At 43.6% G+C, this 115343-nt stretch carries 98 protein-coding genes and 5 tRNA genes (2 of these 103 only partly in view); 30 read left to right on the top strand and 73 right to left on the bottom strand.

Features of this window, described 5'->3' with window-relative positions; translation table 11 throughout:
• Both OE749_RS05585 and fabA read left to right on the top strand, forming a co-directional pair.
• Positions 1 to 394, top strand: partial view of a hypothetical protein gene (locus OE749_RS05585; RefSeq protein ID WP_263711366.1) — the 3' portion only. 254 nt of this gene lie to the left of the window's left edge; only the last 394 of its 648 coding nucleotides appear in the window; its start codon lies off the left edge, out of view; it ends in the stop codon at positions 392 to 394.
• 120 nt (positions 395 to 514) lie between these two features.
• Positions 515 to 1033, top strand: a complete 519-nt coding sequence (gene fabA / locus OE749_RS05580) for a 3-hydroxyacyl-[acyl-carrier-protein] dehydratase FabA (RefSeq protein WP_263711364.1) — start codon at positions 515 to 517, stop codon at positions 1031 to 1033.
• Positions 1034 to 1079: 46 nt separating this feature from the next.
• Here the strand turns inward: fabA and rmf are convergent, their stop codons facing one another.
• From rmf to OE749_RS05425, 31 genes are all read right to left on the bottom strand, one after another.
• On the bottom strand, positions 1080 to 1256 hold the full coding sequence (gene rmf, locus OE749_RS05575) for a ribosome modulation factor (protein ID WP_263711363.1): 177 nt from the start codon (positions 1254 to 1256) through the stop codon (positions 1080 to 1082).
• A 289-nt stretch (positions 1257 to 1545) separates the two neighbouring features.
• Complete coding sequence (locus tag OE749_RS05570; RefSeq protein WP_263711362.1) at positions 1546 to 3189, bottom strand: DUF3466 family protein; 1644 nt, start codon at positions 3187 to 3189, stop codon at positions 1546 to 1548.
• A 24-nt stretch (positions 3190 to 3213) separates the two neighbouring features.
• Positions 3214 to 5118 (bottom strand): ATP-binding cassette ATPase Uup, encoded by a 1905-nt coding sequence (uup, locus tag OE749_RS05565; RefSeq protein WP_263711360.1) that lies wholly within the window; start codon positions 5116 to 5118, stop codon positions 3214 to 3216.
• Complete coding sequence (locus OE749_RS05560) at positions 5115 to 5354, bottom strand: glutaredoxin family protein (protein WP_263711359.1); 240 nt, start codon at positions 5352 to 5354, stop codon at positions 5115 to 5117. The genes uup and OE749_RS05560 overlap by 4 nt, the downstream gene beginning before the upstream one ends.
• On the bottom strand, positions 5347 to 7446 hold the full coding sequence (gene rlmKL / locus OE749_RS05555; RefSeq protein WP_263711358.1) for a bifunctional 23S rRNA (guanine(2069)-N(7))-methyltransferase RlmK/23S rRNA (guanine(2445)-N(2))-methyltransferase RlmL: 2100 nt from the start codon (positions 7444 to 7446) through the stop codon (positions 5347 to 5349). The genes OE749_RS05560 and rlmKL overlap by 8 nt, the downstream gene beginning before the upstream one ends.
• A 168-nt stretch (positions 7447 to 7614) precedes the next feature.
• Positions 7615 to 8460, bottom strand: coding sequence for a trypsin-like serine protease (locus tag OE749_RS05550; protein ID WP_263711357.1), 846 nt, complete (start codon positions 8458 to 8460; stop codon positions 7615 to 7617).
• Between the two features lie 96 nt (positions 8461 to 8556).
• Positions 8557 to 9090, bottom strand: coding sequence for a cell division protein ZapC (locus tag OE749_RS05545; protein ID WP_263711356.1), 534 nt, complete (start codon positions 9088 to 9090; stop codon positions 8557 to 8559).
• A 96-nt stretch (positions 9091 to 9186) separates the two neighbouring features.
• Entirely contained in the window at positions 9187 to 10194 is a 1008-nt protein-coding gene (pyrD, locus tag OE749_RS05540) for a quinone-dependent dihydroorotate dehydrogenase (protein WP_263711355.1), read from the bottom strand.
• Positions 10195 to 10273: 79 nt separating this feature from the next.
• A complete protein-coding gene (locus OE749_RS05535; protein WP_263711354.1) occupies positions 10274 to 15112 on the bottom strand; it encodes an NAD-glutamate dehydrogenase in 4839 nt (1612 codons plus the stop codon).
• Positions 15113 to 15589: 477 nt separating this feature from the next.
• Entirely contained in the window at positions 15590 to 17914 is a 2325-nt protein-coding gene (locus tag OE749_RS05530) for an efflux RND transporter permease subunit (protein ID WP_263711353.1), read from the bottom strand.
• 2 nt (positions 17915 to 17916) lie between these two features.
• Positions 17917 to 18936 (bottom strand): YCF48-related protein, encoded by a 1020-nt coding sequence (locus OE749_RS05525; protein ID WP_263711352.1) that lies wholly within the window; start codon positions 18934 to 18936, stop codon positions 17917 to 17919.
• Between the two features lie 69 nt (positions 18937 to 19005).
• Positions 19006 to 20373, bottom strand: coding sequence for a DUF1329 domain-containing protein (locus OE749_RS05520; protein WP_263711351.1), 1368 nt, complete (start codon positions 20371 to 20373; stop codon positions 19006 to 19008).
• Positions 20374 to 20384: 11 nt separating this feature from the next.
• Positions 20385 to 22457 (bottom strand): DUF1302 domain-containing protein, encoded by a 2073-nt coding sequence (locus OE749_RS05515; protein ID WP_263711350.1) that lies wholly within the window; start codon positions 22455 to 22457, stop codon positions 20385 to 20387.
• A 189-nt stretch (positions 22458 to 22646) separates the two neighbouring features.
• Positions 22647 to 22871, bottom strand: a complete 225-nt coding sequence (locus tag OE749_RS05510) for a DUF2835 domain-containing protein (RefSeq protein WP_263711349.1) — start codon at positions 22869 to 22871, stop codon at positions 22647 to 22649.
• Position 22872: 1 nt separating this feature from the next.
• The gene (pepN, locus tag OE749_RS05505) at positions 22873 to 25497 is read right to left on the bottom strand and encodes an aminopeptidase N (protein ID WP_263711348.1); all 2625 of its coding nucleotides are present in this window, start codon (positions 25495 to 25497) and stop codon (positions 22873 to 22875) included.
• Positions 25498 to 25590: 93 nt separating this feature from the next.
• Positions 25591 to 27051: a Na+/H+ antiporter NhaC gene (gene nhaC, locus OE749_RS05500; RefSeq protein WP_263711347.1), complete on the bottom strand. Its 1461-nt coding sequence runs from the start codon at positions 27049 to 27051 to the stop codon at positions 25591 to 25593.
• Positions 27052 to 27071: 20 nt separating this feature from the next.
• Positions 27072 to 28406 carry a sodium-dependent transporter gene (locus OE749_RS05495; protein WP_263711346.1) on the bottom strand — a complete coding sequence of 445 codons (1335 nt, stop codon included), beginning with the start codon at positions 28404 to 28406 and terminating at the stop codon, positions 27072 to 27074.
• Positions 28407 to 28543: 137 nt separating this feature from the next.
• Positions 28544 to 30586 carry a carboxy terminal-processing peptidase gene (gene prc, locus OE749_RS05490; RefSeq protein ID WP_263711345.1) on the bottom strand — a complete coding sequence of 681 codons (2043 nt, stop codon included), beginning with the start codon at positions 30584 to 30586 and terminating at the stop codon, positions 28544 to 28546.
• 4 nt (positions 30587 to 30590) lie between these two features.
• Positions 30591 to 31241 carry an RNA chaperone ProQ gene (gene proQ, locus OE749_RS05485; RefSeq protein WP_263711344.1) on the bottom strand — a complete coding sequence of 217 codons (651 nt, stop codon included), beginning with the start codon at positions 31239 to 31241 and terminating at the stop codon, positions 30591 to 30593.
• A gap of 24 nt (positions 31242 to 31265) precedes the next feature.
• Positions 31266 to 31553 carry a hypothetical protein gene (locus OE749_RS05480; protein ID WP_263711343.1) on the bottom strand — a complete coding sequence of 96 codons (288 nt, stop codon included), beginning with the start codon at positions 31551 to 31553 and terminating at the stop codon, positions 31266 to 31268.
• Entirely contained in the window at positions 31550 to 32032 is a 483-nt protein-coding gene (locus OE749_RS05475) for a GAF domain-containing protein (RefSeq protein ID WP_263711342.1), read from the bottom strand. The genes OE749_RS05480 and OE749_RS05475 overlap by 4 nt, the downstream gene beginning before the upstream one ends.
• 210 nt (positions 32033 to 32242) lie before the next feature.
• Positions 32243 to 33373 (bottom strand): pyridoxal-phosphate-dependent aminotransferase family protein, encoded by a 1131-nt coding sequence (locus OE749_RS05470; protein WP_263711341.1) that lies wholly within the window; start codon positions 33371 to 33373, stop codon positions 32243 to 32245.
• A 468-nt stretch (positions 33374 to 33841) separates the two neighbouring features.
• A complete protein-coding gene (locus tag OE749_RS05465) occupies positions 33842 to 34369 on the bottom strand; it encodes a gamma carbonic anhydrase family protein (RefSeq protein ID WP_263711340.1) in 528 nt (175 codons plus the stop codon).
• Positions 34369 to 35229 carry an acyl-CoA thioesterase domain-containing protein gene (locus tag OE749_RS05460; protein WP_263711339.1) on the bottom strand — a complete coding sequence of 287 codons (861 nt, stop codon included), beginning with the start codon at positions 35227 to 35229 and terminating at the stop codon, positions 34369 to 34371. The genes OE749_RS05465 and OE749_RS05460 overlap by 1 nt, the downstream gene beginning before the upstream one ends.
• Positions 35230 to 35256: 27 nt before the next feature.
• Positions 35257 to 37104, bottom strand: a complete 1848-nt coding sequence (locus OE749_RS05455) for a protein kinase domain-containing protein (RefSeq protein ID WP_263711338.1) — start codon at positions 37102 to 37104, stop codon at positions 35257 to 35259.
• Entirely contained in the window at positions 37104 to 37955 is an 852-nt protein-coding gene (locus OE749_RS05450; RefSeq protein ID WP_263711337.1) for a 23S rRNA (adenine(2030)-N(6))-methyltransferase RlmJ, read from the bottom strand. The genes OE749_RS05455 and OE749_RS05450 overlap by 1 nt, the downstream gene beginning before the upstream one ends.
• Before the next feature lie 182 nt (positions 37956 to 38137).
• Entirely contained in the window at positions 38138 to 39760 is a 1623-nt protein-coding gene (locus OE749_RS05445; RefSeq protein WP_263711336.1) for a dihydrolipoyllysine-residue acetyltransferase, read from the bottom strand.
• 11 nt (positions 39761 to 39771) lie between these two features.
• Entirely contained in the window at positions 39772 to 40749 is a 978-nt protein-coding gene (locus OE749_RS05440) for an alpha-ketoacid dehydrogenase subunit beta (protein ID WP_263711335.1), read from the bottom strand.
• Entirely contained in the window at positions 40742 to 41935 is a 1194-nt protein-coding gene (locus OE749_RS05435; RefSeq protein WP_263711334.1) for a thiamine pyrophosphate-dependent dehydrogenase E1 component subunit alpha, read from the bottom strand. The genes OE749_RS05440 and OE749_RS05435 overlap by 8 nt, the downstream gene beginning before the upstream one ends.
• Before the next feature lie 346 nt (positions 41936 to 42281).
• Positions 42282 to 43076, bottom strand: coding sequence for a DUF2189 domain-containing protein (locus OE749_RS05430; protein WP_263711333.1), 795 nt, complete (start codon positions 43074 to 43076; stop codon positions 42282 to 42284).
• A gap of 246 nt (positions 43077 to 43322) precedes the next feature.
• On the bottom strand, positions 43323 to 43844 hold the full coding sequence (locus OE749_RS05425; RefSeq protein ID WP_263711332.1) for a hypothetical protein: 522 nt from the start codon (positions 43842 to 43844) through the stop codon (positions 43323 to 43325).
• A gap of 274 nt (positions 43845 to 44118) precedes the next feature.
• Between OE749_RS05425 and OE749_RS05420 the strand changes: the two genes are divergently transcribed.
• Both OE749_RS05420 and yfbR read left to right on the top strand, forming a co-directional pair.
• The gene (locus OE749_RS05420) at positions 44119 to 45336 is read left to right on the top strand and encodes a pyridoxal phosphate-dependent aminotransferase (protein ID WP_263711331.1); all 1218 of its coding nucleotides are present in this window, start codon (positions 44119 to 44121) and stop codon (positions 45334 to 45336) included.
• A 22-nt stretch (positions 45337 to 45358) separates the two neighbouring features.
• Entirely contained in the window at positions 45359 to 45964 is a 606-nt protein-coding gene (gene yfbR / locus OE749_RS05415; RefSeq protein WP_263711330.1) for a 5'-deoxynucleotidase, read from the top strand.
• A 70-nt stretch (positions 45965 to 46034) separates the two neighbouring features.
• Here yfbR and ahr read toward each other — a convergent pair whose 3' ends face one another.
• Positions 46035 to 47039: an NADPH-dependent aldehyde reductase Ahr gene (gene ahr / locus OE749_RS05410; RefSeq protein WP_263711329.1), complete on the bottom strand. Its 1005-nt coding sequence runs from the start codon at positions 47037 to 47039 to the stop codon at positions 46035 to 46037.
• A 122-nt stretch (positions 47040 to 47161) separates the two neighbouring features.
• Here ahr and OE749_RS05405 point away from each other — a divergent pair, with 122 nt between their 5' ends.
• Positions 47162 to 48076 (top strand): LysR family transcriptional regulator, encoded by a 915-nt coding sequence (locus OE749_RS05405; RefSeq protein ID WP_263711328.1) that lies wholly within the window; start codon positions 47162 to 47164, stop codon positions 48074 to 48076.
• Positions 48077 to 48093: 17 nt separating this feature from the next.
• Here the strand turns inward: OE749_RS05405 and OE749_RS05400 are convergent, their stop codons facing one another.
• Positions 48094 to 48849, bottom strand: a complete 756-nt coding sequence (locus OE749_RS05400) for a sulfite exporter TauE/SafE family protein (RefSeq protein ID WP_263711327.1) — start codon at positions 48847 to 48849, stop codon at positions 48094 to 48096.
• A gap of 200 nt (positions 48850 to 49049) precedes the next feature.
• Between OE749_RS05400 and OE749_RS05395 the strand changes: the two genes are divergently transcribed.
• Positions 49050 to 50375, top strand: a complete 1326-nt coding sequence (locus OE749_RS05395) for an anti-phage deoxyguanosine triphosphatase (RefSeq protein ID WP_263711326.1) — start codon at positions 49050 to 49052, stop codon at positions 50373 to 50375.
• A gap of 131 nt (positions 50376 to 50506) precedes the next feature.
• Positions 50507 to 50929, top strand: coding sequence for a hypothetical protein (locus OE749_RS05390; protein WP_263711325.1), 423 nt, complete (start codon positions 50507 to 50509; stop codon positions 50927 to 50929).
• Positions 50930 to 50953: 24 nt separating this feature from the next.
• Here the strand turns inward: OE749_RS05390 and OE749_RS05385 are convergent, their stop codons facing one another.
• Complete coding sequence (locus tag OE749_RS05385) at positions 50954 to 51181, bottom strand: hypothetical protein (protein ID WP_263711324.1); 228 nt, start codon at positions 51179 to 51181, stop codon at positions 50954 to 50956.
• Positions 51182 to 51316: 135 nt separating this feature from the next.
• On the opposite strand from OE749_RS05385, the gene msrP reads away from it, so the two are divergent.
• From msrP to OE749_RS05365, 4 genes are all read left to right on the top strand, one after another.
• Complete coding sequence (gene msrP, locus OE749_RS05380; protein ID WP_263711323.1) at positions 51317 to 52327, top strand: protein-methionine-sulfoxide reductase catalytic subunit MsrP; 1011 nt, start codon at positions 51317 to 51319, stop codon at positions 52325 to 52327.
• 71 nt (positions 52328 to 52398) lie between these two features.
• Entirely contained in the window at positions 52399 to 52995 is a 597-nt protein-coding gene (locus OE749_RS05375) for a protein-methionine-sulfoxide reductase heme-binding subunit MsrQ (protein ID WP_263711322.1), read from the top strand.
• Between the two features lie 83 nt (positions 52996 to 53078).
• Positions 53079 to 53465 carry a hypothetical protein gene (locus OE749_RS05370; RefSeq protein ID WP_263711321.1) on the top strand — a complete coding sequence of 129 codons (387 nt, stop codon included), beginning with the start codon at positions 53079 to 53081 and terminating at the stop codon, positions 53463 to 53465.
• A gap of 84 nt (positions 53466 to 53549) precedes the next feature.
• A complete protein-coding gene (locus OE749_RS05365) occupies positions 53550 to 54014 on the top strand; it encodes a YchJ family protein (RefSeq protein ID WP_263711320.1) in 465 nt (154 codons plus the stop codon).
• A 231-nt stretch (positions 54015 to 54245) separates the two neighbouring features.
• On the opposite strand, the gene OE749_RS05360 is transcribed toward OE749_RS05365, so the two are convergent.
• Positions 54246 to 54521, bottom strand: a complete 276-nt coding sequence (locus OE749_RS05360; RefSeq protein WP_263711319.1) for a hypothetical protein — start codon at positions 54519 to 54521, stop codon at positions 54246 to 54248.
• 683 nt (positions 54522 to 55204) lie between these two features.
• On the opposite strand from OE749_RS05360, the gene OE749_RS05355 reads away from it, so the two are divergent.
• Positions 55205 to 58012 (top strand): ATP-binding protein, encoded by a 2808-nt coding sequence (locus OE749_RS05355; RefSeq protein ID WP_263711318.1) that lies wholly within the window; start codon positions 55205 to 55207, stop codon positions 58010 to 58012.
• Here the strand turns inward: OE749_RS05355 and OE749_RS05350 are convergent.
• From OE749_RS05350 to OE749_RS05340, 3 genes are read right to left on the bottom strand one after another with little or no spacing between them, the layout of a single operon-like run.
• Positions 57940 to 61797: a translocation/assembly module TamB domain-containing protein gene (locus tag OE749_RS05350; protein WP_263711317.1), complete on the bottom strand. Its 3858-nt coding sequence runs from the start codon at positions 61795 to 61797 to the stop codon at positions 57940 to 57942. The two genes, OE749_RS05355 and OE749_RS05350, sit on opposite strands and share 73 nt — an antisense overlap.
• Positions 61794 to 63521 carry an autotransporter assembly complex protein TamA gene (locus OE749_RS05345; protein ID WP_263711316.1) on the bottom strand — a complete coding sequence of 576 codons (1728 nt, stop codon included), beginning with the start codon at positions 63519 to 63521 and terminating at the stop codon, positions 61794 to 61796. The genes OE749_RS05350 and OE749_RS05345 overlap by 4 nt, the downstream gene beginning before the upstream one ends.
• 47 nt (positions 63522 to 63568) lie before the next feature.
• Positions 63569 to 64906 carry a magnesium transporter gene (locus OE749_RS05340; RefSeq protein ID WP_263711315.1) on the bottom strand — a complete coding sequence of 446 codons (1338 nt, stop codon included), beginning with the start codon at positions 64904 to 64906 and terminating at the stop codon, positions 63569 to 63571.
• Between the two features lie 177 nt (positions 64907 to 65083).
• Between OE749_RS05340 and OE749_RS05335 the strand changes: the two genes are divergently transcribed.
• On the top strand, positions 65084 to 66112 hold the full coding sequence (locus OE749_RS05335; protein WP_263711314.1) for a phospholipase A: 1029 nt from the start codon (positions 65084 to 65086) through the stop codon (positions 66110 to 66112).
• A gap of 7 nt (positions 66113 to 66119) precedes the next feature.
• On the opposite strand, the gene OE749_RS05330 is transcribed toward OE749_RS05335, so the two are convergent.
• From OE749_RS05330 to maoP, 3 genes are all read right to left on the bottom strand, one after another.
• On the bottom strand, positions 66120 to 67109 hold the full coding sequence (locus OE749_RS05330) for a zinc transporter ZntB (RefSeq protein ID WP_263711313.1): 990 nt from the start codon (positions 67107 to 67109) through the stop codon (positions 66120 to 66122).
• Positions 67109 to 68026 (bottom strand): mechanosensitive ion channel family protein, encoded by a 918-nt coding sequence (locus OE749_RS05325; RefSeq protein WP_404828129.1) that lies wholly within the window; start codon positions 68024 to 68026, stop codon positions 67109 to 67111. The genes OE749_RS05330 and OE749_RS05325 overlap by 1 nt, the downstream gene beginning before the upstream one ends.
• 217 nt (positions 68027 to 68243) lie before the next feature.
• Complete coding sequence (maoP, locus tag OE749_RS05320; protein WP_263711312.1) at positions 68244 to 68609, bottom strand: DUF413 domain-containing protein; 366 nt, start codon at positions 68607 to 68609, stop codon at positions 68244 to 68246.
• 250 nt (positions 68610 to 68859) lie between these two features.
• Here maoP and OE749_RS05315 point away from each other — a divergent pair, with 250 nt between their 5' ends.
• The 8 genes from OE749_RS05315 to OE749_RS05280 all read left to right on the top strand — a co-directional run bounded on the left by OE749_RS05315 (position 68860) and on the right by OE749_RS05280 (position 73972).
• Positions 68860 to 69057, top strand: a complete 198-nt coding sequence (locus OE749_RS05315; protein WP_263711311.1) for a hypothetical protein — start codon at positions 68860 to 68862, stop codon at positions 69055 to 69057.
• A 5-nt stretch (positions 69058 to 69062) separates the two neighbouring features.
• Entirely contained in the window at positions 69063 to 69287 is a 225-nt protein-coding gene (locus OE749_RS05310) for a hypothetical protein (RefSeq protein ID WP_263711310.1), read from the top strand.
• A 179-nt stretch (positions 69288 to 69466) separates the two neighbouring features.
• Positions 69467 to 70285 (top strand): LysR family transcriptional regulator, encoded by an 819-nt coding sequence (locus tag OE749_RS05305; RefSeq protein WP_263711309.1) that lies wholly within the window; start codon positions 69467 to 69469, stop codon positions 70283 to 70285.
• 90 nt (positions 70286 to 70375) lie between these two features.
• Positions 70376 to 71281, top strand: a complete 906-nt coding sequence (gene rimK / locus OE749_RS05300; RefSeq protein ID WP_263711308.1) for a 30S ribosomal protein S6--L-glutamate ligase — start codon at positions 70376 to 70378, stop codon at positions 71279 to 71281.
• Between the two features lie 2 nt (positions 71282 to 71283).
• Complete coding sequence (locus OE749_RS05295) at positions 71284 to 72330, top strand: succinylglutamate desuccinylase/aspartoacylase family protein (RefSeq protein WP_263711307.1); 1047 nt, start codon at positions 71284 to 71286, stop codon at positions 72328 to 72330.
• Complete coding sequence (locus OE749_RS05290) at positions 72327 to 72920, top strand: mechanosensitive ion channel family protein (RefSeq protein ID WP_263711306.1); 594 nt, start codon at positions 72327 to 72329, stop codon at positions 72918 to 72920. Before OE749_RS05295 ends, OE749_RS05290 begins: the two co-directional genes overlap by 4 nt.
• Positions 72920 to 73369 carry an ATP-dependent zinc protease family protein gene (locus OE749_RS05285; RefSeq protein WP_263711305.1) on the top strand — a complete coding sequence of 150 codons (450 nt, stop codon included), beginning with the start codon at positions 72920 to 72922 and terminating at the stop codon, positions 73367 to 73369. The genes OE749_RS05290 and OE749_RS05285 overlap by 1 nt, the downstream gene beginning before the upstream one ends.
• A gap of 45 nt (positions 73370 to 73414) precedes the next feature.
• Positions 73415 to 73972 carry a hypothetical protein gene (locus OE749_RS05280; RefSeq protein WP_263711304.1) on the top strand — a complete coding sequence of 186 codons (558 nt, stop codon included), beginning with the start codon at positions 73415 to 73417 and terminating at the stop codon, positions 73970 to 73972.
• A gap of 176 nt (positions 73973 to 74148) precedes the next feature.
• On the opposite strand, the gene OE749_RS05275 is transcribed toward OE749_RS05280, so the two are convergent.
• From OE749_RS05275 to OE749_RS05195, 17 genes are all read right to left on the bottom strand, one after another.
• Positions 74149 to 75633 (bottom strand): hypothetical protein, encoded by a 1485-nt coding sequence (locus OE749_RS05275; RefSeq protein WP_263711303.1) that lies wholly within the window; start codon positions 75631 to 75633, stop codon positions 74149 to 74151.
• Positions 75634 to 76532: 899 nt separating this feature from the next.
• The gene (locus OE749_RS05270) at positions 76533 to 77375 is read right to left on the bottom strand and encodes a hypothetical protein (protein ID WP_263711302.1); all 843 of its coding nucleotides are present in this window, start codon (positions 77373 to 77375) and stop codon (positions 76533 to 76535) included.
• Positions 77376 to 77478: 103 nt separating this feature from the next.
• A complete protein-coding gene (locus OE749_RS05265; protein ID WP_263711301.1) occupies positions 77479 to 79596 on the bottom strand; it encodes a KAP family P-loop NTPase fold protein in 2118 nt (705 codons plus the stop codon).
• A gap of 131 nt (positions 79597 to 79727) precedes the next feature.
• Positions 79728 to 79814: transfer RNA gene (locus tag OE749_RS05260), tRNA-Leu, on the bottom strand.
• A gap of 27 nt (positions 79815 to 79841) precedes the next feature.
• A tRNA-Cys gene (locus OE749_RS05255) sits at positions 79842 to 79915 on the bottom strand.
• 4 nt (positions 79916 to 79919) lie between these two features.
• Positions 79920 to 79995 (bottom strand) — tRNA-Gly (locus OE749_RS05250).
• Between the two features lie 417 nt (positions 79996 to 80412).
• On the bottom strand, positions 80413 to 80994 hold the full coding sequence (gene pgsA, locus OE749_RS05245; protein ID WP_263711300.1) for a CDP-diacylglycerol--glycerol-3-phosphate 3-phosphatidyltransferase: 582 nt from the start codon (positions 80992 to 80994) through the stop codon (positions 80413 to 80415).
• Between the two features lie 45 nt (positions 80995 to 81039).
• Positions 81040 to 82866, bottom strand: a complete 1827-nt coding sequence (gene uvrC, locus OE749_RS05240) for an excinuclease ABC subunit UvrC (RefSeq protein ID WP_263711299.1) — start codon at positions 82864 to 82866, stop codon at positions 81040 to 81042.
• 6 nt (positions 82867 to 82872) lie between these two features.
• The gene (gene uvrY / locus OE749_RS05235; protein WP_263711298.1) at positions 82873 to 83517 is read right to left on the bottom strand and encodes a UvrY/SirA/GacA family response regulator transcription factor; all 645 of its coding nucleotides are present in this window, start codon (positions 83515 to 83517) and stop codon (positions 82873 to 82875) included.
• Between the two features lie 103 nt (positions 83518 to 83620).
• Positions 83621 to 83836, bottom strand: coding sequence for a hypothetical protein (locus OE749_RS05230; protein WP_263711297.1), 216 nt, complete (start codon positions 83834 to 83836; stop codon positions 83621 to 83623).
• Positions 83837 to 83912: 76 nt separating this feature from the next.
• Complete coding sequence (locus OE749_RS05225) at positions 83913 to 85433, bottom strand: parallel beta-helix domain-containing protein (protein WP_263711296.1); 1521 nt, start codon at positions 85431 to 85433, stop codon at positions 83913 to 83915.
• 18 nt (positions 85434 to 85451) lie between these two features.
• Positions 85452 to 86681 (bottom strand): cytochrome-c peroxidase, encoded by a 1230-nt coding sequence (locus tag OE749_RS05220; RefSeq protein WP_263711295.1) that lies wholly within the window; start codon positions 86679 to 86681, stop codon positions 85452 to 85454.
• Positions 86674 to 87363, bottom strand: coding sequence for a c-type cytochrome (locus tag OE749_RS05215; protein WP_263711294.1), 690 nt, complete (start codon positions 87361 to 87363; stop codon positions 86674 to 86676). Before OE749_RS05215 ends, OE749_RS05220 begins: the two co-directional genes overlap by 8 nt.
• A gap of 107 nt (positions 87364 to 87470) precedes the next feature.
• Positions 87471 to 88535, bottom strand: coding sequence for a helix-turn-helix domain-containing protein (locus tag OE749_RS05210; RefSeq protein WP_263711293.1), 1065 nt, complete (start codon positions 88533 to 88535; stop codon positions 87471 to 87473).
• A gap of 103 nt (positions 88536 to 88638) precedes the next feature.
• Positions 88639 to 91239: a TonB-dependent receptor gene (locus OE749_RS05205; protein WP_318527866.1), complete on the bottom strand. Its 2601-nt coding sequence runs from the start codon at positions 91237 to 91239 to the stop codon at positions 88639 to 88641.
• Positions 91240 to 91528: 289 nt separating this feature from the next.
• Positions 91529 to 91620 (bottom strand) — tRNA-Ser (locus tag OE749_RS05200).
• A 70-nt stretch (positions 91621 to 91690) separates the two neighbouring features.
• Positions 91691 to 91782: transfer RNA gene (locus tag OE749_RS05195), tRNA-Ser, on the bottom strand.
• A 227-nt stretch (positions 91783 to 92009) separates the two neighbouring features.
• Here OE749_RS05195 and OE749_RS05190 point away from each other — a divergent pair.
• The 5 genes from OE749_RS05190 (at position 92010) to OE749_RS05170 (ending at position 94123) form a co-directional block, all read left to right on the top strand.
• Entirely contained in the window at positions 92010 to 92678 is a 669-nt protein-coding gene (locus OE749_RS05190; protein WP_263711292.1) for a Bax inhibitor-1/YccA family protein, read from the top strand.
• A 66-nt stretch (positions 92679 to 92744) separates the two neighbouring features.
• A complete protein-coding gene (gene tusD / locus OE749_RS05185; protein ID WP_263711291.1) occupies positions 92745 to 93134 on the top strand; it encodes a sulfurtransferase complex subunit TusD in 390 nt (129 codons plus the stop codon).
• Positions 93131 to 93487, top strand: coding sequence for a sulfurtransferase complex subunit TusC (gene tusC / locus OE749_RS05180; protein ID WP_263711290.1), 357 nt, complete (start codon positions 93131 to 93133; stop codon positions 93485 to 93487). Before tusD ends, tusC begins: the two co-directional genes overlap by 4 nt.
• Position 93488: 1 nt before the next feature.
• The gene (gene tusB, locus OE749_RS05175) at positions 93489 to 93776 is read left to right on the top strand and encodes a sulfurtransferase complex subunit TusB (RefSeq protein ID WP_263711289.1); all 288 of its coding nucleotides are present in this window, start codon (positions 93489 to 93491) and stop codon (positions 93774 to 93776) included.
• A gap of 8 nt (positions 93777 to 93784) precedes the next feature.
• Positions 93785 to 94123, top strand: a complete 339-nt coding sequence (locus tag OE749_RS05170; protein WP_263711507.1) for a TusE/DsrC/DsvC family sulfur relay protein — start codon at positions 93785 to 93787, stop codon at positions 94121 to 94123.
• A gap of 172 nt (positions 94124 to 94295) precedes the next feature.
• On the opposite strand, the gene serS is transcribed toward OE749_RS05170, so the two are convergent.
• The 6 genes from serS to lrp all read right to left on the bottom strand — a co-directional run bounded on the left by serS (position 94296) and on the right by lrp (position 101129).
• The gene (gene serS, locus OE749_RS05165; protein ID WP_263711288.1) at positions 94296 to 95591 is read right to left on the bottom strand and encodes a serine--tRNA ligase; all 1296 of its coding nucleotides are present in this window, start codon (positions 95589 to 95591) and stop codon (positions 94296 to 94298) included.
• 11 nt (positions 95592 to 95602) lie between these two features.
• Positions 95603 to 95986: a fluoride efflux transporter CrcB gene (gene crcB / locus OE749_RS05160; protein ID WP_263711287.1), complete on the bottom strand. Its 384-nt coding sequence runs from the start codon at positions 95984 to 95986 to the stop codon at positions 95603 to 95605.
• Positions 95987 to 95988: 2 nt separating this feature from the next.
• The gene (locus tag OE749_RS05155) at positions 95989 to 97314 is read right to left on the bottom strand and encodes a replication-associated recombination protein A (protein WP_263711286.1); all 1326 of its coding nucleotides are present in this window, start codon (positions 97312 to 97314) and stop codon (positions 95989 to 95991) included.
• The gene (lolA, locus tag OE749_RS05150; protein ID WP_263711285.1) at positions 97311 to 97940 is read right to left on the bottom strand and encodes an outer membrane lipoprotein chaperone LolA; all 630 of its coding nucleotides are present in this window, start codon (positions 97938 to 97940) and stop codon (positions 97311 to 97313) included. Before lolA ends, OE749_RS05155 begins: the two co-directional genes overlap by 4 nt.
• A 5-nt stretch (positions 97941 to 97945) precedes the next feature.
• A complete protein-coding gene (locus tag OE749_RS05145) occupies positions 97946 to 100492 on the bottom strand; it encodes a DNA translocase FtsK (protein WP_263711506.1) in 2547 nt (848 codons plus the stop codon).
• Positions 100493 to 100643: 151 nt separating this feature from the next.
• Complete coding sequence (gene lrp, locus OE749_RS05140) at positions 100644 to 101129, bottom strand: leucine-responsive transcriptional regulator Lrp (protein ID WP_263711284.1); 486 nt, start codon at positions 101127 to 101129, stop codon at positions 100644 to 100646.
• A gap of 132 nt (positions 101130 to 101261) precedes the next feature.
• Between lrp and ald the strand changes: the two genes are divergently transcribed.
• Positions 101262 to 102389, top strand: a complete 1128-nt coding sequence (ald, locus tag OE749_RS05135) for an alanine dehydrogenase (RefSeq protein WP_263711283.1) — start codon at positions 101262 to 101264, stop codon at positions 102387 to 102389.
• A 139-nt stretch (positions 102390 to 102528) separates the two neighbouring features.
• On the opposite strand, the gene pyrF is transcribed toward ald, so the two are convergent.
• The 9 genes from pyrF to gyrA all read right to left on the bottom strand — a co-directional run bounded on the left by pyrF (position 102529) and on the right by gyrA (position 113254).
• A complete protein-coding gene (gene pyrF, locus OE749_RS05130; protein WP_263711282.1) occupies positions 102529 to 103227 on the bottom strand; it encodes an orotidine-5'-phosphate decarboxylase in 699 nt (232 codons plus the stop codon).
• A 2-nt stretch (positions 103228 to 103229) separates the two neighbouring features.
• On the bottom strand, positions 103230 to 104399 hold the full coding sequence (lapB, locus tag OE749_RS05125; protein ID WP_263711281.1) for a lipopolysaccharide assembly protein LapB: 1170 nt from the start codon (positions 104397 to 104399) through the stop codon (positions 103230 to 103232).
• A 6-nt stretch (positions 104400 to 104405) separates the two neighbouring features.
• Complete coding sequence (locus OE749_RS05120) at positions 104406 to 104660, bottom strand: LapA family protein (protein WP_263711280.1); 255 nt, start codon at positions 104658 to 104660, stop codon at positions 104406 to 104408.
• Positions 104661 to 104854: 194 nt separating this feature from the next.
• Positions 104855 to 105145 (bottom strand): integration host factor subunit beta, encoded by a 291-nt coding sequence (ihfB, locus tag OE749_RS05115; protein ID WP_263711279.1) that lies wholly within the window; start codon positions 105143 to 105145, stop codon positions 104855 to 104857.
• Positions 105146 to 105242: 97 nt separating this feature from the next.
• Positions 105243 to 106916 carry a 30S ribosomal protein S1 gene (rpsA, locus tag OE749_RS05110; RefSeq protein ID WP_263711278.1) on the bottom strand — a complete coding sequence of 558 codons (1674 nt, stop codon included), beginning with the start codon at positions 106914 to 106916 and terminating at the stop codon, positions 105243 to 105245.
• 115 nt (positions 106917 to 107031) lie between these two features.
• On the bottom strand, positions 107032 to 107715 hold the full coding sequence (gene cmk, locus OE749_RS05105; protein WP_263711277.1) for a (d)CMP kinase: 684 nt from the start codon (positions 107713 to 107715) through the stop codon (positions 107032 to 107034).
• Positions 107716 to 108050: 335 nt separating this feature from the next.
• Entirely contained in the window at positions 108051 to 109340 is a 1290-nt protein-coding gene (gene aroA / locus OE749_RS05100) for a 3-phosphoshikimate 1-carboxyvinyltransferase (RefSeq protein ID WP_263711276.1), read from the bottom strand.
• Positions 109340 to 110425 (bottom strand): 3-phosphoserine/phosphohydroxythreonine transaminase, encoded by a 1086-nt coding sequence (gene serC / locus OE749_RS05095; protein WP_263711275.1) that lies wholly within the window; start codon positions 110423 to 110425, stop codon positions 109340 to 109342. Before serC ends, aroA begins: the two co-directional genes overlap by 1 nt.
• Before the next feature lie 126 nt (positions 110426 to 110551).
• Positions 110552 to 113254 (bottom strand): DNA topoisomerase (ATP-hydrolyzing) subunit A, encoded by a 2703-nt coding sequence (gene gyrA / locus OE749_RS05090; RefSeq protein ID WP_263711274.1) that lies wholly within the window; start codon positions 113252 to 113254, stop codon positions 110552 to 110554.
• A gap of 290 nt (positions 113255 to 113544) precedes the next feature.
• On the opposite strand from gyrA, the gene ubiG reads away from it, so the two are divergent.
• The 3 genes from ubiG to nrdA all read left to right on the top strand — a co-directional run.
• On the top strand, positions 113545 to 114255 hold the full coding sequence (ubiG, locus tag OE749_RS05085; RefSeq protein ID WP_263711273.1) for a bifunctional 2-polyprenyl-6-hydroxyphenol methylase/3-demethylubiquinol 3-O-methyltransferase UbiG: 711 nt from the start codon (positions 113545 to 113547) through the stop codon (positions 114253 to 114255).
• A gap of 8 nt (positions 114256 to 114263) precedes the next feature.
• A complete protein-coding gene (locus OE749_RS05080; RefSeq protein WP_263711272.1) occupies positions 114264 to 114929 on the top strand; it encodes an HAD family hydrolase in 666 nt (221 codons plus the stop codon).
• A gap of 394 nt (positions 114930 to 115323) precedes the next feature.
• Positions 115324 to 115343: the start of a class 1a ribonucleoside-diphosphate reductase subunit alpha gene (nrdA, locus tag OE749_RS05075; protein ID WP_263711271.1), read on the top strand. It continues 2299 nt past the right edge of the window; only the first 20 of its 2319 coding nucleotides appear in the window; its start codon is at positions 115324 to 115326; the stop codon falls past the right edge of the window.

The following is a 115343-nucleotide window of genomic DNA, read 5'->3' as shown; positions in this document are numbered from 1 at the left end:
TGAACTCAATGATACCCTGAAGAACTATGATCTTGCCACTATGCCAGATTTTGCCTTTAAAGATGGAATGTGGCAAAGCACTGCCAGTGAGGAGCTCACCGAGAAACAAAGCCAGTTCTTAGATTATCTCAATCGCGATGCACGCTTATCAACAACCATGCAGCAAACACTTAAATTAAGCGAATTAAATGAGCTAACCCATAGTCAACAACTCGCAGCAACCTTCGATAAAAAATCGTTCAATGATGATGAAATAAAGGATTACCTGCTTTCCACACGAACAGATACGCTCAATCTTTCTTACTTTACGATATCTGATAGTGGCGTTAAAGTAGCCAATGCAGGTATTGCGCAGTATGGTTTCGATGCGGTAAATAAGGCCAAGCAATCCTAAATAAAAAACATGTGAACGCTCAACTGTCACGCTATTGTCATAAATAATTCACTGTTCGGAGTTGTTTAGCGTACAAGTGTTCGCTAAATTAGCGGCTCGAAATTAATAAGCAAAACAATTATGTCAGAAAGAAAATCCTGTTTTACTAAAGAAGAACTTCTCTCATGCAGCCGTGGCGAACTTTTCGGTCCAGGTAATAGTCAGCTTCCCGCGCCAAATATGTTAATGATGGACAGAATTACCAGAATCTCTGAAGAAGGTGGTAAGTATGACAAAGGGTACATCGAAGCTGAATTAGACATACACCCTGATCTATGGTTTTTCCAATGCCACTTTCCGGGTGATCCCGTTATGCCGGGCTGTTTGGGGTTAGACGCTATGTGGCAATTGGTCGGATTCTTTTTAGGCTGGAGTGATGGGCCAGGCAAAGGAAGAGCGCTTGGTGTAGGCGAAGTGAAATTTACAGGTCAAATCCTACCCACCGCAAAGAAAGTCACATATAAAATCCACATGAAGCGTGTAATAAAACGTAAATTGTTTATGGGGCTAGGTGACGGTGTTGTAGAGGTAGATGGTAGAGAAATCTACAAAGCTGATGATCTTAAAGTCGGATTATTTCAAGATACATCAAATTTCTAATCCTATACCAGCCGTAAAAATCGGAGCCCCTTTCGGGGCCCTGTCTTTATCCTTTAACTAATCCTAAACTTCGATCCTCGACGGCTTCACGCCATCCCCCGAGCCAATATGAACGCGGCTCTTGCGCTTGAAATGGACAATTTTCTTTGGAACGACCACTAATTCCAGCTTGATAACCTTTAGCATGTGCACGATTAAGTTTATCTCGTTTTTGTCTTTTCATTGAGGGACCTCTTCTGAAGTTTAACACCGTGGTCTGCATGACCACACTCTAGTGATAAAGGATCGTAACTCGAGGTTCAATGGCTTTTATTTTAATTTCCCATTGACTTGATATAACGCAATGAATTAGCGCATTTTTTTCACTTACAATATTTTATTATAAATATTACATTTTGGTTACACTAAGTAATATAGGGTAATAATACCTACCGTTTCCTATACAGCCAGAAACGCTAGGCATAAAAAAACCCCGCATTCAGCGAGGTTCATCAATACCTTAGAAAAAGTTTCTATTTTTTACGGCGGAATCCAAGTACTGCAAGCACAGGTAGCAGCCAGTATAAACTGCCCCCTTTACGCTCCGTTTCCTCTGAAGGCAGCTCACAGCTTTCAACCTCGCCAGAGGTCGGCTCAAGCTTAACGGCAACCACTTTACTTTCCATTATTGGTTCATCGTTTGAATTCGTCATCAAGTCGCCATTAATATCGCGCGCTTGAACATAAATTTCGGCAGTTCCAATAATTTCATTACGCTCGTTAATATCATTAGCTTGTACTATTGTATACGGAGAGTCACAGGTAAGCAGCGTATTGATATCGGTGAATGTACCATCGTCGACGTTGTATAAAAATCCCACCCTACGGCGATTAGACGTTATGCCAGTTTCAATTTCAGCATCACCAACAACAAGCCCTAGATTGTTTATTGAACGCGGCGTCGTAGATGAACTATTAAAGAAGCCTAAAGGATAAGTAACGTCTTTCGTATTATAGTCATAAACCACCATACGGTTACGTGTTATGCGATTGAACTGCTTCAGTCCGTATCCCACCACAATATTGTTATCGTTGACAGCTGTTGCAGAGCCGCCAAAATATTCTTCGTGGTCAACGAAACCTTCTACAGTGTCACCATCAAATACAGCGGCAATTTCAGTTAGCTGAGATTCATTACCTCGGTAATAGTCACTCGACACCCCTACAATTAACCCGTGATTGTTCACAGCATTGGCGCGACTAAAATAGACTTTTTCATTGTCGTCTTCAGGAGAAATAATCATGCCAAGGGTTTTGGTATCAACGATGCTCCCATCATCTCCCAACTGCCAAACCATTGCTCTGCGTTCAAATCGAGATTCTTCGGCCTCTTCACGCATTGCAACATTACATGCCTCTTGAGACAACCCCCCTCTTTCCTCTTCATTCGCACAATTTTCAAGCCCAGAAGACATAATGTCAGACACACCAATCGAGCCAAAGCCCACAACGGTATTATTATTATTGATACCGAACGCTGAACTGATTCCCCCATTTTGTAAGTCAGGAGGAAGAAGCTCGATAAGTTGATTATTTATTTCAACAAATCCTCGCTTTGAAAAGTCGTTTATAACGAAATTTGTTTGCTGACCACTTTCATTCGTGTATGGCTGTGTTCTGAATGGTGCTTCGCTTTGCCCAACAACATAACCAGCGTTATTAATTGCATAGCTAATTACATCATTACTTTCAGTGAGGCTACCTGTTGCAGGATCGACAATATCATAACCCACAAGCTCATGAGCACTATCTTCAATATAGTAACTTCTTTTAATCCCAATCTGTTGAAATACAACGCTCTCATTTTCAGTGCGAATATAGTTATATATTGTAGCCAAGTCATCGGCATTAAAGTTTCCTGCTTTGGCAGCCTCTACGTCTGTTAACGCGCTAACAAAACTGCCATTTTCAAAATCCAATAGCGACACATCAATATAGGGGTTGAATGGAAACGTGACGTTAGCCACTTGCTCACCGCTTTCATTGATAGCGGCACCAAAGCTGTGTTTGGCAAGGGTTTGCAATGGAAGTTCTACTACACGATAGGTTGCCGCTTGAGAAATAGGTATAGCAGCCAATGATACCGACACCGCTAAAAACAGCTGATTAATTTTCATTAAATATCCCGTTTACTTCTAGTTTTATTCGTTCTGCATTCCTTCCAGCTCATCCCATCGTAAATAAGCAGAGTCTAACTCTGAGCTTATGTCACTTAATCGTGTCAATTTACTGTTAGATGAAGCGGGATCTTGCTTAAAAAAGTCTGGTTCACTGACTTCTTGTTCTAATGCTTCTTTTTCTGCTTCCAGCGATTCTATTTTGGCTGGTAGCGCATCCAACTCTAGCTGAAGCTTGTATGATAGCTTCTTGCTCTTGCGGGGAGAAGACTTTGTTTTAGGACTCTCAGATTTATCAGAAGTTTCCTGTGTAACCTGACTTGCCTTTTCTTTCTCACTATACCAATCGTAAATACTTTGATATCCACCGACAAACTCTTTTATAACGCCATTGCCTTCAAAAAATAAGCTTGATGTTACGACGTTATCTACAAATTCACGATCGTGGCTCACTAATAACAAAGTGCCTTGATATTGTGAAAGAATATCTTCTAGCAATTCCAGTGTCTCGACATCCAAATCATTAGTTGGCTCATCAAGAATCAATAAATTACTTGGACGCAACAGCAGTTTCGCAAGAAGCAAACGGTTCTTCTCGCCGCCAGACAAAGAGCTAACGGGAGATTGGATCCTCGCAGGCGTGAATAGGTAGTCTTGAAGATAGCTTATAACGTGTTTTGAGCGTCCATTGATGGTGACTTCACGCTTACCATCAGCAACCACATCAATCACTGTTTTGTCTGGATCGAGGGCTTCCCGGTGCTGGTCAAAGTAGGCGACTTCTAAATTTGTGCCCTGTTCTACTTTGCCATTATCAGCGTGCAAGTCACCTAGTAAAAGCTTAATCAACGTACTTTTACCGCACCCATTTGGTCCAACTAATGCTACTTTATCTCCACGATACACCGCAAAATCAAGGTGTTTCACGATAGGTTTGTCACCATAGGCGTATGACAACCCTTTGGCTTCGAACACCCGTTTACCAGAGCTTGCCGCATCATTAAGCGTTATAGACGCTTTACCTTGCACTTTTCTACGCTTTGCATGTTCTTCTCTTAACGCTTTTAGCGCCCTCACCCGTCCTTCGTTACGCGTGCGCCTCGCCTTGATTCCTTGACGTATCCAGGTTTCTTCCTGGCTCAGTTTTTTATCAAACTCTGCATTGGCATTCGCCTCAACGGCAAGGTCTTCAGCTTTTTTCTCTAAATATGTTTGGTAATTACCCGGATAACTACTTAAATGACCACGATCTAAATCGATAATGCGTGTGGCGACATTTCGAATAAATGCACGGTCGTGGCTAACAAACACAATAGCACCTTGATAGTCTTTCAAGCTATCTTCCAGCCATTTGATCATATTGATATCGAGATGGTTAGTCGGCTCGTCTAGCAGCAAAATATCTGGATCGCCTGCCAATGCGCGTGCAAGGGCTGCTTTTCTTCGCCAGCCACCAGATAAACTTGCCAACGACAAATCGGCCTGAAGATTCAGTTTTGTTAGTACCTGCTGAATATGCTGTTCAAATTTCCAAGCATCTTTATGTTCAAGCTCGTGCTGCAGTGCCTCTAGCCTAGCAAGATTTTTCTCGGAGGGGTCGGCACTCACCGCATTGGCCTGATGGAAATAGGCCTTTAACGTATCACCCACATCCGCCATACCTTCTGCAACGTAATCAAAAATTGAGGAGGTAATATTCTGAGGAGGATCTTGTGGTAGACGCGAAATTCTGACTTCAGACGGCAATAGTCTTTGACCATCATCTAACTGAATATCGCCATTAATTACTTTTAAGAGTGTCGATTTGCCGCAACCGTTTCTTCCGACCAAACAGATGCGTTCCTTAGGGTGCACATTAAACTCAACCCCATCTAATAAAGGGAAATGCCCAAAAGCCAGCTGCGCATTTTTTAACTGAAATAAGCTCAACGTAAAAACTCTCTTAATGCCACTTCATCAAACGGCCAACCCAATTCCTCTTGCGTATCTGTTCGCTTTAAAACTGGAATACGCGCGCCATACAAATGCATAAGCTGGTGGTCTGTTTTGATGTTAATTTTCTCAAATGTCCATTCTTGGCTCTCTTTCACGGCTGCCACCACGTCAGCGGCAACGTCACACAAATGACAATGAGGGCCAGAGTAAAAAGCAATGTGTTTAGTCATTTTTTTGCAAAATCCAGCAATGGTGAATTTTTTGATTTCGTTGAAAGTCTTCAGGAATCGTTTCTTTCGTAATGTCAGAGATTGACACGCCTAGGCTGGTTAATGCGTCTATGTCTAACTTAAATTGTCTCAGGTTATTCGAAAACATAATAATACCACCTGGATTTAATGCGTTTATTGCGTCTGAGAGTAATGAAACATGATCTCGTTGCACATCCCAAGTCGTATCCATGCGTTTTGAATTAGAAAATGAAGGTGGATCGATAAAGATAAAATCGAACTTCTGCTTTGTTTCCGATAACCAATTCAAACAATCAGCTTGTACGAACTCGTAAGCGCCTTTCAATTTATTCAAGCTAAAGTTCCGTTTAGCCCACTCTAGATAGGTCTTTGACATATCGACCGTTGTCACACTTCTGGCACCACCCAGTGCAGCATGCACAGAAACACTGCCCGTGTATGAGAACAAATTCAGCACGTCTTTACCTTTCACCATCGACTTAACGCGCTGACGCGTAATACGGTGATCAAGAAACAGTCCCGTATCAAGGTAGTCTTTAAGGTTAACGTAGAATGCTGCGCCGTTCTCAAATACCTGCATCATGTGTTTTTCTGAGGCAATCTTTTCATACTGATTACCCCCTTTTTGTTGCTGACGTACTTTTAAGGCAATATGTTCCGGATCAATCCCCAACACGTCAGGTAATGCGATCAAGACTTCGTGAAGGCGACGACGTGTCTTGTGCTCAGGTATATTTTTCGGCGCTGCGTATTCCTGCACTACTACCCAATCATCGTAACGGTCAATAGCCACATTGTATTCTGGTAAATCAGCATCATAAACACGATAACAATTGGTATCTTCAGATTTAAGCCACTTGTTCAGGCGCTTAATATTCTTTTTTAAACGGTTGGCAAAATCACCTTCTTGCTCGGTTTCGCGGATCTCACAGTTTTTTTCATCAAGCACGTAATTGACCAACTGACATTCAAGACTGCCGTTCATCATTTTGTAGTCTTTTTTGGCTACCAGTTTTAGCTGCCTGAGCAAGTCTCTATTCGATGTTAATAATGCCATTTTCCAGCCCACGCACTGACGCTTTAACTGATTCCCCCAGCGCTTGAACAATGGCAAAAGAGATGTTAGCTCCCCTAAACGTTCTCCGTAAGGCGGGTTACAAACAATATACCCCTCTTTCAAATCATTAATTTGAAGTTTAGTGGCATCTTTTTGTGAAAAATCAACGAGATGATAAACTCCTGCCGCGTCTGCGTTCTGTTTAGCCAGCTTAATTACCCGCATGTCGTTATCTGAACCGCGAATCGGTGTATTCACTTCTCGCTGGGACGTTTTAGCATGTGCCAACAATGACTCCCATAAACGTTCATCATGTTGTTTCCAATGAGAAAAGCCCCACGCATCTCTCATGAAGCCTGGCGCAATATTCGCTGCCATTAACGCAGCTTCAATGACAATCGTACCTGAACCACACATGGGATCAATCAATGGCGACTCTTGGTTTTCTGCCCACCCACTGCGCATTAACATTGCTGCAGCTACGTGCTCTTTAAGTGGTGCTGCGCCCGTATCTTGGCGGTAATGACGTTGATGTAAACTGCCGCCACCAAGATCAAGATATACACTAATTTGGTTACGCTTTAGACGCGCTTGGATACGTATGTCTGGAGTTTGACGGTCAACATCTGGCCGTTCATCAAACAAATCATTGAATTGATCGACAATAGCGTCTTTAACACGCACTGCGCCGAATTGCGTATTGTTGATAACTTTATTGGTGCCAATAAAATCGACCGCAAACGTATTAGAAGCATCAAAATGTGCAGTCCAATTTACTTTGCTGGCGATATTATAAAGATCGTCTGGATGTGCCAGATCACCTTCGGCTAATTTTATTAGTACGCGGTTGGCCAACCTAGACCATAAGCAAATACGATATGCATCAGCCTGCGAAGCAGTGAATAACACCTGCCCCGGTTTTACACGTGTCTCAACGTCTGGGCAAAGTGCCTTAATTTCACTCGCCAAAAGTTCATCCAAGCCAAGAGACGTGGTGGCCAAAATATCGTACATATACATATCCAGATTAAAAAACGAGGGGGGATTATACGCAGGTTTTCGGTATTTTTCCTGAAAATATACAGGTAAACCGCTAAGTTAATTCCGTACCGTTTATCGTAAATTCATTTTGTTCGATGTATGTGTTCTTCGGCCACATAAACCCAGTAGTACCCAACCTATTTAATCTACCAACGAAGCGTTATTCAAACCTATCTCTTTACAAACCGCCGGTAATATCTCTTCTGTTAAGCCCGCAGGAAGTGATTGCAGCGCATTGTAAGAAATAATATCTACATTATCGCCATTTATAATATGTGCTATCCACTGCGAGAAATAAGATACTCGACTGTATATCTCTTTCACGCCGTAACGTCCAATACCTCCGCCTTCCACTCGAGAACTAACACCGTATACGGTTCCGCCATGGTCATTAACAGTATAAGCCGGACTGCCACTGTCGCCTCCTCCAGATACGCCCTCTAAAGGGAGCCCTTTACTTTCACTGTCAAAAGTAAATGTCAGTAATGGTCCGTCAGCAGAGTCAACAACATTTTGTGCGATTCGCAACTGCCCTTTATTTTCTGCATTATCAATGGTTTGCCCAGTCTTGCCATTACCGGTCCCGCCCATACCAATGAACCACATAGATTGACCTTCTTCATTCTGGGTTGTATTCAATGAAAATGGTTTAATTCCCTCAACAGAGTCACGTAATTTAATCAAAGCGATATCGTGGCTCTTAACGGGAGTATAATTTTTATGTACAAAAACAGAGTCTACGGTATACAACCTACCCGCTATAGAAATTAACGAACCAGTTCGAAGGCAAAAGGTAGTATGAGCTGCACTTAATACCCAATCTGGCTCTATAAGAATCCCATGTGCGCCGTCTATATAGAACGTGGCGAGTTGAGGTAAAGTGTTGTCATCAACTCGATATTTTGAATCATCAACATCATGGCGAATAACAATTCCGTTTGCTGCTGCGACACATAGTAGCGTGAGTGCCGTTATTATCTTTTTCATAAGTATCCTTTACTTACATTGACAAACGCCCCGCAACTAATCGGTATTTTAGCCTCAATTTGTAGCATTAACTCAGAGCCTCGAGGGCCAGCATTGCTAAGCTCGTCGCAGTTGACGTAACGAAACTTGGGTGCTCACCGGGCTTAACCGATGAGTGGAAACGCGAATAAGCGAAAATGTATCGATAGATTTATCGTCAGTGAGGTGCAAGGAATCTAGCGTTATCGCTTTAGCTGAGCCCCCTTCAACGGCGAATATTAAGCATGTAGTCTGGCCATGATCGGTGGAAATTAAACCAAATACATCGCCTTGTACAGGTTCTTCTGCTTCATGATATAGCCAATTTTTTTGAGCAACATGTTTATGAAAAAACATCGCAGCCATGGCATTTAATAGCATTTGCAATATTTCGGCATCCGAGTAAGACACATTGACCGACAATATAGCTTGGTGCAGCTCATGAAAAAATGCCATTTGTTCTAACGTAATTGGACAGGGGCGTCTTGGAATATCAATCAGTTGCTTCACCTGATAAGGCGTAGCAAAATGCAATGTTTCAGACAGCGCAATGCTTAAGCAATTGCGTTGTTCATCCACATACCAATACCACGACACATCAGGTGTTAACATACTTCTACTCCCCTAGAACCTTGTCTATATTTAAGGCTAATCTTTTAATTTTAAAAGATTTTTTTATTCTAGGTTTAAAAGATCCTATATTGATCGTTATAAGCCATTTACGATCGATTTTACTAATGGTGGACCTTGATAGATCAGCGCAGAGTACACTTGTACCAAAGTGGCACCTGCATCCAAGCGTGCTTTAGCACTTGCTACATTATTTATGCCACCGACCCCAATAACTGGCATAGCACCGTTTAGGCATTTAACCATTTCGGCTGTAATATGTTGGCTCTTTTCTGTCAAAACCGCACCACTTAAACCGCCCGCTTCTTGGGCATGAGGCAAGCCCACGACACTCTCACGATCAAGCGTAGTATTAGTAGTAATCACCCCATCCATTTTGCTACGCGTTAGAGACTCAGCGATTGATGCCACCTCATCGTCGGATAAATCAGGCGCGATTTTGATGACCACCGGCACGTACTTACCGTGTTTTTCAGCCAAAGCTAATTGCTCAGCTTTCAGGCCAGATAACAACGCATCTAAGGCGTCACCATATTGTAAATTTCTTAGTCCCGGTGTATTGGGCGATGAAATATTAACCGTTACATAACTGGCGTACTCGTACACTTTGCGCAAACAGATTACATAGTCATCTAGGGCGTTTTCTTCTGGCGTTGTTTTATTTTTGCCAATATTGATACCCAAAATGCCGGTGTATTTGGCTTCTTTAACGCGGTCAACCAAATAATCAACACCTTTGTTATTAAACCCCATTCGGTTGATGATGGCATTTTTTTCCGGGATCCTGAACAATCTGGGCTTGTCATTTCCGGTTTGAGGCTTGGGTGTAACGGTGCCTACCTCTATGAAACCAAACCCCATAGCGGCAAACGCGTCAATGCATTCGCCGTTTTTATCAAGCCCAGCTGCCAGGCCTACAGGGTTTTTAAAGGTTAATCCAAAGCATTCAACGGGTTTATCTTCAACGGGTTGTTTATACGTAAAATTCAAAAATGAATGTTGCGTTTTCTTTAGCCAGTTAATAGTGAAGTCGTGGCTCCATTCTGGATCTTGGTTTAATAAAAACGTTTTTAACAGTGAGTACATAGTTCAACAACCTAATATAGAAAAACGCCTCGACATCAAAGACATCAAGGCGATTTAGTTAATTGAAGTGCGCTAAATTTTAATCGTTAGCGTTGATACTTAGCAACATGATCTCTCTTAACGCCACCGAGAATTTAGCAAATTCATGTGACGAACTGGTTCTAAACTCAGACATCATGTGATACCAACGATCAAGCATGGGGCGATTCGTCTCAATCCACGAATCTAAAATCTTATCTGCATCCTTTCCTTTTGGTGAAGAGTGCAACAAGACGTTTGTTAATGAACGCTGCTGCCAGTCTAGTTCTTCTCGGTATGACGCACGAGCAAGTGCTTGCCAGTGATTTGCCACTGTTTGCTTATTGATTTGATCCAAGAACCAATGAAGTTCAAGTTTAGATCCAAGCTTAAAGTACAAACTTGCAACCAGAGAAATATCGCGTTTCTCTGTTTTTGCTACTTGAGCCAAATCAAGACAAGAGAACAAGTTGCTAAAGCTCGCCACTTTATAAGCGATAACATCTGGAACACCTGCATCTACATAATGTTGTTTAACATCTTCTAGCTGTTGATACTCGTCTTCAACAAGATATGACTTCAGATTAGATGACAAATCGTTGAACGTTTCACGATAGAATTCGATCGCTTTATCAATCGACTGCGATTTATCACCATGGCGAAGATACCAACGAGACGCACGACGCATCGTTCTGCGCATCGCATCTAACATTTCTAGTTGGACTTCTGCAGAAATCTTATTGTCAAGATCTTCCACTTCTTCCCATAGAGGGCCAATACCAAATATACCTTTCACCACTGCATAGGCAGTTGAGATTTCAACCACACTAGCGCCAGTTTCTTCCGCCATTCTGAAAGCGAAGTTTAATCCCATATCGTTAACCATGTTATTGGTTAACTTTGTCGCAATAATTTCGCTACGTAATGGATGCAGATCCATGTGCGTACCGAAACGCTGACGTAATACTTCAGGGAATGCCTCAACTAGCAGCTTTCTATGATATGGATTATCGGTAATTTGAGGAATATTTAATTTTTCCTTTAATACCATTTTGCCGTAAGCAATCAGTACAGATAATTCCGGTCTGGTTAAGCCTTGCTTAGTAGCTGCACGGTCTGATAAATCATCGTCACTTGGAATGAACTCCAGCTCACGATTAAGCGCGCCGTCTCTTTCCAAACCATGAATAAAGCGAAGTTGCTCTTTCAGGTTTGCCACACCGTTAAGATGCGTAATTGAAATCGACTGAGTCTGACGGTAACAATCTTGAATAACCAACTCTGCAACGTCGTCTGTCATGTCATACAACAATTCATTACGTTGTTTAAGCGTTAAATCACCGCTACGTACCAATGAGTTGAGTAAAATCTTGATGTTGACTTCGTTGTCTGAACAATCAACCCCGCCAACGTTATCGATAAAGTCTGTATTTAATCGACCGCCATGCGCCGCGTATTCAATACGGCCAAGCTGCGTCAAACCTAGGTTTCCACCTTCACCAACAATTTTGGCTTTAACATCTTTACCATTAACGCGGACATCATCATTTGCACGATCACCTACTTCTGCGTGAGACTCTTTCGTGCCTTTCACGTAAGTACCAATCCCACCATTCCAAATCAGGTCTACCGGCATTTTCAGCGCGTTATGAATTAGTTCATTTGGTGTCATGGTTTGCTTGCTCGTGCCAAGCCATTTCTTCATTTCTGGCGTCAGTTTGATTGATTTAGCACTTCGACTAAATACACCACCGCCTTCAGAAATAATAGACTTGTCGTAGTCGTCCCACGTCAGGCGTGGATTTTCGAACAAGCGCTGGCGCTCTTTGTAACTTTTTGCTGCATCTGGATCAGGATCAAAGAAAATATGCATGTGGTTGAAGGCAACGACTAAGCGCGTATGCTCAGACAACAACATACCGTTACCGAATACATCACCAGCCATATCTCCTACTGCCAAGCAGGTAAAATCGGTAGTTTGACAATCGATGCCAACTTCACGGAAATGGCGTTTAACGGATTCCCATGCGCCGCGTGCTGTAATACCCATTTTCTTGTGGTCATAACCAATACTGCCACCAGATGCAAACGCATCCCCTAACCAGAAGTTAAATTCTTCAGAGATACTGTTCGCAATATCTGAGAACGTCGCCGTACCTTTATCAGCAGCTACCACCAAATAAGGGTCGTCTTCGTCTAAACGCACTACATCTTTAGGATGAACAATATTTCCATCTACAATATTGTCGGTTATATCAAGTAATGAACGAATAAAAATTCGGTAGCACTCTTGTCCTTCTTTAAGGATCGCTTCGCGTCCTTCTTCAACCGGTAGATGTTTACATACAAAGCCACCTTTCGCTCCCACCGGCACGATGACGGTATTCTTTACTTGCTGTGCTTTTACCAAGCCGAGAATTTCTGTGCGGAAATCTTCCTGACGATCTGACCAACGAAGACCACCACGGGCCACTTTTCCACCACGAAGGTGAACACCTTCAATGCGAGGAGAATAAACAAAAATTTCAAATTTCGGCAATGGCAGTGGCATGTCAGGAATCAATTCAGGTAAGAACTTGAATGACGCATAAGACTTTTCTTCGCCGTTCGCATCTTTCTGATAAAAGTTAGTGCGTAGCGTTGCCAGAATCATATCCATATAACGACGAATAATTCTGTCGTCGTCAAGGTTTGAAACTTGATCAAGAAGTTCTTTAATTTTTGTCTGTAGTGCCGTTTCTTTTTTCTCTGAACGCTTGATAGCTGGGTTAAAGCGTTGTTCAAAAAGATCGATAAGCAATTTAGCAATGTTAGGATAATTCGCCAGTGTATTGGCAATATAAGAATTACTAAAAGAACTGCCCGTTTGACGCATATATTTAGCGTAAGCACGTAAGATCGTGACTTTTCGTCCCGTAAGTCCTGCACCTAAGACCAAACGGTTGAATGCATCGTCTTCTAAATGCTTGTGCCACACTTTGGCAAACGCATCTTGGAATAAGGCTTGTGCTTCATCCATATTGAGCTTATTACTCTTTGTATGAAGCATAGAGAAATCCATGATCCAGTTAACTTGGTTCTCGTCACATTTTACTTTGTATGGGCTCTCATCGATGACTCGCAAACCAAAGTTTTCCAACATTGGCAGTACCGCAGATAAGTGAATGGGTTCTTTTCTATGGAACAGCTTAAGCTTAACAGCCTGGCTGTCTAAGCCTTCTTCCTGCGGACGGTAGAACAGCATGTCTAAACTGTGATCAGGACCTAGAAGTTCTAACTTTTCTATATCGACTACGGCTGCGCTAGGCAATGTTTGCTCGGTATAGCTTCGAGGAAAAGCATTATCATATTTCTTTTCTAGTGCTTTACCTGCCGCTTCACCGTGATTCATTCGAATCGTTGCAACCAGCCTATCGTTCCAGCTCTTTGTTAGCTCAATTAGGTTTTGTTCAATTTCCTTCACATTAAATTCCGCATTGTTATCTTTCACACGAGCAATGTAGTGAGTTCTCGCATATACCGACTCAGAAAAGTACGTGGTGAACTCTACTTGTTCATCACTGTTAAATGACTTTTTCAAAAGCGCTTGCGTTTCTTTACGCAACTGCGTGTTATATCTCTCACGAGGTACATACACCATACAAGACACAAAACGTCCAAATACATCTTTACGAACGAACATTCTAGAAATGCCGCGTTCCTGCATTTGAAAGATTCCCATTACAATCGCATTAAGCTCTTCAACACTTGCTTGAAGCAGCTCATCTCGGGGGTAAGTTTCGATAATGTTCATGAACGCTTTGTATGCATGGGTTCCTTTTTCAAAACCAGATAATCCACATACATGTTCAATTTTATCCGCAAGTACCGGAAGTTGAGTCGCGCTGCTATTATAAAAAGATGCTGAATATAGGCCTAAAAACCTATCTTCACCTACGACATTACCGTTTTTGTCAAACCGCTTTATTCCCACGTAATCCATGTAAGCAGGACGATGAACTCGGGCCTTCGTATTTGTTTTAGTGAGCATTAACGGATTCGAGTTTAGCGCTTCTTTACGCGCGCTATGAGGCATTTTCGATAATAAACGATCTCGATCGCTAATCGAATTTTTCATTAACCCTAAACTGGACGCATTGTTCGGGATCCAACGATAATCCCCTTCAATGGCTTCTACGTCGTAACTTCTGTAACCCATTAAGGTGAAGTTGTGATCGTTTAGCCACGATAAAAACTTAATAGTTTGTTTCTTTTCTTGCTCGCTGGCTGGGCATGGCGTTTTGTCGAAGCGGGTAATAATGTCATTTAAACGATCACGCATTGATTGCCAATCGTCTACCGCAAGAGACACTTCATCAACAACGGATAGCAACTCTTTCGTCAACTCATCAATCGCTTTTTTGGTGGTTTGGCGATCAATCTCGACTAAGAATACGGTTTCTTTGCCGGTAGCTTTTTCTTTGCTGTCTTTTTGAATGAATGAAGACAACACATTATTCTTTTCACGCTTAACGCTTATTGGGCTATGTAGCAATAGATGCGCGGTAATGCCCAGACGATTTAATGCCATTCTGACTGAATCCACAAGGAATGGCATGTCTTTTACAATGATTTCAACAATAGTATGAGAAGACTGCCAGCCATGCTTCGCAATCTCAGGATTAAATACACGAATACGAGGCTTAGTCGCATCATATTTCACGAATTCATTCCAAAGACTCAGTGAAGCGCCATATAAATCACTATCACTGCGATCCTCTAAGTCATCTAACGAAATATTCCGGAACAGAATATTTGCGAACTGCTGAACCAAATCAGACTGAGATTTATCGACTTTTTTCTCGATTAACTGAAACACTTTTTCCAGTAAAACTGAGTGTTGGCTTCTTGCAACCGTCATGTAGCTTACCTTGTTATCATCTTGTAAGGGTACCGTTAGAAATCAATCCCGACGTTCCACACGATATTTTCGTATATCTAGCGTAGACAAAAGACTGAGATATATACAGTTTTCAACTTAATATATGCGTATTCTCGCTAAAAAATTACGATAAGAAAAGGGATTAATTTACGCGAATTTAACAATTTAAATAGCTATTCATTTTTTACCAATAATTTGAATAATCCCTGTTTATTTTTGAATCAAATCAAGGTGTATAAATTTCTCTAACATCAGACTAAACCGGAGCCAGAAGGAAGTAACACTCGTAAAGCGCAGGATTATATGAACGTTTCTTTGTTTCAAATGATGGGAAAACGTCGGCAATTTACGCAAACTATTATCGAATATTCGACAAAACCACGTTTCATGTGATGTTAACTAGTTGTCAGACCACAAAAAAAGGGGCTCGAAGCCCCTTTCTACATGAATGAATAGTTATTCATGAAGTTTTTTTCGTCGATAAAGTAAAGATGCGAGTGCAGGCAGTACAACAATTGCACCAAGCATGTTTACAACAAACATAAACGTTAGCAAAATTCCCATATCCATCTGGAATTTAAGAGAAGAGAACACCCAAGTACTCACGCCAACTGCCAAAGTAATGCCAGTAAATAACACTGCACTGCCCCGCTCTTTTAATGCATCCAAGTACGCTTCCTGACATGGCATGCCTGACTTAAGCTTAACACTCATTGTTGAGAGGATATAAATACCATAATCAACTCCGATACCCACACCTAAAGCAATGACAGGCAAAGTAGACACCGTTAAGCCAATTTCAAGATAGGTCATTAATGCTTGGGCAAGCACAGACACTACATACAATGGTATCACCACAGACAGTGTCGCACGCAACGATCTGAAGCTTAACAAGCACAGCAAAATAACTGCACCAAACACATATAGCATCATAGGATCTTGTGCCGCTGATACTGCTTCGTTTTTAGCCGCCATTACGCCTACTGGGCCAGACGCTAGTTTGAACTGCAAATCATCTTTTTCAAACTCTTGTCTGAAAGACTTCACAGCGTCAACAACCCGGCTAATCGTTTCAGCCTTGTGATCTTCCATAAACAAAATAATTGGCATTACCGAACAATCATTATTCAACAAGCCTGATGATGTTGGAATACGAGAAATAGCCTGAACTAGGGTTTGTTGATTTCGTGGTAACACTCGCCACTTTGGATTTCCTTCATTATATCCAGCATTGACAAGCTTAGCGACAGAGGCAAGACTTACCGCAGATTGCACGCCCTTCACATTTTCCATGCGCCATTGCAGTTCGTCTATCGCATTCATCGCATCGTACGATGTACACGCCTCTGGTGTGGCTTCCACCAAAATAGACATGTAGTCCACACTGATAGCGTACTTATCAGTAATCAAAAATGTGTCTTGGTTATAACGAGACGTCTCGTGCAATGCAGGAGCTCCGGCATGAAGATCGCCTATTTTCATTTGCTTTGATTGATACCAACCAAATGCAAATAAGACCGCAACAACCAAAATAATTTTATAGTCATAGCGTTGCGATGCGCATTGCGACACAGCCTCCCAAATGCGATTGCCAAACGCTTCTTTCTCAGCCACTTTTCTACGGTATTTCTCGTCAAATTTGGCATAAGACATGAGGACAGGCAAAAGGATCAAGTTGGTCAGAATGATCACGGCAACACCAATACTTGCGGTAATAGCAAGCTCTCTAATAATGCCAATATCAATGACCAAAAGGGTCATGAATCCAACAGTGTCAGATAGCAACGCTACGCCACCAGGAATCAACAATGCTCTAAACGCCATTTGGGCAGCCACTTTTGGCTCCATGCCTTCCATCGTGCGTTTGCCCACCGCGTTAATCATTTGCACGCCATGGCTAACACCGATAGCAAATACTAAGAACGGCACCAAAATAGACATCGGGTCAAGGCCGAAACCAAGCATGGTTAACAAACCCATTTGCCAAACAACAGCAATAACAGAACACAGTAAAGGCAATACCGTTAACATTATTGAGTGAGAGAAGAAGTAAACCATCACCGCAGTAATGGCTAATGCAATGGCAAAGAACAATACTACGTCTTTAGCCCCATCTGCGACATCACCAATCATTTTGGTAAAGCCGATGATGTGAATGCTCGTTTTTTCGTTTTCAAACTTGCCGCGTAATTGATTTTCTAGCTCTTTTGCCAAATCTAGCGTATTTAGTTGCTCACCTGTTTCAGGATCCAAATCAAGTAACTGTGCAGACACCATGGCACACTGAAAATCATCAGATACCATACGTCCAACAATACCCGCCTTATCAACGTTCTCAGAAACAAGTTTTAATGCGCTAGGCTGCGAGGAATTAAAATTAGCAGGGATAACGGGCCCGCCAGAAAATCCACCTTCGACAATCTCAGTGAAACGTGTAGATGACGAAAACAGTGAGTTCACTAACGACCTGTCTACACCATTAATAAAAAACAACTGATCATGAACATCTTTCAATGTGTCAAAAAACTGCTGGTTGTAGATATTCCCGTCTCTATCACACACAGAAACCAAAATGCTATTAGCACCACCAAAATCCGCTCTATGCTTCATGTAATTTTGCATGTATTCATGATTAAGCGGAATATTCTTCGTAAAGCCAGCATCTAATTTTAGCTGGGAAGATTTATAGGCTAACAATACTGTTGCCAATACAAACAGCACTATTACAATTACACGATGTCTAAAAATGACTCGTTCACATAAATCAATTAACGACGTCATGATTAACTACCAACCTTTTTACACTGCTTAAAATCAAACTGTTTTGATAAATGAGTCAAGCCCGTAACCGAAACGCCAATGACCTCACCATTGAACTCAACAGCATCAGTGACCGCCTCACCGTCTTCAGTCTGAAACAAATTTACTTCATTTTCTTTGATGCACAATATTTGACCATTATTGCCAACGAGTAGGGTATTCTCGTTTTGAAGAGGCAAAATAGAATTCCAAGATGCTTTACTTTGCGTATCTACTCTTTCCCAGTCTTCATCTTGTTGGCTGTAGGTAAATGCGTTACCTCTAAGACCTGCGGCTAACAGCTTTCCATCAGCTGTTTTTTCGATATCAAAAAACGACCCCATATAGTTGCTTTCCATACGCTGCCATTTTTCACCATTGTCATCGCTGAAAGCCAACAGTCCAGCCTCACCCGCAATATAAATTGCATCGCCTATGCGTGTTATACGATTCAAATGAGGTAAAATAGAGGCGAGTTCCTGTTGGTAAAATGCTTCATCTTCTTCTTTAATCTCTTCAAGATAGGCTTGATCATCTGGATGAAGAAATTCGGGGTGCATTTTTTTAGACCACGTTTGACCGCCATTATCCGTGACAAAGTAACTACCGTACGCACCTATAGCAATCCCGGAATTATCATTGAAAAACATAATGTCCATCAACGGCCTTTGCATTTCTGGCGCAACCATTTGCACTTCCCAGTCACCACTGCTTTCAGAAGGCATATGCAGAATGGTTGCATCATGACCGACTGCCCATGCCTTTCCATTCACCGTGGTTAAACTAGTTAAGGTTGCCTGACTAGGAACTGCCATTTGAGTCCAGTCTTTTCCATTTTTAGAACGCAGAATATGTCCTCGTTCACCCACTGCGTATACGAACTGTTCCGATGCTTCTATGTCGAGTAACAATGACTCAGTCACTAACGGTGCTTGATACGCTTTTTCTGAGGAGATAGTAGAAAAACTTACTAAAAAACCTAGTAATAATATACCTTGCTGCATTCTCATAATGTTAATTTTACTGATTGATAAAACAAAAACGGCTGGCTAAGCCAACCGTTTATCTCTTGCTTAGCGTATACCTTCTCGTCGTAACGCTTGAGGAGTAAATTCGTTATCCTCAGGTTTAATAGTGAAGTCATAAACTTTGTCTTCATTATCTAACCCTAGAGCCAAATAACGGCGAGAGTTAAGATCATGATAAACATCAAGCGTCGACCAATGTGTAGGTACTTCATAGTAGTTAATACCATGCGCTACCGCTACTCTATACAACTCTCCACGATTGTCGTACATATCTGCCACCTGAACTTGCCAGCTGTCTTCATCTATGAAAAACACGCGTTTTTGGTACACATGTCTGAATTCAGGTTTTAAGTTTGCTTCAACCACCCACACACGGTGTTTCTCAAAACGTGTCAAATCAGGATTGATATGCCCAGGTTTAAGAATGTCTTCATATTTTGCGTTGTCGCTATGTAACTTGTAGTTATTATAGGCAACATACATTTCTTTCTTGCCTTTCAACTCCCAAGTGTAACGATCAGGTGCACCATTAAACATGTCAAAGTCATCTGTTGTACGCAATCCATCTGACGCTGTTCCAGGTGCGTCGTATGCAATATTAGGTGCACGTCTTACACGGCGCTGACCAGTGTTGTATGTCCACGCTTGACGAGGCTCGCGAACCTGATCCATTGTTTCATGAACCAATAGTGCAGTTCCTGCTAAACGTGCTGGCGATGTAATTTTTTGCTTGAATTTCATAAGAATGTTTTCTTCAAGCAGTGCCTCTGGTGTGGCATCTTTTTCTGAGTACTTCACATAAAGTACCTCATCAAAGCCAATAACGTTATAGTCACCCGAAGCGGTAGGCGATGCTTGTCCGCCGTTTCTTGCAATTGCATCGCCGCGATAACGAAGGATGTGGTTCCATATAGCTTCTACACCATTTTGAGGAATGGGAAAAGGCACACCAATTGCTGCATTTTTAATGCCGTTACCCCCTTCGACCAATTCAGCACGTGTTGCATTGCGCTTTGTTGCTTCATAAACAAATTCTGGGTTCGAAGCGGTACGGCGTGTTTGATACACGGGCATTTTGTAAGTGTCTGGATAAGTTTCAAATAACTTTTTCTGACCTTCACTCAAATACGCGTCATATTCTTTATAGTTTTTAGACGTGATCGTGAACAAAGGTTTATCATCTGCAAATGGGTCTGGGTGAAAATCACCCGTTTTAAAACCTGCTGGAGGTGCAGTAATACCACCAGTCCAAGCTGGAATACTGCCGTCTGCGTTTGCGCTCTTGTCACCACCTAACGGTGTAAGCGTATCACCTAACTTTGCAGCTTCTGCTTCAGATACTTTGGCGCTAACCATAGAAGAGCTAAAAGCAATTGCTAGCGCAGAAGTTACGAGTGCTAATTTTCTAATCATAATGCTGCTCTCTAGATAGAATATTGGATACTGAATGACACATAATCTTTATCAGACAAGCCATTCGTGGTGCCTACGCCGCCCCAGAATGCACTGTAAGCAACGCTTGCTGACCATTTACTTAAATAATCGAAATCAAAAGACAAGCTCGCTGACTTTCTTTCTTCGATAAATAGGAATAAAGGATCGGGTGTTATACCGTCAACGTCATGTGAAAACGCTAAACGCGAACGCAAATTAACACCTGAGTACACGTTATTGAAATCAGCTACAGCTGATACACGATACCCCCAAGCATCTTCGGTTGGGAACGGGTTTGTTTCTGGGCCATCAGACAATGCCATGTGCAAGCCTTCTCGCGTGGAAACGATATTCCCATTTGCATCGCGCACAGGCTCTAAACCACCTGTTCTAGATGTGCCAGGTCCGTTAAGGCGCAACACACTTGGATCTGGGAAATCTTTAATGTCAACATAACCGACTTCACCCACAAGAATAAAGTTGTCCGTACCCCACATTGGGCCAAAGATATGGGTTGCCGTCATTTGCAATTGCAATGTATCAGATAGAATAAATCCGTCTGCAGTTTCGCCTGGACCCGCTGTGATACCTACGTTATTAAGCTGCGAAATACCGCCAAAGTCAGGTCTTAGTCCAGCATTGGCCAACTGTTCGGGCATCCCCATATACAGCAACTCTACATCATCGGCCTGAAGTGGCTCATCTTGGCGATAAGCAATTTCACCCGCTAGTGCTGTCTCGCCTATGTTTGTATTGAAGCTAAATCCATACAACTTGATATCTTCTGGATAGAAAAATTGCGCTTTGGTGAATGCACCCAGCTCAGTTACATTGTCTCGAGTTACTTGGTTAGCGGCAATGAAATCCAAATCATTCTCAATACCTGCTTGTGTAAAATCTGATGTTACACCAGAGATAACTGGGCGTTTACTGTGGTAATTAATGTAATACAGACCAAATTCAGTTTCGTTTAGTTCTGGCGAGAAATAGGTCAACTTTAAACCGTATTGCCCTTGATCATCTGCATCGTAATGTGCAGCATCGCTTTTATCTCGAATGGCGAGCTTGGTTGGATAAGCAAGATACATTTGAGAAATCAAAGCAGCATCAGCACCACCGCGTAACATGTCACCTAGGCCATTTAAGCCAGAAAGCAAGAAATCCATGTCCATGTCTGGGTTACCGGTAAAGCCAAGCTGAACATTGTTGTCTTGTCCGCCCTCACCTACAAAATCGTTTGTAGCAAAGTAACTACCGGCCTGTGGCAACCTGCTGCGCTCCCACTCATACTGGTAGTACATGGATACACTAAAGTTATCTGTAATACCTACGGAGGCGAAAACGGTTCCAACTGGAATAAAAACTTCTTTTAATTCTGAACCAGGTACACGCGAACGTGTTACATCAACCGGGTTCGCAACATTTATACCATGTTGAATAAATGTACTCTCACCCCAGCTGACCACTTGCTCACCGATACGCAATGAGACTGGCATATTACCGATGTTGAAGTCTGTATAGAAGAAAGCATCTAACAAACGAATATCTTGGCATAACTCTTCTCGCGCGCCCTCAAATTCGCACGGATCGCTTCTTTGACCCGTAATCGGGTTTGTCCAAGGACGATCTCCATCTTCCATTTCGAAGTCGTAGAAATACATACCGCGGAAAAACACACCCGAGTTTTTATTACGAATGTCTAATTCGTGCACACCTTTAAAGATTGTCGAAAACGCTTCGCCTTTATCGTAATTCAAGTTAGCAAGGTCAACGTTTGTGGAATAACCACCAACAGGTGAGCTCCACACGTCTTGAGAAGTATAAATTGGATTAGTAGCAGGGTTGTATCCTGACCAATTAAATTGAGGTTGGTTACTTTTACCAATCAAATCCCAATCGCGCTCCTCGACTCGAATACTGGTTCCCAAAGAAAAGCTTGAATCGAAGCTCACGCTCCAGTCACCATCACTCCAACTTGCCGCCTGACTCGGCGCTGCAGTTAACAACCCAGCTAAACAAATGGCGATATGTGACTTTTTGAACATCGCAGGTCCAGATCTCATATTTTTATTCTCCTCTGCCGCTACTTCAAACCCTGTAACGGATAGATAGACCATGAAGGCAAAATTTTCACAAAATAATTACATCATTTTGATAACATATCAAGAAGAAATCGTACCAGTTCCTTGTATCTGCTTCCTTTTTTCAATCAACAGGTTAAATTTCGAGCTAAGGTAACCTTTATCATTTTGTTAAGAAATTCTTTCAAAAGACTTAACTTTATTTTCACTATTGATAATAAGACGAAATCGCCCTTTTAGCCCACTTCGATTAATAAATGGGCGTAAATTAACGGTAGGGAGCTGAACGCGCTCCCCAGAATCTGCCGTCACTACCACGGAGTTATTGCCAGCATGGTACAGTTTTTCACACGCAGCGTAAGAAACAGATAATGAAAAAAAGTAGACTCTATTCATACTATTTATTTAGGGAATAAGAGAGGCTTTTTGTGACCTTCTCTGTGAGATCCTTGCTCAAGTTCACTTTGTTAGCAATTCGCATAAGCTGATGCTTCATCTGCGATTGCCTTTGCACATCCACATGTTGCCACTGGGTTAATGGCGTAATAATTCGTGCCGCCACTTGTGGGTTTATATCATCTAACTCTAGCAAGTAGTCGGTAACATATTTATATCCCGAGCCCTCCAACGAATGGAAGCGCTTTGGATTATAAAATGCAAACGATCCAACTAATGCACGAACACGGTTTGGATTTGATTTTGAGAACTGCTTGTGTGCGCTTAATAAATCTAGTCGACTTAAGATATCATCGCGTGACGTTGAGGCATGTAAACCAAACCATTTATCCAACACGAGAGGATCATCACGCCAAGTCGCTTCAAAGCGCTCCATGAGCTTATCAAATTCATGAACATTTGACGTTTGAGCAGCTTTAAGTGCACTCAATGTATCAGTCATGTTATCAGCCTGATTGAAGTGCGCAGTAGGAAGTGAAGCACTGCGTTGTGACAAACTGGCGTAGGTTAATGCTAAATTCTTTAATTTACGTGCATGAACTTGCGCTTGCTCGTAAGTGTATTCAGGCAATGAAATTTCTTCATACAGTCTTAACCACGCACTTTGATGCGTATTAGCGAGATGATCAAGTAACGTTTCTCTTACTGAATAGAGCGCATCAACATTGTATTGCGTCACCTGTTGGCTCAATGTTTCGAATGACGGGACACACAATAATTCACTTGCTAAATCTTGATTCTGCTTCGCACTAGACAATATGTCATCAAACAATTCATCTAACATATCCAATGAAACCGAGTCTTTCTTAGAAAACTCATCATGTCCTGCTTGCTGATGAATATATTGGCTAAGCAACGTTTGGCTGGCATCCCATCGTGCAAATCCATCTTTTGCATACTTGGCTAAGTGAACAAACTGTTTCGGTGAGCCATTGGTCTCAAGTTTTACAGGTGCAGAGAAATTAGTAAGAACAACGGGCGTAACAGTATTTTCAACTGGTGAGAAGGCAATGACGCCTTGTCGATCCATCAAATTAAATACCGTTGTCATCTCACCTTTACTATTCACAGGTAAAGATGCACCGAGTTTATCTATCAATTCTAAACGGATAGGAATATGTAAAGGTTGTTTTTCTTTTTGATCGGCTGTTGGCGGATTATCCTGAGTAAATTCCAATGACAGTGTTTGGCTTTGCGCATCATAAGAAGACACCATAGTTAATTTGGGCGTACCTGATTGCGAATACCAACGCTTAAATACAGTTAGATCGGTTTGATTTGCCTCTTCCATTGCCGCTACAAAGTCATCGCAAGTGACTGCCTTTCCGTCATGGCGCTCAAAATACAAATCCATGCCTTTTCTAAAGCCTTCAGCCCCGAGTAGCGTATGCATCATGCGTATTACCTCAGCCCCTTTATCGTACACCGTCACCGTATAAAAGTTATTCATCTCCATGACTTCATCGGGGCGAATTGGATGCGACATCGCACTGGCATCTTCCGCAAATTGGTGCTCACGAATGACACTCACACTTCCTATACGAGTGCTAATGTCTGACGCCATATCAGCACTGAATTGCTGATCGCGAAACACCGTCAATCCCTCTTTGAGGCTAAGTTGAAACCAGTCACGGCAAGTCACTCGATTCCCAGTCCAATTGTGAAAATATTCATGTGCAATCACTGACTCTATGTTGAAGTAATCTTCGTCAGTGGCAGACTTCGCATCGGCAAGCACGTATTTGCTATTAAAGACATTTAACCCCTTGTTCTCCATTGCCCCCATATTAAAGAAGTCGACGGCGACGATCATGTAAATATCGAGGTCATATTCAAGGCCAAATACGTCTTCATCCCACTTCATCGCTCGTTTAAGAGACGCTAAAGCGTGGTGTCCTCTCTCTTTTTTTCCCTTGTCTACGAATAACTGTAGTAACACCTCTCTGCCACTTTTTGTTGTGTAAGTGTCTTCCAATAAATCAAAGTCACCCGCAACCAACGCAAAGAGATAGCAAGGTTTTTTGAACGGATCATGCCATTCTACCCAATGTGTACCATCAGCACTCTGTCCTTCTGAGACTTTATTCCCGTTCGACAACATATAAGGGAAGCGAGATGCATCACCAATGATTTTTACCCTGTATTCAGACAGCACGTCTGGACGATCTAAGAAGTAGGTAATTTTCCGGAAGCCTTCAGCTTCACATTGCGTACAAAATGCTCCTTCAGATAAATACAGTCCCTCTAAAGACGTATTATTTTTAGGATCAATGACTGTTTCGATAGAAAGTGTAAATGAATCAGGGACATTGTTAATGCGAATACCATTAGGGGTCACCTCATAGTCAGTCCAACTGCCATCATTAATATGTAAAGAGATGAGTTCTAAGGATACACCATCTAGTTCAAGTGGGTGGCTATGCCGATTTGACTTTCGCACTGATAGCGTAGATTCAACACGTGTTCTGTGGTCATCTAGATGGAAAACAAGGTCGACGGTGTCAATATGAAAATGCGGAGGCGTATAATCACGTCGACGTTTAACGGAATGCGTAGTAACAGACATAGTACTCCCTTAAATGGCATGAAATGCAGATAAATAGCGTAGTAGAGTAAGTATATAAACAGCGGGCAAAGATGCCCACTGTTTGAAAAAAGGTTATGCGCGCTTTTCCACACCTGGCGGTGTAACGCGAAGAATTTTAATACCCAAGAATGCGTAAATTATGGCAAGAATAGGATTGATAAGGTTGAAGAACGCATACATTGCATATTCTAGAGGATTAACCAAAAGTACACCATGCATGTAAGCGCCACAGGTATTCCATGGAATTAATGGCGAGGTCAATGTCCCACCATCTTCCAAACTGCGAGATAAATTCAACTGATGTAACCCTCGCTTCTCGAACTCTTCTTTATACATACGTCCAGGCATGACGATTGACATGTACTGATCTGCTGTAATTAAGTTGGTACCAAAGCAGGTGAGAATAGTACGTGTAATAATGTCTCCTGCAGACCTTGCGCCACTCAATATAGCGCTAACTACACGTTTAAGTAACCCAACTCGCTCTAACACTGCACCAAATGTCATCGCGCACATAATCAACCAAATCGTATTTAGCATGCCCGACATTCCGCCTCTGCTTAATAACGAATTCAGAGTGTCGCTTGGTGTATCAAAGCTTACGCCATCAAAAAATGCCGTCCAAACCACCTTGGCAGTGCCAATCGCATGGGAACCTTCATCCCCCGCCATTTTTAGAATCACGTCACTTTGAAATAAAACCGCCCACACTGCACCAAGCATTGCCCCGATTGACACCGCAGGGAAAGCAGGCACTTTTTTGACAGCAAGGGCCAATAAAATAATAAGCGGAACAAGTAAATGTGGCCCCAAATCGAACTCACTTGCTAATATTGATTGCATTTCTTGAATGCGTTCTACACTACTTTCATTTGTGCCAGTGATACCTAAAACGGCAAATAATATTAATGCAAGTATAATGCTTGGTACTGTGGTCCAAAGCATATACTGAATATGTTCAAACAGATTAGTACCAGCAACGGCTGGTGCTAAATTGGTGGTTTCAGATAGTGGCGAGATCTTATCGCCAAAATAGGCCCCTGATATTACAGCGCCAGCAGTTATCGCCTCTGACATGCCCATCCCGTTTGCAATTCCCATTAGCGCTACACCGACTGTGGCAGCGGTTGTCCATGAGCTACCGATACTCATTGCAACGATCGCACAAATTAAACACGCCGCGGCATAAAATAAAGAGGGGTTAAGTAACTCCAAACCATAATAGATTAACGTTGGAACCGTTCCAGCCAACATCCATGTACCAATGAGCGAGCCGACGGCTAGCAAAATTAAAATCGCACCGAGTGACAGTGATATCCCCTTCACTATTCCCTTTTCAATATCCTTCCAAGAATAGCCATTTTTGATACCAATAAGCGAAGCCACAAACATCGAGAAAATTAACGCGATTTGATTGGGGCCATAAGACGAATTGTCTGAGAAAAGATAAACCGAACTACCTAAAAGCACGATTAATATGGCAATGGGAATGAGGGCATCGAGTAACGATGCGTCTTTATATTGTTTTTCCATTTTACTTCAAAATACCCTGATTATGCGATGGAGCGATAAAACATAATAAAAATGACAACGGGGCAGACAAACTTGACATACCAAGGCCAGATCTTCCAAAACACACTGTGCTCAGCGTCTTCAAATCCGTCCTGTAGCTCTGCTAATACTTGATCACGCTTCCAGACCCATCCGGCAAAAATACACAACACCAATCCTAACAGTGGTTGGCTATATTTGGTGGTCAAGGTAATAACCAATCCAAAGAGTGCTTGAAAATTAAGGGCAATGATTGTCGATACGATAAACACCGTAAATGCCAAGCCCCAAACTGCACGCTTTCTCTCAACACCTTTACTTTCAACAACATAAGCGACTGGCACTTCAAGCATGGAGATGGAAGATGTGAGTGCAGCGATTACCATTAATGCGAAAAACGCACAGGCAACTACAATGCCGACACTGCCCATGGTGTCAAACAACGCAGGCAATACGGTGAATATCAACGAGTCACCTTCTATCAATTCACCAGAAGAGGAAAATATTTCAACGCCGTTATTCAGTGCAACATACATCGCCGGAATAATGAGCATACCAGCCAATATGGCAACACCAATATCAACGAGTGCTACCGATGCCCCTAACGTATGCAAACGTTCGTGTTTGGCAATATAAGAACCGTACACCAGCATGGTACCTACACCTAAAGACATAGAAAAAAAGGCCTGCCCCATGGCATTAATTAGCAAATCAGGATTCATTACACGACTGAAATCGGGCAGTACGTATGCTTTCCAACCTTCAATTGCGCCATCTTGCGTAGATACGTAAATGATTAGCAAAACGATAATTGCGATAAGTGTAGGCATCAGTCTAACAGACCAACGCTCAATACCACCACTAACACCGCCTGTTACAATACCAGCCGTCAAGAATATAAAAATGCCACAAAAAAGGATATCGCGGGTAGCGGATGAATTCGTCAGCCAAGATGACACTTCATTCAACCCGAACATATTCGTTATCGTTTGCAGGAAGTAGGCAATCATCCATCCAGCAACAAGAGAGTAAAACGCCAGAATGAGTGATACCGTTATGAACCCCCACACACCCGTCGCACGTCCTATTTGACTGCCAGATATTTTCCCTAGTGCATCCACCATGTTGGAACGCGTCGCTCTACCAATGAGCAACTCAGCCATCAAAACGGGATATGCCAGTAAGAATGCCAATATGATGTAAACAAATACAAACGCCGCCCCACCGTTGCTAGCAACTTGTGTGGGGAACCCCCAAATATTTCCCAAGCCTACCGCTGATCCTGCAGCGGCTAGCACGAAGCCAAGGCGGGAAGAAAACTCTCCTCTAACACTCATACACGAACCTTGTTATTATTTTAATTTTTCACCAAAAGTTACCGGGCAAGGTAGGATGAAATAATCTTTAATAAATTGTAAATATTAAAAAAGGGCTATATTGCGGATAGCCCTTTCATTAGTCAATATTTTGTTAACTATTTCGTTTTAGCTACTGCATACTTTCCATCGTTGATTACATCGAAGGTTATGTTTGCAGCCTCTGCCAAGAAGGGATCAACTGGCTCAAAATCATCAGGTAAATCATCTAAAGATTTTACTGGTTCTTTCCCTGCACGCGCTAACCTTTCATTGGCGCGTTTCAATCGCTTAGCATCACGTTCGTCTTTCTCTTTAACGCGTTCAGCTTCAACTAAAGAAATTGAATCTTCATCTTTTTCACGCTTGTATTCAGCGATATCCTCGAAGATGTAAGCAAATTCAGGATCTTTATCGATTCGAGCTAAATGCTGCTTAGTCGCAATCGATACCGCTTGCGATGGGTCACCAACACTCGCGTACTTCGCTCGTGCGATTTTATCCCATGGTAAGGCATTCTCTTCCTGGCTTTCACCCCATTCCGCTGGGTCGATAGCAGACGGGAATAAGATATCGGGGATAACCCCTTTATGCTGTGTACTCCCGCCGTTGATACGATAGAATTTGGCAATCGTAAATTGCACACTGCCCAGAGGGTTGTCATATAGGTCGTAAATTCTGCCCAAAGGTCGGTGTTGTTGAACCGTGCCTTTACCAAAGGTTTGTTCACCTACAACAATACCACGCCCATAATCTTGCATAGCCGCTGCAAAAATTTCAGAAGCTGACGCACTATATCGATCAACCAGAACCGTAAGCGGGCCTTCGTAATGGGTTACACCGTCGGTATCACTTTCTACTCTCGTACGTCCCGCGCCATAACGAATCTGTACTACGGGGCCCTTGTCAATAAACAAGCCTGAAAGTAGCGTCGCTTCCATTAGCGAACCGCCACCATTGCCACGTAAATCGACAATAATTGCACTGACTTCTTGCTCTTTCAGCTTGGTGATTTCTTTTTTCACATCTTGATGTAGATTGTTGTAAAAAGAAGGGATTTTAATAACACCAATATCCTGACCTTTGTAAGGGCCACTTTCAGGAGAATACACGTCTGATTTGGCAGCTCGATCTTCGAGCTTAATTTTGTCTCGGGTTAAACTCACAACTTCAGGAGTGTTGCTGTCAGACGCAGCCTTTACAACCTGTAAACGGACTGTGCTGCCCTTTGGGCCTTTAATTAGCTCAACGACTTCATCTAAGCGCCATCCCACCACATCAACAAAGTCTTCATCGTCTTGCGCCACGCCAACAATTTTGTCTTCTGCTTTAATCTTTTTAGACAGATCGGCAGGACCACCAGGCACGACACTGCGAATCACAGTAAAGTCGTCTTCACTTTGAAGCACGGCACCAATACCCTCAAACGACAAATTCATATCCATTTGAAAACGTTCAGCATTTCTGGGAGATAAATAGCTGGTATGTGCTTCGATGCTATGTGCAAACGCGTTCATGGCTGTCTGAAAAACGTCTTCGCTCTTCGTTTGCGACAAACGCTTAATCGCTCGCTCATAGCGTTTGGTCAATAACGTTTTAGTCTCTTCCCAATCTTTGCCAGCAAGCTTTAAATTCAACGCATCGTATTTAACGCGTTGCCTCCACAACTCATCAAGTTCAGCTGTGGTTTTTGGCCAAGCAGCATCTTCTCGATCGAAATGGTATGCATCGCCAGCCACACCGAAGTCAAAAGGCTTTTCAAGCAGCGTGATAGCAAACTTGTACCGCTCAACACGTCTTTGCAGGTTAAGCGAATACATTTTAAATGCAATATCAAGATTCCCCTTCTCTATCGCATCATCAAACGCATCTCTGTACTTTTGCAGCTTTTCAACATCCTTCGCTAAAAATACGCTTCGATTCAAATCAAGAGAGCGTAAATAACGGTCGAACATCTTAGAAGAAAGCTGGTCATCCAACTGGACTTCTTTGAAATGTGCGCGCAAAAAGTGAGAAGAAATACGTTTTGCCGAAACAGAGTGCTGTGACTCTTGCTCCAACAATGGCAGTTCATCGACAGTATCTGAATTGTTTACTGCGAAGCTACCAGCACTCATTGCTATGAATGCAGACGCGACGGATACGTGGAGAAGTCTTTTCATATTACTACCTCTTGGAACGGGCCAAACGTAACTGATCTACCTGTACTTTAACCACCATCCCAGAATCTAATTGAACTTGAACACCGTCTTTTGCCACTTCTGTAATTGTTGCTGGCATCGGAACTTTACCCACCTTAACAGTCACTTCTGTGCCCGGCGCAATATGTTCATCGGTTAATTTTTCTGGTGGAGGCCTTTTGTTTGGTCTCGGTTTGTTTGAATTAGTTCCACTAATTGTAGATTTATCTTGCTGAGATGCCTTTTTATTTCGCACATTTTTGCGAGGAGCACCATTTTTTGCCTGCTGCTCTTTGCGACGCTCAGCGACTTTCGCTTTGCTCTCTGCAAGCTGCTGTTTAGCATGCTCAGCATGTTCTTTCTCAATCAGATCACCTTCGTTGCCGTCTAAGTCAACACGAGCGGTGCCTTCCTTCACTGCGTGCAAATAACGCCAGCTGTTGGTGTAGTGCCTTAGCGTAGAGCGAAGCAACGTTTTGCTTACCCGCTCTTCTTCACTGAGACGTTCTGCCAGATCTTGGAATATGCCGATTTTTAAAGGTTTCGCTTCACCATCAAGAGTAAAGCACGCTGGGAACTTTTCAGCGAGGAAACTAATCACTTCCTTACTGTTAGAGAATTTTTCTGGGTTATCCATTAATCAATCTAAGTATGTTGCTAGTTAATCAGTATTGAAGTCTTCATCATCCCAAGTTGCCAGCAGTTGGTCAACCCAGTCAAGTAAATCTTCGTCGTCTATGTCTAATAAAAGACCATCTTCCCGCCAACTTTCCCATACATGTTGTAGCATGTTTTCAAGTTTGGCAGTCGGAATATCTTCATCTGCTCTATCATACAGCATATGAAGGATTGTATTGAGTTTTTCTGACGCCTCGTAAGCTAGTTCATCCCAATAGTCCAGATCGTCTGGCGTCGAGAGCACAACCTGAATATCGACAAAATGTTTCAAGCGATAGACTCCGCAATCTGTGTTTGTAATGCGTCAACAATCGCGCTCAGCCCTGCCTCGTCATTTTCAGTAAACCTATGTGTGATGGGACTATCAATATCTAAAACTCCATACACGTCACCGTTAATTATAATGGGAATGACAATTTCTGAATTAGAGTCAGCATCGCATGCAATGTGCCCGTCAAATTGATGCACATCATCAACACGCTGAGTTTGTGCAGTGGCAGCGGCGGTGCCACACACACCTCTACCAAGCGGAATTCTTACACAGGCGGGTTTACCCTGAAAAGGTCCAAGAACCAGTTCATTACCTTTAATCAGGTAAAATCCGGCCCAGTTGACATTGTCCATGTACAGATATAGCAAACTGCTAATATTAGCCATATTGGCGATAATATCCGTCTCACCAGACATGAGACCTTTTGCTTGTAACAGCATGTCTGAATAAGTCGCGTTATCAGTAGCTTGGAATGTCATATAAAATCAGCTCATTTATTAACAATTTAAAACGCAGAAGATACGTTTCTTACGGTTAAAATAAAAGAGGTTTACGCTATATTCCATAAATTAATGTTATCGCGTTGGATGAAGAAGCATCAAACTGTCTAACAATTCACCACCCAGTGCACGATTAACATTTACTTTGCTTAAAATTAGCATTGTTTAAACACGGCAGGGATGTGTTGATCAGCCTCGTTCTAACACCGTTTTTAAGGCGTTAATGCAGTAGTTAACGTTGTCTTCGTTTGAAGTATGGCCCATCAAGCCTATTCGCCATACTTTCCCAGCAAATTGCCCAAGTCCGGCTCCAATTTCTAGATTAAAATCGTTAAGTAATGCTGATCTCACTACTTTGTCATCGACGCCTTCAGGAATAGTGACCGCATTCAACTGAGGTAAACAATATGCTTCATCAACCGCTAATGTTAAGCCAATTGATGCCAAACCTTCCTTTAACTTAATATGATTTTGCTGATGCCGGTTCCACGCGTTTTCGAGACCTTCCTGATGCACTAGCCTCAAGGATTCATACAGTGCATATATACTGTTTACAGGCGCTGTATGATGATATGCACGTTGGGCTCCTTTACCCCAATATCCCATAACCAAGTCCATGTCTAAAAACCAGCTTTGAACAGGTGTTTTACGCCCCTTAATTTTTTCAATGGCAGCTTCACTAAAAGAAATCGGCGACAATCCGGGCACACAAGACAAACATTTTTGCGAGCCTGAGTAAATTGCATCAATGCCCCATTCATCAACGCGTAGTTCGCTTCCTGCCAGTGAGGTAACCGCATCAACCAACGTTAAGCAACCGTGCTCACGCGCCAATTGGCAAAGAGCTTGTGCATCATTCATTACACCTGTAGAGGTCTCTGCATGCACAAACGCAACAATTTTCGCGTCTGGGTGTGCTTTTAAGGCCGACGCTAATTTGTCTAACTTGGTTTGTTCACCCCATGGGTCTTCAACCAAAACGGCTTCCCCTCCACAACGAATCACATTTTGGTACATACGTCCGCCAAATACACCGTTTTGACACACAATAACCTTATCACCTGGCTCAACAAGATTGGCTAAGCAGGCTTCCATTCCTGCTGAACCCGGCGCTGAAATCGGCATCGTCAAGGTGTTCTTAGTTTTAAAAGCATATTGCAAAAGTGATTTTACATCGTCCATCAACGACACAAATTGTGGATCAAGATGTCCTAACGTCGGCTTAGAAAGCGCGTTTAAAACAGCAGGAGATACATCTGATGGGCCGGGTCCCATTAACGTCCGTTTGGGTGGATTAAATACTGAAAATTCCTGGGACATGCTCACCTCAAGGTTGTAATTTGATAAAAATGACATAGTAACGCTGCACACCTTACCGAAACAACATCGGAATATTCAGTATCATAGATATGAATGCTCATCCGCCCATTTTGTTATCTTCACACACATGTGCAAGACCTGTGCATATCCTGTTAAAACCATGTTCAAAAGCTTGTGCATAAGCAGAGGGTAAAATCACTTCAGAAGAATTATTTTTGTCGCTAAGCCAATGATTATTAACAACTATTCAAATTACGCACAAAAAGTGTTTATTATTTAATCATTCTTGTTCTACAATTACTTCTCCAGTGAATTTTAGTGCTGGAAACTTCTCCCAAGTGTTTAAGTTAGCGCACGGCTCAACCAATGAGCCATTCCCCTAAGCCCGGAACTAGCAATGGTTCCGGGCCTTTTTTTGTTAAGAAGTTATGGGGGGATTGGGATAATGAAACACGCCCTTTCGCATAACTAATTATCGGTCAAAACGTCAAGTGATTGCATAAATCGTTGTGCATTTTTTACGTAATGCTCGGACGACATTTCCAGCATTGATTTCTGTTTATCATCAAGATATTTGACGATTTTTCCTGGAGATCCCATTACCACAGCCCCGTCTGGGATCGTCATATTTTCAGTAATCAGACTATTTGCACCAATTAAACAATGTTTGCCAATTTTTGCACCGTTCAAAATCACAGCATTAATACCAATCAAGCTAAATTCATCAATGATACAGCCATGTAACACTGCCTTGTGACCCACTGTCACGCCTTGCTTGATCACCAACGGTACGCCTTCATCTGTATGCAGAACAGCGCCATCCTGAATATTCGTATTCTCATGAATTTCAATGGTATGGCAGTCTCCACGAATCACAACATTGAACCAAATACTCGCCCCTTTATGTACCACTACATCACCAATAATATGGCTACCCGGCGCAACAAAAACGCTCTCATCTATACTTGGCGCCTGTTCGCCCAATTGATAACGCATTATTTGTCCTCTACTTGTCGCATTAAACCTTCCTGCATGGTGGTTGCCACCAGCAATCCTTTCTGATTAAAGAACTGGCCACGTACTAAGCCGCGGGCACCACCACTGAACGGGCTGACCGTTTTATACAATAACCATTCATCAAATTTAATCGGATGATGAAACCACATCGCATGATCAATGGTCGCCATTCTCAAATTACGGTTACGTACTGAAATGCCGTGAGGTTGTAAGCTGGTTGCCAAAAAATGATAATCGGATGCGTATGCTAAAGCTGCTTGATTCAGATGAATATTGGCGAAACTCTCATTGGCCTTCATCCAAACGCAACGCTCTGGCTCACTAATTTCAGGCTTAAGAGGATCGCCCGCATTCACGCTACGAATATCCAATGGCCTATGATAACTCAGTGCTTCACGCATTCTTTCAGATAACTGATCTATACAGTCTTCATAAAACTTGATATCTGGCTTCACATCCTCTGGTTTTGGGACATCAGGCATATCTGCATATTGATGTGACAACCCTTCTTCAGGCAGTTGGAAAGACGCGGTCATGTAGAAAATGTTTTTGCCATTTTGAATGGCTTTAATTCTCCGCGTTGAGAATGTGCGACCATCTCTTACATTTTCTACATCGTAAACAACGGGTTTGTTAGCATCTCCTGGCAATAAGAAGTAGGAGTGAAATGAGTGACTAATTCTACCTTCCGGTATAGTGCGCTGCGCTGCGGCCAAGGCCTGCCCCATCACTTGCCCGCCAAACAAGGCGCGAAAGCCCAAATCCCAACTTTGCCCTCGGAACAATCCTTCCTCAAGTTTTTCCATCGACAATAAAGTGGATAAATTAATGTTCTGCATATTCTCTCTCGTGATATCTCGGGCTACTTATTGGGTTTTAATTTTAGGATTACGCGGATAGAACTTGTCTGGCAGGCGCGCAACATGTTCGAAAAAACGCGTATCTTTATAAGGCAACTTCATAAAACCAGAAATGCCCTGCCCATCAATAAGTGGGACTTTATTTACAATTTGACGTAATAGTGCTGAAAATGTCTCTTCTTTTGATTCATCTAACAGCGTGTAATAACTATGAATTTTTAAATGTGTTGGCAATGCTTCAAATATAATACATCCAGTGTGATGTATTTCATTTAATGCATGAATAAGGGAGATCATGCTGTCGGGCAACCGCAATAACTCATCTGGATCTTCTCCATCTTCAAAATAGGAATGGGTACGAATTTTATCTTCAACATGCCCTACTTGACTCACTTCATAAGGAATAAATTGGTGGGGTGCTGGCACAAATGGCTGGCTTATATCGTCGCGCTCAACGTGTAACGTTGCTCGTGCGTCGAACATACAACTTTTAAACACACCTACTCGATGTATTGCTCTTGCCAAAGTCACCACATTATTCACAGACATCTCAAACGATTGCTTCAACGCAGGGTTGTAAAGATTTAAACTGGAGTCAATATACACGCCCTCTGGCTGCCAACGCACGGCTAGCCCACCAACAACGGGAAATTTACCTAATCGACCTACAGCAGCGATAAAGGCTTTTTCTGTTTCACCCATACCCTGCATATAATTTTTGTAATATCGGTCAAACTGCGCATCATTGATGTAGCGTAAATCTTCTGTTGAATTATCTGCCTCAACCCGTAAAAAAGATTTTCGAGAGCTGTACACCACAGTATCTACATCTTTTGACGACGCTTTAGACGAGGCTTTAGTCCAGCATGGTATTAAAGCCTGATATTTAAATGGCGTATCATCGGCAAACACAATATTTTTCATATGCTTGATGTTTGCCATCAGATAATCCCCGCCTTTTCTTCGAATATCAGGATCATCACTTAACATGGCGCTAAGAGTTTGTGCGAACGCTTTGGGCAACCCTAATGCATTTGGGTGTATGACGTGCCTGCCAAATCGGCTGCTTTGCCCAGATGCCAGTGCATACAAGGTACTGGCCAACCCTTGTTCATCAAATCGTGGAGAAGAAAGGCCGCCATTGAGTTGTTCTTCACCGATAAAATAAACATCACCCAAACGCGCGTTTGTTTGATGCATATCGCCCGACATCAAGTCCATCACATTGTTGGCGATAAACTGGCCTTTTTCATCAAGCTGGGCAAACACAGATGAGCCCCAATCCACTACCCCGACACGCTCAGCAACTGAATCAAATACAATGTTTGAGGGTTTAATGTCACCATGAACAATAGGGCGCTCCGTTTCAGCTACCCGATTCTTTCTCAGTGCATGCAACACCTCACACAGTTGTACCGCAATTTTTACTACCAGCCTTGCCGGCATCGGACCATGTTTTAAAGAGTATTGCTCTAAATCCTCTCCAATAGCGCGTTCCATTACCAAAATAGCCTGCTTTCGAATTCGCTGAAACTCGAATAACTCAGGCACATAAGGATGGTCTACCTGGCTTAGCATAAAGGCTTCTTCTTCGAGTCTATCCTGTACATGCTGGGGTAGATTAATACGTGAAAACTTAAACACCAACTCACGGTCGTCTGGGGACTTTCCGGCAAAAGCAAAACCAAACGCCCCTTTTCCAATCAATGAAATATCTCGATATCCAAGTAGCGTAAGTTGCTCTTCACACAGACGAAACCAGTCTTTTAGCTTTTGTGCGTCTTTGTGGGAGAGCAAGTATATAGATTGCTCTTCCGGAATATAAAAGTGTTTGAGCCCCTGAGCCGCTGCCATTATTCCGGCGCTTTTAACCAGTTAATGCTAAAGTTCGCCCCGCTATCTGTAGCTAACAACGGCGTTAACTCTTCCAGTGCAGGGTATATATGCTCATCAAATTGCCAAGGAGCATTAATAATGACCATACCGGAACCAAACATGCCTGCATTCTCATGGTTTTCACATACGCTTAGTCGAATATCAAGCACACTTTTCACAGGTAACGAAGGCAGTTTCTCAACGAGAGCTTCGCTCATGCCGGCTTTTTCTTTAGCTCTAACAGACAACAGCGGATACCAAATCGCGTAGACGCCTGTCTGCCAGCGCGCAATGGCATCGCTTAACGCATCAAATAACGTGCCGTATTCACTGGCCTGCTCGTAAGGTGGATCAATTAACACCAGCCCACGTTTTGGGTTGGGCGGTGTTAACGCAACGACCCCTTCAAACCCATCTCGATGATGGATAGCCACGCGTTCATGGCGTTGAAGACGCTTTAAGTGATGAATTTCATCAGAATGTAATTCCATCAATATACCGCTGTCTTGCTCACGCAATTGCGATAAGGCTAATGCTGGAGAACCAGGATATTCATTTTGTTCGTAGAAAGGCGCAACCACCGACTTGTATCGGTTTAATGCTGGGCTATGGGTTGTCGCTGCCATAAGACGCGTTATGCCCGAATCAAATTCGCGGGTTTTGAGGGCTTGTTCACTATCAAAGGAATACAGCCCACGACCGCTATGTGTGTCTATATAAACATAGGGTTTAGCTTTTGTAGCGAGCTTATCAAGCAATAAAATCTGACAAAGATGTTTTAACACGTCGCCGTGATTTCCAGCATGAAAGCTGTGACGATAACTTAGCATGTGAGCGTTACTGAATAGCGTTTTTAGATAGTGTACCTAAATTCTTGTCAGCATTGAAAATGTATTATTTTGTAAAAATAAAAAGGGATAAATAAATTAGTAAAAATTAACGTTAACACGGTAGATTAGAGCAATGAAACATCGCCAGAGTCAGACGCTCTAGCGATGTTTACGTGTGTTGACTAGCGCATGTCTGCTAGCATTGACATTGGATTTTCCAAATAGGATTTCCAAAGGTTGTTAAAGCGTACCATTGTCGCGCCGTCTATAATGCGGTGATCGCCAGACCAACTGATTTGCATAATATTCACAGCTTTCACGTTGTCGTTTTCATCGAAACGAGGTAATCGCTGCATTTTACCAAGGGCAACAATCGCCGATTCTGGCTTATTGATCACGGGCGTGGCGACAGTGCCACCTAATACGCCGATGTTTGAAATACTGATAGTGCCACCTTTGATATCGTCAGCACCTAACTTACCGTCACGGGCTAAATCGATAAGACGATTGGCTTCTTTAGCCACATCAAACAAAGACAAATTTTGTACGCCTTTGATATTCGGCACAATCAAACCAATTTTTGAATCAACCGCCATGCCAATATTGTGGTCATCAAAGTAGGTAATTTCAGTGCAATCTTCATTTACCTGACTATTGATAATTGGGAAGGCTTTCAACGCCAGCGACATTGCCTTAATGAAAAATGGCATAAAACTTAATTTAACACCTTGCTTTTCAAAGTCGCCCTTAAGCATTTGTCGCGCAGCAATAAGATTGTCCATTTCAATCTCTTCACTTACGGTAAAGTGCGGAATGGTAAACACAGATTGTGTCATCTGTTTCGCCATTGCTGCCTTTATTCCGCGAATTGCTTCCGTTCGCGTACCGCCCGTCGAGACTGTTTGTACACTTGCTGTAGCCGTTGAGGAAACCTCTGTTGACGCATTAGATGCAGAAGACTGAGACGCAGCTGCAACATCGGCTTTCATCACGCGGCCTTTTTTGCCTGAACCTTTCACCTGATTAAGATCAACGCTTAATTCGCGCGCAAGCCTGCGCACTGCCGGGCTTGCCAATACACGTCCGTCAATCACTTTCGGTGGCTCATATTCCCCACCACGGTCGGTGGTGGATACCGCCTTGGTTGGTGTCGTTACCTCTGTCGTAGACGCCGGTGTAGCCTGAGATAGTACCGTCGGTTCTGCCTCTGACTGAACGGTTCTTTCGCTCCCTTCAACATGCATTGCAAAAAGAGGAGTATGCACTTTTGCGATATCACCTTGAGCATAATACAGCTTTGCGATCTGACCAGAATGTTTAGCAGGAATTTCCACCACCGCTTTATCGGTCATGACTTCTACTACCACTTGGTCTTCTGCTACTGTGTCACCTTCGGCTATCAACCATTTAACAATTTCACACTCAACAATGCCTTCACCAATATCAGGCAAAATAAAGTCCTCATTGCCAGAAACCGTCTGCTGAGGTGCAGGTGAAGTCGCGTCTGTCGTGTCAGTCGCTGCGGCTTGATCACCTGGTGATGAATCTTGTACTACCGAGGCGTTTTCACCTTCAACGTCCATTGCAAACAATGGTGAATGTACTTTCGCAATATCGCCTTGCTTGTAGTAAAGTTTTTTAACTTTACCAGAATGCATAGCAGGTATTTGAACTGTCGCTTTGTCGGTCATCACTTCGGCGACAGGCTGATCTTCAACAATCGTATCGCCCTCGGCAATTAACCACTCTAATAGCTCACACTCTACGATGCCCTCGCCTATATCAGGCAGAATAAAATCGGTCATACTATTCTTCCTTAGTAGCTTAACGTGCGCTTGATAGCTTCATAGGTTTTGAGGTGATCAGGCATGTATTCTTTTTCGTGCGCTAATGGGTACGGAACATCCATACCACACACACGCGAAATCGGCGATTCAAGATACAAGAAGCAACGCTCCTGAATAGTCGCGGCAATTTCACTGGCAAAACCACCTGTCAGTGGCGCTTCATGGTTAATCAACAGTCGCCCTGTTTTCATCACAGAATCTGCAACGGTATCGGCATCCCATGGTAAAATGCTGCGTAAATCAATGATTTCGCATGACACACCATCTTTTTCTGCCATCTCAGCGGCTTTTTCGATAATTTCTATTTGCGCACCCCATGCCAGTAACGTGATGTCGCTACCCTCTTTCAGAACTTCCGCCTTGCCAAGTGGCAATTCATAATCATCTTCTGGCACTTCGCCCACAGAAGCACGATATAAACGTTTTGGCTCCATAAACAACACGGGGTTGTCGTCTCTTATAGAGGCCAATAACAACCCTTTAGCTTGATAGGGATTGCGAGGAATCACAATTTTTAGGCCAGGCGTATGAGCAAAATACGCTTCAGGTGATTGCGAATGATAATGTCCACCAGCAATACCACCTCCGTATGGCGTACGGATTGTCAGTGTACCGCAAGAATATTGACCACCTGAACGATAACGGAATTTCGCTGTTTCATTCACAATTTGATCGAATGCGGGGAAGATGTAATCACCAAACTGAATTTCAGCGACGGGTACTGAACCTTGAGATGCCAGTCCGTTTGCAAAACCAATAATACCCTGTTCAGTAAGCGGTGTATTAAAGCATCGCGCCTTACCAAATTTTTCCTGCAAATTACTGGTTGCTCGGAAAACGCCGCCGAAATGACCGACATCTTCACCAAAAACCATCACTTTTTCGTTTTCAGTCATGGCTGTGACTAAGGCATTGTTGATCGCCTGTAACAAATTCATCTTAGCCATTGGTGAGTCTCCCTGATGTTTTCGGGTACGCCTGTGGGTACTTCTTAATGTGCGTTTTTAATTCTTCCAATTGCATTTTTAAATGCCACGGCGGTGTGTCATAAACGTCTTCGATGATTTCCTCAATGGGGCAAATCGGCACTTTTTCTACACGTTTTAATTCATCTAACACTTCTTGGCGCATATTATCTACGAAGGCCTTATCTTCGGCTTCGTCACGCCATCCCTTACTGGCCATCCAAGCCCCCATTCGCTCAATAGGATCTTTAGCTCGCCATTTGTCTTCTTCTTCACGAGAGCGATAGCCTGTTGGGTCATCTGACGTTGAATGGGCAGCTAAGCGATATGTCATCGCTTCAATCAGCACCGGGCAGTTTTCTGCCAGCGCAATTTCACGCGCTTCTTTGGTGGCAGCGTAGACCGCCATAATGTCGTTTCCGTCGACGCGAATGGTTTTAATACCATAACCGATGCCACGCGATGCAATGCCATCACCTGCAAATTGTTCATCAGCAGGCGTAGAAATTGCGTAGCCATTGTTTCGGCAGAAAAAGATAACGGGGCAATTTAGTACTGCGGCCATATTCAAGCCTGCGTGGAAATCCCCTTCAGATGCGGCGCCTTCACCAAAATAGCAGATGGTAACAGCCTCTTCGCCCGCCATTTTTTGGCCGTAAGCATAACCAGATGCCTGAGGAATTTGCGTGCCTAATGGCGATGAGATAGTCATGAAATTAAGTTCTTTAGCGCCATAATGAATCGGCATTTGACGGCCTTTATTCGGCTCTTTCTCGTTACTGAACATCTGGTTCATAAACTGCTCAGTAGTATAACCACGGTAAGCTAAAGCGCCCTGTTCACGGTATTGAGACATGATCAGGTCGTTGTCTGTCAATGCTGCAGCGCTGCCAACGGCCGCCGCTTCTTCACCTGTGCTGGCTAGATAAAAACTAATACGTCCTTGACGCTGCGCAGCAATCATTCGATCGTCAAGCACCCGAATATACTGCATGGTTTTATACATTTTTGTTGCGAGTTCTTGGCTGATATCTGGCACATTAGCATCGTCATGCGGAGTACCATCAGGCTGAAGAAGTTGCAGCATAGGGATATCGATTAAACCATTTTCGATGATATTGACTTCGTGGCTCAATCCGACGTTAGAGAGATGATTTCTATCTTTCATCTTTGTTCCTGCTTTTTCCCGTCGTTCCATCGTGTTCAAAGCCAAAAAGCACGTCAGTGCGTGCCATGGGATAACCACGTTGGATGTGATGTTATTAGGTTGTTAATACTAGTTCAGGCAAAAAAAAAGTGTGTTGCTGATTTCAGGCATTTACATGGCATTAGAGAGACAGCCATCCTAATTTGGCACAACAAAAAATGATATATATCATCATTTTTCAAAAATGCAGAGAAAATTGATTTTTGTGAAGGTTTGTTAACAAATGTACGTCTCATTAACGAGAAGGAATAAGGTGGATGGATAGGAAGCACCCTAACTGCGCTCCCTTCCATAATAATGTTTCTCTTTATTCGTAGGTTCTTTCGCGCTTAGTCTCTATTGTATCTATGTATGCATGCCACGTTGCATAACCCAGTAGCGGCATTAAAAACAGAAAACCAATAAAGCCAGTAATAAAACCGACAACAACGCTAAAGAAAATAATACATGCCCAAATAAACATAGGCACTTTATTCACCCACACGGCATTGACGCTAGTAAGCACCGCAGTACCCAAATCGACTTTTCGCTCCATCAATATAGGTTGTGTAAATGCACTGATAAAAAATACGATTGCGGTAAAAGCAGCACCCGCTATCGTGCCCAAGACTAAAAATGGCAGTAAGGCTTCAAAGTTATTTCCCATATAATCTGGATATAATGCGTGAATAAGAGAGGCGATGCGTAACCAGAAAATCATGAGTACCATTAACATGATCCCAAATCCCCACTCGTTTACCGCGTTGCGCTTAAGTGCTTTCACTGCGTGGCGTAATGTCGGTTTGTGCCCTTTTTCCATCTCCCAGCTAATGTCATAAAGCGCCGCAGCCAGAAACGGGCCAATCAACATAAAACACACGATTGAGGGCATAATCACCAGATGCCATCCAGTTTTGGCAACAAAATAGGTTATCAGCCACGGAATTGCCGTAAATATGGCACCGAAGAATAACGTCAGCATCGGCGCTTTCATTAAATCTCGTAATCCAAGAGACAACCACTTGATGGGATCTCCTACGTCAAGTTCTTTACAAGGTATAACACGGGCGATGCCGCTCTCTGTGATAGCATTATGAGGGGTTTCTTTGAAATGATGAGACATAGTGACTCCTATCGTTACCCGCTGCCGCATATAGTTTTAGCAAGCCTTCCTATTTGAGTATAAGTAAGGTTTACTCCAATGCCATTGAGATACAGCGTTTTATCAATGGCCTATAAAAATCACCAACTGTTAATATATTGTTAACACAGTATAATTTTTAATCAAGCACAAATTGTACGGGTATTTGTAAAAATAGGATTAGCTCATATCAAATTGATTGACGTTCGGTTTGCTTTCTAGCGTGGTCTATAACTTAGCAACATGCCAATGAATCGGTGTACTAAAATGCTGGCACATTCTGGTATTTAACTCGGTAAATCGTGTTAACCGTTCACGTTGGCCTGATAAACACTGCCAAACAAATCGGTGACAATTATTGTCTAGTACATGGTAACGAGAGTATTGAAAAAGTTGCTCAGAAGCTCTTTGAAACGCCTCAGGAGCAATTAATGGCTGATCAGCCTGATCGCAGGCAACGTAGATTTTTTCTCCACTGCGACCATGTAAAAAGCGCTCAGGCGACACGCCTCGAATAAGCCCATTGCCTTTAAGTTCGACAATATGGTCATCGCACCAAATGCCTGTATGATCAAAAACGCCAAAAATACCGCAGGTTACAACAGCACCATTAACAGGTTTCACAGGTAACTCACTTTCACCAGGATAATAGACAACCCGCCCTTTCGTGCGCTGATATGCTTTGGTCAGAGAATCTGACGCATACAATGAAGCTAACCCCAGCCCTAGCCATACTAACGGTGCAGGCATATACATCTCCTCACTCATCTACATTCAAGCCTTTCACTTGAATACTCTACTTTTGATACAAAAAGTATACATGGTAGAAATCGTATCTATGCGTTGAGCCTCGGATTTTCACTACCTGTATAACGCACAATCTGACGCAAAAGTGTACAACAAGTCCATATCTAGTCTGTTGTCAATTTGTAAAAATTTATTTTCCTGACGCAAGTATATTTTTCGCTTAACACACAGTCTGTGATGTATTAATCTGTCTGGCTTGCAGAAGGACAGGAAGCACATGAGAATATTCAATAAATCAGACAAATTACACGGCGTTTGTTACGACATTCGAGGCCCTATTTTAACTGAAGCGAAAAAAATGGAAGACGAAGGCCATCGTATTCTTAAGCTCAATATTGGCAACCCTGCCCCGTTTGGTTTTGCCGCCCCTGATGATATTCTCAAAGATGTAATTCATAACCTGCCTACGGCGCAGGGTTATACAGATGCAAGTGGCATCTATGCAGCACGAGTGGCGGTAATGCAGTATTACCAGCAGAAAAACGTCAACAACATCGCTATTGAAGACATCATTATCGGCAATGGCGTCAGTGAGCTGATCACAATGGCGATGCAAGCCATGCTTAACACGGGCGATGAAGTGCTTATCCCTTCGCCTGACTACCCTTTGTGGACTGCTGCGGTAAGCTTATCATCAGGAACACCGGTCCACTATCGCTGTGACGAAGCGTCAGACTGGTTCCCTGATATTGATGACATCAAGCAAAAGATCACGCCTAACACCAAGGCTATCGTACTCATCAACCCAAATAACCCAACTGGTGCGGTTTATAGCAAGGCACTTCTTGAGGAAATCATCGAGATTGCCAGGCAGCACCAATTAATTGTTTTAAGCGATGAAATCTACGATAAAATTTTATTTGATGGCGCACAGCATATCTCGACGGCCTCACTCGCTGATGATGTGTTTTGCATTACTCTAAGTGGTTTGTCAAAAAACTATCGCGTTGCTGGATTTCGCGCTGGCTGGCTGATGGTATCGGGAAACAAAGACGCAGCCAAAGGTTACATCGAAGGGCTTAATATGCTGGCATCTATGCGCATGTGTGCCAATGTGCCTTGTCAGCATGCAATACAAACGGCACTTGGCGGATATCAAAGTATCAATGACCTGATTGCAGACGATGGTCGATTAAAAATACAACGTGATATTGCCTACAAGGGCTTAAATGCCATCGACGGTATCAGCTGCGTGACACCCATGGGAGCCATGTATTGCTTCGCCAAAGTGGATGCTGAAAAGTTTAATATTACCGATGATCAGCAAATGATCTTAGATCTATTAAGACGAGAAAAAATATTATTAGTGCATGGTGGTGCATTCAATCTAAACGAAGGCTGTTATTTCAGGCTGGTGTTTCTCCCTCACAAAGATGAGCTGGAAGAAGCCCTAGAAAAAATGCAGCGTTTTTTCTCCCACTACAAGCAAAATTAGTTCAAAAGTACGACGTTTTAATATGAAAAAACAAAGCACATTTTTAGCTTGGATTATGCGCATGCCTCTGATTAAACGCTGGGCGCTGATGCACACAATGAAGCGAGAGAACATTGCTGAACATTCTCATCAAGTTGCGGTTATTGCGCATTTATTGGCCGTCGTCAGAAATACCTATTTCAACGGCAATATTAATGCCGATAAAGTCGCAACGGTGGCGCTGTATCACGAAATCTCTGAAACCAAGCTACAAGATATCAATCATGTTACTAAGTACCACAACCCAGAAATCACCCGAGAGTTCAAAAAGCTAGAGCAGATGGCAGAGATTGAATGCTTAAATTCTCTGCCCGAGGCCCTGCAAGAGACATTCTCCGAATTGTTGGTGCAAACAAATGTCGACGATGAATACAAACAATTGGTAAAAGCCGCAGACTTGATTTCTGCGTACTTAAAAGCGTGTGACGAGATTCGATTTGGTAATAACGAATTTTTACATGTAAAAGAACGGCTCGAAGCCATGTTAGCCAGTTATAAAACAAACATGCCTGAAGTAGCATATTTATTTAATACGTTTTACGATAACTGCTTTGTTAGCGTAGACAAGCTCTCTGAACAAGATAGTTAATGCTAGGAAATAAACCGAGAGCGCGATTTCGCATCGCGCCCTCGTGATATAATACGTTTTTGTTATCGCGTTAATCGCGCTTTAGTACAATACGGTAATGAGCGTTTCCAGAACGTAGCCTATCTATTGCTTCATTCACCTGATCAAAACTAAAGTATTCCGTTACTGGCTCAATGTTGTGCAAAGCGGTAAAATCAAGCATCGTTTTAATAGTAGCTGGGCTGCCCACTGGCGAACCAGATACCGAACGTTGCCCCAATATGAGCGGGAAAACACCCAAATCTAAAGGCTCAAGTGTGGCCCCCACAAAATGCAAACGCCCTTTAGGCGCCAATGTTTGCACATACGCATTCCAATCTAGTTTTACATTAACTGTAGAAATGATCAGATCGAATTTACCTGCCGCAGCCTCAAGTTCATCGGGGTTACTGCTGTTCAGAACATGATGTGCTCCCATCTCTTTTGCTTCTGCAACCTTACGCTCACTCGACGTAAACGCAGTGACTTCACATCCCCACGCATTTAAAAATTGCAATGCAAGGTGGCCAAGCCCTCCTATTCCTATCACTCCCACTTTAGACGTTGGTTTGATGTCAAATTGAACCAACGGATTGAATACAGTAATACCACCACAAAACAAGGGACCAGCCGACTCTGGATTAACACCATCAGGAATGGCTACGACGGCATCGGCTTGTGCACGTACCTGTTCAGCGAATCCACCATGACGCCCCGCGATGGTCATTGAAGCACTAGAACATAGATTATGGTCACCAGACTGACAGGTATGGCAAGTAGAGCAGTACCCCGCGTGCCAGCCTAATCCCACTCGCTGACCCACTTCAAGTTGGGTCACGTTTTTACCTACCTGCTTAATGATACCCACGACCTCATGCCCTGGTACAAATGGATATTCTGTCATTCCCCATTCATTATCAAGCATGCTTAAGTCACTATGGCAGATACCACAAGACTCAACATCAATTTCCACTTCATCAGCATGTAACGGGCCTGGATCGTATTCGAATGCTTCGAGTTTTCCGCCTTGAGACATCGCGGCATAGGCTTTAATCATTTTACTATTTCTCCCAATATGATTCATTGCAACACCAACGCAATAGCATTGAAGTCACACCTTGAAAAAAGTATTAATCATTAGCATATTCAGAACAATATACATTTATGAAACATATCGTTATGGATATAGAAACAATAGAGTTATCTTCCCTACGCTATTTCGTTGTCACCGCTGAGCACTTAAATTTTACGCGAGCCAGTGAACAACTGGGCATGGCTAAGTCAAAGCTCAGTAAAGAGATCCTCAAGTTAGAAGACGTATTAGGCACGCCGGTATTTGAACGCACATCACGCGTGGTCAGGCTAACAGAGGTGGGCCACCTACTCTATCAACGTGCAACGGTGTTGCTTGAAGACGCATCGCATTTGGTTAATGACATACGAACGATGCAAGATCATGTCGCAGGTCATTTGCGTCTCGCTGCACCACCGGCTTTGGGCAGGTTTATTTCGTCCAATTTGCTACCAGAGTTTATGAACCAATGGCCCGATGTGTCTGTATCGTTAAGGTTGTCGTATTCATACGAAGACTTATTTAAAGAAGGGGTCGATCTTGCCTTTCGTATGGGCTCACACCAAAATGATAACTTAATAGTGAAGCCGCTTGGACAAGCAAACCGCGTCATTGTCGCTTCACCTGACTATATTGCAAATCACCCCACAATCACTGAGCCTGAAGACTTATCACAGCATCGAGCCGTACAGATGTTTGCAGCCTCCAAACACCATTGGACGCTGAAACATCAACGCCAGACTACGCAGGTTCCAATGAACAACAGTTTTCAATGTGACGATTTTGTTGCGCTAATTGAAATGATTAAGTCAGGTGTAGGAATTGGGCAACTTCCTTGGCTCACGGTAAGAGAGCATGTTCGACGCGGTGAACTCGCCATTTTATTGCCAGGTTGGTTTAACGAGGGGCTTCCTATTTCGCTGGTTTATCGCCAAGGCTACAACAAACCCAGAAAACTCGCAGAATTTATCCGCTGCATTGATGCCAATGCGTCGCGGTTTGATTTACGCTACCCTAATTAGGGTCTGCGCGCGGCGCGTCACGATAAACCTGAAGATAACAATACAATGCCCAATACGATAAGCAGTATATAGATAACGCGAAAAAACAATGTTTCATTTAACCTACTTTGCATCCACACACCCAACTTCACACCGACAAATGACAATGGAATAAAGCACAAGGCGATGACCACGTGATTAAATGAAAATTGCCCTAACTGAATATATGCTGGCACTTTCGATAGGTTAATAACCGCGTAATACATGACCGCAGTTGCTAAATAAGTCTGTTTAGTTAACCCTAAAGACAATAGAAAGAAATTTAACGGTGGGCCGCCTGCATGGGCAATAAAGCTGGTAAACCCACTCAATATTCCACACCCATATCCCCCGCTGACTAGAGGCATTGATTTTACTCTTTTGGCAAATAAACCGTTTATAGCAAATGCTAAAGTAAACCCGCCTAGCACCACTTTTAACGCATTTTCAGAGATAAACGAAAAGGTTAAATAGCCCAATATTACGCCGATAATTCCCGCCGGAATGAGTATGTAAAGCAACTGAGAATCGAATTGATTTCTCCAAACACGAATACTTAACACGTCCATAACTAATAATACTGGCAACATTAATGACACCGCGAGTATCGGGCTCATAACAAGCGACAACATGGGTATGGTTAGCACGCCTAACCCGCCAGCAAATCCTGACTTCGATATACCTGTGGTGATCACCGCACATGCAAGAATAGTTAATTGAATCGGAGTGAGACCGAACGCGTGAAGTATCTCCATATAATTTACATTCCATTTATTTTCATTCTAAACAGGCGGTATCTTTTCACCGTGACAAAAGCGCCCTACGTTTGTTCAGGTGACATCAATAATCTGACAGCGTATTCTTATCAACTCGCACACTATTTGCCAATGCATGTATCCGATAGTAACATTTTTACCCAATTAAACGCCATTAAACCATTGAGGGCTATACAAAAATGAATCCATTGTGGCTAGAAAGAAAACAACAAACGCCAGTTAGGCGCGACGGCGATCATCGCACGCCGTTTCAGCGAGATAAGGCGCGTATTCTTCATTCAGCTGCATTTCGTCGACTTCAAGCGAAAACACAAGTTCTCGGTGTAGGGCTCAGTGATTTTCATCGAACACGCTTAACACATTCGCTAGAAGCCTCTCAAATTGGGCAAGGTATCGCCGCGCAGATAGCCAGTAAATTTCCTCAAACCGCTGAAGACGTAGCATTAGACGAAAACCTCATCGAAGCGCTTTGCTTAGCACACGACATTGGGCATCCCCCTTTTGGTCATGGCGGTGAAATAGCGCTACATCATAAAATGGTGAATCACGGGGGGTTTGAGGGCAACGCACAAACGTTTAGAATTGTCACCCGACTTGAACCCTATACATTAGAGTATGGTATGAACCTATCACGCAGAACCGTGCTAGGACTCGTTAAATATCCAAATACTATCAATTCGCTTACGAACGATTCGTTATATACCTCAGAAACAAACAGTCGCTTTATTCATGCCGGAACTTGGTGCCCACCCAAAGGTTTATATGAATGCGATAGCGAGCTATTTGATTGGCTACTGGCTCCCCTTAGCGAGTCTGACAAGCAATACCTATTGTCTTACGACACCTTCCCAAACAGACACAGTAAAACGCGTTTTAAATCTTTTGATTGCTCAGTTATGGAGTTAGCCGACGACATTGCTTATGGCATCCATGATATGGAAGATGCCATCGTTACCGGGCTAATTACCAGAGCTCAATTTTTTGAAGAGGTAGTAAAGCCCGTAAAACACATTGAACGTTGTTGGCTGGCCGATAATATAGAGCAAATTGGCGTACAGCTATTTTGTGAACACCACCAGCGCAAAGAAGGAATTGGGGCGCTAGTCAACGCATTTATCACAGCGATTGAAGTGGGCATGGCTGATTCTGCATTTGAAGCTAATTTACTCAAATACAATGCGACACTGCCCGACGCCTATCATCAGGCGCTTAACGTATTCAAACAGTTTGTGTTAACACGCGTTATTCGTCATCCAGATATTCAACGAATTGAGTTCAAGGGACAAAAGATTGTTATTGATCTGTTTGATGCGTTTGCATCTGATCCTGCAAGACTCCTGCCTGAATCAACGCGAGTAAGATGGGAAAAAGCAAGCGAACGAGATCAAGGTTATCGGGTTATTGCAGACTACATTTCAGGTATGACTGACGGTTACGCAGCCAAACTTTTTAATACCCTTTTTCTTCCCGTATCAGACTATGCCACCGAAACGGGACAGCTTTAATTTTTCGAACGCTAGGCGAATCGCAAAACAGCTCAGGGTTAGATATTTACCCTTACACAAAAATCGTGCTACTCTGAACACATACGTTAATACGTTATCGTATGCACATTAACAAAATCAAAGGATGAAAAATGTTAAATCTATCAGCGACACATGCGGCCATCTTTTTTGCGCTAATATCAGCTTCAGGCATCAGCGCCGCATCTTCACAGCTGCAAAGTCCAAGCGCGCCCCCATTGTCGAGCGCAGAATATGAACAGACTGCACGTTTGGCAACAGAGATAGGCATGGAAGTCAGTCATTATATCGACGCGACTCAAAGATATAGAGAGTTTGCTGCGGGCAATGTGTCGATTAATGGACTGGTATCATTATCTGACTCCCCAGATTACCGAAATGCAATGGCTGTGCTTGATAAAAAGGAGAAACTGTCACTTGAGCAATCAAGAGAATTAGTACGTGTCATTAACAATAATAAGACTTTGATTGCCAACTACTTAGGCATTGAAGTATCAAAATATGATCAGTTTGTCGCGATAACTCATCATCAATAACCAACAACCATTGAGCTTACTATGTTAGTGAGCTCTTCTTTTTCGACCGCGTCGAACTACCGCTAAGCCTTTTAATCCTAATAATCCCGACATAATAATCAGCAACATTTTGCCAATCACATACCCGCCTGAATGGGTGTCTGACACGTCTGCATAACTTATGGTTACTACCAAACTAAACAAGGTTAAACAGCTAAATAAGCTCAGCCCGAAAGATATGATAAAAAGGCACAGTTGCCATACTGGTTTCATTGATATCCCTATCGTTAACTTAATATAAACACTAAAGTTTTTACAGCAAATCACACGTTTTGCCAATAAAAAGAAATTTTTAATCAACTTTGCCGCTCTATTCGTAAAAGACGTAATAATTGGGGGGTTATGACTATGTTGATCAAACGCGCTAAACGCTACACGCTTAAAGAGAGTGATATCACCGACGAGAAGGTATACTACTCACGTAGACAAATTTTAGCCGGCATGGGAATCCTCGGCGCAACCAGTGCATTTCCGGTCTCTAATGCCGCCGCGTTAGGTTGGTTTGACAAAATAGATAAAAACAAGGCCGTAGCGTTGAGGGAGTTACCGTTTGAGAAGAATGCGAGAATGTCTACCGACGAGAAGCTAACGCCGTTCTCCAAAGTATCCACCCACAATAATTTTTACGAGTTCGGTACAAGCAAGCGTGATCCGGCCGAAAACGCCCAATCCTTTGTCACTGAGCCATGGGCGCTAACAATTGACGGTTTAGTGGAGTCTCCTCTTACGCTAGATTACGACATGCTCTTTAATCGTTACACACTCGAAGAGCGCATCTATCGCTTACGCTGCGTCGAAGCCTGGTCAATGGTCATCCCTTGGTTAGGATTTTCTCTATCCAAATTGATTCGTGATGCAAAACCACTTAGCAGTGCAAAATATGTTGCCTTTCAAACTTTGTACGATCCTAAACAAATGCCCGGGCAAAAGAACCGGTTTGTCGGCGGCGGCATTGACTACCCCTATATAGAAGGACTGCGCTTAGATGAGGCCATGCACCCATTAACACTGATGTCAGTTGGCTTATATGGAAAAACCCTACCTCCACAAAACGGCGCCCCTATTCGCTTGGTCGTCCCATGGAAGTACGGATTCAAAAGTATAAAATCCGTGGTAAAAATTACCCTAACGGATAAGCAACCTCCGACAACGTGGAACCTTCTTGCTCCTCAAGAGTATGGTTTTTACGCCAACGTGAATCCTGAAGTCGATCATCCTCGCTGGAGTCAAGCCAGTGAAAGACGATTAACGGGTGGTGGGCTTTTCGAGCGCAATCGCATTCCCACATTGCCCTTCAATGGTTATGCCGATGACGTAAGCCATTTGTATAAAGACATGGATTTGCGCGCATTCTTCTAATGCGCCAATCACCACCTCATATACTTTTGACAAATGTAATGCCACCTAGAAGAGTGATTGAATTGTTCGCCATGAAAACCCTAGTCAAAATAAGTAAACTGACCATTCACACCAGTTTAATAATTCTTATCGCTATCAACTTTTACTGGGCAATCGATGGCACCGTATTTAGTGATCCGGTCGAGCACCTATTACACTTAACAGGGCTTTCAAGCTTGAAGCTTCTAATTATCACGTTAACCATCACGCCGATTGTTAAATTTGGTCACGCACCGATTTTTATGCAGTTTAGACGGCTATTGGGGGTGTGGTCATGTATATTTGCACTTCTTCACTTTCTTGTATTTGTCGCCTTTGAAATTCAATTCGATTGGGCATTAGTGTTAGAAGAACTCGTTAGCCGCCCTTTCATCAGCGTTGGATTTGTAGCATTGGTTATTCTCATAGCACTAGCGGTTACTTCGTTTCACGCGGTTAGAAGACGCATGGGAAGACAGTGGCAACGTCTCCACAATTGGGTTTATCTATGCCTCCCTCTCACTATTCTTCACTACTTGTGGTCGTTGAAATCCGTTGGCATTCAAGCGTCGGTATTTTTAATTCTCGCCGTTATACTCCTTGGCTTACGCAAGAAAACCTTAATGAGACCATTGAACAAGGTGAAATAATCAACAAAAAGTGCTTGCAAAACGTCGAGTTTAAAACTACTGTATATCCATACACTGTATATTTGTACTGTATGGAGAAAATCATGGCGAGTGTATATGCAATCCCTTCAATGGCGAATTCAGGTAAACGCGACGTAATGTCAGTGCACGACAACTACGACGCGCTAGTAGACAAGTGCATTTCAGAAAACAAATGGTTATACGTGCTGTCTGACTCGATGACCTGCCATAAGTCTGGTAAACACATAATGCATTTACAAAAGCCTGCTTCTCACATGGTTTCATCTTGGCTAACACGTATTATCACGGCGCAAGAGTGCGGTGTTTTGCTTGTTGAAAATTTGGCATTGAATGATGTCGAAAAGAAACGTATCCAGTCTTTATGTGAAGCGTATAACGTTATAGTTGTGAACGTGGTCACGTCTCAGGTTACAAGAAATAATGTTGTAAAAGGCCCATGGCTGAATTGATTTCTATGGCCACTCACCTTTAGTACAGTATCGCAATACTTGGTATACTGGGCCCTTGTCAATAACTCACGTAGGTCGTTTTGAATGCTTTGTCCTTGTTGTAGTGGCTTAGAATACAGCCAGTGTTGTCTACCTTTTCATAATGAAAGTGGTCAAGCTCCCACACCAGAGGCGTTAATGCGTTCTCGCTACAGTGCTTACGTGACGGGTAAGTTTGATTATGTATTAGACACCTACGCTACCGAAAAAAAAGTTGGACTAACCGCCAGCGCACTGTCGGAAGGTGAAGAGGAAACCCAATGGATTTCACTACGCATAGAAGACACGTTAACATGTGAAAACGAAGGGTATGTCACCTTTTTAGCCGTGTACAAACACGCAAACGAATTTTTTAAATTGCACGAAAAGTCACGTTTTATTGTTGAAAATGGTAAGTGGCGATATATCGATGGTGAGTTCTTAGCAGATAACGGCGCGTTCAAACCCAGCAGAAACGATGCTTGCATTTGCGGAAGTACAAAGAAGTTTAAACGCTGTTGTGGCGCATAGAGGACAGTGGCAGTGGGACTGCAATATTGTGGTATAGCTAACACTACCTGACGTAATTACGCTTCCAGTAGCTTTTTAATCTTCGGTAGATCGCGTTAAAAGTCTGCTGAAGATTTGCTCAATGCCCCTAGCTGCTTGTTAGTAGGCTTCCACATCTGTCCATTTAAACGGTAAGTTCAGATATGATCTACTCCACAAACAACTGTTGGCACTAAGATATTAACGTTTGCGTTAAGGATGTTTAGGGGTAAACGTCATTTCCCAGTTAACTTCCCATGTTATACCATCGTCTTTTGAGAAAGCTTGCTCCCAAGTCGGCCTCGTTGGGTGAGTGGCATTCCAGATAAACCTGATTTTGATTGGGTGCCCATTCAAGGTTTTATTCCCATAGAAGCAGCCAATTCCATCAACAAACTTACCAACGACCGGTGTATCTAGCACGCTTGGATTACGTCCATCCAGCCACCAAATAGACCAAGCTTTTGAATCTGGATCATAGGAGCGCATTGCCTTTGCTCGTATTGACGCATCAGAAAAATGAAGGTAGTTGTCTTCTACATTACCGAAGCCGCCTAAGGTCTACACCGTTGAAGACTGTCCATGAAATTCGATCCATTCATCACCACCATGAAGAATATCTTTTACAAAGCGGTGCTTTACACAATAATACCGAAATACAACAACACTGTATACCTATACAGTTTTAATAATTTGATAGTTTCTATTCTTTAATAGGACATTCTTTTAGAATTCATATTCGGTGAGGTTCCGTTTCAACGGCCAGTTAGAACTCGGAGCGTAAGCTGTTATACTACTTGAATAAAAAGCACATTAACTGTGTTTAGTTTACATCCACAGCATCTTGCTTTTCACGATTTGTACAAACAGTATTTTGAAGGCATGATGATGACTCTTTCAAATTAACAAGCGGTCATTTAACTCACTACTCTATGCTCAAGAAGCTAACGAATTTTTTTATTATTGTTGTATTGTGGTTAACGTGTTCCAGCACGTTAGCTGATGTTAGAGAAAGTAATACTTCCCTCTCGTTCGTCCTTTTACAAGAGACCTCATCGAAAACAATTACGCAGAACCTTCGCCTGTTTGACTACAAACCGAGTGCTCTAACATCACCAGAGGCATTGAAACACTATATACGAACTACAAGCGAGAAACAGACAATAGATCCTATGGGGGATGAATTTATTGCCGTATTCTATCTACGCAACAATTCACCGGAAAACAACTGGTATCTTCACCCCACAGCGCCATTAGTAGAGTCGATAGAAACTTATATTTATTCACACGATGCACTAATTGAGACCAAAAAAAGTGGGCTTCTGCATCACAACGACATTGATTTTCACTTTGGTCAGTTTGTCAATTTGCCCTTTAACGATGAACGGCTAGTGGTGATGCATTTTAAAAGTCGGTTTTTTACGTCGCCGTTTACAGTGAAAATCTTGCCTAAGGAACTGGCGAAAAATAAGCTTGATACTGAAAATACATTGCTGTTCATGAGTATTGGTGCATGCGTCGCTTTGGCCGTATTTAATTTCTTTCTTTATTTTGGCACGCAGCAAATTCAATATTTTTATTACGCAACAGCAACATTGTTGTTTACCCTAGGATGGTCGCAGGTGTTCGGCGTGCTATCAAATTGGTTCGGACATATTGATATCGCCTGGACATTGATGCCATTTTTCCCCGCTCTCGCGATAATCGGCCTGTTTTCTTCCGCATTTTTACAATTAAAATCACGCTCTCCCAAACTAAATGCACTAATGAAAATCGCGGTGATATCTTCGTTATTGTGCATTCCTATTCCCTTTATCAATATCGGTGCGAGTATTGTTGCAGTCTCTATTGTTGGTGCACTTACCTTAAACATCAGCATGATTTCTGGTATTTATGCTTGGATCCAGGGTTACTCGCCTGCACGCTATTTTGTGATTGCACTCACGATGATTATGTTGCCTACCATGCTCGTTCATATGAGCAACCTAGGCGTGATTGCAAATATCGATGCCAATATTTACCTAATGGCACAACTGGGGTACACGTTAGACACCCTGCTACTTGCGTTTGCGTTAGCTGAAAAATATCGTGTTCTACACCAGCAACATAAAGAAATGAATATACTCCTTGAGAGCCGAGTAGAAGAACGCACGCAAGCACTGAACGATGCCAAACTCGCCCTTGAGCATCTTATTGATGAGTTAAAACAAGCCGACAATGCTAAAAATACATTTCTCGCAAATATGAGTCATGAGATCCGTACACCGCTTACCGCCATTATCGGCTACGCTGATGGCTTGCTAGAAGGCGATATAAATCGTTCTGAACAAGAAAATGTCATTAAAGTGATTTCGCAAAATGGCAACCATTTACTCGCAATCATCAGTGACATTCTCGATTTAACAAAAATTGAGGCAAACAAACTCACATTAGAAGTAGTCGCCACAGATATTGCCAGTTTGCTAAACGAAGTCACGTCGTTAGCGGAGATGCAAGCCAAGCAAAAAGCGCTGAGTTTTAGGCTAGAGTGCGAATTTCCTTTGCCCAAAACGCTCTATACCGATCCCACTCGACTGCGCCAAATTTTGTTTAATTTAGTAAGCAATGCGATTAAGTTTACCGATGCAGGGGAAATTATTCTGAATGTGGCATTCAACAACCAAACTCTTCAATTCGATGTGAAAGACACTGGGATTGGAATGACAGCAGATGTGCGAAAGGCCCTGTTCAAGCCATTTGAGCAAGGCGATAGCACAACCAGTAGAAAATACGGCGGAAGTGGACTCGGCCTGAGTATTTCTCAACGATTAGCGCAGCATATGGGCGGTACATTGTCTGTTGAAAGCACGGTTGATGTGGGATCAACGTTCTCTTTAGCCCTCCCCCTCACCGAACACGCTTATGAAGGGCTAATAGATAAATTAGCACCTGTTGTATCCAATACCCTCTCAGCAATTCCTCACAAACCAGACTTTGTCGGTGCTCAAGTGTTATTGGTTGAAGACCACTTTCACAATCGAGAACTCATCATTAAGCTGCTTAATGCTTTTAATTTTGAAGTAGATGCCGTAACCAATGGCAAAGAAGCAACAGCGTTACTTACCAATCAACAAAATGCTTACGATATTGTGTTGATGGATATTCAAATGCCTGAGCTAGATGGTATTCAAACACTCTTTGCACTGAGGAAGTTGGGCGATCTCACCCCCATCATCGCGTTTACCGCAAACAGCATGGAACATGAAGTAAACCATTATCTACGGCAAGGGTTCACTGCGCATCTGTCAAAGCCAATAGACCGCAATGCCATGCTTAGAACATTTACTCAATTGCTTCCATGCCATACAGAGCAGCACGCGATGTTAGGTGCAGAAGAGCTTGAGTCATTGTGTAATGGCTATTTTAAAGACATAAAAATGCAGCTTTTCTCCGTGCTAAAAGCCAATGATAACGGCGACATCAAAACACTGGTCACACTGATCCATAACATGAAAGGCTCTGCCCAATCCTTCGGTTTTGATTTGCTGACTGAGCTAGCTCAAGAGTTGGAATTTGCCATTCAGCAGCAACAACATCAACAACAGCGCTTACTCATTGAGAAGTTGCACCTCCTTCACAAGTTCTTTCAAACTGATCAAATCGATGCGTTGTCACAGGCCATCACTAACCATGGTTTTCGCCTCAGCCAAGTTATTGAGAGCCTTCAGGCTAATATCGAAATATGGAAAGCATGGCAGATTCACCTTCAAGAAGATATCAGTGCATTAGACTGGGAACGCGTGGCGGCAAACTCAGTGCGCTTTGTTCGTCCCTTCGAGTTGTTGAGCCTCAGTCACTGTGCATCGTTGAGCCTGTCTATTTACGATGCCTGTCATTTTGAGCTCAAGGACATAAAACGTATACAGTCTTATTGTGATGAGCTGGCGGTGTCTTTATCGGCATTAGCTGAGGCATTACCACCTGAACCTCTATCACCTTGAACCGTAAATTGATAGTAAAGATCAAGCGCGTTATTGGCGCCACTGATTGCTTCAAGATATAACTTAGGGGTAAATTGATACTTAAGTTTAACTTCGTTAACGGAGTCAAACACCCCCACACCGTAACTAATTTGCATACCATCAGCCAACTCACCGGTTAACGCAAGTTTGGTGTCTTCCCCGCTACCGGTGGTATCGACGGAAAACTCATCAATCCCCACACCTTTGGCAATTTTACCCAACGTATTTTCACTTTTACTTAAACCAAAGCCAATCAGCATGCTGGTGAGCATCGCGTCTTGGTTGGTGGTGCCCTGCCCACTTAATGGTTTTCCTCTTAACAGGTATGAAAGCGATTGGGGCAGTTCCATATCTGGCCTCGAAAATACACTCACTTCAGGACTTTCAGATGAACCCGACACTTTAATGCCAGCAATAACATCGTTGTCTGTTTTCTCTGGATCGCGTATCGCCTCAATATCGAAATACGGTGCACTCAGCAAACCATTAAAAATGATCCGTCCTTGATTAATATGAAGGGCTTGTCCGTAGGCTTCATATCGTCCATTGACTATTTCAACTTCACCGTTTCCAGTGATTTCACCTTCTTGCTGGGAAATATCAAGTTGCCCTTGAACGTCTGCATCCAAACCTAGCGCGAAGACATTCACATTTCCACCTTGTGCAGGGTCAATATTCAAACTGATATCGAGCGTTTTAATCGGTGTGTCAGGCTGCTTTTCTTGCTGCCCTAAGATGACTTCATCTTTCGATGGCGAATAGGCTTGTGGCGGGAGTGATTTAACCGTTACGTTTCCAGACACAACATCAAGATCGCCCGTCAGGGCGATGCCACTTCGATCTACACGCAAATCCAAATCTGGGGAAATCGTCAGACGGTACAAATTTGGATCCACAAACGTTAGCTGATTGCCCTTCAACTGTAATGATGTCTTAAACTCCTCTTGCCATGATAGCTCGCCATTAACCTGCCCGCGGCCATCGGCAATCAGAAATTCGCCACTCATCTCTGCATGATCACCACGAAATGCCATTGTGTATTGCAAGTCGGTAATACTCGCAGGCAAATCAGGCATCTTAAACACACCTTGAGCAAGAGAAAGCTGGCCGCGAATATCAGGATAAGGTGGCATGGCTTCTGTTTCACTGGTACTGCCACGTCCGTTTATGACAAGATTTGCATCAATCATACCCTGCACCGTTATCTGTTCAGGGACTACTGCACTAAAGGCGTGAAGATCAAACCCTTTGAGTTTAGTGCTAACCTCATAGGCCAATGCATCATGCAGCTCGACTGAGAACGTATTGTCGATACGTCCAAGCTGCTCTCCCATCAGCACCGACTGACCCGACACGACATTATCTTGAATATTACCCTCAAGCGTAAAGGTGTTAATCTCAACTGATGCTGGATTACTGACAACAGACCATGTCGACGGTGAAAAAGACAGTGCCGCCCGCCCACTATGAATTTTATTTGGCGTTGCCGACAGCATAATGTTGCCGTTTACTTGCGCCCCAGTTTGGATTTGTGTGTCTGGCTCTAATAATTCATTCAGTGCATCAACAAAAGGCAACGACGTCAGTTTAGCATCAAGCGTCACCAGTTCTTCCTGAGTAAGTATTTCAAAACACAAGCTAGACGAAGCGTCTTGCCAGCAATGTTGCCCAACATTAACCCGCAACTGCTCAGTAGAAAGTGAAAAAGGTATAGGAGGTTGATCTAGTGTAAAAAGATAGCGCTGAACGGCAAACTGCCCTTCTTTTAACCTGCCTTTAACTCGCGTTTTATCCACCGTGCCATCTAACGCTAAGTCTAATGCGAGATCGTCAGACGCAATGCTGATACTGCCATCAAATTGCTCATCTTGCGAAGATACATCCAAATTAATTGAAAAAGTATCAGCAATGCCGACATCAAGCGCTTTCACATTCAGTTTGATATCTGATTCCAAGACCTTTTCCATATCTATTTGCGCAAAAATCGAAGTCTCTGACAGAGAAAGCAATTCATGGCTTCCGCCAGAGCCCACTTCATTCAAGGCTCGATAGGCAAACTGCGTACTCGCTAAGTTCGCTGTTATCGCAGGTGCTTGCAAATTTTTGCTCACTAGCACGTCGCCTTTTATGTCTCCATGAAGTTCAGGCCAAACTTGCTCAAGATGTGGCATGGAAAGCACGAAATCAATTTGTCCTTGCCCTGAATATGCCAAATTGCCCCTTGCCGTTGCTTGGTTTTGTCCGATTTTAAGCGCCACATCACGCAGCGCAATTCCGTTTGTGGTAAATTCTGCCTCTCCATTTAATGTAAAGGGTTTATTTTGCCATTCACCGCTAAAAGAAAGCGGAGACAACGTGGCCATCACGGTGTCTGGCGTTAGTTCACCACTAAGTGAAGCGTCTCCTTGAATGTGCCCCTCTAAAGCAGGATGAAAAACAGAGATAGACGAAGCATCAAGGCGCGTATTGCCTTGCCAAATCAACGAAGAATCCCACGACGCATCAAATGATGTTCTACTGACTACTGTGTCTCGCGTAAGAATGACGTGTTGAATGGATGCGCTTGATTTATGCAAATTGGTATCGACATCTATCACCAGATCAGGCTCGCCATGGCGATATATACCGGTCTTTATTCCAAGATGATAATCATTCAAATTTCCTGACAATGACACTTCGCCATCTTTAACACCATACCCTTGTAAAGCAATAATCTCAGGTAATTGCTGCCAAGACAGTGAGGCATCGAGAGGCAACGACACGTCGGATAAATCCACTTTCATAACAAACTGACTCTGAATCTCGCCACGTACCTCGCCTTTAATGCGCAAGTCGTCAAATTCCCCAACAACGCTTACATCAATCGTTGATGGCGCTTCAGATACCACAATATCTTCAAATAAAAATCGGCCATGAACGCCATTCACACGATCAACCCGCAGCTTTCCGTTTAATGTTGCCCCTGCATAACCCACAGATAAATCGTATAACGCCAGCAACTTAGATGAGATCTGAACGCCGCCACGGACATCACTCAATAACGTAGGTGCTTGCCCATTCGAGGACAATGAAATTTCATCAATATCGGTCTGGGTCACCGTAATCGAGAAAGGCAGAGCCAATTGCTTTAGCGAAACAGGCGTGAAGGAGAATGCCTGATATTGTTGAAGCGTATGTAAAATTTGCGCATTCACAGATTTTTTATCAGATTGCTTAACGGCGCGTTGCTCTATTGCAATCGCGCGCGCTGCAAGCTGTGAAACGGTGAGATTGCGAAACACTTTGACATGAGTACGTAATTCGCTCAACTGTATGTGAGTCGAGCCAGTTGAGAGCGATGCTTCTTTCAGCGAAATGCCTTGCAACGAAACGGGAATCGGCGTTAAAAACCCTAACGATGGCGGTGTAGGTGGCTCATCAGATTCACTCGCTTGAAGGCGAACATCTACTGATGATGCAGAAAGCATCTCGGTACAAAAGGCAACAGAAAACATACAGCCCCAATCAAGATCTAACGCCACATTCGTTGCACTAACCGAAAGTGACTCCTGCGTTACCTCAACACTGTCAAATACGATTTTACCGCCGAAGCCGCCATCTCGGTATGTCAGCGCAACCCCATCCACATAGGTATTAATGCTGTTTACAATTAACCGAGAGCCAATGGGAGAAAGTAAAAATACCGTGCCAATCACAGTAACCAGAAGCCCAATTAATATGAACTTGGCGGTCACTCGGCTAATCGCCAATCCCCATTGCTTCATAACGCAGGGCCCATAGAAAAGTGAATGCGCCATGTGGTTTCGTGCTGGCTGTTTCCTCTTGCGAGATATAGCCTCACTGGGCCAACCGGAGACTGCCAAATGGCACCAACGCCTACCCCTGATGCCAGCGATTCGAATGCGGTGTTAGACGCATTGCCCACATCGGCAAAGGTGGCAACTCGCCAGTTATCTTTTACAGGAAAATCATACTCAATGCTGCCAACATACAAAAAGCGCCCTCCGGTTAAGTCGCCTTCATCATCTAACGGTGATAATTCTTTGTAACCAAATCCGCGCACACTTTGGTCACCACCAGCAAAAAAACGTAGCGAAGATGGAATTTGTTCAAAGTCGCTGCTACTCAACGCGCCCAGTTCAACATTAAAATGGAAACGGTGATCGTGAATACTGCGGATCCACTTACTTTGAAGGTGCACACTGGCGTAATCCACTTCACTCAGCAAATCATCGTTTGCGCCTTCAACAGTCAATAATTGTTTATCTCCCCACGTTACAAACAAGCCGCCGCGTGTACGCAAGCGCTGAAAAGTCACGCCAGGGATCAATAGTTCTGTGGTTTCTTCTGGCTCCTCGGCCTGAATAAACGACTCTCTGTCAAATCGAATGAACTTAACCCACTTCCAGCTGGTGTCTAAAAAGCGCTCGTGATGTTGCAGCGAAACAGTATAAATCGTACTGTCGGTATCGTTAAAATTGTCCTGCTTCAAGCCGGTTTTAACACTGATGTAGTCATCAATAGGGTCTGATAACGGAATTTTATAATTTAGGCTCACAGATTGGCTTGGGCGTGACACAAACAGCGACGCTGACAATGAATGACCAGAATCAGTAATCCAAGGACGTTCCCACGACAGTTTCACTCTAGGGCCAGTATCTGAAGACACGCCCCCACCCACAGAAAAGATATCTCTAGGTTTTACCGAACCAACCACTTCAATTGGTATATGACGCGCTTGCGCCTTTGCCCTGACAGGCCGCGCAACCACATGCTCAAAATATCCGGTTTGTCTGAGGCGCTCATTAAATGTATTTAATTTTGGTGTGGTAAACTGCTCCCCCTCTCGAAAGGGCAAAATCGACATCAGCATGTCTTCAGGCACATCCTGTCCATCATACACAAGCTTTCCAAAACGATAACTCTCTCCTGTATTGGCATGAAGCTTTATTTGTGCAGTATGGGAATCAGGATCAATCTCTAAGCGTTTTTCTGTAAACGCAAAGTCCATATATCCTCGTTCAAGTGCCGTGTTAAGCAACGCCTTTTTACTGCTTTCGTAAATATAATGCCTCAGAGCATCGCCTTGTTTTAATGGGATTTGATTTAAGGTGCGCTGCAAAACAGGGTCTTGGCTACCCTCACCCTCAATATGAATATCGACACGAGAGATCCGAGTTCTCTGCCCTTGCTCGATATTCAGTGTCCAGGTATTGCATTGTGTATCGCTCTTCGGTTCAAGTGCGCGTATACGCATGTCGTAATAACCCAACGCACGCCCAGCTTCATGAATTTTTTCGGCAATTTGATCTGAAAAGTCAGTAAAAGGCACGCAACGTTCAGGCAAGGTCAATATGCTTAAATGGGCATGAATATTTTCTTCCAGCCCATCGTCTACCTCGGATGTTAACTCAACGTGTAGCGCGAAAGAGACAGGAGCAAAAACACCAAACAACAAAAGAATCGCTATGTGTGAAATCAGTCTCATCCCTGCCTTCCCTTAAGGTAAAATAGTGGGCTTGGTGTACACGCTATTTATAGCAATATCAGCGTGCCGATCCCCAAAAATGCTACAAAGCCAACAATATCTGTGACCGTTGTTAAAATAACTGAGCCGGATAATGCGGGGTCCAGTTTAAGCTTATCTAACACTACCGGCACCGCGACACCAGCAATGGCTGCGGCCACAATATTCAGTAAAATCGCCAATGCAATAACGCCGCCTAATGCTGGATCGGAAAACCACATTGCAGATACGATGCCAATCACCACCGCCCAAATCACACCATTTAGCGCGCCCACACTGAGTTCTTTTTTCATTAACGCCCGAAAGTTTGCATTGGTCACTTGCCCTAGCGCTAAGCCCCTCACAATCAAGGTAAGTGTTTGGCTACCGGCTATTCCGCCCATACTCGCCACCACAGGCATCAGTACCGCAAGCGCCACTACTTGTTGAAGCGTACCTTCAAATAAGCCAATAAACCATGACGCCAAAAACGCGGTGATCAAATTGATCCCCAACCACACCGCTCGGCTTTTGGCACTTTTACGAACCGGCAAAAACAAATCTTCTTCTTCGTCCATACCTGCTGTTGCCATGACTTGACGTTCGTAGTACTCGCTCTGTAAGTCGCCCGCGGTGACCAAATCTAACCGTCCTAGTAAGTTAAAATTTTCATCCACCACAGGCAACGATGCGAACCCAGAACTGAGTAAGTGCGCCGCCGCGGTATGACAGGCTTCATCAGCTTTAATTGGCACCACCTCTTCATCTGCAAGATCTACCAATGGCAAATGGTCTGGAGAACGAAAAATATCAGTTAAATTCACAGAGGCGGAATACTGACCCGCACGATTAACCAAAAATACCAATGCCGTGTTGCGAGGTACGTCTCTTCGAAGCAAACGTAATGCATCTCTGACCTTTGCATTGATCGGCAAAACCAACAATTCATGGTTGAGCCAATGGCCAATATGCTCATCTTTAAATTGACTGGCGTCTTTAAAGTATTGGCGCTGCTGCTTATCCATAACCCGCAATGCTTGTTCTACCAACCGATCCGGTAATGAATCAGCCAACTCCAAGAGCTGCTCTGCATCTACGTCATTAAAAAGCTTCTCCCAATCTTCGGCAGGCACAGCATCAATGAGCGGTTCACGTGCATCGCCGCGCATTTCTTCTAAAACGTCTAGCTTGTCTTTTGTGGGAATGTCAGCCCAAACGTGCAAACGCTGTTCTATGGGCAATGATTCGAGCACCAACGCCAGACTTTCCGCCTCTTGCCCTGCAACGAGCTTGGTTACGGCCCCTTGCTCTTCTAATTGCGGGTTACTGACGATTTCTTCGATTAACTCTGGAAGTGGCTCAGCCATAGAAAATAGCCCTTATAGGTGATAACAGCCGCGCTGTCATATTACGTTCTTTTCAACCCTTTATGCTTTATGGGCGCAGAACGACGAATTCAATGCAAGTAATTGAATACCTGTGTAAAATAAGCTTATCACACATCTGTCTATTTCGAGATCCCTTTGACGAAGGAGAATGTCAATATGTTGCGTATGTTTGGTATTACGCTGAGTTTGCTCGCCTTTAGTTCTCTCACTGAAGCACGATTTGCTGATGAACAATCAACAAACACTTCACACGCGTCGAGCATGACCAGTGAAGATGCATGTCTGTTGGCAACGTTAGCTTCTGTGTCAGACGATACGCCAGTTTCTTACGTTAAATCACTGTGCGAAAAAGAAAATGAGAGCCGAATTAGCAAGCGAATCCATTTAGAGAAGCGTGCCGCTTCTAATCGTTTTGCCATTTTGCCCCATCGGCCTAACTACATCATGCCCGTTACAGTGGCTGATGTCGTCAAAGCGCCGTATATCACCGATGACTTTCAGCTTGCCGAGGCCGATGAATACCATGATGTAGAAACCAAGTTTCAGATTTCCTTGAAGTATCTCGCATGGGAAGATGTCATATTCAACGATCTTGATTTACTGTTTGCCTTCACCGCAACCAGTTGGTGGCAATCATACAACGGCGATATTTCCGCCCCTTTTCGAGAAACCAACTACGAGCCAGAATTTATATTCGGTTACAACCACCGTTGGTCATTGTTAGGGCTACCCGTTGAATATACTTACGTGTCGCTTAACCATCAATCTAACGGCCAAACTGGCACATTGTCGCGCAGTTGGAACAGGCTAATTGCTGGTGTTGTACTAGAACCAACCGATAACATCACGTGGGGGTTACGTGCTTGGTATCGATTTGACGAGTCCGCCAAAGACGGCGTCTTAGATCCTAAAGGCGATGATAACCCCAATATTGAAGAATATTACGGTTACGGTGAACTGTCTGCCCTTTGGCATTTTAGTGAGCGTAACTCTTTAGAGTTAATGTTAAGAAACAACTTACGAAAAGATAACAAAGGCGCGATTCAGCTAGGTTGGTCGTTCCCTATCAGCGATAAACTATTTGGTTACGTCGAGTACTTCAACGGCTATGGCGAAAGCTTGATTTACTACGACCAACATATTGAGCGTTTAGGTGTAGGCATAAAACTCACAAACTGGCTCTAGCACATAGCTAGAACCACTTTTTCCATACCATCACGGCGGTAATAAGGAGTGCTATCACACCCATTACCGAGCTTAAATAAATAAAGGCATTGGGGGTTTCTGTTCCAGGCAGCCCCGCCACATTCATACCAAATACCCCAGTTAAGAAAGACAAGGGCAAAAAGACCAAAGTGACCAAAGACAGCACATACAAGCGCTGTCCCTGCGTATCTGAAATTTGGTTACGTATTTCATCTTGCAGCAGCTGCGCCCGCTCTTTCACTAACTCCAAGTCTTCAAGGTAACGAATCAAACGGTCGTATTGGTCTTTAATCAACCCGTGATCTTCTGGCGTAAACACAGACTGAATCCGAGACAAAGACTCCAGAGCCTCCCTTTGAGGCAGCAAATAGCGGCGTAGCGCAGCACAGCGTTTTCGCACTGACGACAAATGACTTCGTGCATGTGCGTCGCTATCCAAATTAAGCTCTAGGGTATCAATTTGCGCCTCTGCATCATCTGTGGTGCTTGAAATAATATCGGTGATGTTTGCTACAAGCTGAGACAGGAATTCACCTGTACTTGCAGGGCCTTCATTGGCCAATAGCGCGTGCTTTATTTGTTTTATCGAGATTAATCCTCGCCCTGTTCTGCGAGTAGTTATGATGGTGTCTGCTGTTAACCAAATACGCAATGACACCATATCTTCAGGCTCCGCATCTTCATTTTTATTAATTGCTCGCAAATACACCAATATGCCACCTTTAAACGCATGCGCTTTGGGGCGTGTATCTTCAATACACACGGCATCAATAACGGCGTCATCTATATTATGTGACGCTAATATGTCTCGGGTATCATCGCTATCACTTTGCAGATGTAGCCAGCGAATGGCAGGCGTGTTTATCGCGTTGGGCGAATAGTCTTCAGAAAACTGCGCGCCACCTTTTCCATCAAGCCCATAAAACCCCGTAGTTACCTCTACCGAGGCGTTGGTAACCTGCGTATTGTTTAACATTATTCTTTCCTTTCACTGGTTACGTGGGATTGCACTGTGACGTTTTCTCGCTCATTGACCACGACTAACTTTCCATCGACATGAACATCTCGCTGTGGAAACGCGATCACAATATTATTTTCACTGAAGAGTTCGTCTATGCGAAAGCGAATATCACTGCGTATCACGCGAAGATCCCGCTCAACGGTGGCTTCAATCCAAAAGTACACCTCAAACATCAACGCATTGTCACCAAAGTCATCAAATATCACTAACGGTGCGGGGTCCTGTAATACGTTTGCAGATTCACTCACCGCTTGCTCAATCAGTGTTTTCACTGTTCTTGCAGGTGAACCATAGGCCACGCCAACTCTGACAGTGGTGCGAATTAATTTATCTTTGAGGGTCCAGTTGACTACCGTGTTTTCCAGCAGTTTGCTATTGGGTATCAACATGTGTACACCGTCTGTGCGGCGAAAACGGGTTGAGCGCGTGTTAATCGCTTCAACGCGACCTTTCGCCGATTCTACCTCTAAAAAATCACCAATTCGAATGGGACGCTCCCACATCAAAATCCAGCCACTGATAAAATTATTGATAATATTTTGTGCCCCAAAGCCAACACCAATCGCTATAGCGCCAGAGACAAACGCAAAGGCCGTAATTGGAATATTAATGAAATCGAGCGTTGTAATCACCAAAATAACAATGGCAAATACGTAAATAAGTCTTGAAACCAAATGCACCACATCGGGTGCCACACCACGTTTTCGCATGCGACTGGCCACCAAACTCGTTGCCCAACGCGTGAGTAATATCCCGAGTAAGATAATACAAGGCACGATGGCAACATCTCCCACCGTAATCGTGTAATCTCCCATTTTGATTAATGGTGTCGCAAACAACGCCTTTATGGCCTCAAAATCAAATTGCATCATAGGCATCCGTAGTGAAATCGCTTCTTAATGTAAAATAGACGTATAACGAGAATAATACACGCTAACGCATTGAAATCACGCTGAAATATTCACTATTTCCATGAGATTAGACTCATGTGTTGTGGTGCGAAGCGATAAACTGAAGGCATAACTGGGCATTTGCCAACGCCGTTCGCATTAACAATGCCCAGTTAGCAAGGGGTGCAAGAGTGAATCCTTATGATAACGAGAAGTCACTCTCGTCTGAATAGTCTGCGTAGTCTTCGTCAGTATCAGCGCCTACTCGTTCTTTGTTGCTAGAGTGCAACGTATAGAATTTTTTGGGCTGTTTCGTAAGCCGTACATACTTTTCCCAGGTTTTTTCGAGCTTATTTGCCGCAGGCGCTGCGTTACGCATAACCTCAACAAAGTGTTTTTCATCCTCACTTAACGGCGCAATAATCTCGAGCTCTAACGCGTTCAGTGTTTCGCCGAACTGCTCTAACAAACTCGCTTCTTCAATACTAAAGTCACCTGACTTTTTAAATCCGTAAGGAAACCGCACGCGATTTTGAAAACTTTTTCTACCTAGTCTTACTTGCATCACTCACCTCATTAACAAATGTGTTTCAAAAACACGATTTATATAAATTCAGCGCAAAGGTAAAACGACATTTTTTTATCGTCACGATGCAGAAATTTGATAACTTACCACTAGATTAAAATCACAGTATTTCAAGGTGTTATAGCAAAAATAAGATTTAATTTTTTAATGATAACGACAAAATTTTTTCGTTTCCCAAAAGCCATTTTCCATCTTAATCTGCAAGCCTCTAGTAACCGGAGAAAATGAAATGAGCAAAGATTTTCGTTATGACAAATTCGATGACGATCATTACGAAACATCTGACCGTCAATCACGTCGTGCCCATCGTGATACCAGACGAACTAAAGGGCAAACCAAACGGCACTCAGGCGCACAACGTCATGCCGACAAACGTGGAGACCAATGGTCTTCAAATGATGATAGCTGGGCTCAGGCCCAATGGTGAGACAAATGAAAAAGACGTTTATGACTATCGCGTTGTTGGCTTCGTTAGGCGTTGTGGCTGAAGAATTGGCCCCTGCTGACGCTGAGCTTCTGGCAGAGTTAAAAGAATACTGTCAGGAAGTCGCCGAAGAAGAGCGCTCTGAAGACCAAAGTGTTGACGCGTTCGTGCTTGAATGTGTGAACTACGAGCTTGAGTCTATGGGTTACGCACAGGTTGCTAAAATCCAGTAGGACATCACCTACCCGAATTAAACTGACAGTTTACTGTTATGAAGCTACCCCAGTCTGGGGTGGCTTTGTTTTTTGTTTTAAAAATTACTAAGCCTTTTGCGATGTATCATGATAAATTTTACATACAGTGTAAAAAATCCTGTTATAGCAAAAGGTTAGATAGTGTGGATACGCGTTTTTTGAAAACATTTTTGGAAGTGGCCAAAACACGACACTTTGGCAAAGCCGCCGAAAACCTCTACTTAACCCAGTCTGCCGTGAGCGCGCGCATCAAGCAGCTTGAGGAATACTTTAATACCGTGTTGTTTGTCAGACACCGTAACAGTATTCAGCTAACCTCAGCGGGCGAGAAACTCATCCCCTATGCCGAGCAAATGACGACGCTCCTTGAAGATAGTCGCCGCGCGCTGGTAGAGGAAGAGGTAGACTATTTGGTGTGTGCTGCTACGCCAAACGCCAGCGAGCTATATTTGCAACATGGATTGTACAGCCTGTACAAATCGTTTCCCGACTTGTCCATTCGGGCTGAAGTATTGTCGGCTGAACAACTTTCAAGGCAACTTCATGAACGCATTGTCGATTTAGGTTTTACACTGTACCCAATGAAATCTGAAGAACTGGAACATACTGTTGTCGCGTCTATGCCGCTGGCGCTCTACTCTCACAAACATTTGGATGTAGATACTGCGCTGGAGAACTATTTCCACGTAGACTGGGGCAGCAAGATTTCAGAGGCCATCAATAAACAGTTTCCACAAACGCGGAAATCTCGATTAAAGACGACCTCACTACAAGTCGCATTTAACTGGTTGTTCGCAGGTGGAGGAAGTATTGTGCTGCCAAAATCTGCTGTCGAACACCATCCTGAAGGATACACACTCACGTTGCTTCAGGAACTCGACGATCTGCACATAGATGTTTATCTCGTGTACATGAAAGAAATCAAACACCTTGGGTTATCTGAGTTAATTTCCTTTCATAAACAAATCCTAAACTAAACTAGACATAGTGGGCTCAATCTAACATCAACTTTAAGAAGCACGATTAGATGGCCAATTTTTTAATTTTTCAGATACATGGAATCTCTAATGAAAGTAGCGATACTCTCACGCAACGCCAAGCTCTACTCTACCCGCCGCTTAAAAGAAGCAGGCGAGGCACTTGGTCATCAGGTCGATATTATCGACACCATGCACTGCTACATGGACATCACAAGCAGTAAACCAATGGTGCGCTTTAAAGGTGAACCCTTACCGCAGTACGACGCGGTGATTCCAAGAATTGGCGCATCAGTCACGTTTTACGGTACAGCCGTAGTTCGTCAGTTTGAAATGACAGGCAGTTTTTCTGTCAACGAATCTGTCGCAATAAGCCGTTCACGCGACAAACTCCGTTCAATGCAGTTACTGTCGCGAAAAGGCATTGGCCTGCCTCGTACCGGATTTGCTCATAGTCCAGATAACATCAAAGATTTGATTCGCAACGTGGGCGGCGCTCCGTTAGTGATTAAATTGCTGGAGGGCACCCAAGGCATTGGTGTGGTGCTCGCCGAGACCAACAAAGCAGCAGAAAGCATTATCGAAGCGTTCATGGGTATCAGCGCCAACATCTTGGTTCAAGAGTTTATTAAAGAAGCGGGCGGCTCGGATATTCGTTGTTTTGTTATTGGCGACAAAGTGGTTGCCGCCATGAAGCGTCAGGGCAAAGAAGGCGAGTTTCGTAGTAATCTTCATCGTGGCGGTTCAGCAGAAGTATGCCGTATAAGTAAAGAAGAACGTGCCACCGCAGTCGCAGCTGCAAAAGCGATGGGGTTAAACGTATGCGGGGTTGATTTACTTCGTTCAAACCGTGGCCCAGTGGTTATGGAAGTAAACTCATCACCCGGTTTAGAAGGGATCGAGTCTGCCACCCAAAAGGATGTAGCAGGCATGATTTATCAATTTATTGAAAAAAATGCCAGACCAAACAACACGCGCACGCGCGGTAAGGGCTAGCCATGACAGATGTGTTAACAATCGGTGAAACCAGCATAAAGCCGGGTGAACGGGTTAAACTCGAATTGCCCGCAGCCAGACTCTACACAGACACTGAAATGTCAGTACCTGTTGAAGTGATCCGTTCGAAAAAACCGGGGCCAATCATGTTCATCAGTGCAGCCATTCACGGCGATGAACTCAATGGTATTGAAATTATCCGTCGACTGTTACACATGAAGTCTTTTCGGCTATCGAAAGGAACGTTGATTGCAGTACCCATTGTGAATGTGTATGGCATGTTGAATCAGAGCCGCTATATGCCCGACCGACGCGATCTGAATCGCAGCTTTCCTGGCTCTGCCAAAGGCTCATTGGCGGGTCGGCTGGCAAATTTGTTTTTAACCGAGATTGTAAGCAAGTGCGACTACGGTATCGATCTGCACACAGGTGCGATACATCGCAGCAATTTCCCGCAAGTTCGCGCCAATTTACGCGATGATGAGACCCACGAATTAGCGCGCGCATTTGGAGTTCCGGTTATCTTAAACGCAGATTTACGCGACGGTTCTTTACGTGCCGCAGCATCGAACATGGACACCAAGATATTACTGTACGAAGCAGGACAGGCATTACGCTTTGATGAACTGTCGATTCGAGCAGGTATACGTGGGATCTTAAATGTGATGTCTGCGCTTGGCATGATCCGCAAGCGTCGCCCAAATGCATCTCACAAAACCGTAGAGCCTTTCGAGGCCTATAACAGTGCATGGATCCGCGCCGCCTCAAGTGGCATCGTCAGAGACAGAAAGCGCTTAGGGGATCGCGTGAAAAAAGGCGACGTTCTCGCAGAGATTTGCAGCCCAACGGGAAATTTTGAGCAAAAACTTAAAGCCACCCAAAGTGGTGTGATCATTGGCAAGCAAAACATTCCTTTGGTACAGGAAGGTGATGCGATGTTCCATATCGCCTATTTTGAAGCCCCTGCTCAGGTTGAACAACACATTGGGCAGTTACAGGATAATTTAGTACCAGAACAAGATTTAATGATGGAGCCGTTACAGCAATGAATACATGGATAGTGCTACTGGTTAGCATTTTCATTTATTGGATGGGATTAAAACTCATAGCACGCCTTATCCGCAAACTTGGTCGCGAACGAAATGTCACATTTTTGCGCATGCAGTATGTGTCTCGTACCATTAGCACCGTATGGACAATCACGGTCTTACTTATTGTTAGCCTCATTAGTGGTATTCAATATGAAGAACTGGGCATTGTTGTGTCATCGGTTTTTGCTTTATTAGGTGTCGCGCTTTTTGCGCAGTGGTCGATTCTGAGCAATATCACAGCTAGTATTATGATCTTCTTTTTCTTCCCGTTTAGAGTCGGAAATTGGATACGCGTATTTGACAAAGACGACAGCGTAGAAGGTGAAGTTATCGAAATTACTTTATTTCATGTCATCGTAAAAAACGGAGAAGGCACTACCCTGACCTATCCGAATTCGATGATATTTCAAAAGGCGGTGTCTATTCGACAACGTCGACCTGAAGCAGCCCCAGCAGCAACCACAGAAGCGGTTAAAGATCCTCAAATAACGGTAGCGCCAGACACACTCAAACCAGAAGAAGCCGCGTTACTCAAGGAGAAGCCATAATGAGCCAAAAAATAATGGTAGGCGTAGTGGAAAGCATTGCGTTACCAAGCCTAAAACTCGCGAATATTGCCACGCGCATCGATACAGGCGCAAAAACATCGGCCTTGCATGTTGATCATATCGTGGTAGATGACGCGCAGCGCATCGTGCATTTTGAGTTCCATCCCGACTTTCACGACATAAAGAAAACCATCAAATGCTCTGCCCCACTGCACGATCGCCGCTGGATTAAGTCGTCTAATGGTGAGCGTGAGCAGCGGTGTGTCATCAAAACACAGGCAACGTTGGGGGCTTCATTATCGTGGGATATTGAAATCACACTCACAGACCGCTCTTCCATGAACCATTTAATGCTCTTAGGCCGCGAGGCGATGGAAGGCGTTGTAATAGTCGACCCAGAAGCACACTTTTTGGCGTCAGAGCGCTCACCCGAACCCGATCCTGAGTAATCGTCACGAAAGAACACATAGCAGTAACATACAAGGACATTCATAATGAAAAATCGCGTTTTGTACATAGTGGGGCTTGTGATGGCATTGAGTTTACAAAGCGCGATAGCCAACGACGCACCTAACCTTGCCCGTAAAGCCGCGGTAGACGAGAACCGAATTCTCACGCTGTCACCCAAACAAATTAATCAGTCGCTAAATACGCGTTTTCCCATACGAAAGCAAATCAACGGGTACGATGTGAGTTTTCATAGCCCCTCTATCGCACTCGATTTTCTTGATAAAACCATAAAGGTGAATAGTGCAGTAACGGTTAAACAAGGTGAATACAGTTTAGAAGCGACCGCGCTGATTAAAGGAGACGTAGACTATGATGAAATTGACAACCATTTGTACATCGAGTATCCCAGCGTAGAAACCATTAAGGCAACACACAGTACCTTTCCAGATAATAAAGCGCCTCTGAGCACCGCCAAAATATCGATGGGCAGTAAGTTACCAGAAATTATCATTTTTGATTTTTCTACACTCGATATTGAGTATTTACTCAAGCGCCCAAAACGCATCGACGTCGCCCAAAAAGGGCTGGTAGTGTATTTTTGATTAGCGGATATTCGCAAAATTAAGACCATACAATTGGTGTTGTCACCGAACATTTGGCATGAGAAAAACGGGTTTTGCAACTATCTATAATAGTATTCATAAAACATGGAAAAAGGGCGAAAATTCTAGCACGGCATTACCTCCGCCCTCTTTCCCACACTTTTTACTCAGTGCGTTTAGCTATCTGTTTTAGGTGTTGGCCCTTTAGATTCATCATCGCCAGAGCTTTCACCTACATATTCACCCGGATAAAATTTATACAACCACGCTTCGGCCAGTTGTCGAGAAGTAAGCGGCTTCAAAAAGAAATTAATCGGCACACCGCAATCTCCTTCTATCGCTTTTGAAATGTAGTCATCCAATGCTGTCATCATCGAATTTGTGTCAATAACCTGATTGTTCGCATTGTCGTACTCTCCTAAACTCGATACCACGTTTGTCACGTAGGAGTTGTCTAGCTGCATGAACGACTCCCCTGCCTTTGCTTTTTCGGCAGACGAGCCCATTGTATTCACCGTGCCATCGTTGGCACCTTGAATCGCAGCAAGTTGGCTCATCACTTCTTTGGGATCGGGCTTAAGGGTTTGTACCGTGGTTTTTATCGCGTTTGACTTAATAGAGGGAATAATCCCCATCGCAACAAAACTCGCATGAGATTGTAAATTTGATGTACTCAGTAAATTCTTCAGACTATTGGCAAATGAAGTATCTAGCCCAAATTTACCCGAACTGTTAGCAAGAAACAGATGTTCTTCGATAGAAGCAGACATCGATGCCGCCACAGACGATGAGCTTTGTGAAGAGTCACTTTTTTCATCTTGAAGAATATGCACCATACCCACAAAGCTCGACCCGTAGGTCGCGCCCGATAGCAGGTACATTCCCGCAGAGTCAGAATCCTTACCCGCGATAACTTTTTGCATTGATTCGGGATCAGCGGTATCAATTTTCTTATCTGGCACGTAAACATTCCATGCACGAATCGCTTTTTCTGGATCGAGCACAAACGGTGCAAATAAATCAGCCACTTTGTGGGTACAGTTTGCTGTAATGACTAATGTCCCCTCGATACTATGATTGGAATGTTGAGACTCCATCACTTTCTTCGCCGACGAGCCGACTTCTGCTGAATAAGTGGGAGATAAAAAAGCAGACACTTGCGACGATACATAGGCAGCAATTGAGCTTGAATGTGCGTCAGAAGAATCTGTATTCGATTCAAACCGAAAATACTGTGCATCCATAACCATTGAGTCTGACGATAACGGCATTTTTTTAATATCAGACTTGTTGTAGTCCATCGGGCTCTCAACAGTCGAGCTAATTTGCTTCTGTGACATAGACTCACGTGCAGCACGGATTTCAGGGAGGGCTTTTACCGTCTCTTGCGCCAGTGCAACGGCCGCTTTAGACATATCAGATTTGACGGTATCGATTTCTTTTGCAAGATTGTCTAAATCACTTTGATCAACATTCATGTTGATCATTTCCTGCAATGTCATGTCGAGACTACGCTTAGATAAAATGTAAGAATTCAGCGCTTGCTGCGCTGCATCTACGGGCTTTTGCAATTCTGCAATTTTAGTTAAATCATCGATTTTTGACTGGTCCACTACATTGCCAAGAACCAACGACGGATCGAAAGGAATTGTCGATGGCATAACATGCTCCTTTTATTTTGGATAAAATTTTCCTTACAACTTACAAAGCGTAGTTCAAAAGCCAATTGACGACGGGATAATTTAGACACGCATGGGTTCGAGCTCCTTTAGAACCCTTAAACCCATAGATAATGCCTCGTATGCATGGCCATCTGTTATAGAGATTGACCATGAATTGCTGAATTGCATACCTTTAGCATGTAATCAAACGAGTTTCTCATTGGTCCGTAATCCGGATTCCTTTCGATGAATGCGTTAAACATTTGCTCTTCATCGCTGTTGGATCTGCGGTTTGAGTTCTCCTTCCTAGAATTATTCTTAGAACTTTTTCTAACTCCATTCGAAGCCTAGCTAAAGCAAAATTCAAATCATTTTCAGACTGACCAACGTAGTCCTCAACCTCATCTTCAAGACTTAAAGATTTGGCTATTGAAACTATGGTCGAATCCAGCTGTTTTTTCGCTTCTTGAAGCTATTCACTACCTGGTAAGTGTACATTTACCGTTTGATTAACTGTATTGGAAATTGCTGTGATGATGTTGCTATAAACACTAAGCAGGTCTCTTGTTTGGGTTTTAAATTCAGAGACTTCACTTTTAATTTCCTGTACATCCTTTTCATAAGTTAATAGCTTGCCAATTATTAGCTTTTTAGCAGATTGGAGAAGCAAAACAACACTGAAAATGAAAGTAGCGTTATGGCCGTAGTGTTTAAAGTCACTTTTGGTGGGAACCCTATTGAATAAAGCGCCAAAAATATTAAGAAAAGTGCAATAAACCTACAAAAGAAAGGAAAAATATCCATTGATAAGATTTTACGAATAGCTTCCACTTCCATGCTCCTTAGCATTAATAGGCAACACACCAGAATTATCAGCATGGTTAATAACAACCCCATACTTATTCCTTAACCCGGTGTCTTCTAAACGTCATATATTTTGTGAAGGCAGGCTTAATAATAGCTTGGTTTCCCCGAAATCCGACAGGGCCTATAACTAGAATTTCTGATCCATCCAATTCTCCAACATCTTTTATCTTAAAGTTGTTGATAACCGCCGTATCTAGACCTCTATCTAGAACGACCGATGGTTCATGGCTGTTTCCGAAGTTTAGCCAAAGCTCCCCATTCTTTCGTTTATATAAGTTGTTTATCGGTCCCCAAAACACCCATACGTTTGATGTATGCGATTGATTAATTTCCGTGAGATGGACGACTTTCTCCTTTAACTGTCCTTCCAACACAATCCTTCCATTCTCTGCAACAATTTTTATTTCTCGATCTTGATCCTTGTATTCAGGATTGCGACATAGATTGGTTAGTAACTGTCTCAATGATTTTTTTAAAGGATACCCTGATGAATTTCCGAGTGCACACTTGCTTCCTTTCGTCCATTCTGAAGGTTCATCATCGAACTTGGAGTTGTCTTCAGAAACATACAAAGAATGCTCTTTCGAATTATCTAAATTTATATATATATCAGTAGAAGGCGAATCAGTCGTCTCACCGTTACCATCTAAGACATCATCTGCCTCTAAACCTACCGTAGATGCTTCGCATCCTTCCTTGTGGTGAGCAGCAAAGCAGGCCTTACGGCTCATTTTATCGGTATCGTATCCTTTTATAAACCAAGCCTTAGCTTCGCATTCTAAGCAAACTATGTTCCCTCTATATCTATCTTTGTCATTAGAATAATGCTGCGTTGTACAGATTTCATTTGTCAAAACAAAACGGGACTCATTCAAAACCGTTCCTTAGTATTAAAACTAGCTCTTATAATAAGGTAACTTTATTGCGCACTCAACAGATTTAAACTTATTTTTTATAAGGTTATTAAAATTTATTATTTTAGCAAGTATACTCAGACGCGTCTTTCAAGTAAAACTTCCCTCCTTTGACAACGCTTTTAATCATTGCCTGAATATGAATTGGTTGTTTTTCCGCATCTAGTTTTGAAACTTCGTTTTTCAACAGTCCCATATCAATGAGAAGTCGAAAATAGTCTGAATTTATATTTGCATATTGTCCATTTGTAGAGTCGGCACCGTTATACCCGATGGTCTCCAATAGTAGTAGTATTTCTTCTGGTTTTGACAATAACTTAGCAAGATATTGGCGAGCAGTTTCTTGGGAAACCCTACCCAATCCATAAAATATTCGACAACGCAATGAAGAGCCAACAAGAACATTATTCTCTAATACTGATAACGCAACTTTTTCGTATAGCTTGTAGCATTCGTCTATATCTTCACCATCAATCCAGTCATCTTCAGAGTTATCCTTCAATTTCTTATTAATGTTAATGAGAATATAATTACCCATTGGGGCAAGGCACTTTTCCGAAAGCAGTTTGCAAATTAGCTTCTTTTTGTTTGAATTTAAAGAAATTACCTTCTTAAAAAGCCACTCCAACTGAAAAAGCAGATCAAAAGTTACAAAACCGAGCCGTTCATCCAATTGTTTCTTCATTTTTTCTGATGACAGGTACATGTCACCAGTAATTTTGAGGACGTCAAATGCATGATCTTGACAAACAGAAGCGTGATTCATAAGTAATTCAAAAAATCTGTCGTCTGCATCGGTTTCTAAAACATGTTCTAAAAAGCTACTTCTCTCTATTTCACCGTATATAAAATCCTTGACCTGTTTGTCGGTAACTTGACCTTCTGGAGTAGTGTAGTGGAGTGCTACATGTAATCGCTTTGGTTCTGCAATGCGCCCTGCTGCATCTTCACTATCTACATGATGCATTGAAAAGGAATCCTCTGAAATCAAAGGAAAAACATCTTCAATTAGTTTTTTAAGATAACGCTTATCAACCTCACTCAATCCATTGTATTTCTGCTCCCTATCGCCAGCAAAGTCAGAAATGGCTTTGGATTTTTCCTCAAAACTCACTTCGTCGAAGCTAATTCTTTGTCCTACATATGCCTCTGGCGTGGATTTTATATGTTCATAGATTGGGCTTGCCTTTATAGCAATCGCTGACAGTGCGAAAAGATCTGCAACACACACTTGACCTTCGACTTGTGACAATAGAAACCCAAAATGATTAAAGAAACGGTGAATTTCTCTTGGAGTTGTCATTAGATGTTTAAAGGCACGTTGATAAAGCCACCCTAATCTTTCAAAGTCACCTTCAAATACTTTTGTCTTCTTTTCAACTTCTAATCGACCGAATTCTGAATCAAATATTTTCTCCAAACCTCTTCCAGAAGCCATGGGCACCTGAACCCTAAGCTGAACAATTTTATCGATGTATTCCGAAGGGTTACCTATGTCGTTCTTACTGAGAACACTTGTTAGATATTCAGGATCGTACGATAGTAAAAAAGATGTTTGTTTGAAGTCAGCAACAGCTTTAACTAAACGAAGAATTTGAAAAGTTTCATTTGGTGTTAGACGATCAATATCGTCAATGATCACGACAATTGGCAAGTTAATCTTACTTATCGCTTCATTAACTTTTTGTTTTTTACCGATAAGGTCTAGTTTTTTTAATTCTGCAATCTGTTTTGCAGAATCCCCTACTTTTGATACAACTTTTCCAACTATAGATGCCCAAGGTTCAGCGCCGGGTATCAGTTTAGCGACGCTAAACAGACTAGAATAAGCAATTAGCTCTTTAGCTGCCTTTAGTGCTAACTCTGAATTACTTTTGATATTTAGTTGAGTAGAGAATTGTAGCAAAAAGTCCTGTATTAAAGTCTCAGGCTTGCCAGCCAACCAAGGGTTGTACTCTACAACTATTATTTCTTCATTTATTGAGGATAATTGATTTTTTATGAGGTTGATTATGGAGGTTTTCCCACTTCCCCATCTACCCTCAATTGATACAGTTAGACAATCATCATCTTCTTTTAGATTCAATATGTTAGCGAGTTGATACGAAAACCCAGTTCTATTTAACAGGTCTGGAGCTACTTTTGTTCCTAGTATCGGCCTGTCGTGATGATAATTTGCCATCGTTGCTCTCCTTGAACTTACGAAAACCATGGTACAAATACATCAGTGGTCGATCAACAACTGCTTGGCCAGCTTGTCTACAAATCAACAGGTAAAATGAATGTGATAGTGAATAGTATCATTAAATATGTTGGTGCCCGGGGCCGGACTTGAACCGGCACGCTGTTACCAGCGAGGGATTTTAAATCCCTTGTGTCTACCAATTTCACCACCCGGGCATCGGGTGTACACTTGCGTGTGTATAGTGGAGGCGGAACCCGGAGTCGAACCGAGATCCACGGATTTGCAATCCGCTGCATAGCCATTCTGCCATTCCGCCAATTTGGAGCGGGAAACGAGACTCGAACTCGCGACCCCAACCTTGGCAAGGTTGTGCTCTACCAACTGAGCTATTCCCGCTTTGTTGCGTTTCTAACTTCTGTTGCTATTTCACTTTCCAGTTACCTTGCCATGAACTTGGCAATTACTACGTAACGTGGATTGTGCTCTACCAACTGAGCTATTCCCGCTTTGTTGCGTTTCTAACATTTGTTGCTATTTCACCTTCCAGTTACCTTGCCAAGAACTTGGCAATTACTACGTAACGTGGATTGTGCTCTACCAACTGAGCTATTCTCGCAATTTGCGCGACTAATTAAATTAGTGTGGCGCTAAACGCTGTTGCGTTTGATTCACTGTGGCATCTCGCTTTCGTTTGATGTCTCAGTGAATGTGTGGACGCATTCTACCGTCAAAGTCATAACTGTCAACAACAAAAATACACTTTTATGACTGACTGCTGAAAATTTGACTGATACGTCTTATTTTTCAGCATTTTTAATGATTTATCGGCTCACTGGGTGCCGTTAAATCTTTCCACGCCGCTATGGTGTACTCAACCATTGACCAAATAGACAGCACCGCTGAGATATACAATAAAATATAACCAAGGCTTACCCAGAAAATTGGCACGCCCATAAAATATTCAAGTTCTGACAACAGCCCTATCAGCGCCAGCATTTGTGCCATGGTTTTGGCTTTACCAATAAACGACACTTTTACCCGCTCACTGCTGCCCTGTTGCCCCATCCACTCACGCAATGCAGAAACATATACTTCGCGCGCCATAAGGATAATGGCAGGAATGGTGATCCACGCAGATGCGTATGTATGCGTAATCATGATTAACGCTGTGGCAACAATCAGCTTGTCGGCCACGGGATCGAGAAATGCACCAAATTTGGATGATTGCTGTAATTTACGTGCTAAGTAACCATCGAACCAATCTGTTATTGCGGCTAACCAGAAAATAAATGCACCCGCTTGATGCGCCCATTTCCAATCAAGAAAATACACCACCACGAACACGGGAATAAGAAGTACGCGCATCATGGTAAGAATATTAGGAATTGTCCACATGAATAAAATTCTGCCTTTTTATAATTGTATTGTTACGCTTTGCATCTAATTATGAAGATGATCGTAAATCGTCTCTGCTAATTCTGCACTGATACCAGGAACGCGTGCAATTTCATCTTTACTGGCCTGCATCACACCTTGAATGCCGCCCATGTATTTCAACAAGCTTTGACGACGTTTGGCTCCAATACCTGGCACGGTTTCAAGTACACTGGTTTTTTTCGCTTTTTGTCGCCGTTGGCGGTGTCCCGAAATCGCAAACCGATGAGCTTCATCGCGAATATGCTGAATCAGATGTAACGCCGGTGAGTCAGATTGCATTGGGATAGTATCATGATTCCCCGCCAAGATAAGGGTTTCTAACCCAGCTTTACGGCTGGTGCCTTTAGCCACACCGATTAACCACGGCTTTTTATCGTGCTTCCAGTCTTCAAAATACGCCTCTGCCTGCGCAAGTTGGCCTTTACCGCCATCAATAAACAAAATATCTGGGATTTTGCTGTCATCTGATACATTTTTATATCGTCGCGCGAGCGCTTGCGCCATCGCGGCATAATCATCACCAGGCGTAATGCCCTCAATGTTATAACGGCGATAGTCACTTTTAAACGGCCCTTCTCGGTTAAATACCACACAAGATGCCACCGTTTGCTGACCCGACGTATGACTGATATCGAAACACTCCATACGTTGAATCGGCTGTTCAATTTCCAATATTTTTTCAAGCTCAATGTAGCGGGCAAATACCGATTTTTGGTGGCTTTGCTTTGTCACTAGCGCAGATTCTGCGTTAGTGTTGGCTAAGTCGAGATAGCGTTTACGTTCATCTCGTGCGCCGCGGAGAAAGCGAATCTTATAGCCCGCTTCTTGAGATAATAGCGTCTCAATTGCGTCTTGATCCTCTAACACCATCGGCATAACAATTTCTTTGGGTACGGTTTTGTTACCCGCTAAATAAAATTGCAGTATGAACGACTGAAACACCTCTTCAGGGCTAGATTCGGCAGGTACTTTAGGGAAAAAGCTTTTGCTACCAAGTAATTTCGTGTCTCGAATAAAAAAGCCTTGAATGCTGGCCACACCATTTCGGTACGCAAAGCCAAACACATCCATTTCTTTTTGATTCCCGCTTACCCACTGCTGCTCTTGCACTTTAGACAACGCATTGATTTGATCGCGATATTTCGCTGCCGCCTCGAAACGAAGATCCCTACTCGCCTGTTCCATTTTCTCCACCAGCGAGTCAATAACCTGCTTGTTTTTGCCTTTTAAAAACAATCTCGCTAATGCGATTTGTTGTTTGTATTCCTCATCACTCACGTAGCCTTCTACGCAAGGTGCAGCGCAACGCTTTAACTGATACTGCAAACATGGGCGACTGCGTGCGCGATAGTAGCTGTCTTCACACTGGCGAATAGGGAAAAGTTTTTGCATGGTTCGCAAACTTTCTCGCACTGCCCACGCACTGGGATACGGCCCAAAATACTCGCCCTTATCTTTTTTGCTACCACGATGAATGCCTAAACGTGGATGACGGTGATCAGACAAGAAAATAAAAGGATAGGATTTATCGTCCCTTAGCAACACATTGTATTTAGGACGATATTTTTTAATGTAGTTATTTTCAAGAATAAAGGCTTCCGTTTCACTGTTCACAATCGTCACATCCATATGTGCAATATTGTTAACCAGTGAGCGGGTTTTGATTGAATCTACATTTTTACGAAAATAACTTGATACACGCTTTTTGAGGTTCTTGGCTTTACCTACATAAATGACGTCTTCGTTGGCATTGTACATTCGGTACACACCAGGTTGAGACGTCAGAGTTTTTAAAAACGCCGAAGCGTTAAATTCGGTCGTATCACGCATTGCTAATTAGAACTGATCGGAATGAATCAATTTGTGCCTTAACGCCAAATGCGTCAACTCGACGTCTGATGTGACGGTGAGCTTTTCAAACATTCGATAGCGATAGGTATTTACCGTTTTGGCGCTGATATTCAAATGCGAGGCAATATCGGGAACTTTTGCGCCTTTAGTTAGCATAATCGCTATTTCTAATTCACGCTCAGACAGCTGGTCGAACGGGTTCTCGTCTCCCAGCCCCATTTTTCCAATGGCTATCTGCTGCGCAATATCAGGTGCAATATACTTTTGACCGCTCGCCACTTTTCGAATGGCGCTAATCATCTCTGTCGGCTCGGCGTCTTTGGTCAAATACCCAAACGCCCCCAGTTGCAACACTTTTGCAGGAATCGGGTTGTCTTTGTGTACCGACAAAACAATCACCCGAGTATCAACTGCAAAACGCAGGATCTGCTTAGTGGCTTCAAGCCCACCCATGCCGGGCATGTTCATATCCATCAACACAAGATCGGGTTGTTGCTGACGACACAGTTTCACTGCCACTTCACCTGAGGCTGCTTCGCCAATAACTTCAAAATCTTTTACATCTTCAAGAATGCGACGGATGCCGGTTCTGACCAATTCGTGGTCATCGACCAATAACAATCTAATCAACGATAACTCCGCCAATACGGCTTCTAATTCAAGAGTCCAAAAATAGCATTAAGTCACCAATATTGCAGTGTTTGTTACCACTACAGGCTATTTTTGAACCAAACTAACGAAATAGGTGCTGGGCAAGATGGTTCCAACCATTCACGGTGTCATCATAGCCCTGTCCGATAATCATGGCGTCACACAATTCTACCGAGCAACGAATCATCCAACGATGTTTGCAACCAAACACCATTACGGGTTTAGTGGGCAACCCACCACATCGACAGGCGGCGGGTTGAATAGATGTGTCTTTTTGCTCTAACAGCAAGTCTGGCATGTCGTAAAACAGCGTAACGATTATCTTGCCAGACAGTGTATACCTGAAAGCAGTTTAAATCAGCAGAAACCTGTTGTTATCCCTCATTTTTTACACTTAGCATATATTTGGCAACGGCTAGGCGCGTATCTGGGTCTAAATAATTCTGTGGTGGCATCTCTGGATAGTCGTCTCGCTTCTTCACAGGATTAGCAATCCAATCCGCCATCGATTGAGGATCATCCATATACAAGGCTTGAATCACTTCAACAGGCGGGCCAATCATACGGCCAGTGTAAGTATGACAGCCTGTGCATATGCCCAAATACGCTATTTTGCCCCGTTCCGACGGATGTATATCTCGCGGTGCGACGGGTGTATCAAGTAAATAAGTCGTAATGGTATCGGTATTGGTGAAATCACATTGCGCCCAATCCTTTAAGCCAGCGGTCACGTATTGCTGCTTGTTCAAAATACAGCTCTCGGTATTGGCTCCCACACGAATAATGTCTGGATGCCCTGTTTTGAATTCTGTCAGTAACAGGGCTTTCGCTTCATCTATGGTGTCGTAGCCGTTATTGACCATCAGATTATCCAGTATGCGGATACGGTCTGACTTGGGGTCTGCGTCTGGATCAATCGTGGTATTGGGTGCATTATCATGATCGGTAATAATGATACCCGCTGTTTTATTGTCTTTAATTATGTTGCCTTCGATGATTACATCATCGGCTGCCATTATTAAAATTCCAGTTCCCGCAGGAATACCCGAAACCGTCGAGCCTGGTGCACCAAAATTGGGCGTATTATTATTGGCAATGTAATTGTTTCTGAAAATCACATCGTACGTTGTTTTAATCGGTAACCCCGGTGTGATAAAGGCCAGTAATCCTCCCGTGTTATTGTGTACATAGTTGTTTTCAACAATGGCATGGCGGCTATTCTCTATTTCAATGCCAGCAACAGAGTCAAAAACTTCGTTGTGCGCAACATGTATATTGTCGCTCATGCCCACATATATCGCTGCATCTTCGATACCAGAGATAACGTTGTGTTCCACCACGCCATTTTTACCCAGCTGAGGGAAAATGCCATACACCCCCGTATCAACAATAACATTATTACGAATTTCGAAGTTATTGCCCGCCTGCCCCATGATTCCATTGCCTTTGTAGCGGGTAATTTGCAGGTTCTCGACAACAATGTTGTTGCCTGAATACAGAATCGCATCATTTAGTGTACCTTCGCCATCTAGAATGGCACGCTTCCCTTCCTGAATAATGCCCCGTAAGGTGATGCTGTCTTTGTCAATATACACGGTTTCATGATAGCGACCGGGTGCAAGTACAATGGTATCTCCCGGATTGGCGGCTTTCACCACCTCCATAATGCTTTCACCGGGGTTGATGTGGTGTGTAACCCCAGATACTTCGTAAGCATCAGCAGTATTCTGCTGGCCTACCGCGTCTAGATCGTCTGCTTGTTTGTATCCCCCCTCGAAACTCTTTTCAGCAACGGGTGCGACCGACGGCATCGAAGAATTAGACTGGCTAATCCCATAACCAATGCCTACCCCAGCTAAAACCAATACGGTACTGGTTATCACTTTTAAAACCATGACACTCTCCTGTTTGTGTTAATTCTGTGTGTCAGCGTGCACGACCGTTGACTCTATTGGCTGCATAGCCGCGGTTACCGACAGGCCCGATGGCACCTTTGTGGGAATTGAAGGGGTTAACGACTCATCTTTCAGTGCCCCCAGAAAGGCCGTGATCAGTTCAATTTCTCTGTCAGTTAAATTTGGCTCCCAAATGTGCCAATGAAGCTGCAATGATTCATTATCTGGCACTGCATGCCCTCTACCTTTGTTATAAAAGGCAACGGCATCCTCTAACCCTTCTATATTACCTGCATGCATGTATGGTGCGGTTTGTGTGATATTTCGAAGAGTCGGCACTTTAAAGCCTCCACGCAATTTTTTACTTTTATATACACGCTCTGCGCCAGGATCGAAGGCATGACCGGCTTTTTCTGGCACGCCAATAACCGCGATTTGATTATTAGTGAACAAAGGGGGCTGATGGCATTCCGCACAGCGAGCCACAAAAGACCGAAATACGTTCAAGCCTTGAACTTCGTCCTCACTCAACGCGTCGTGATAACCATGTGCGTAGTGATCATAACGGCTATTTAAGCTGATTAAGCTGCTCTGAAATGCCGCCAGCGCAGTAAATATTTGTTGTAGTTCAATGGAATGCTTCTCTTTGTTTGACGGAAATGCGGTATTGAATAAACGCATATATGTACTGTTTTGGGTTAGCTTTGTTAACAATTGGGTCGGTTCCGCCCCCATTTCATTGTCGGCAAACAACGGGCCCGCAGCTTGAGTTTGCAAATCAGACGCACGACCGTCCCAAAACAATTTGTCGAGAAACCCTACATTCCACAATGATGGCGCAGAGCGAGACGTACGTTGCCCATGAATTCCGATACTGACATCTCGCCCATCGCTAAACCCTTTGTCTGGCTGATGACAACTGGCACAAGACAACTGATTGTCGCCCGATAAAATTGGATCAAAAAACAAGTATCGTCCCAAGCTGATCTGCTCGGGTGTATAACCGCCATAGTGTTGCGGAAGAGACGTTTGTGTGCCGCCTACGCCTCGCGACTGCACTGAGTCATACCATTGATACATAGACACGAGATAGCAGTGACCTTCACGCTTTTCAAAACTGGGCGGGCATTGCTTACTTAGAAAGAATGTGTCCAGTGCCTCGGTTGACGCCAATGTAGTGAGACTGGTTGCCAAACACACCAGATTAAAGCTGACAATAAACAACACGTTTAGGCGCTTGTTAATCATGACGCGCCACCTCGTTAGCAGGTTTCTGCGTGGCGATATACACTAAGATGGCATCAAGTTCTTCATTAGAAACACGCGACGCCATCATCGCCATTTGGCGTGCGCTACGATCATCTTCAGCGTGACCTCTTCGTCCGTCTTTGAAATTCTGCATTTGGCGACGAATATATTGCGATGATAAAATATGCAAATTGGGCGCCTTTAGGCCCGCGTTCCCCTGGGCATTGCCACCGTGGCACGCCCCACATTTTCCGTGATAATAACTCTCACCTCGTTTGTGTATTTCGGGTGAATGCGCCTGTGCCACAGTATCTTGCTCATGTGTTTGGGCATGTGGCGACAAACTCGCCAAATATGTTGATAAGGCATCTATGTCGCTATCGCTCAATCCAGCAGCAATACCAAACATTTGGCTTGAATATGCGTCAGGCTTGGGAATTTGTTGTTTGTATTTATGAAGTTGGCGCTGCGTATACCACGCATGTTGCCCTGCTATTGCTGGCGCACCTAGCTGAACATTGCCAGTGGCCTCTTGACCGTGGCAACTCACACACAAGGCATACGGGGTTGGTGGTGTGTCAGATTCATTGGCAAATGTATACGTCGTCACGTTCAACGCAACCAGTAACAAAATATGTTTCGCAGCAGAGTGAGCCGCGTTTATTATTGTGTTTTTTATCATGCGCGTTTTTCCCTAAAGCAAACCATTGCCTTTTAGAATGAAGCCTATGAAAGTGCTGCAAAAAACGCTTATTAAAAAATGAAAAACCCTGACGAATAATGAAAACGTCAGAGTTTTTTAGATTGCGACAAGGCAGTAGCGCGGAATTCGGTAGGTGTAACGCCGTGTTTATTTTTAAATGCCTTATTGAACGAACTTAGACTTCTGAAGCCACTTTCCAGTGCCAATGTCAAAACCGGAATTCTGGCGCGTTCGTGATCGCTCAAGTTGTCAGCCACATCTCGAATGCGAAAGAAGTTTAAGAAGTCATTGAAGTTTCGATAATTTAGTTCGCCATTTATTAGCTGACGCAATCGATACTCGTGAATTCCCAAGTGAGAAGACAACGCAGAGATAGTCATTCCTTCCTGTTGATACAGTTTTTCTACCTCCATCGCATCAATAATTCGCTGAACCTCTGGCGAATAGGCTTGTTCAGGCTCTGTAGTGTCAATGGTAATGAGGTGCTTTTCAAATAAGGTATCGCGCCGCACAGAAAATAACACCAGATTAATCGTAAACATTAACAACGCTAACGCCGCATATTCAACCGTACTTAGCCATAAAGCCGTCACTTGAAAAAGCTGCTCTAGCACAATCACCAACAATAAATACATGCCAGTGAGAGCAATAATAATGCCGCGAATAACGCGCCTCTCTTCGACTAAATCCGATTTAAAGTGGCGCATGGCAGCAAACCATGCATGTCCAATGATGGCAAGCTCAATGGTCATCGCACCATAGGTAACCAATCCGTAAAACGCAGGAAACTGACGAATATCAAATTGAAATATGACTTGTAGCAGTGTCGATACAGTTGGAATCGCTAGCGGCAGTGTCGCCAATGCATACTGCCAAGGTTTTATTTTTTGTTGGTCGGCAAAAATACTCAACGACGTTAACCAAAATACGCCGGGCAACAGGTTACCTGCTAAATAGTCGACCCACCAAATAAACGACATGCTAGTAAAGGGGCCAAAAACAGAACTAAGATGATAGCCAATGCCACATAGTATCAACAAAGAAAACAATCTTGAGGTCGGGTTGTCCCGCCAAAGCGGGATCAATGCCAGAAAACAAAATACCAATTGTGATAGCGCCAAATGAAGAAAAAGCGCAGCAGATGACGACATAATTCCACAACCTGTTGATCCTTAACCTGAATATCTATCCTGCCGTAATTCAATTCATAAGGCAAAGTTTGTATGACCAGTCAATCCTTTCATCGATGAAATACTAAAACGTATATTTCACGTCGACACCCAGTTCGCGTCCTCGGTTGATTTTTGCAAAGGGCGTTCCTAACGTCTGCGCTGTACGTCCACCCAAAGATTCAACATAGCGCTCATCTAACGCATTTTTTATCCAAAGTGCGATATGCCACGTTTCTGTGTCATCAGACAACGCAATCCGCCCGTTTAATAACTGACGATCATCAAAGTAGGCAGGAACCGCTAACTTAAACGCTTCAATATCAGGAGCTTGATCCTGAATATTCTCAACAAATTCGTAGTCTAGGTGCACCGTCATCAACCCTAGACGGGTATCGGGCATCCAATCCAATGTGAAGGTGTAATTGGTAGCTGCATCAAAATCACGGGTACGCGCAGGAATAAGCTCGCCTAGCGCATTATAAAAATTGGGTGTTTCAATCTCTGTTTCTCGAATTTCTGTGACAATACCCGCCACAAGGCTGTCATTAATTTGCCAACGTAAATCGAGCTCTACCCCCTTAATTTCGCGATTTTCATTAATAATGGTTGGAATCGCCTGCGCGTTTTGAGGGCCTTTTGATTCAATCGAGATCTGAAAATTGTCGAGTTCCGTTCTGTATAGGCTCATATTGGCAATTAATGTGCGATTAAATACACCTTTGTATCCTAGCTCGATATTTTTCGCATCTTCAGGCTCAAACGCGCCCAACGATGAGCTATCGGTAACAGGCACCAACGAATCAAAGCCTCCCGCTTTGTACCCAGTTGAATATGACGCAAATACCATGTGATCAGCCGAAAACTGATAACGGCTCACCAATCTGCCTGTGGTTTTGCTCCACGTATTCTGTGCTTGCGTTTGTACTTCAGGGAACAGTAAATTGGTTACACCCTCTCGCTGCGCGCGAAATGTCGTGGGGGGGATCCTCCACGTGAAAGACTTGTCATCTTTTGAATATCGAAGCCCAGTGATCACTGTCCATTTATCAGTAAGTTGCCACTCGGCATCCACATACACACCCCAATTGGTAAAATCTCCCGTATTAAACACATTCTCCTGCCAAAATTGCCCTGAATAACTCGGACCAAATATGGCGGGTTCTTGAAGGGCTTGAGCCACAATATCATAGGTAATATCACCTGTTGCCGTAACAACATCGGCTGTTAACGGCAATCCGGGAAATCCAATCCCTGCCATAATGTCGTTGGCGAAGCCCAAAGCCGTTAGTGCACCCGCCCATTGCTCAGGTTGCCAAATGTGGTCTAGCGGCAAGCCCATCTGACTAAACTGCATCGCAACCGCTTGATCAAATGTCACCCCATCTCCAAAAACGGCTGCCGCAGCAGCATCTGAACGCCCTCCTAGTTGCGCAGCCAGTTCGTCAGCGATATTGGCTTGAATTTGTCCATTAAGATTTTGGGTAACCAATCTGGCCACTGTGTCGGTGGTCATGTTCAATTCAGTTTGCTGCGAGACATTTTCGGACGTATACGAACCGCCAAATACTAGATTCAATCGCTCGCCCGTATAGTTAAATTGTAACTCTGTATAGGTGATATCTGAGTCTTCGTTATTCGACGTATCGAAATATCGAGAGAGATTAGCTGTGCCGTCCTCATCTTCTCGGTTGACCGTTTCCCACTCACGGTAACCTACTACCCACTTTGCCGCCCACACCTCACTGAAGTCATGTGTTAACTTAGCTATTACGCCTACCATTTCACGAGATTCTACGCCCTCTCTCACATCATTTTCAGCATAGTCAGCAAAAGGGTCTATCCCGCCATTATACGCAAACTCACTGGTACCCACGGCCATGGGTGGGGCTTGCTCCAAGTCCTCGATATCTACCGACAATTGCCACTGAGTATCACTATTCACTTCACCAGCAAATGCAACACGCAACGCCTGATGATCACGTGCACCGAGATCCCAAACTTTGGCGCCGTCGTTCCATGTTGGTCTGGCATTATTCTTTACGATGCCATCTTGTTGATTAGACAGTGCATTAACACGCATATTCACGTGCTCAGATAGCGCAACATTCGCCATGCCTTCTAATCGAAATAAATAGTCGGTTCCTAGCGTCACTTTTAAAAAGCCTTCTGTGTCAGACACCGGCGCTTTAGGGATAATGTGCACTACACCCAATGCGGCATTTCTGCCAAATAACGTGCCTTGTGGGCCTTTGAGGACTTCGATGCGCTCAATATCTGAAAACAGCACATTTTGCGCTGCTCTAGGCATATATATATCATCATAAAAAAGTGCGGAAGATGGATCACCGCCCACACTGATATTCGGGCTAGAGATACCTCGCATAGTAATGCCCGCTTGGGTCATATTACTGTCGTCAAATTCAAAGCCAGGAATAAACTTCTCAATATCACTCAACAATATAGATGAGCTTGCCTCTAAGGTATCGGCTGTTACTGTTCCCACCGTGATGGGAACGGTCATCACACTTTGCACGCGTTTTTGTGCTGTGACTTCAATAATTTCAAGCCCTTCATGAGGTGACTCGCTGGCGATTGATTCGGACGTTTGGGCAACCCCAATATGCGGAGATAAAATAGATAAAAGCAGCAAACCTGACAAAGTGTAAGACGTTGAGCCATTCATAAGCGATCCCTACCCGAAAGTAACCTTATTATAATGAAATCACTATAAAATCCTTTTGCATTATTCACTTACGGATTTTTGAAAAACACTGACGTATTCATGAAAAACCCTAATCAATTGTTAATATGGTGTTATTTTTTACGCATTGCTATGCCTTAAAATCGAAAAGCACACGACACCCTTGCGTGAAAGATGAGGTAAAAATGAATATGAAGACGCCATGATGTGAAAACTAACATCTTCTGTGGCAGAAACAAAAAACCCATGCAATTGCATGGGTTCTTGTATATGGCGGAGAGAGAGGGATTCGAACCCCCGGAAGGTTTGACCCTTCGCCTGATTTCAAGTCAGGTGCATTCAACCGAGCTCTGCCATCTCTCCTAAAACCGAATTGTCGTATCGCATTACGCGATATAAAATAAGCCTGATGATTTCAGACTCACATAGAATGTGGCGGAGAGAGAGGGATTCGAACCCCCGGAAGGTTTGACCCTTCGCCTGATTTCAAGTCAGGTGCATTCAACCGAGCTCTGCCATCTCTCCGAAATCTGATGCGCATCTTAATGATATTTTTCGGCTTGTAAAGCAATAAATAATAAAAAAGAACTGTTTGCTTACTCCATAAGCAAATTGTACTTATTTCGATCAAATTATACATTCTTACGAATTCTTCTATCTATATTGCTTGAAAAATTGAACTAAACACCATACAAATACACTATCTATAAAAGGCTTTATTACAATTACCTAAACGTTCTTTGGAGGAACAAATGGAACAAAGAAGTATGTACAGTTCGGCATCAAGTCCGTCGGTACTTGAAACGAACAAAGTCTTGCGCAACACCTATATGTTGTTAGCAATGACATTGGCGTTCAGTGCGGTCTGTGCAGGCATTACTGCATCTATCGGTATTGGCCCTATGGCAGCACTGGGAATGAGCATCGGCGCATTTGTATTGCTGTTCGTAGTAAACAGTCAAGCTGAGAAAGCATCTGGTATTTTCTGGGTATTCGCTTTCACTGGCCTATTAGGCGGCTCGTTAGGCTATACACTGAGCTTTTATGCAGGATTAGCGAATGGTCCAGAACTGATCATGCAAGCACTAGGTGCTACTGCACTTGTGTTCTTTGCACTGTCTGGCTACGTACTAACAACCAAGAAAGATTTTTCTTTCATGGGTGGCTTCCTGATGGTGGGTTTGATTGTGGTATTAGTTGCCGCTCTTGCGAACCTGTTCTTCCAGGTGCCTGCGGTCAGCCTTGCAATTAGTTCAGCAATCGTATTTATCATGTCAGGCCTCATCCTGTATGATACAAGCCGTATTATTCACGGTGGTGAAACTAACTACATTCGTGCAACAGTGTCGATGTACCTGAACATTTATAACTTGTTCACGTCTATTCTTCACTTGCTAGGCGCATTCGGCGGTGACGATTAATATCTCACTGACATAAATAGATTCATTACACCCCGGCTTGCCGGGGTGTTTTATTTGGAGAGCAGATTGGCTTCTTTTGCAATAGTTGTCACACGTGCACCGTTTGATAGTCAGGGGGCGTATACTGCCCTCAGGTTCTCACAGGCTGCTTTAGCCGCTGGGCACGACATAAAAGGCGTATTCTTCTATCAAGCAGGTAGCGCTAACGCAAACGGGTTTATCGCAGGTCACAGCGATGAATTAAACATGCATCACGCATGGAAAGCATTTAAAGCATCTACCCAAACCCCATTGATGGTGTGTGTCACTGCTGCCAACCGCAGAGGCATTGTGTCTGAGCAAGATGCTGAAGATTTAGATTTACAACACTTCAACTTTGATGCTCCATTTGAGTCTGTTGGCCTTGGAGAACTAGTATCTATTATCAATGATGCAGACAGGACCATTCAATTTTGAAAACACTGGCAATTTTAAATACAATCGCGCCCCACGGGTCTGGCGTAGCCATTGAATCTCTTGATCTTGCCCTAGCTGCGGGAAGTTTTGGTCAAAATGTGCGCCTGTACTTTATGGATAACGGTGTGTATCAGCTACTTAACGCCCAACGCACTGATGCAATTGAGGCAAGAAATATTAGTAAAACATTTGCAGCGCTTGAATTCTATGACATTGAAGAAATTTTTGTTTGTAATACGAGTTTACAAATTCGTGGACTAAAACAAGAAGATTTATGTATTGATGTTACACTTCTAAATGAAGCGGATATGAACGTTCATATCCAACAAGCAGACACGATTTTGAGATTTTAGTATGGCCGTACTCCATAAGCTTCACACCGCACCAGACTCACCTTCTTCAAGTTTTTCTTTGCAAACACGCATTCAAGAGGAAGATGCACTGCTGCTCACTGAGGATGCCGTGTACATCGCAGCTTTCCCCAATTTTAACGAATTTGTTGGCACAGTTGCGCGCATTTATGCGTTGAAAGAAGATCTTATGGCACGGGGCCTGACACAGCTCCCCGAACAGGTAACACAAATTAGTTACGCTGACATGGTTGAGCTCAGCCTACAGTACACCCAAGTAGTATCATGGTAAGTAATACAATGACACATAGTATCGAATTTGATGGTAAAAGCATTCCTACAGACAAAGCGGGCTATTTACTTAATGTAGATGATTGGTCTCCTGAATTGGCAGAAGAAATCGCAAAACGTGAATCGATAGAATTAGACGAAAGCCGTTGGGAAGTTGTCAACTTTGTGCGTGCTTTTTATCTGGAATTCAATACCAGCCCAGCCATACGCGCGCTGGTGAAAGCGATGGAAAAGAAGTTCGGGCCAGAAAAAGGCAATAGCCGATACTTGCATCGCCTTTTTCCCAAAGGACCAGCCAAGCAGGCAACTAAAGTCGCCGGCCTGCCCAAACCCGCTAAGTGCCTATGATGTCTATAATCTAAATATTGACTGTCTGCTCGCTATCTAGCCTATTCAGTCGCTATGTTGAGTGATAGTCACACTAAACGTTTCTTCCAAAATATAAAAAAAATCTCGGCTCAAAGGCCGAGATTTTTTGTTTTTATTTATGTGCAGTGGTTAACACATCTAGATTTAGTAATTAAGCAGGCTTAATCACTTCTTGACCATTCATGTAACCACGCAGCGCTTCAGGGATCACAACTGAACCATCTTCTTGCTGATAATTTTCCAAAATCGCAACCAACGTTCGGCCAACCGCCAAACCCGAGCCATTTAATGTATGGATGAGCTCTGGCTTGTTGGTTTCAGGATTACGGTAACGGGCTTGCATTCTTCTAGCCTGAAAATCCAACATATTTGAACAAGAAGAGATTTCACGGTACGTATCTTGCGCAGGCAACCACACTTCTAAATCGTAAGTTTTGCAGGCGCCAAAACCCATGTCACCCGTGCACAGTAGTACTTTTCTGTAAGGCAACTCTAACCGCTGTAGCACTTTTTCAGCATGGCCGGTTAAGGCTTCAAGGGCATCGAAAGAGTCTTCCGGCTTCACCAACTGTACTAATTCTATTTTATCGAACTGGTGCTGACGAATAAGGCCACGAGTATCACGGCCATAAGACCCTGCTTCACTTCTAAAGCATGGCGTGTGAGCCGTCATTTTAATCGGCAAATCTTTGTGATTCAGAATTTCATCACGTGCGATATTCGTTAATGGTACTTCTGCAGTTGGGATCAAAGATAGCCCTTGCCCTTCTTCAGTCGCAGGTTTTGTATTGAACAGGTCTTCACCAAACTTAGGTAGCTGCCCGGTACCGTAGAGGCTGTCAGAATTAACCAAGTACGGCACATACATCTCTTGATAGCCATGTTCCTGCGTGTGTAAGTCGAGCATGAATTGTGCAATGGCACGATTCAAACGCGCAATATCACCACGCATCACAACAAAACGAGAGCCTGTTAGTTTAACCGCCGTTTCGAAATCCAATCCGTTGTTTAGCCCAGCGGCAATATCAACATGATCTTTTACTTCAAACGAAAATTGTTTTGGCTCACCCCAACGACTAATCTCTACATTGTCGTCTTCGTCTTTACCAGCAGGAACTGAGTCATCCGGCAAATTAGGAAGATTCTGAGAAAATACATTGATTTCCGTTAATAAGGTGGCTAATTGCTCTTTTGCTTCGTCAAGCTCGCTGCCTAACTTACCCACTTCTTCTAGCAGCGGCTGAATATCTTCACCTGCTGCTTTTGCTTTGCCGATGGACTTGGATCGCACGTTGCGTTCGTTTTGCAATTCCTGCGTACGAACTTGTAATGATTTACGTTTTTCTTCCATTTGAAGAAAAGCGTCTACATCTAATTCGAAGCCGCGCGCTTTCAATTTAGCCGCGGTATTTTCTATATCATTACGTAATTTATTTGGATCTAACATGTTTTTGTTTTTTAACCTTTTACGATTTGCGTTCCAAGCCATGCTGCCAATAAGCAGCAGAAAAGATTGAGTAAAATATTTAATACCCCTTTAAGCCAATAACCGTGTTGTAGCAAAAGAAGAGTATCAACCGAAAATGTTGAAAACGTCGTAAGCGCACCTAAAAATCCGATACCGATAGTAGTTCGCCATAGTACGATTTCTATTTGTCCTTGCTCGATAAGTGCGTACACGAAACCAAGACAAAACGAACCGATAACATTAACCAGAAGTGTACCAAAAGGGAAGCCTTTCCCAAACCACTGAAGCATTAATTGTGAAAGAAAAAAGCGAAGACATGCACCTGCTGCACCACCAATCGCAATAAATCCGTAAATCGCCAATGTGTGCTGCACGGTTATTCGTACCTTTTAATTGAGCTCGTCGCATCCAAACCGCGCAGATAATCGAGTTTCGCTTTAATTTGCTTTTCTGTACCACGCTCTGAAGGCGCGTAGTATTGGGTGTCTTTTAATGCTTCGGGCAAATACACCTCGCCCGCCGCATAAGCCCCTTGTTCATCATGCGCATAACGGTACTCTGCGCCGTGTCCCATCTCTTTCATTAGCGAGGTGGGAGCATTGCGTAAATGCAAAGGTACATCGTAGTCGGGCAATGATTTTGCATCTCTGACGGCCTGTTTAAACGCCGTGTATACGGCATTACTTTTCGCCGCCGCCGCACAGTACAAGGTTGCCTGCGCAATCGCCCGCTCTCCTTCCGCAGGGCCAACTCGGTGAAAAATATCCCATGCATTTAAGCATACTTGCATCGCGCGCGGATCGGCGTTGCCGATATCTTCCGTTGCTATGGCTAACAACCTTCTGGCCACATATAGGGGGTCACAACCCGCAACAAGCATTCGCGCGTACCAATACAAAGCCCCATCGGGTGAAGAACCTCGTACTGATTTATGAAAAGCCGAGATAAGGTCATAGAATTGATCGCCGCCTTTATCATATTGCGCAACTTTGTCGCCTACAGCCAGCTTAACAATATCTCTGCTAATTTTGTTGTCTTCTGCAAAGTCTGCTGATAATTCCAGATAATTGAGCAATCGGCGTCCATCACCGCCGCACATATCTAACAACAAATGTGCAGCATCATCGTCAATAGTTAAGCCCCTTTCTCCTAGACCGCGCTGAACATCTGTACATGCAGCGTCAAGCAATTCACGTAAAGCATCTGGTGAAAGTGCCTTTAACACGTATACGCGGGCCCGTGACAACAAGGCGCTATTCAGCTCAAAAGAGGGATTTTCTGTCGTTGCACCGATAAACGTTACTGTGCCATCTTCAATAAAAGGTAAGAATGCGTCTTGCTGTGCCTTATTGAATCGATGTACTTCGTCAACAAACAAAATGGTTTGCTTTGCCGCCATGGCAGCATGTTGTTTGGCTGATTCAATCGCTGCTCGAATATCTTTGACACCCGACGTCACTGCAGAAATTCGTTCTACATGTGCGTGACAATGTTGCGCAATAACCTCGGCAAGCGTTGTTTTACCCGTTCCTGGAGGCCCCCACAAAATCATAGAATGACATTGACCACGCTCAATGGCTTTTCTCAGCGGCTTGCCTTTGCCGACAATATGCTCTTGTCCTCGATATTCCTCTATGGTTCGTGGCCGCATGCGCGCAGCCAAAGGGGCAAAATCAGGCGTGAGTCCGAGATCGAGTGTCATTGGCCTCTCTGATCATCTAAATCGTACCCTTCAGGTAGCGTAAAATCGAAGATACTAGGGGAAATATCGCTATTTTGATTGACGTCAGAAAAGCTCAACACACTTTTCTGTGATTGACTGTCTACAAAAATAAGCTTAACCAAACGCGTATCATCAAAATGCAGTACCAAACGCTTGATTAATGCATTTTCATCAAGGCTATAAACATCAAATATAGATTTTGATGGTTGCGTAACCTTGAAGGTTTCCCATACAGAATCATCGTTACTGGAAAGCAACATGACTGGGTTATTTACGACAGCTTGCTGTTGGCTAATGGCAACCACCTGCTCAACAAAAGGATCGATATGCCATACGGCTTCACCATCTGCGATAAGAGTGTTTTCGCTGGGAGAATACGTCTCCCAGTACAAACGATTAGGCCGCAAAATCGCGATTTTACCTTGCGCTTCTTGAAGTAGATTTTGCTCTTCATCAAGCACTGTCTGCGTAAATTCAGCCTGATAAGTAGAGAGTTTGCTTAGTTTATCTTTTAACGCCTGAGCAGCTAAATCCGCATGAGCCATCACAGAGAAAGCAACACTCAATGCAAACACAGACACATTTATCATTCTTTTATACGACATTCACATTATTCCTTTGGCGGCGGTGGCGCCAGCACTTCACGATTACCGTTATGACCTGGTGCACTTACGACACCACTTTGTTCCATTTGTTCAACAAGGCGCGCTGCGCGATTGTAACCAATTCTGAATTTACGTTGCACGCCCGATACCGATGCTCGGCGGGTTTCTGTTACAAATGACACCGCTTCATCATAGAATGCATCGAACTCTTGGTCGCCGCCTTCCGGTTGCTCTCCCGGCAGAAGCACTTCTGCACTGGCTTCTCCGTTTAGAATCTCGTCTATATACTCAGGTTCGCCACGACGTTTCCAGTCAGCAACAACCGCGTGTACTTCATGGTCGTCAACAAAGGCCCCGTGCACACGTGTAGGCACGCCCGTTCCAGGAGGTAAATAGAGCATATCTCCCATACCCAATAAGGTTTCTGCACCTTGTTGATCAAGTATGGTTCTGGAGTCAATCTTAGTGGATACCTGAAAGGCGATTCGGGTTGGAATATTCGCTTTAATTAACCCGGTCACCACATCAACCGACGGACGCTGCGTTGCCAGTACGAGATGGATACCTGCGGCACGTGCTTTTTGCGCAATACGCGCGATAAGCTCTTCTACCTTTTTGCCGACAATCATCATCATATCGGCAAATTCGTCGACCACCACCACGATGCTAGGCAGCTTCTCTAAATCAGGCGCTTCACTGTCCATACTCTCCTCAGCGCGCCAAAGCGGATCTTTTATCGGGGTGCCGTCAGCAATGGCTTGAGTAACTTTAGCGTTGTAGCCTTTTAAGTTTCTCACCCCAAGGGCAGACATCAATCGATAGCGACGTTCCATTTCACCCACACACCAACGCAATGCATTGGCCGCTTCTTTCATATCCGTAACGACTTCAGCCAATAGATGAGGTATGCCTTCATACACTGACAATTCAAGCATCTTGGGATCTATCATGATCATTCGAACATCTTCTGGCTTTGATTTATACAAAAGACTCAATATCATGACGTTAACGCCAACAGACTTACCCGACCCTGTCGTACCCGCAACCAATAAGTGCGGCATTTTAGCCAAATCGACGACCACAGGGTTACCAGCAATGTCTGCCCCGAGAACCATAGTCAGGGCAGAACTTGAGCTTTGAAAAGCATCACAGGCAATCACTTCACTTAAGCGAACTGTTTCACGGTGCTTGTTGGGTAGCTCTAGTCCGATATAAGACTTACCAGGAATAACTTCAACCACACGAACAGAAGTGGCAGACATCGCGCGCGCCAAATCTTTCGACAAACCTGTAATTTTACTGACTTTTACACCCGGCGCTAAATCCAATTCAAACCGTGTAATCACCGGACCTGGATAGACACCCACTACATTGGCTTCAATATTAAAATCAGCGAGCTTGTCTTCTAATAAGCGAGAGAGCACATCCAATTCTTCCTGAGAAATCGGATTTTTTGATCTATCGGGTCTATCTAACAATTCAAACGAAGGTAGTGGCGCAAGCGGCTCTCCATCGTCGATTGTAACGGGCTCAGGTGCTCCCGTAGAGGCTTTCTTTTGACGCACCTTCTCACGCAACTCTTCAATTGACATCGCGTAATCTTTCTTGTCACCCTTAGATTCTTCAGGCGCGTTGGTAAACACCTCTTCCGGAATACTCGGCTCCACCCGATGATCGTCATCATTCGTGTTACCGAGATTTGAGTCAGTTGATGTGTCATACGCAGGTTCTGTATTGTGCAGTTCGTCACCGACATGATCACGCTCATACATCGATGCAGAAGCGCGTTTAGATTTGTCACTCACTGCCTGCTCTTGGCTGTCTTCAACAGATGATGCCTCGGGCGCAGCCTGAAAGCGAGTTATATGGATTTCATCATCAGACGGTGAGGGTTCCCTCCCCTCCCCTTCAAGCGAGCGATTGCTATTAGGCGTAAATGATAATCGTGGTATTGATGCGTGTTGTAAACGTTGCGGTGCTCTGTAGGCGGCCAAAGCGCCTTTAATGGTAAACGCACCTAACGTGTCGACAATAGTGAGCCATGAGATCCCTGTTAGGAGGGTAAATCCCGTACACAGAAAGCACAGCAACAACAATACCGTCCCAGCGACACTAAAATAAGGCACCAAACCCGCACTGATTAAATCGCCGATGATCCCGCCTGCCGAGAAGGTGAAGATATCATCTGCATTAATACTAAACAGGCCGCTTACTCCCAAAAGTACAAGTAACCCGCCAATTATGCGCAAGCCTATCGTGGTATAGTCAAATTCGACAATATGTTTAACCTGATGAAATAAAAACCAGCCAATAAACGCACAAATAAACGGGATAGCAAATGCAACCCGTCCAAAGGTGTTTAAAAGAATATCTGCAAACCAAGCGCCAACGGGACCAACCCAATTGTGTATGTTGCCCTGCAACCCAGCTTGACTCCAACCAGGGTCGGCGGGATGAAAAGATGCTAGCGCTAGCAATAAAAAGAAGGCAAATACGGAGGTCAAGATCAACCCTGCCTCCATTACCCTTTGTAAACCTGATAAACGCGCCATAATATTATTAGAATTATCCCATTTTTTGATGAACAAGTACCATACCAGTGACTGCATAAAATGCCTAGTTTGGATGCATGTAATCCGTACTTATCGGCAACCATTCGATCAATAAACCAACAAATTGTGCCCTGTTCGTCACAGAATCAATTTATTTAGGATTAATCTTCAGTTGATTTGTGTGCTTAACTTCTTCCATTACCACATAAGTCCGAGACTCGCTTACGCCTGGCAATCGAAGTAACGTGTCGCCCAACAGTTTTCGGTAGCTAGACATATCAGCAACTCGCGCTTTAAGCAAAAAGTCGAAGTCACCTGACACCAAATGACATTCTTGAATATCATCATGTTTGCGAACGGCAACAGAAAACTCTTCAAATATGTCAACAGAGGTTTTCGTTAACGTAATTTCTACAAACACCAACATCGCCGCTCCCAGTTTGTCGGGCGCGACTTCAGCATAATAACCTTTTATGTACCCTTGCGTTTCTAAGCGCTTAACACGCTCCAGACAGGGGCTTGCACTTAAACCCACTTTTTTAGCCAATTCAACATTCGAAATACGACCATTTTTTTGTAGTTCTATCAATATGTTACGGTCTATTCGGTCGAGATGTTTGGGCGTTTTTACTAACATACATTATGCTTTACATTCTATATATAGCCCTATTTTATGCTGTTTTTTCTTTAATTACGAAATAAATATTTTCTTATTCTCCTCTATACTTCGCAGACATTTTTTTACATTTTCATCACAATCGGAGCACGTATGCTAATCGGTGTACCTAAAGAAATAAAAAATCACGAATACCGAGTAGGTTTAACGCCTGCGGCCGTTAAAGAGTTTGTTAGCCATGGCCATCAAGTGGTTGTTCAGCAAAACGCTGGTGCAGCAATCGGTTTCTTCGACGATCAATATGAGGCTGCCGGCGCATCTATCAGCAACACGGCGGAAAAGATCTTCGATACCGCAGATATGATTGTCAAAGTAAAAGAGCCACAGCCAAACGAATGCGAAATGCTAAGTAAAGGGCAAACGCTTTATACCTACCTTCACCTTGCACCAGATCCTGTGCAAACTGAGTTGCTGGTGAAGTCTGGCGCAACCTGTATTGCCTATGAAACCGTGACCGATCACACTGGTGGATTACCGCTTCTTGCACCAATGAGTGAAGTAGCAGGCCGTATGTCTGTTCAGGCTGGTGCGCACTATTTAGAAAAGGCCCATGGCGGCAGTGGCACACTACTCGGTGGTGTTCCTGGTGTTACGCCAGGTAAAGTGTTGGTCATCGGTGGTGGTGTCGTTGGCACAAATGCAGCAAAAATGGCACTGGGTATGGGTGCAGATGTCACTATTTTAGATCGTTCTTTGCCTCGCCTTCGTTACCTTGATGATGTATTCGGTGGCCAGCTTAAAACCGTCTTCTCTACCGTTGATGCAATTGAGCATTACTCTTCAAAGGCAGATTTAGTGGTAGGTGCCGTATTAATTCCAGGCGCAGCAGCCCCTAAACTACTGACCCGCGAACACATTAAAAATATGAAAGAAGGCTCTGTGTTGGTTGATGTCGCTATCGATCAAGGCGGTTGCTTTGAAACGTCAAAAGCAACGACTCATCAGGATCCAGTCTATGTGGTTGACGGTGTGGTGCATTATTGTGTAGCGAATATGCCAGGCGGCGTTGCACGCACATCAACGATGGCACTTAACAACGCAACGTTGCCATTTGGTTTGGCATTGGCCAACAAAGGACCAAAAGACGCAATGCTTGCTGATCCGCACCTGCTTAATGGCCTCAATGTTCACGAAGGTCAAGTAACGTACAAAGCAGTAGTTGATGCGCTTGGTCAACAGCTAGGCCTCGAATATACCGATGCAAGAGCGGCGCTAGCCTAATCGAAAATAACCGAGAAAGAGGCGCTAGCCATAAATCGGCACACCGCTTCCCCCTTCGGTAGAAATATTATTTGTTTAATATGGAAATCGTTTAAAAGAGCGAATCATTTTAGGTGACTCGCTCTTTTTCGTTGTATAACTAACAATAAATAGACTGGTTTATCGCGTTTAAGGCATCAACCGGTGACGCTGCTTGAGTAATAGGACGTCCAATCACCATATAATCAACACCTACTTCCACAGCTTGCTGTGGTGTCATGATCCGGTGCTGATCACCCTGCGCTGAACCAACAGGACGAATACCTGGAGTAACTAGCAAAAATCCTTCTCCTAAATTCTGCTTTAGCATAGCGGCTTCCTGTGCTGAGCACACCACACCGTCTAAACCACTCTCTTTCGTAAGTGACGCGAGGTGCATAACCTGCTGTTCCGGTGTACTGGTAATTCCGATAGATTGAAGCTGCGCACTGTCCATGCTGGTTAATACCGTTACAGCAATCAATTTAGGTTTGTCATGACCAAATGCCTCTAACGCAGAGACTGTGTGGGTCATCATTTTAGGACCACCTGATGCATGAACATTCACCATCCACACCCCTAAGTCTGCCGCAGCAACACAGGCTTTCGCCACGGTATTGGGGATATCATGAAATTTTAAATCTAAAAACACATCAAACTTGCGCTTAACCAGCTCTTTGACAAATTCTGGTCCAAAATACGTAAACATTTCCTTGCCAACTTTTAACTTGCATTGGCTTGGCTCAAGCTGGCTAACAAAATTTAATGCATTGGATTTATTATCAAAATCTAGCGCAACGACTACTTTGGCATCTTGCATGTCTATTCCCCATCTAAGCCTTTAATTGGTTTGACCGTACCCCATTTTTTACAGGAGGGGCAAAGCCAATGAATTTGCCTTCCAGAAAAGCCACAACTGACGCAACGATACTTGGGCCGTTGTCGCAGTTGTTCGTCAACTAAATCAGACAATAACGTTAAACTATTTACCGCGTTTTCTTCATCTTTTTGCTCTACGTATAGCCCCATCAAGGTTTTAAAGCCTTTCATCGTGGGATTGACACGCAGCTGTTCTAACAGTACATCCGACGCTTCAGCAAGGTTGCCCTGCCTTGCCATTAAATTCACTTTAGAGAGATAAGCCGAGGCGCACTTTTTCCAATACGGTTCTAACGCGCGCTCTAGTAAATGCTCGTCATTGAGTGCACGGCAACACACTTCAATCAGAGGTACAGCTTCGCTTAACCAAGAGACATCACGCTGCGGTATTTGATTTAAATAGGAAATAGCATCACGATACTGTTGCTGATCAATGGCTAGTTCTCCCAACATCAACCAAGGGCGTACCGCATGCTCGTCGGACTCAATGGCTTTTTTCAATGCTTTTTCCGCACTTGAAATATCGTTATCGCGTAACCGCTGCACTGCACGTTCACAATAAAAATGGGAAATTCGGCGGCACAAGTCGTCTGAATCGCCATTATGCTTCATCATAGACTCACCAAGCTTGATGGCCTTGTCCCATTCTTTTGTTGTCTGGTAGATATTGAATAGGTGACGTTGAGCGTCGAGAAAATATTTATCAGAATCTAACAGTTTTAAGAAGCTGCTTTCTGCTCTTTCCAAAAAGCCAGCAAGCATATAGTCTTTGCCGAGCTCTTTTAACGCTTGGAGTTTTAAATCAGAATCGATCTCTTCTTGCGAAACAAGGTTTTGGTGCACACGAATCGCTCGGTCTAACTCCCCTCTGTGTCGGAAAAAGTTTCCCATCGCGATATGTGTTTCAGCGGTATCGCTATCGAGGTTTATCATTTTAATGAGGGTATCAACTGCTTTATCAGGCTGATCCGACAATAAAAAATTAATGCCTTTGTAGTAATGACGAGAAAGAATTTTTGACTGTTTTCTTTGTGCTTGCCTAACACTATTGCGACCCATTACCCATCCATAGCCGGCAGCAACAGGTAATAGTAAGAACAGCAGCTCTAGCATCGCAAATTAATCAATTTTTTGTGTATGGGACTTTCGAATTAAATGGTTGTAGCGTAATCGAAGCTTCAACCAAGACAAAAAGCCGACTATACAGCCAATCATAAAACCTGAGCCAAGCAAAAGCGCCATAAGCGAAGATAACTGAAGCTCTGACTTTGCAATAAAATAGTTTACTTCGACGATTTGATCATTTTGCGCGCCTATCACAAGCGACAGGACAAAAATAAAAGAGACAAGTAAAACGGCCAGTAAAACCTTCAACGTTAATCCTCAACAGGTAGTTTCTCGCTTCATAAAACCATTATAGGTGATAGCCTCATGAAGACGTGTTAATCCTCTACAGTAAAACAATAAGATGCAATAACTGAAAGTGATTTATTATTATTTTTTATAGCATAGACTCTAACAAAAACGGCACCCTATTTGGAGTGCCGTTTATAAAAAATTTATTCTTCTCAGTGGGTTAAACTATCGTTTACGCGTTCACGGAGTTCCTTACCAGGTTTAAAGTGCGGAACGTATTTACCGTCCAGCTTTACCGTTTCTCCCGTTTTAGGGTTACGGCCTATGCGAGGTGCACGATAGTGAAGAGAAAAGCTACCAAATCCTCGAATTTCAATGCGATCACCTTTTTGCAAGGTTTGCGCCATCTGCTCGAGCATTTCTTTTATTGCAGATTCAACTTCTTTGGCTGGAATGTGACGGGCTTTATCGGCCAATCGTTCAATGAGTTCTGACTTGGTCATTATCATCCCCTTGGTCAAACAAAAACAATCGTTACCGATGAGAAGGGTTATCTGAAAGGTCGGCTAAGCCGACCTTTATCGATAACTTAGCGAATAATTACTCTTCGCCTTTTGCAGCTTTGAAAGCTTCAGCCATTGCATTAGCGAAGCCAGCTTCGTCTTGCTGGTTCACTTTATCAAGTGCTTCTTTCTCTTCTGCTTGATCTTTCGCCTTAACAGACAAGTTTACAACGCGGTTCTTACGGTCAACGCCCATGAACTTAGCTTCAAGTTCTTCGCCAACATTAACAACTTCACTCGCGTCTTCAACACGGTCACGTGCAAGATCTGCCGCACGAACATAACCTTCAACTTCTTCAGCTAGTTGAACAGTTACGCCTTTAGCGTCAACAGCGGTAACGGTACCAATAACAATAGCACCTTTCTTGTTGTCTGTCAGATACTTATTGAACGGATCTTCTTCGATTTGCTTCACGCCAAGAGAGATACGCTCACGCTCTGGGTCGACTTGAAGTACAACAGCAGAGATTTCGTCGCCTTTCTTGTATTCACGAACGGCTTCTTCACCCGCTTTGTTCCAAGAAATGTCAGACAAGTGAACAAGACCATCGATGCCACCTTCAAGACCGATGAAGATACCGAAGTCAGTGATTGACTTGATCTTACCAGTAACTTTGTCGCCTTTGTTGTGAGACTTAGCGAACTCTTCCCACGGGTTAGGCTTGCACTGTTTAAGGCCAAGAGAAATACGACGACGCTCTTCGTCGATTTCAAGTACCATAACTTCAACAACGTCACCCAAGTTAACCACTTTAGATGGGTGAATGTTCTTGTTAGTCCAATCCATTTCAGATACGTGAACAAGACCTTCAACACCGTCTTCGATTTCAACGAAACAACCGTAGTCAGTAAGGTTTGTAACAGCACCAGAAAGTTTAGAACCTTCAGGGTAACGGTTAGCAATTTCTTGCCATGGATCGTTGCCCATTTGCTTCATACCAAGAGAAACACGTGACTTCTCTTTGTCGAACTTAAGTACTTTAACGTTGATTTCGTCACCAACGTTTACGATTTCACTTGGGTGCTTAACACGCTTCCAAGCCATATCGGTAATGTGAAGTAGACCGTCAACACCACCTAGATCTACGAATGCACCGTAGTCAGTAAGGTTCTTAACGATACCTTTAACTTCATGACCTTCTTCAAGGTTAGCAAGTAGTGTATCACGCTCTGCGCTGCTTTCTGCTTCGATAACTGCACGACGAGAAACAACAACGTTGTTACGCTTAGCGTCAAGCTTGATAACTTTAAACTCTAGCTCTTTGCCTTCAAGGTGCGTTGTGTCACGAACTGGACGAACGTCAACCAATGAACCAGGCAAGAATGCACGAACAGAGTTAACTTCAACCGTAAAGCCACCTTTAACTTTACCGTTGATAACACCTTTGATCGTTTCTTTTTCTTCGTATGCTTTTTCTAGCTCAACCCATGCTTCATGACGCTTCGCTTTTTCACGAGAAAGAATAGTTTCACCGAAACCATCTTCTACTGCGTCAAGAGCCACATCTACGGTATCGCCGATTGCAATTTCAAGAGTACCTTCAGCGTTCTTGAACTGATCTGCAGGGATTGCACTTTCAGATTTAAGACCAGCATCTACCAATACGATATCTTTATCGATAGAAACAACAGTACCTTTTACAATGGCACCAGGACGGGTCTCGAGTTCTTTAAGACTCTCTTCAAATAGTTGAGCAAAATTTTCAGTCATAACTTACTTAAAATATTTCATCCACATTACTTCCTGTTAATGCGGGGTTGATTACCAAACCCTTCACATCCTGTGAGGGCTACTAACGCCAAATACATACGCGAAAAAGCCTGGCCTACTTATTGAGGGCAAGCTTTGACTGAACGTATTCAGTAATTTTTTCAAGCACTTGAGGAATACTTAAATCAGTAGAATCCAAAACAAGTGCGTCTTCTGCTGGTACTAGCGGCGCGACTTTGCGATTTGAATCTCGCTCGTCTCTTGCTTGAATATCAGCCAAAAGGCGCGTAATGCTAACACCATGGCCTTTTTCTTTCAACTGATTAAATCTTCGCCTTGCACGTTCTTCTGCACTGGCAGTAAGAAAGATCTTCGCTTCGGCATTCGGAAAGACAACAGTTCCCATATCTCGTCCGTCTGCAACCAGACCGGGTTCTTGTCTGAATGCGCGCTGACGACGCAACAACGCTTCACGCACTCGTGGCCATGACGCCACTTTCGACGCCATCAATCCCACTTCTTCCGCGCGAATAGCTGAAGTCACATCTTCGCCCTCAAGCACGATCCGACAGGCGCCATTTTCAGTTTCAAAATTAACATCTAAGCTTGACGCCAAAGGCACTAATCCCAGTTCATCATCAGCATCAATCTGATGATGCATGGCCGCGATAGCAAGCACCCGATAGATTGCACCGCTATCTAAAAAGTGCCAGTCAAACTGTTTTGCCAGTAGAGTACTCACGGTTCCTTTACCAGCACCACTTGGTCCGTCTATGGTAATGACGGGAGAAACTTGCATGCCCTCTCCTAGGGTTATAAAAAAACGGGCGCAATTATACAGTTACTCGCCAAGGAAGCAATCAGTGTAAATAGGAATTTACAATTGTTGTCCAATAATGAATCATTTATTAACCAAACTACATCGTTGCGTTCATTGCCATGCGTATCGTCCCTGTCGAGTATCTAGCGCTTAAGCTTGTCAAAACGTAATTATAGCCGCAGATCTTAAAGGTATAGTGAGTTTGCTATTCGGCATCTTTTTTTATTCGCTGCCTACGAGATAAACACAAGAAGGCCCCGTGAATTCAACGGGGCCTAGCGTCTAGCTAAATGGAAATAGCAAAATATACTTGATTACTCGTTCAGCTGCGAAATATGGCTAAATCGTGTGAAATAATCTGGGAAGGTTTTAGCTGTACAACCTGGGTCGTTAATAATGATCCCTTTGTCACCCAACGCGACGAGTGAAAAGCACATAGCAACCCTATGGTCATTGTACGTATCGATTTCCGCCAGATGCAGTTCTTCTGGAGGCGTGACTTCAATGAAATCATGACCTTCAACAACCGTAGCGCCAACTTTTCTTAGCTCTGCGGCCATAGCTGCTAATCGATCAGTTTCTTTAACGCGCCAGTTGTAGATATTTCGAATAGCCGTTGTGCCTTGCGCGAAAAGTGCTGTGGTCGCAATCGTCATAGCTGCGTCAGGAATATGGTTCATATCCATATCAACGGCGTTTAGCGGTGCACCTTCAATCTCAATGAACTCATCGCCCCACGTGACTGTAGCACCCATTTTTTCTAGCACGTCAGCAAAACGAATATCACCTTGAATACTGGCCTTCCCTACACCGGTAACCCTAACGGTTCCGCCTTTAATCGCACCGGCTGCAAGAAAATAAGAGGCGGAAGAGGCATCACCTTCAACCATAAAACGCCCGGGCGAAACATAACGTTGATCAGATTTTATCGTAAAAGATTGATAGTCGTGATTGTCTACTTGTACACCAAATGCAGCCATTGTTTTCAATGTGATATCAATATACGGCTTTGACACTAGCTCACCGATAATTTCTACTGTGGTATCGCCACTGAGTAACGGCGCAGCCATAAGTACAGCAGTTAGAAACTGACTAGATACACTGCCGTCTACACGAATTACACCACCATGTAATGTTTTCCCTTCAATGAGAAGCGGCGGGTATCCTGCATTTTTTTGATAGCTAATATCAGCACCCGCCTGCGCCATAGCATCGACAAGCGCACCAATAGGACGCTCTTCCATTCTTGGCTCACCCGTGAGTATAAATTGTCCTTGGCTCGCGGCTAATACAGCACTCAATGGTCGCATTGCCGTGCCTGCGTTACCTAAAAACAGTTCAACTGGCTGACTAACATTAAATACGCCACCTATGCCTTCTACCACACACTCGGTGTTGTCGTCAGACAGCGTATAACTGACACCTAATTTTGTTAGTGCTGTCAGCATGTGACGTATATCGTCACTATCAAGTAAATTGGTGAGTGTTGTTTTACCTTCCGCAATCGCGGCTAAAAGCAATGCTCGATTACTTAAACTTTTTGAACCTGGCACATTGACTGTACCTGATACAGACTTGATAGGATCAAGCTTAAGTTGTTGCATTATCCGTTTTTCCTCTCAAATTCTTTCATAAAATCGACTAAGGCTTTTACGCCTTCTATGGGCATCGCGTTGTATATACTTGCACGCATTCCCCCTACAGACCGATGACCTTTCAAAGCCATTAAGCCATTTTCTTCTGCTTGCGTTAAAAACGCGTCATCCAGGGTTGGGTCGGCTAACTGAAACGGTACGTTCATAATTGACCGATACGGTGATGCAATCGAGTTAATATAGAAATCCGTTGCATCAATCCCTTCATATAGCATAGCCGCTTTTGCTTTATTTCTGGAATAGATAGCAGATACGCCTCCCTCCTCCTTGAGCCATTCAAATACCAGTCCAGCTAAATACCACGCATAGGTTGGAGGCGTGTTATACATGGAGCCATTTTGTGCGGCTAATCCATAATTCAGAACCGATGGCGTATTGTGTCTAGCGCGATCAAGCAAATCATTTCGAATAATCACCACTGACAAGCCAGAAGGACCGATGTTTTTCTGCGCGCCCGCATAAATCACACCGTATTTTTCAATGTCTAATGGTCTAGACAAAATAGTAGACGACATATCAGCAACCAAAGGCACATCACCCACATCAGGTAAGACGTTTAGCTCAACACCGTCTACTGTTTCGTTTGTGCAAAAATGAAAATACGCTGCGTTATCAGAACACTGCCATGATGCCTGATCCGGTAAAGTCGTCTCTCCATTTATCACGCAAGACTCGGCGACAATATTTGGCGTAACAAAGCGTTCAGCTTCTTGCACTGCACTTTTCGACCACGCACCCGTCACCAAATAATCTGCATGCTCAGTTGCCTCGGCTAAATTTAGCGGTACTGCAGAAAACTGTCCACGGCCTCCGCCATGCATGAATAACACGCTGTAATGTTGCGGAATAGACAACAGCTCTCTGAGATTTCTCTCAGCAGCGTCCGCCAATGCAATAAATGGCTTACTTCTATGGCTGATTTCCATAACCGAGCAACCCAATCCCTGCCAGTTAATAAACTCTTCCTGAGCTTTACGCATAACAGGTTGAGGTAACATCGCTGGCCCAGCGCAAAAATTGTAAACCGTATTCATTGACGTTTTGCCATCCCTTAAAAAATAAAAAAGCGGCTCCGACGAGATATCGGGCCGCTTGCATAATCGCGAACTTACGTGCGAAGTAATGAAAAGTTGTATTCGCCTTAGCGTTAACTTACTACGTTACTCTGCCGTGTCGTCTGTGTTAGAAGTCGCATCTGCGGCCTCAACACTTGCATTTGCTTCTTGCGCTCCCACGTCTGAATCTTCAGACACGTCGCTATCATCTAGATTTACGCTTTCAACTTCTTCGATTCGTTGAAGGCCAACAACATGCTCGCCTTCAACGGTTCTAATCAGTCTTACACCCTGCGTGTTACGTCCGACAACAGACACTTCACCAACGCGTGTTCTTACCAAGGTTCCTTGATCACTGATAAGCATGATTTCATCATTCTCATCAACTTGTACAGCGCCTACGACTTTACCGTTTCGCTCTGAAACCTTAATAGACACAACACCTTGCGTCGCACGGCTCTTGGCTGGATAGTCCTCTAGAGGCGTTCGCTTACCAAAACCGTTTTCAGTCGCCGTTAAGATAGCACCATCACCATTGGGCACAATAAGTGAGACCACTCGTTGACCATCTTGGAGTTTAATTCCTCTTACACCCGTTGCCGTACGTCCCATAGGGCGCAACGCGAGAATCTCTTCTCCAGTTTCAGGGTCGCGCTTCACTTCGCCAGTTTCAGCATCACGTGCTTTCTCGTTAAAGCGTACGACTTTACCTTCATCTGAGAACAACATAATGTCGCTTTCACCGTGAGTGATAGCCACACCAATCAGCTCGTCACCGTCGTTTAAGTTCACGGCAATAATACCGTTCGAGCGCGGACGAGAGTACTGAGACAATGCCGTTTTCTTAACCGTACCATTTGCGGTTGCCATTAGTACGTATTTGTCGTCTTCAAATTCCTTAATAGGAAGAATGGCGGTAATACGTTCGTTGTCTTCAAGTGGCAAAATATTTACGATAGGTCTGCCGCGAGCATTTCTGCTAGCAAATGGTAATTGATAGGTTTTCAACCAATATAATCGACCACGGGTTGAGAAGCACAGAATATGATCGTGAGTGTTGGCCACCAACAGTTTTTCGATGAAATCTTCATCTTTCATCTTCGTTGCTGACTTACCTTTTCCGCCACGGCGTTGCGCTTCATAATCTGTCAGTTTTTGATACTTAACATAACCTTCACGCGACAACGTCACCACAACGTCTTCTTGCTCAATCAAATCTTCGATATCAATATCGTGGCTTGCAGCCGTAATTTCTGTACGGCGCTCGTCACCAAATTCTTCACGGATTTTTTCAAGCTCTTCACGAATCACTTCCATCAAGCGCTCAGAACTACCAAGAATATGTAACAACTCAGCAATAACTTCGAGCAATTCTTTGTATTCACCCAGAATCTTCTCGTGTTCAAGCCCCGTTAATTTATGTAAACGGAGATCAAGGATAGCTTGTGCTTGTTGTTCCGTAAGGTAGTACTTTCCATCACGAATACCGTACTGTGGCTCTAGCCACTCTGGACGTGCAGCATCATCTCCTGCACGCTCAAGCATATCTGCTACGTCACCCAGATTCCAACCTTGCGCGGTTAGAGCAACTTTGGCTTCAGACGGGCTAGGAGACGCTTTAATTAGCTCAATAACAGGATCAATATTGGCCAACGCAATCGCTAGGCCTTCCAATATGTGGGCTCGATCACGGGCTTTGCGAAGCTCGAACACCGTGCGTCGTGTGACGACTTCTCGGCGGTGAAGAATAAAGGCTTCCAGTGTTTCTTTTAAAGTAAACACTTTAGGTTGGCCGTTATCCAGCGCAACCATATTGATACCAAATACCGTTTGCAGCTGTGTTTGTGAATACAAATGATTCAGCAACACTTCAGCCGATTCGTTACGTTTTACCTCAATAACGATACGCATACCGTCTTTATCAGACTCATCACGTAACGCAGAAACGCCTTCAATCTTTTTCTCTTTTACCAGTTCAGCGATCTTTTCGATTAAGCGCGCTTTATTCACCTGATACGGAATTTCATGCACGATAATGGTTTCTTTACCATTATCTTCAGTTTCAATTTCTGCACGCGCACGCAGGTATATTTTACCGCGCCCTGTACGATAGGCATCTTCTATACCTTTACGACCACTTATTAATGCTGCAGTAGGAAAATCTGGGCCGGGAATCAGCTCCATCAGCTCTTCAAGTGGCGCGTCTGGGTTTTCAATTAAACGAATACACCCGTTAATCACCTCTGTCAGGTTGTGCGGCGGTATATTCGTGGCCATACCAACTGCAATACCTGACGAACCGTTAACCAATAGATTAGGTACTTTTGTTGGCAGCACTTCTGGAATGTGCTCTGTACCGTCGTAGTTAGGTACAAAATCAACCGTTTCTTTGTCTAGATCGGCCAGTAATTCATGGGCAATTTTCGCCATTCTTACTTCGGTATAACGCATCGCGGCAGCCGAATCACCGTCTACTGAACCGAAGTTACCCTGACCATCAACCAGCATATAGCGAAGAGAAAATGGCTGCGCTAAACGTACAATGGTGTCGTACACAGCTGAGTCACCGTGGGGGTGATATTTACCGATTACGTCACCCACAACACGCGCAGACTTTTTGTATGGCTTATTGAAGTCGTTTTTCAACTCATTCATTGCAAACAATACACGTCTGTGTACTGGTTTAAGGCCGTCCCTTACATCTGGTAAAGCACGACCCACAATGACACTCATTGCATAATCAAGGTAAGAGTTCTTTAACTCCTCCTCAATATTAATGGGGAGTATTTCTTTGGCGTGATCTGTCATATTACAGCCTGGTCCCTACTCTTTATTATTAAAGTGGATGTCCGTTGTTGAATTTTTAACACGTAGCGCTCGATCAAAAAGCGAAACGCCTCTATGCAGAATACCAACACACCCATCTTTATATTTGGGTTAGACAATTTGGACTCACGATTCTAACACCAGATTTCCAAAATAAATAGCCGTGATCAGGTCATATAATGTGCAAACAAACTGCTTTTGATGAACACAACTATAAATTAGTCAGTTAACATGACTATAATTCCGCAGCCAAGATGAATATGAGTATCAAAATGACTACCCTACACAACGTAGATAACGCCGAAATAGAGAAATTTTCACAACTCGCTTCCCGTTGGTGGGATTTAGCTGGAGAATTCAAGCCATTACATGATATTAACCCGTTACGCGTTGATTTCATTGCACAACACTGTGATGGATTGTTTGGCAAGAAAATCGTTGATGTAGGCTGTGGTGGCGGTATTTTGTCTGAAGCGATGGCGCGACAAGGTGCAGATGTCACAGGCATCGACATGGCTGCCGATTCGCTTGAAGTAGCCAAACTTCATGGATTAGAAACTCAAATTCGTGTCGATTATCAACAAACTACGGCCGAAGCCTTTGCACAATCACATCGCGAGCAGTTTGACGTTGTCACCTGTTTAGAAATGCTAGAGCATGTGCCCGACCCCGCATCTGTTGTTAAGGCATGCAGCGAAATGGTAAAACCTGGCGGCTTCGTCTTTTTCTCAACATTAAATCGCAACATCAAATCTTATTTACTCGCCATTGTTGCAGCAGAAAATGTGTTGGGCTTAGTTCCAAAAGGAACCCATCAACACGACAAATTCATTAAGCCATCTGAACTCCTTTCATGGGCTGATAGTCACGACTTAAAAGCACGTAAAATGACCGGATTGCACCTAAATCCGTTGTCTGGACAGTATGTGCTGTCAGATCGCAATGTCGACGTAAACTATATCGTGTGCACACAAAAATTATAGGAAGTAACATGAATCAGAACCCATTTGGCGTACTGTTTGATTTAGATGGCACATTGCTCGATACCGCGCCAGACTTAGGTGCTGCACTCAATCATGTGTTGGCAATTCACTCTCTGCCCACTTTGGCTTACGAGGATTATCGTAATGTGGCCTCGCACGGTGCGGCAGGACTCCTGAAGCTAGGCTTTAAGGAGTTACTAGATGATTACGACCCTAACACGCTGAGAGAGCAGTTCCTCACGTACTACAACGATCACCTGTGTGTCGATACGCGCATGTTTGATGGTATTGATCGGTTAATTCGGGCCCTAGATGAGCGAAATGTTCCTTGGGGAATCGTAACAAATAAACCAGGCTGGTTAACCGATGCGTTACTTCCTCACTTTGAGGCGTTTACAAACTGCAAAGTCGTGATTTCTGGCGATACGTTAGATGAAAGAAAGCCGCATCCTTTGCCCCTCATTCATGCCGGAGAAACGATCCGCTTGCCCGCAGACAAGATCTACTACGTTGGTGATGCTGAGCGAGATATCCAAGCAGCCAATGCTGCAGGCATGATCAGTGTGCTTGCTCAATATGGATACATTCGCGACGAAGACAACATCAATGACTGGGAAGCGAATCATATCGTTCCAACTGTAGCGTCACTGATCGAGTTATTAATTATCCGTTAACATTCATACACTATATGTAGTGTTATTGAGCATTCTTTAACACTACATAAGCGTATAGATCCATTTTCTTGGTTATTAAAACAAAAAGTTTTAAAGAGAAAAAAAACCTGACAATTTATCTTGAAATCCATTTACTTTCGGACGCATTGGTCCTTTTAGGTGAGTCTCCACTAACTGGTCAAACAGGCCTGAATCGATCGCTTAGAAAAGCACCAGACCTTGGGTTGCATTAGCACTAAAACCCCACTATCTTGTGTTTAGCAACGCATGGGATCCCTAACGTAAAAATACGAACAAAATATGATCCGATGTTGCACAAATAACTATTTAATACTCGCGCCCACCCTCTTGGATGGGGCGCAATTTTGCGCTTAACAAATTGACGGCTACCTGCATGAATAACAATCTTTTCGT

The organism is Fluctibacter corallii (genome assembly GCF_025751585.1).
GTDB lineage: Bacteria > Pseudomonadota > Gammaproteobacteria > Enterobacterales > Alteromonadaceae > Fluctibacter_A > Fluctibacter_A corallii.
Note: the sequence above shows the minus strand (reverse complement) of the source record. Positions and strands in the feature narration are given on the sequence as shown.

Excerpts from the sequence above, each read along its gene's own strand:
- OE749_RS05155 (WP_263711286.1), bottom strand. The coding sequence starts at position 97,314 with ATGACACTCGATCTCGGACTCACGCCTGATTTTGCCCCTTTGGCTGCG.
- OE749_RS05295 (WP_263711307.1), top strand. The coding sequence starts at position 71,284 with ATGACAGATGTGTTAACAATCGGTGAAACCAGCATAAAGCCGGGTGAA.
- OE749_RS05340 (WP_263711315.1), bottom strand. The coding sequence starts at position 64,906 with ATGGCTGAGCCACTTCCAGAGTTAATCGAAGAAATCGTCAGTAACCCG.
- OE749_RS05335 (WP_263711314.1), top strand. The coding sequence starts at position 65,084 with ATGTTGCGTATGTTTGGTATTACGCTGAGTTTGCTCGCCTTTAGTTCT.
- OE749_RS05220 (WP_263711295.1), bottom strand. The coding sequence starts at position 86,681 with ATGATTAACAAGCGCCTAAACGTGTTGTTTATTGTCAGCTTTAATCTG.
- OE749_RS05465 (WP_263711340.1), bottom strand. The coding sequence starts at position 34,369 with ATGCGTTATCAATTGGGCGAACAGGCGCCAAGTATAGATGAGAGCGTT.
- OE749_RS05345 (WP_263711316.1), bottom strand. The coding sequence starts at position 63,521 with ATGAGACTGATTTCACACATAGCGATTCTTTTGTTGTTTGGTGTTTTT.
- msrP (WP_263711323.1), top strand. The coding sequence starts at position 51,317 with ATGTTGATCAAACGCGCTAAACGCTACACGCTTAAAGAGAGTGATATC.
- OE749_RS05420 (WP_263711331.1), top strand. The coding sequence starts at position 44,119 with ATGAGAATATTCAATAAATCAGACAAATTACACGGCGTTTGTTACGAC.
- OE749_RS05560 (WP_263711359.1), bottom strand. The coding sequence starts at position 5,354 with ATGACTAAACACATTGCTTTTTACTCTGGCCCTCATTGTCATTTGTGT.
- OE749_RS05430 (WP_263711333.1), bottom strand. The coding sequence starts at position 43,076 with ATGTCTCATCATTTCAAAGAAACCCCTCATAATGCTATCACAGAGAGC.
- OE749_RS05425 (WP_263711332.1), bottom strand. The coding sequence starts at position 43,844 with ATGCCTGCACCGTTAGTATGGCTAGGGCTGGGGTTAGCTTCATTGTAT.
- OE749_RS05545 (WP_263711356.1), bottom strand. The coding sequence starts at position 9,090 with ATGTTAACACCTGATGTGTCGTGGTATTGGTATGTGGATGAACAACGC.
- OE749_RS05435 (WP_263711334.1), bottom strand. The coding sequence starts at position 41,935 with ATGAAAGATAGAAATCATCTCTCTAACGTCGGATTGAGCCACGAAGTC.
- OE749_RS05080 (WP_263711272.1), top strand. The coding sequence starts at position 114,264 with ATGAATCAGAACCCATTTGGCGTACTGTTTGATTTAGATGGCACATTG.
- pyrF (WP_263711282.1), bottom strand. The coding sequence starts at position 103,227 with ATGCAAGATGCCAAAGTAGTCGTTGCGCTAGATTTTGATAATAAATCC.
- cmk (WP_263711277.1), bottom strand. The coding sequence starts at position 107,715 with ATGCAAGTTTCTCCCGTCATTACCATAGACGGACCAAGTGGTGCTGGT.
- OE749_RS05550 (WP_263711357.1), bottom strand. The coding sequence starts at position 8,460 with ATGAAAAAGATAATAACGGCACTCACGCTACTATGTGTCGCAGCAGCA.
- OE749_RS05535 (WP_263711354.1), bottom strand. The coding sequence starts at position 15,112 with ATGACGGTTGCAAGAAGCCAACACTCAGTTTTACTGGAAAAAGTGTTT.
- OE749_RS05325 (WP_404828129.1), bottom strand. The coding sequence starts at position 68,026 with ATGATGCAATTTGATTTTGAGGCCATAAAGGCGTTGTTTGCGACACCA.
- rimK (WP_263711308.1), top strand. The coding sequence starts at position 70,376 with ATGAAAGTAGCGATACTCTCACGCAACGCCAAGCTCTACTCTACCCGC.
- OE749_RS05210 (WP_263711293.1), bottom strand. The coding sequence starts at position 88,535 with ATGTCGTCATCTGCTGCGCTTTTTCTTCATTTGGCGCTATCACAATTG.
- OE749_RS05390 (WP_263711325.1), top strand. The coding sequence starts at position 50,507 with ATGTTAAATCTATCAGCGACACATGCGGCCATCTTTTTTGCGCTAATA.
- lrp (WP_263711284.1), bottom strand. The coding sequence starts at position 101,129 with ATGTTAGTAAAAACGCCCAAACATCTCGACCGAATAGACCGTAACATA.
- rmf (WP_263711363.1), bottom strand. The coding sequence starts at position 1,256 with ATGAAAAGACAAAAACGAGATAAACTTAATCGTGCACATGCTAAAGGT.
- OE749_RS05510 (WP_263711349.1), bottom strand. The coding sequence starts at position 22,871 with ATGAATAGAGTCTACTTTTTTTCATTATCTGTTTCTTACGCTGCGTGT.
- prc (WP_263711345.1), bottom strand. The coding sequence starts at position 30,586 with ATGAAAAGACTTCTCCACGTATCCGTCGCGTCTGCATTCATAGCAATG.
- OE749_RS05205 (WP_318527866.1), bottom strand. The coding sequence starts at position 91,239 with ATGAATGGCTCAACGTCTTACACTTTGTCAGGTTTGCTGCTTTTATCT.
- serC (WP_263711275.1), bottom strand. The coding sequence starts at position 110,425 with ATGAATACGGTTTACAATTTTTGCGCTGGGCCAGCGATGTTACCTCAA.
- OE749_RS05290 (WP_263711306.1), top strand. The coding sequence starts at position 72,327 with ATGAATACATGGATAGTGCTACTGGTTAGCATTTTCATTTATTGGATG.
- OE749_RS05170 (WP_263711507.1), top strand. The coding sequence starts at position 93,785 with ATGACACATAGTATCGAATTTGATGGTAAAAGCATTCCTACAGACAAA.
- OE749_RS05370 (WP_263711321.1), top strand. The coding sequence starts at position 53,079 with ATGGCGAGTGTATATGCAATCCCTTCAATGGCGAATTCAGGTAAACGC.
- OE749_RS05395 (WP_263711326.1), top strand. The coding sequence starts at position 49,050 with ATGAATCCATTGTGGCTAGAAAGAAAACAACAAACGCCAGTTAGGCGC.
- OE749_RS05440 (WP_263711335.1), bottom strand. The coding sequence starts at position 40,749 with ATGGCTAAGATGAATTTGTTACAGGCGATCAACAATGCCTTAGTCACA.
- OE749_RS05330 (WP_263711313.1), bottom strand. The coding sequence starts at position 67,109 with ATGTTAAACAATACGCAGGTTACCAACGCCTCGGTAGAGGTAACTACG.
- proQ (WP_263711344.1), bottom strand. The coding sequence starts at position 31,241 with ATGGATAACCCAGAAAAATTCTCTAACAGTAAGGAAGTGATTAGTTTC.
- gyrA (WP_263711274.1), bottom strand. The coding sequence starts at position 113,254 with ATGACAGATCACGCCAAAGAAATACTCCCCATTAATATTGAGGAGGAG.
- OE749_RS05520 (WP_263711351.1), bottom strand. The coding sequence starts at position 20,373 with ATGATTAGAAAATTAGCACTCGTAACTTCTGCGCTAGCAATTGCTTTT.
- ahr (WP_263711329.1), bottom strand. The coding sequence starts at position 47,039 with ATGATTAAAGCCTATGCCGCGATGTCTCAAGGCGGAAAACTCGAAGCA.
- OE749_RS05360 (WP_263711319.1), bottom strand. The coding sequence starts at position 54,521 with ATGCGCTCCTATGATCCAGATTCAAAAGCTTGGTCTATTTGGTGGCTG.
- OE749_RS05365 (WP_263711320.1), top strand. The coding sequence starts at position 53,550 with ATGCTTTGTCCTTGTTGTAGTGGCTTAGAATACAGCCAGTGTTGTCTA.
- OE749_RS05375 (WP_263711322.1), top strand. The coding sequence starts at position 52,399 with ATGAAAACCCTAGTCAAAATAAGTAAACTGACCATTCACACCAGTTTA.
- OE749_RS05385 (WP_263711324.1), bottom strand. The coding sequence starts at position 51,181 with ATGAAACCAGTATGGCAACTGTGCCTTTTTATCATATCTTTCGGGCTG.
- OE749_RS05525 (WP_263711352.1), bottom strand. The coding sequence starts at position 18,936 with ATGCAGCAAGGTATATTATTACTAGGTTTTTTAGTAAGTTTTTCTACT.
- OE749_RS05215 (WP_263711294.1), bottom strand. The coding sequence starts at position 87,363 with ATGATAAAAAACACAATAATAAACGCGGCTCACTCTGCTGCGAAACAT.
- OE749_RS05315 (WP_263711311.1), top strand. The coding sequence starts at position 68,860 with ATGAGCAAAGATTTTCGTTATGACAAATTCGATGACGATCATTACGAA.
- fabA (WP_263711364.1), top strand. The coding sequence starts at position 515 with ATGTCAGAAAGAAAATCCTGTTTTACTAAAGAAGAACTTCTCTCATGC.
- OE749_RS05530 (WP_263711353.1), bottom strand. The coding sequence starts at position 17,914 with ATGACGTCGTTAATTGATTTATGTGAACGAGTCATTTTTAGACATCGT.
- OE749_RS05445 (WP_263711336.1), bottom strand. The coding sequence starts at position 39,760 with ATGACCGATTTTATTCTGCCTGATATAGGCGAGGGCATCGTAGAGTGT.
- OE749_RS05470 (WP_263711341.1), bottom strand. The coding sequence starts at position 33,373 with ATGTCCCAGGAATTTTCAGTATTTAATCCACCCAAACGGACGTTAATG.
- OE749_RS05280 (WP_263711304.1), top strand. The coding sequence starts at position 73,415 with ATGAAAAATCGCGTTTTGTACATAGTGGGGCTTGTGATGGCATTGAGT.
- OE749_RS05400 (WP_263711327.1), bottom strand. The coding sequence starts at position 48,849 with ATGGAGATACTTCACGCGTTCGGTCTCACTCCGATTCAATTAACTATT.
- OE749_RS05475 (WP_263711342.1), bottom strand. The coding sequence starts at position 32,032 with ATGACATTCCAAGCTACTGATAACGCGACTTATTCAGACATGCTGTTA.
- OE749_RS05350 (WP_263711317.1), bottom strand. The coding sequence starts at position 61,797 with ATGAAGCAATGGGGATTGGCGATTAGCCGAGTGACCGCCAAGTTCATA.
- pgsA (WP_263711300.1), bottom strand. The coding sequence starts at position 80,994 with ATGTGGACAATTCCTAATATTCTTACCATGATGCGCGTACTTCTTATT.
- tusB (WP_263711289.1), top strand. The coding sequence starts at position 93,489 with ATGGCCGTACTCCATAAGCTTCACACCGCACCAGACTCACCTTCTTCA.
- rpsA (WP_263711278.1), bottom strand. The coding sequence starts at position 106,916 with ATGACTGAAAATTTTGCTCAACTATTTGAAGAGAGTCTTAAAGAACTC.
- OE749_RS05285 (WP_263711305.1), top strand. The coding sequence starts at position 72,920 with ATGAGCCAAAAAATAATGGTAGGCGTAGTGGAAAGCATTGCGTTACCA.
- maoP (WP_263711312.1), bottom strand. The coding sequence starts at position 68,609 with ATGCAAGTAAGACTAGGTAGAAAAAGTTTTCAAAATCGCGTGCGGTTT.
- rlmKL (WP_263711358.1), bottom strand. The coding sequence starts at position 7,446 with ATGTACGATATTTTGGCCACCACGTCTCTTGGCTTGGATGAACTTTTG.
- OE749_RS05225 (WP_263711296.1), bottom strand. The coding sequence starts at position 85,433 with ATGGTTTTAAAAGTGATAACCAGTACCGTATTGGTTTTAGCTGGGGTA.
- OE749_RS05495 (WP_263711346.1), bottom strand. The coding sequence starts at position 28,406 with ATGAGTGTTAGAGGAGAGTTTTCTTCCCGCCTTGGCTTCGTGCTAGCC.
- OE749_RS05275 (WP_263711303.1), bottom strand. The coding sequence starts at position 75,633 with ATGCCATCGACAATTCCTTTCGATCCGTCGTTGGTTCTTGGCAATGTA.
- OE749_RS05230 (WP_263711297.1), bottom strand. The coding sequence starts at position 83,836 with ATGCCAGACTTGCTGTTAGAGCAAAAAGACACATCTATTCAACCCGCC.
- OE749_RS05405 (WP_263711328.1), top strand. The coding sequence starts at position 47,162 with ATGGATATAGAAACAATAGAGTTATCTTCCCTACGCTATTTCGTTGTC.
- aroA (WP_263711276.1), bottom strand. The coding sequence starts at position 109,340 with ATGCAACAACTTAAGCTTGATCCTATCAAGTCTGTATCAGGTACAGTC.
- pepN (WP_263711348.1), bottom strand. The coding sequence starts at position 25,497 with ATGTCTGTTACTACGCATTCCGTTAAACGTCGACGTGATTATACGCCT.
- OE749_RS05265 (WP_263711301.1), bottom strand. The coding sequence starts at position 79,596 with ATGGCAAATTATCATCACGACAGGCCGATACTAGGAACAAAAGTAGCT.
- lapB (WP_263711281.1), bottom strand. The coding sequence starts at position 104,399 with ATGCTAGAGCTGCTGTTCTTACTATTACCTGTTGCTGCCGGCTATGGA.
- OE749_RS05450 (WP_263711337.1), bottom strand. The coding sequence starts at position 37,955 with ATGCTAAGTTATCGTCACAGCTTTCATGCTGGAAATCACGGCGACGTG.
- pyrD (WP_263711355.1), bottom strand. The coding sequence starts at position 10,194 with ATGTACTCACTGTTAAAAACGTTTTTATTAAACCAAGATCCAGAATGG.
- uvrC (WP_263711299.1), bottom strand. The coding sequence starts at position 82,866 with ATGCGTGATACGACCGAATTTAACGCTTCGGCGTTTTTAAAAACTCTG.
- OE749_RS05515 (WP_263711350.1), bottom strand. The coding sequence starts at position 22,457 with ATGAGATCTGGACCTGCGATGTTCAAAAAGTCACATATCGCCATTTGT.
- ald (WP_263711283.1), top strand. The coding sequence starts at position 101,262 with ATGCTAATCGGTGTACCTAAAGAAATAAAAAATCACGAATACCGAGTA.
- OE749_RS05460 (WP_263711339.1), bottom strand. The coding sequence starts at position 35,229 with ATGCAGAACATTAATTTATCCACTTTATTGTCGATGGAAAAACTTGAG.
- ihfB (WP_263711279.1), bottom strand. The coding sequence starts at position 105,145 with ATGACCAAGTCAGAACTCATTGAACGATTGGCCGATAAAGCCCGTCAC.
- serS (WP_263711288.1), bottom strand. The coding sequence starts at position 95,591 with ATGTTAGATCCAAATAAATTACGTAATGATATAGAAAATACCGCGGCT.
- OE749_RS05355 (WP_263711318.1), top strand. The coding sequence starts at position 55,205 with ATGGGGGATGAATTTATTGCCGTATTCTATCTACGCAACAATTCACCG.
- OE749_RS05570 (WP_263711362.1), bottom strand. The coding sequence starts at position 3,189 with ATGAAAATTAATCAGCTGTTTTTAGCGGTGTCGGTATCATTGGCTGCT.
- OE749_RS05145 (WP_263711506.1), bottom strand. The coding sequence starts at position 100,492 with ATGGCGCGTTTATCAGGTTTACAAAGGGTAATGGAGGCAGGGTTGATC.
- yfbR (WP_263711330.1), top strand. The coding sequence starts at position 45,359 with ATGAAAAAACAAAGCACATTTTTAGCTTGGATTATGCGCATGCCTCTG.
- nhaC (WP_263711347.1), bottom strand. The coding sequence starts at position 27,051 with ATGGAAAAACAATATAAAGACGCATCGTTACTCGATGCCCTCATTCCC.
- OE749_RS05190 (WP_263711292.1), top strand. The coding sequence starts at position 92,010 with ATGGAACAAAGAAGTATGTACAGTTCGGCATCAAGTCCGTCGGTACTT.
- ubiG (WP_263711273.1), top strand. The coding sequence starts at position 113,545 with ATGACTACCCTACACAACGTAGATAACGCCGAAATAGAGAAATTTTCA.
- lolA (WP_263711285.1), bottom strand. The coding sequence starts at position 97,940 with ATGTCGTATAAAAGAATGATAAATGTGTCTGTGTTTGCATTGAGTGTT.
- OE749_RS05455 (WP_263711338.1), bottom strand. The coding sequence starts at position 37,104 with ATGGCAGCGGCTCAGGGGCTCAAACACTTTTATATTCCGGAAGAGCAA.
- OE749_RS05310 (WP_263711310.1), top strand. The coding sequence starts at position 69,063 with ATGAAAAAGACGTTTATGACTATCGCGTTGTTGGCTTCGTTAGGCGTT.